The 113175-nt window shown below is 72.9% G+C and carries 100 protein-coding genes and 2 riboswitches; of the genes, 42 read left to right on the top strand and 58 right to left on the bottom strand.

Translation table 11 applies throughout. The features are described from left to right. Positions 1 to 218 precede the first annotated feature (218 nt). The 4 genes from ACFRAC_RS11390 to ACFRAC_RS11375 form a co-directional block, all read right to left on the bottom strand. The gene (locus ACFRAC_RS11390; RefSeq protein WP_382923519.1) at positions 219 to 1274 is read right to left on the bottom strand and encodes a hypothetical protein; all 1056 of its coding nucleotides are present in this window, start codon (positions 1272 to 1274) and stop codon (positions 219 to 221) included. After that, a complete protein-coding gene (locus tag ACFRAC_RS11385) occupies positions 1274 to 1936 on the bottom strand; it encodes an RNA polymerase sigma factor (protein ID WP_361347360.1) in 663 nt (220 codons plus the stop codon). Before ACFRAC_RS11385 ends, ACFRAC_RS11390 begins: the two co-directional genes overlap by 1 nt. A gap of 360 nt (positions 1937 to 2296) precedes the next feature. Then, entirely contained in the window at positions 2297 to 3148 is an 852-nt protein-coding gene (locus ACFRAC_RS11380; protein WP_382923517.1) for a hypothetical protein, read from the bottom strand. 203 nt (positions 3149 to 3351) lie between these two features. Continuing rightward, positions 3352 to 3969 (bottom strand): RNA polymerase sigma factor, encoded by a 618-nt coding sequence (locus ACFRAC_RS11375; protein ID WP_382923515.1) that lies wholly within the window; start codon positions 3967 to 3969, stop codon positions 3352 to 3354. Positions 3970 to 4235: 266 nt separating this feature from the next. On the opposite strand from ACFRAC_RS11375, the gene ACFRAC_RS11370 reads away from it, so the two are divergent. Further along, complete coding sequence (locus tag ACFRAC_RS11370) at positions 4236 to 5123, top strand: septum formation family protein (protein WP_382923513.1); 888 nt, start codon at positions 4236 to 4238, stop codon at positions 5121 to 5123. Between the two features lie 236 nt (positions 5124 to 5359). Continuing rightward, positions 5360 to 7990: an FG-GAP-like repeat-containing protein gene (locus ACFRAC_RS11365; RefSeq protein ID WP_382923511.1), complete on the top strand. Its 2631-nt coding sequence runs from the start codon at positions 5360 to 5362 to the stop codon at positions 7988 to 7990. A 48-nt stretch (positions 7991 to 8038) separates the two neighbouring features. Here ACFRAC_RS11365 and ACFRAC_RS11360 read toward each other — a convergent pair whose 3' ends face one another. The 4 genes from ACFRAC_RS11360 to ACFRAC_RS11345 all read right to left on the bottom strand — a co-directional run bounded on the left by ACFRAC_RS11360 (position 8039) and on the right by ACFRAC_RS11345 (position 11483). After that, positions 8039 to 8431, bottom strand: a complete 393-nt coding sequence (locus tag ACFRAC_RS11360; RefSeq protein WP_382923509.1) for a hypothetical protein — start codon at positions 8429 to 8431, stop codon at positions 8039 to 8041. A gap of 156 nt (positions 8432 to 8587) precedes the next feature. Next, a complete protein-coding gene (locus tag ACFRAC_RS11355) occupies positions 8588 to 9193 on the bottom strand; it encodes a hypothetical protein (RefSeq protein ID WP_382923507.1) in 606 nt (201 codons plus the stop codon). Positions 9194 to 9309: 116 nt separating this feature from the next. Further along, on the bottom strand, positions 9310 to 9813 hold the full coding sequence (locus ACFRAC_RS11350; RefSeq protein ID WP_382923505.1) for a hypothetical protein: 504 nt from the start codon (positions 9811 to 9813) through the stop codon (positions 9310 to 9312). A gap of 77 nt (positions 9814 to 9890) precedes the next feature. Next, positions 9891 to 11483, bottom strand: a complete 1593-nt coding sequence (locus ACFRAC_RS11345) for a glycoside hydrolase family 20 protein (RefSeq protein WP_382923736.1) — start codon at positions 11481 to 11483, stop codon at positions 9891 to 9893. A 215-nt stretch (positions 11484 to 11698) separates the two neighbouring features. On the opposite strand from ACFRAC_RS11345, the gene ACFRAC_RS11340 reads away from it, so the two are divergent. The 10 genes from ACFRAC_RS11340 to ACFRAC_RS11295 all read left to right on the top strand — a co-directional run bounded on the left by ACFRAC_RS11340 (position 11699) and on the right by ACFRAC_RS11295 (position 19513). Continuing rightward, entirely contained in the window at positions 11699 to 12223 is a 525-nt protein-coding gene (locus ACFRAC_RS11340) for a 2-oxo-4-hydroxy-4-carboxy-5-ureidoimidazoline decarboxylase (RefSeq protein ID WP_382923503.1), read from the top strand. 189 nt (positions 12224 to 12412) lie between these two features. Beyond that, positions 12413 to 12793, top strand: a complete 381-nt coding sequence (gene sdhC, locus ACFRAC_RS11335; protein WP_382923501.1) for a succinate dehydrogenase, cytochrome b556 subunit — start codon at positions 12413 to 12415, stop codon at positions 12791 to 12793. A gap of 5 nt (positions 12794 to 12798) precedes the next feature. Beyond that, on the top strand, positions 12799 to 13281 hold the full coding sequence (locus tag ACFRAC_RS11330) for a succinate dehydrogenase hydrophobic membrane anchor subunit (protein WP_382923499.1): 483 nt from the start codon (positions 12799 to 12801) through the stop codon (positions 13279 to 13281). Between the two features lie 23 nt (positions 13282 to 13304). Beyond that, positions 13305 to 15059 (top strand): succinate dehydrogenase flavoprotein subunit, encoded by a 1755-nt coding sequence (gene sdhA, locus ACFRAC_RS11325; RefSeq protein WP_382923497.1) that lies wholly within the window; start codon positions 13305 to 13307, stop codon positions 15057 to 15059. Next, entirely contained in the window at positions 15059 to 15820 is a 762-nt protein-coding gene (locus ACFRAC_RS11320) for a succinate dehydrogenase iron-sulfur subunit (protein ID WP_382923495.1), read from the top strand. The genes sdhA and ACFRAC_RS11320 overlap by 1 nt, the downstream gene beginning before the upstream one ends. A 243-nt stretch (positions 15821 to 16063) precedes the next feature. Continuing rightward, complete coding sequence (locus ACFRAC_RS11315) at positions 16064 to 16474, top strand: VOC family protein (RefSeq protein WP_361347399.1); 411 nt, start codon at positions 16064 to 16066, stop codon at positions 16472 to 16474. A gap of 119 nt (positions 16475 to 16593) precedes the next feature. After that, positions 16594 to 17001, top strand: coding sequence for a hypothetical protein (locus ACFRAC_RS11310; protein ID WP_382923492.1), 408 nt, complete (start codon positions 16594 to 16596; stop codon positions 16999 to 17001). Between the two features lie 12 nt (positions 17002 to 17013). Continuing rightward, positions 17014 to 17502: a thiol-disulfide oxidoreductase DCC family protein gene (locus ACFRAC_RS11305; protein WP_382923490.1), complete on the top strand. Its 489-nt coding sequence runs from the start codon at positions 17014 to 17016 to the stop codon at positions 17500 to 17502. A 197-nt stretch (positions 17503 to 17699) separates the two neighbouring features. Further along, positions 17700 to 18692: a trypsin-like serine peptidase gene (locus ACFRAC_RS11300; RefSeq protein ID WP_382923735.1), complete on the top strand. Its 993-nt coding sequence runs from the start codon at positions 17700 to 17702 to the stop codon at positions 18690 to 18692. 23 nt (positions 18693 to 18715) lie between these two features. Continuing rightward, positions 18716 to 19513: a TetR/AcrR family transcriptional regulator gene (locus tag ACFRAC_RS11295; protein WP_382923488.1), complete on the top strand. Its 798-nt coding sequence runs from the start codon at positions 18716 to 18718 to the stop codon at positions 19511 to 19513. Positions 19514 to 19525: 12 nt separating this feature from the next. On the opposite strand, the gene ACFRAC_RS11290 is transcribed toward ACFRAC_RS11295, so the two are convergent. Next, positions 19526 to 21937 carry an MMPL family transporter gene (locus ACFRAC_RS11290; RefSeq protein ID WP_382923733.1) on the bottom strand — a complete coding sequence of 804 codons (2412 nt, stop codon included), beginning with the start codon at positions 21935 to 21937 and terminating at the stop codon, positions 19526 to 19528. 164 nt (positions 21938 to 22101) lie between these two features. On the opposite strand from ACFRAC_RS11290, the gene ACFRAC_RS11285 reads away from it, so the two are divergent. Together ACFRAC_RS11285 and ACFRAC_RS11280 are read left to right on the top strand one after the other, a co-directional pair. Then, positions 22102 to 22791 carry a response regulator transcription factor gene (locus ACFRAC_RS11285; protein ID WP_382923486.1) on the top strand — a complete coding sequence of 230 codons (690 nt, stop codon included), beginning with the start codon at positions 22102 to 22104 and terminating at the stop codon, positions 22789 to 22791. After that, entirely contained in the window at positions 22788 to 24260 is a 1473-nt protein-coding gene (locus ACFRAC_RS11280; RefSeq protein ID WP_382923484.1) for a sensor histidine kinase, read from the top strand. The genes ACFRAC_RS11285 and ACFRAC_RS11280 overlap by 4 nt, the downstream gene beginning before the upstream one ends. 25 nt (positions 24261 to 24285) lie before the next feature. On the opposite strand, the gene ACFRAC_RS11275 is transcribed toward ACFRAC_RS11280, so the two are convergent. From ACFRAC_RS11275 to ACFRAC_RS11265, 3 genes are all read right to left on the bottom strand, one after another. Then, on the bottom strand, positions 24286 to 25842 hold the full coding sequence (locus ACFRAC_RS11275) for an ABC transporter substrate-binding protein (RefSeq protein ID WP_382923482.1): 1557 nt from the start codon (positions 25840 to 25842) through the stop codon (positions 24286 to 24288). 199 nt (positions 25843 to 26041) lie between these two features. Next, entirely contained in the window at positions 26042 to 27364 is a 1323-nt protein-coding gene (locus ACFRAC_RS11270) for a metallophosphoesterase (protein WP_382923480.1), read from the bottom strand. Positions 27365 to 27421: 57 nt separating this feature from the next. Next, the gene (locus tag ACFRAC_RS11265; RefSeq protein ID WP_361347424.1) at positions 27422 to 27661 is read right to left on the bottom strand and encodes an SCO4848 family membrane protein; all 240 of its coding nucleotides are present in this window, start codon (positions 27659 to 27661) and stop codon (positions 27422 to 27424) included. Between the two features lie 91 nt (positions 27662 to 27752). Here ACFRAC_RS11265 and ACFRAC_RS11260 point away from each other — a divergent pair, with 91 nt between their 5' ends. Beyond that, positions 27753 to 29030, top strand: a complete 1278-nt coding sequence (locus ACFRAC_RS11260) for a D-alanyl-D-alanine carboxypeptidase family protein (RefSeq protein WP_382923478.1) — start codon at positions 27753 to 27755, stop codon at positions 29028 to 29030. Here ACFRAC_RS11260 and ACFRAC_RS11255 read toward each other — a convergent pair. From ACFRAC_RS11255 to ACFRAC_RS11240, 4 genes are read right to left on the bottom strand one after another with little or no spacing between them, the layout of a single operon-like run. Beyond that, a complete protein-coding gene (locus ACFRAC_RS11255) occupies positions 28978 to 29949 on the bottom strand; it encodes a YihY/virulence factor BrkB family protein (protein WP_382923476.1) in 972 nt (323 codons plus the stop codon). The two genes, ACFRAC_RS11260 and ACFRAC_RS11255, sit on opposite strands and share 53 nt — an antisense overlap. Further along, positions 29937 to 30371, bottom strand: coding sequence for a GtrA family protein (locus tag ACFRAC_RS11250; RefSeq protein ID WP_382923474.1), 435 nt, complete (start codon positions 30369 to 30371; stop codon positions 29937 to 29939). Before ACFRAC_RS11250 ends, ACFRAC_RS11255 begins: the two co-directional genes overlap by 13 nt. Beyond that, positions 30365 to 31357 carry a decaprenyl-phosphate phosphoribosyltransferase gene (locus ACFRAC_RS11245; RefSeq protein WP_382923472.1) on the bottom strand — a complete coding sequence of 331 codons (993 nt, stop codon included), beginning with the start codon at positions 31355 to 31357 and terminating at the stop codon, positions 30365 to 30367. Before ACFRAC_RS11245 ends, ACFRAC_RS11250 begins: the two co-directional genes overlap by 7 nt. Continuing rightward, a complete protein-coding gene (locus ACFRAC_RS11240; RefSeq protein WP_382923470.1) occupies positions 31350 to 31886 on the bottom strand; it encodes a phosphatase PAP2 family protein in 537 nt (178 codons plus the stop codon). The genes ACFRAC_RS11245 and ACFRAC_RS11240 overlap by 8 nt, the downstream gene beginning before the upstream one ends. A 133-nt stretch (positions 31887 to 32019) precedes the next feature. On the opposite strand from ACFRAC_RS11240, the gene ACFRAC_RS11235 reads away from it, so the two are divergent. Both ACFRAC_RS11235 and ACFRAC_RS11230 read left to right on the top strand, forming a co-directional pair. Continuing rightward, entirely contained in the window at positions 32020 to 33375 is a 1356-nt protein-coding gene (locus ACFRAC_RS11235) for an FAD-binding protein (protein ID WP_382923468.1), read from the top strand. Between the two features lie 30 nt (positions 33376 to 33405). Continuing rightward, the gene (locus ACFRAC_RS11230; RefSeq protein ID WP_382923466.1) at positions 33406 to 34161 is read left to right on the top strand and encodes a decaprenylphospho-beta-D-erythro-pentofuranosid-2-ulose 2-reductase; all 756 of its coding nucleotides are present in this window, start codon (positions 33406 to 33408) and stop codon (positions 34159 to 34161) included. A gap of 9 nt (positions 34162 to 34170) precedes the next feature. Here ACFRAC_RS11230 and ACFRAC_RS11225 read toward each other — a convergent pair whose 3' ends face one another. After that, positions 34171 to 34749, bottom strand: coding sequence for a 2'-5' RNA ligase family protein (locus ACFRAC_RS11225; protein ID WP_382923464.1), 579 nt, complete (start codon positions 34747 to 34749; stop codon positions 34171 to 34173). A gap of 205 nt (positions 34750 to 34954) precedes the next feature. Continuing rightward, on the bottom strand, positions 34955 to 36022 hold the full coding sequence (gene trpS / locus ACFRAC_RS11220; protein ID WP_382923462.1) for a tryptophan--tRNA ligase: 1068 nt from the start codon (positions 36020 to 36022) through the stop codon (positions 34955 to 34957). An 89-nt stretch (positions 36023 to 36111) separates the two neighbouring features. Between trpS and ACFRAC_RS11215 the strand changes: the two genes are divergently transcribed. The 4 genes from ACFRAC_RS11215 (at position 36112) to ACFRAC_RS11200 (ending at position 39256) form a co-directional block, all read left to right on the top strand. Then, positions 36112 to 36714, top strand: coding sequence for an RNA polymerase sigma factor (locus ACFRAC_RS11215; protein WP_382923460.1), 603 nt, complete (start codon positions 36112 to 36114; stop codon positions 36712 to 36714). Continuing rightward, entirely contained in the window at positions 36707 to 37573 is an 867-nt protein-coding gene (locus tag ACFRAC_RS11210; RefSeq protein ID WP_382923458.1) for a hypothetical protein, read from the top strand. The genes ACFRAC_RS11215 and ACFRAC_RS11210 overlap by 8 nt, the downstream gene beginning before the upstream one ends. 199 nt (positions 37574 to 37772) lie before the next feature. Continuing rightward, the gene (locus tag ACFRAC_RS11205) at positions 37773 to 38447 is read left to right on the top strand and encodes a hypothetical protein (protein ID WP_382923457.1); all 675 of its coding nucleotides are present in this window, start codon (positions 37773 to 37775) and stop codon (positions 38445 to 38447) included. A gap of 35 nt (positions 38448 to 38482) precedes the next feature. Beyond that, entirely contained in the window at positions 38483 to 39256 is a 774-nt protein-coding gene (locus ACFRAC_RS11200; protein ID WP_382923455.1) for a hypothetical protein, read from the top strand. Between the two features lie 25 nt (positions 39257 to 39281). On the opposite strand, the gene ACFRAC_RS11195 is transcribed toward ACFRAC_RS11200, so the two are convergent. The 3 genes from ACFRAC_RS11195 to ACFRAC_RS11185 all read right to left on the bottom strand — a co-directional run bounded on the left by ACFRAC_RS11195 (position 39282) and on the right by ACFRAC_RS11185 (position 42508). After that, entirely contained in the window at positions 39282 to 40730 is a 1449-nt protein-coding gene (locus ACFRAC_RS11195; RefSeq protein WP_382923453.1) for a glycine hydroxymethyltransferase, read from the bottom strand. Positions 40731 to 40762: 32 nt separating this feature from the next. After that, positions 40763 to 40859: riboswitch (ZMP/ZTP riboswitch) on the bottom strand. A gap of 98 nt (positions 40860 to 40957) precedes the next feature. Continuing rightward, positions 40958 to 42142 carry a glutathionylspermidine synthase family protein gene (locus tag ACFRAC_RS11190; RefSeq protein ID WP_382923451.1) on the bottom strand — a complete coding sequence of 395 codons (1185 nt, stop codon included), beginning with the start codon at positions 42140 to 42142 and terminating at the stop codon, positions 40958 to 40960. 15 nt (positions 42143 to 42157) lie between these two features. After that, complete coding sequence (locus ACFRAC_RS11185) at positions 42158 to 42508, bottom strand: hypothetical protein (protein ID WP_382923449.1); 351 nt, start codon at positions 42506 to 42508, stop codon at positions 42158 to 42160. A gap of 129 nt (positions 42509 to 42637) precedes the next feature. Between ACFRAC_RS11185 and ACFRAC_RS11180 the strand changes: the two genes are divergently transcribed. After that, positions 42638 to 43504 carry a hypothetical protein gene (locus ACFRAC_RS11180; RefSeq protein WP_382923731.1) on the top strand — a complete coding sequence of 289 codons (867 nt, stop codon included), beginning with the start codon at positions 42638 to 42640 and terminating at the stop codon, positions 43502 to 43504. A 529-nt stretch (positions 43505 to 44033) separates the two neighbouring features. Here ACFRAC_RS11180 and ACFRAC_RS11175 read toward each other — a convergent pair. Further along, entirely contained in the window at positions 44034 to 45425 is a 1392-nt protein-coding gene (locus tag ACFRAC_RS11175) for a PLP-dependent aminotransferase family protein (RefSeq protein WP_382923447.1), read from the bottom strand. Positions 45426 to 45471: 46 nt separating this feature from the next. Here ACFRAC_RS11175 and ACFRAC_RS11170 point away from each other — a divergent pair, with 46 nt between their 5' ends. Then, on the top strand, positions 45472 to 45996 hold the full coding sequence (locus tag ACFRAC_RS11170) for a carboxymuconolactone decarboxylase family protein (protein ID WP_382923445.1): 525 nt from the start codon (positions 45472 to 45474) through the stop codon (positions 45994 to 45996). 230 nt (positions 45997 to 46226) lie between these two features. On the opposite strand, the gene ACFRAC_RS11165 is transcribed toward ACFRAC_RS11170, so the two are convergent. From ACFRAC_RS11165 to ACFRAC_RS11145, 5 genes are all read right to left on the bottom strand, one after another. Beyond that, complete coding sequence (locus tag ACFRAC_RS11165) at positions 46227 to 47192, bottom strand: ABC transporter substrate-binding protein (protein ID WP_382923443.1); 966 nt, start codon at positions 47190 to 47192, stop codon at positions 46227 to 46229. Position 47193: 1 nt separating this feature from the next. Then, the gene (locus ACFRAC_RS11160) at positions 47194 to 49143 is read right to left on the bottom strand and encodes an ABC transporter permease (RefSeq protein WP_382923441.1); all 1950 of its coding nucleotides are present in this window, start codon (positions 49141 to 49143) and stop codon (positions 47194 to 47196) included. Continuing rightward, a complete protein-coding gene (locus ACFRAC_RS11155) occupies positions 49143 to 50246 on the bottom strand; it encodes a glycine betaine/L-proline ABC transporter ATP-binding protein (protein ID WP_382923439.1) in 1104 nt (367 codons plus the stop codon). Before ACFRAC_RS11155 ends, ACFRAC_RS11160 begins: the two co-directional genes overlap by 1 nt. Then, a complete protein-coding gene (locus tag ACFRAC_RS11150; protein ID WP_382923437.1) occupies positions 50246 to 51775 on the bottom strand; it encodes a GMC family oxidoreductase in 1530 nt (509 codons plus the stop codon). Before ACFRAC_RS11150 ends, ACFRAC_RS11155 begins: the two co-directional genes overlap by 1 nt. 68 nt (positions 51776 to 51843) lie before the next feature. Then, the gene (locus tag ACFRAC_RS11145; RefSeq protein WP_382923435.1) at positions 51844 to 53370 is read right to left on the bottom strand and encodes an aldehyde dehydrogenase family protein; all 1527 of its coding nucleotides are present in this window, start codon (positions 53368 to 53370) and stop codon (positions 51844 to 51846) included. Positions 53371 to 53578: 208 nt separating this feature from the next. Here ACFRAC_RS11145 and ACFRAC_RS11140 point away from each other — a divergent pair, with 208 nt between their 5' ends. Further along, a complete protein-coding gene (locus tag ACFRAC_RS11140) occupies positions 53579 to 54481 on the top strand; it encodes a GNAT family N-acetyltransferase (RefSeq protein ID WP_382923433.1) in 903 nt (300 codons plus the stop codon). Between the two features lie 46 nt (positions 54482 to 54527). On the opposite strand, the gene ACFRAC_RS11135 is transcribed toward ACFRAC_RS11140, so the two are convergent. The 8 genes from ACFRAC_RS11135 to ACFRAC_RS11100 all read right to left on the bottom strand — a co-directional run bounded on the left by ACFRAC_RS11135 (position 54528) and on the right by ACFRAC_RS11100 (position 63142). Continuing rightward, positions 54528 to 55322 (bottom strand): hypothetical protein, encoded by a 795-nt coding sequence (locus ACFRAC_RS11135; RefSeq protein WP_382923431.1) that lies wholly within the window; start codon positions 55320 to 55322, stop codon positions 54528 to 54530. A 114-nt stretch (positions 55323 to 55436) separates the two neighbouring features. Beyond that, positions 55437 to 55820: a hypothetical protein gene (locus ACFRAC_RS11130; protein WP_382923429.1), complete on the bottom strand. Its 384-nt coding sequence runs from the start codon at positions 55818 to 55820 to the stop codon at positions 55437 to 55439. Positions 55821 to 55860: 40 nt separating this feature from the next. Continuing rightward, positions 55861 to 57720, bottom strand: a complete 1860-nt coding sequence (locus ACFRAC_RS11125; protein ID WP_382923427.1) for a hypothetical protein — start codon at positions 57718 to 57720, stop codon at positions 55861 to 55863. Between the two features lie 285 nt (positions 57721 to 58005). Next, positions 58006 to 58995 carry a malate dehydrogenase gene (locus ACFRAC_RS11120; RefSeq protein WP_382923425.1) on the bottom strand — a complete coding sequence of 330 codons (990 nt, stop codon included), beginning with the start codon at positions 58993 to 58995 and terminating at the stop codon, positions 58006 to 58008. Positions 58996 to 59370: 375 nt separating this feature from the next. Then, positions 59371 to 60597: a DUF2690 domain-containing protein gene (locus tag ACFRAC_RS11115; protein ID WP_382923423.1), complete on the bottom strand. Its 1227-nt coding sequence runs from the start codon at positions 60595 to 60597 to the stop codon at positions 59371 to 59373. Positions 60598 to 61048: 451 nt separating this feature from the next. Beyond that, positions 61049 to 61615: a helix-turn-helix domain-containing protein gene (locus tag ACFRAC_RS11110; protein ID WP_382923421.1), complete on the bottom strand. Its 567-nt coding sequence runs from the start codon at positions 61613 to 61615 to the stop codon at positions 61049 to 61051. 206 nt (positions 61616 to 61821) lie between these two features. Beyond that, a complete protein-coding gene (locus ACFRAC_RS11105; RefSeq protein WP_382923419.1) occupies positions 61822 to 62298 on the bottom strand; it encodes a DUF3017 domain-containing protein in 477 nt (158 codons plus the stop codon). Beyond that, positions 62288 to 63142: a bifunctional methylenetetrahydrofolate dehydrogenase/methenyltetrahydrofolate cyclohydrolase gene (locus ACFRAC_RS11100; RefSeq protein ID WP_382923417.1), complete on the bottom strand. Its 855-nt coding sequence runs from the start codon at positions 63140 to 63142 to the stop codon at positions 62288 to 62290. The genes ACFRAC_RS11105 and ACFRAC_RS11100 overlap by 11 nt, the downstream gene beginning before the upstream one ends. 263 nt (positions 63143 to 63405) lie before the next feature. Between ACFRAC_RS11100 and ACFRAC_RS11095 the strand changes: the two genes are divergently transcribed. Next, a complete protein-coding gene (locus tag ACFRAC_RS11095; protein ID WP_382923415.1) occupies positions 63406 to 64077 on the top strand; it encodes a hypothetical protein in 672 nt (223 codons plus the stop codon). A gap of 37 nt (positions 64078 to 64114) precedes the next feature. On the opposite strand, the gene ACFRAC_RS11090 is transcribed toward ACFRAC_RS11095, so the two are convergent. The 3 genes from ACFRAC_RS11090 to purN all read right to left on the bottom strand — a co-directional run bounded on the left by ACFRAC_RS11090 (position 64115) and on the right by purN (position 66876). Then, positions 64115 to 64471 carry a hypothetical protein gene (locus tag ACFRAC_RS11090; RefSeq protein ID WP_382923413.1) on the bottom strand — a complete coding sequence of 119 codons (357 nt, stop codon included), beginning with the start codon at positions 64469 to 64471 and terminating at the stop codon, positions 64115 to 64117. A gap of 213 nt (positions 64472 to 64684) precedes the next feature. Continuing rightward, positions 64685 to 66250 (bottom strand): bifunctional phosphoribosylaminoimidazolecarboxamide formyltransferase/IMP cyclohydrolase, encoded by a 1566-nt coding sequence (purH, locus tag ACFRAC_RS11085; protein WP_382923411.1) that lies wholly within the window; start codon positions 66248 to 66250, stop codon positions 64685 to 64687. Next, positions 66247 to 66876, bottom strand: a complete 630-nt coding sequence (purN, locus tag ACFRAC_RS11080) for a phosphoribosylglycinamide formyltransferase (protein WP_382923409.1) — start codon at positions 66874 to 66876, stop codon at positions 66247 to 66249. Before purN ends, purH begins: the two co-directional genes overlap by 4 nt. A 317-nt stretch (positions 66877 to 67193) precedes the next feature. Between purN and ACFRAC_RS11075 the strand changes: the two genes are divergently transcribed. Continuing rightward, complete coding sequence (locus ACFRAC_RS11075) at positions 67194 to 67988, top strand: hypothetical protein (protein WP_382923407.1); 795 nt, start codon at positions 67194 to 67196, stop codon at positions 67986 to 67988. Between the two features lie 43 nt (positions 67989 to 68031). Here the strand turns inward: ACFRAC_RS11075 and ACFRAC_RS11070 are convergent, their stop codons facing one another. After that, positions 68032 to 70086 (bottom strand): DUF6350 family protein, encoded by a 2055-nt coding sequence (locus tag ACFRAC_RS11070; protein WP_382923729.1) that lies wholly within the window; start codon positions 70084 to 70086, stop codon positions 68032 to 68034. A 113-nt stretch (positions 70087 to 70199) separates the two neighbouring features. Between ACFRAC_RS11070 and ACFRAC_RS11065 the strand changes: the two genes are divergently transcribed. Further along, the gene (locus ACFRAC_RS11065; protein ID WP_382923405.1) at positions 70200 to 71315 is read left to right on the top strand and encodes a helix-turn-helix domain-containing protein; all 1116 of its coding nucleotides are present in this window, start codon (positions 70200 to 70202) and stop codon (positions 71313 to 71315) included. A gap of 95 nt (positions 71316 to 71410) precedes the next feature. Here ACFRAC_RS11065 and sucD read toward each other — a convergent pair whose 3' ends face one another. The 7 genes from sucD to ACFRAC_RS11030 all read right to left on the bottom strand — a co-directional run bounded on the left by sucD (position 71411) and on the right by ACFRAC_RS11030 (position 80608). Next, positions 71411 to 72295, bottom strand: a complete 885-nt coding sequence (sucD, locus tag ACFRAC_RS11060; RefSeq protein WP_382923403.1) for a succinate--CoA ligase subunit alpha — start codon at positions 72293 to 72295, stop codon at positions 71411 to 71413. Between the two features lie 27 nt (positions 72296 to 72322). Then, on the bottom strand, positions 72323 to 73504 hold the full coding sequence (gene sucC / locus ACFRAC_RS11055; protein ID WP_382923402.1) for an ADP-forming succinate--CoA ligase subunit beta: 1182 nt from the start codon (positions 73502 to 73504) through the stop codon (positions 72323 to 72325). A 753-nt stretch (positions 73505 to 74257) separates the two neighbouring features. Further along, on the bottom strand, positions 74258 to 75247 hold the full coding sequence (locus ACFRAC_RS11050) for a hypothetical protein (RefSeq protein ID WP_382923400.1): 990 nt from the start codon (positions 75245 to 75247) through the stop codon (positions 74258 to 74260). Positions 75248 to 75453: 206 nt separating this feature from the next. Then, positions 75454 to 76617: a VWA domain-containing protein gene (locus ACFRAC_RS11045; protein ID WP_382923398.1), complete on the bottom strand. Its 1164-nt coding sequence runs from the start codon at positions 76615 to 76617 to the stop codon at positions 75454 to 75456. An 81-nt stretch (positions 76618 to 76698) separates the two neighbouring features. Further along, positions 76699 to 76866: a hypothetical protein gene (locus ACFRAC_RS11040; RefSeq protein WP_382923396.1), complete on the bottom strand. Its 168-nt coding sequence runs from the start codon at positions 76864 to 76866 to the stop codon at positions 76699 to 76701. Then, positions 76863 to 79283, bottom strand: a complete 2421-nt coding sequence (locus tag ACFRAC_RS11035; RefSeq protein WP_382923394.1) for a DUF5682 family protein — start codon at positions 79281 to 79283, stop codon at positions 76863 to 76865. The genes ACFRAC_RS11040 and ACFRAC_RS11035 overlap by 4 nt, the downstream gene beginning before the upstream one ends. A gap of 194 nt (positions 79284 to 79477) precedes the next feature. Beyond that, positions 79478 to 80608, bottom strand: coding sequence for an AAA family ATPase (locus ACFRAC_RS11030; RefSeq protein WP_382923392.1), 1131 nt, complete (start codon positions 80606 to 80608; stop codon positions 79478 to 79480). A 145-nt stretch (positions 80609 to 80753) separates the two neighbouring features. Here ACFRAC_RS11030 and ACFRAC_RS11025 point away from each other — a divergent pair, with 145 nt between their 5' ends. Both ACFRAC_RS11025 and ACFRAC_RS11020 read left to right on the top strand, forming a co-directional pair. After that, positions 80754 to 82109: an SWIM zinc finger family protein gene (locus tag ACFRAC_RS11025; protein WP_382923390.1), complete on the top strand. Its 1356-nt coding sequence runs from the start codon at positions 80754 to 80756 to the stop codon at positions 82107 to 82109. An 88-nt stretch (positions 82110 to 82197) separates the two neighbouring features. Next, positions 82198 to 83835 carry a DUF5691 domain-containing protein gene (locus ACFRAC_RS11020; RefSeq protein WP_382923388.1) on the top strand — a complete coding sequence of 546 codons (1638 nt, stop codon included), beginning with the start codon at positions 82198 to 82200 and terminating at the stop codon, positions 83833 to 83835. A gap of 777 nt (positions 83836 to 84612) precedes the next feature. Here ACFRAC_RS11020 and ACFRAC_RS11015 read toward each other — a convergent pair. Continuing rightward, positions 84613 to 85029, bottom strand: coding sequence for a cobalamin B12-binding domain-containing protein (locus ACFRAC_RS11015; RefSeq protein ID WP_382923727.1), 417 nt, complete (start codon positions 85027 to 85029; stop codon positions 84613 to 84615). 634 nt (positions 85030 to 85663) lie between these two features. On the opposite strand from ACFRAC_RS11015, the gene ACFRAC_RS11010 reads away from it, so the two are divergent. Next, positions 85664 to 86521: a lipase family alpha/beta hydrolase gene (locus tag ACFRAC_RS11010; RefSeq protein WP_382923386.1), complete on the top strand. Its 858-nt coding sequence runs from the start codon at positions 85664 to 85666 to the stop codon at positions 86519 to 86521. A gap of 307 nt (positions 86522 to 86828) precedes the next feature. Beyond that, positions 86829 to 88352 carry a M23 family metallopeptidase gene (locus tag ACFRAC_RS11005; RefSeq protein WP_382923384.1) on the top strand — a complete coding sequence of 508 codons (1524 nt, stop codon included), beginning with the start codon at positions 86829 to 86831 and terminating at the stop codon, positions 88350 to 88352. A gap of 147 nt (positions 88353 to 88499) precedes the next feature. On the opposite strand, the gene pcrA is transcribed toward ACFRAC_RS11005, so the two are convergent. After that, a complete protein-coding gene (pcrA, locus tag ACFRAC_RS11000; RefSeq protein WP_382923382.1) occupies positions 88500 to 90989 on the bottom strand; it encodes a DNA helicase PcrA in 2490 nt (829 codons plus the stop codon). A 342-nt stretch (positions 90990 to 91331) separates the two neighbouring features. Beyond that, a riboswitch (cyclic di-AMP (ydaO/yuaA leader) is annotated at positions 91332 to 91491 on the top strand. Positions 91492 to 91499: 8 nt separating this feature from the next. On the opposite strand from pcrA, the gene ACFRAC_RS10995 reads away from it, so the two are divergent. The 3 genes from ACFRAC_RS10995 (at position 91500) to ACFRAC_RS10985 (ending at position 94368) form a co-directional block, all read left to right on the top strand. Next, on the top strand, positions 91500 to 92651 hold the full coding sequence (locus ACFRAC_RS10995) for an NlpC/P60 family protein (RefSeq protein ID WP_382923380.1): 1152 nt from the start codon (positions 91500 to 91502) through the stop codon (positions 92649 to 92651). 49 nt (positions 92652 to 92700) lie between these two features. Beyond that, positions 92701 to 93243, top strand: a complete 543-nt coding sequence (locus ACFRAC_RS10990) for an MOSC domain-containing protein (RefSeq protein ID WP_382923725.1) — start codon at positions 92701 to 92703, stop codon at positions 93241 to 93243. 120 nt (positions 93244 to 93363) lie between these two features. Next, positions 93364 to 94368 (top strand): tellurite resistance/C4-dicarboxylate transporter family protein, encoded by a 1005-nt coding sequence (locus ACFRAC_RS10985; protein ID WP_382923378.1) that lies wholly within the window; start codon positions 93364 to 93366, stop codon positions 94366 to 94368. Here the strand turns inward: ACFRAC_RS10985 and ACFRAC_RS10980 are convergent. Then, a complete protein-coding gene (locus ACFRAC_RS10980; protein ID WP_382923376.1) occupies positions 94346 to 94699 on the bottom strand; it encodes a hypothetical protein in 354 nt (117 codons plus the stop codon). The two genes, ACFRAC_RS10985 and ACFRAC_RS10980, sit on opposite strands and share 23 nt — an antisense overlap. 407 nt (positions 94700 to 95106) lie before the next feature. Between ACFRAC_RS10980 and ACFRAC_RS10975 the strand changes: the two genes are divergently transcribed. Beyond that, the gene (locus ACFRAC_RS10975) at positions 95107 to 96168 is read left to right on the top strand and encodes an NlpC/P60 family protein (RefSeq protein ID WP_382923374.1); all 1062 of its coding nucleotides are present in this window, start codon (positions 95107 to 95109) and stop codon (positions 96166 to 96168) included. A 16-nt stretch (positions 96169 to 96184) separates the two neighbouring features. On the opposite strand, the gene ACFRAC_RS10970 is transcribed toward ACFRAC_RS10975, so the two are convergent. After that, positions 96185 to 96904, bottom strand: coding sequence for a response regulator transcription factor (locus ACFRAC_RS10970; protein WP_361347568.1), 720 nt, complete (start codon positions 96902 to 96904; stop codon positions 96185 to 96187). Then, positions 96901 to 98190 carry a PspC domain-containing protein gene (locus ACFRAC_RS10965; protein WP_382923371.1) on the bottom strand — a complete coding sequence of 430 codons (1290 nt, stop codon included), beginning with the start codon at positions 98188 to 98190 and terminating at the stop codon, positions 96901 to 96903. The genes ACFRAC_RS10970 and ACFRAC_RS10965 overlap by 4 nt, the downstream gene beginning before the upstream one ends. Before the next feature lie 178 nt (positions 98191 to 98368). Between ACFRAC_RS10965 and ACFRAC_RS10960 the strand changes: the two genes are divergently transcribed. Next, on the top strand, positions 98369 to 99808 hold the full coding sequence (locus ACFRAC_RS10960) for a PspC domain-containing protein (protein WP_382923369.1): 1440 nt from the start codon (positions 98369 to 98371) through the stop codon (positions 99806 to 99808). Further along, positions 99795 to 100016, top strand: coding sequence for a hypothetical protein (locus tag ACFRAC_RS10955; RefSeq protein ID WP_382923367.1), 222 nt, complete (start codon positions 99795 to 99797; stop codon positions 100014 to 100016). The genes ACFRAC_RS10960 and ACFRAC_RS10955 overlap by 14 nt, the downstream gene beginning before the upstream one ends. Here the strand turns inward: ACFRAC_RS10955 and ACFRAC_RS10950 are convergent. Together ACFRAC_RS10950 and ACFRAC_RS10945 are read right to left on the bottom strand one after the other, a co-directional pair. After that, the gene (locus ACFRAC_RS10950) at positions 99980 to 100537 is read right to left on the bottom strand and encodes a DoxX family protein (RefSeq protein WP_382923365.1); all 558 of its coding nucleotides are present in this window, start codon (positions 100535 to 100537) and stop codon (positions 99980 to 99982) included. The genes ACFRAC_RS10955 and ACFRAC_RS10950 overlap by 37 nt on opposite strands. A gap of 153 nt (positions 100538 to 100690) precedes the next feature. Continuing rightward, on the bottom strand, positions 100691 to 101971 hold the full coding sequence (locus tag ACFRAC_RS10945) for a hypothetical protein (RefSeq protein ID WP_382923364.1): 1281 nt from the start codon (positions 101969 to 101971) through the stop codon (positions 100691 to 100693). A gap of 210 nt (positions 101972 to 102181) precedes the next feature. On the opposite strand from ACFRAC_RS10945, the gene ACFRAC_RS10940 reads away from it, so the two are divergent. Then, positions 102182 to 103066, top strand: coding sequence for a DUF4429 domain-containing protein (locus tag ACFRAC_RS10940; RefSeq protein ID WP_382923362.1), 885 nt, complete (start codon positions 102182 to 102184; stop codon positions 103064 to 103066). 25 nt (positions 103067 to 103091) lie between these two features. Here the strand turns inward: ACFRAC_RS10940 and ACFRAC_RS10935 are convergent, their stop codons facing one another. Continuing rightward, positions 103092 to 103898, bottom strand: a complete 807-nt coding sequence (locus ACFRAC_RS10935) for a class II aldolase/adducin family protein (RefSeq protein WP_382923360.1) — start codon at positions 103896 to 103898, stop codon at positions 103092 to 103094. A 169-nt stretch (positions 103899 to 104067) separates the two neighbouring features. Here ACFRAC_RS10935 and ACFRAC_RS10930 point away from each other — a divergent pair, with 169 nt between their 5' ends. Beyond that, positions 104068 to 104694 (top strand): hypothetical protein, encoded by a 627-nt coding sequence (locus ACFRAC_RS10930; RefSeq protein ID WP_382923358.1) that lies wholly within the window; start codon positions 104068 to 104070, stop codon positions 104692 to 104694. Between the two features lie 101 nt (positions 104695 to 104795). After that, positions 104796 to 105269, top strand: coding sequence for a pyridoxamine 5'-phosphate oxidase family protein (locus ACFRAC_RS10925; protein ID WP_382923356.1), 474 nt, complete (start codon positions 104796 to 104798; stop codon positions 105267 to 105269). A gap of 7 nt (positions 105270 to 105276) precedes the next feature. On the opposite strand, the gene guaA is transcribed toward ACFRAC_RS10925, so the two are convergent. Then, entirely contained in the window at positions 105277 to 106854 is a 1578-nt protein-coding gene (guaA, locus tag ACFRAC_RS10920; RefSeq protein ID WP_382923354.1) for a glutamine-hydrolyzing GMP synthase, read from the bottom strand. Positions 106855 to 107170: 316 nt separating this feature from the next. Between guaA and ACFRAC_RS10915 the strand changes: the two genes are divergently transcribed. Further along, positions 107171 to 107467, top strand: a complete 297-nt coding sequence (locus ACFRAC_RS10915) for a chorismate mutase (RefSeq protein WP_382923352.1) — start codon at positions 107171 to 107173, stop codon at positions 107465 to 107467. Between the two features lie 451 nt (positions 107468 to 107918). Here the strand turns inward: ACFRAC_RS10915 and ACFRAC_RS10910 are convergent, their stop codons facing one another. After that, positions 107919 to 108176 (bottom strand): hypothetical protein, encoded by a 258-nt coding sequence (locus ACFRAC_RS10910; protein WP_382923350.1) that lies wholly within the window; start codon positions 108174 to 108176, stop codon positions 107919 to 107921. A 145-nt stretch (positions 108177 to 108321) separates the two neighbouring features. Between ACFRAC_RS10910 and ACFRAC_RS10905 the strand changes: the two genes are divergently transcribed. After that, the gene (locus ACFRAC_RS10905) at positions 108322 to 109341 is read left to right on the top strand and encodes an LAETG motif-containing sortase-dependent surface protein (RefSeq protein WP_382923348.1); all 1020 of its coding nucleotides are present in this window, start codon (positions 108322 to 108324) and stop codon (positions 109339 to 109341) included. A gap of 88 nt (positions 109342 to 109429) precedes the next feature. Here the strand turns inward: ACFRAC_RS10905 and ACFRAC_RS10900 are convergent, their stop codons facing one another. After that, positions 109430 to 111238 carry a GMC family oxidoreductase N-terminal domain-containing protein gene (locus tag ACFRAC_RS10900; protein ID WP_382923346.1) on the bottom strand — a complete coding sequence of 603 codons (1809 nt, stop codon included), beginning with the start codon at positions 111236 to 111238 and terminating at the stop codon, positions 109430 to 109432. Between the two features lie 60 nt (positions 111239 to 111298). Then, positions 111299 to 112912 (bottom strand): succinic semialdehyde dehydrogenase, encoded by a 1614-nt coding sequence (locus ACFRAC_RS10895; protein WP_382923343.1) that lies wholly within the window; start codon positions 112910 to 112912, stop codon positions 111299 to 111301. Between the last annotated feature and the right edge of the window lie 263 nt (positions 112913 to 113175).

Below are 113175 nucleotides of genomic sequence, written 5' to 3'. Positions count from 1 at the left end.
TTTGGGCGCGGCCCGGGGGGGGGGGGGGGGGGGGGGGGGGGGGGGGGGGGGGGGGCCCCGCCCCCCCCCCCGCGCCGATGCACGAGCCGCAGGTACGGGGGGAACCCCGGCTCTGTGCGAGGGCCGATGACCAGTCGGCTCACTCTGATCAGCGCCGGGGCGCGCGAAAACGTCACTCCTGGCGCGAAAATTTTTCCGCCGGACGGAAGAACCGCAGGTCAGCGGCTTGCGGCAGAGGCGGTGGGGGTGGGGGTGGGGGTGGGGGTGGAGGCGGCACGCGGTGCCCCGCGTCCGGGGGACGCGTCGCCCTCCGTGTGCCGGTCGTCGCCGGAGCCGTCGTCGCCGCGGGTCAGCCCGTTCGGGGCGTCGTCCTCGCCGTCGTGGCGCGAGTCGCCCCGGTCGCTCCAGTCGCCGTCGTCGTGCCGGCCGTCGTCCCCGCCGTGCCCCTTGCCCTTGTCCCGGCCACGGTCGTCGGCGTCGCCGCCGGTCCTGGCGTCCACGTGCCCGAGGACCTTCTCGCAGTAGGTCCGCACCCGGTCCCGGCCGCCCGCCGCGCCGGTCAGCGCCCGTCTGCGCTCGCCGGACAGCGCCTTGCCGTCCCGGAGGTCGCGGCAGGAGGAGACGACACCGCGCCACCAGCCGCCGGAGCCGCGCCGGCCGTCACCCGTGGCCTCGTCGTCCGCGGGGCCGCCGGGGTCGGTGCCCTCGGTGGCGCCGGGGTCCGCGGGCGCCACGGACCCGCCGGGTCCGCTGCCCTCCGGCGCGTTCCGCTCCGGGGAGGGCGACACGAGCGGCCGTTCCGTCGGGGGAGGCGCGGGGACCGTCGCGGCGGGGCGGGCGGGCTCGTCGTCGTCGAACGGCGTCGGCAGGACTCCGGTTCCGGCCGCGACGGCGACCCCGCCGACCATGCCGACGGCCAAGGCGGCGGCGAGGGCGAGCCGGACGGGCCGCCCCCAGCGCGGGCGGCGCGGCCGGGCGCCGGGGCCGCCGAGACGCACCAGGCCGACCTCGTCGGCGGCCTGGCCGCCGGGGGCCCCGGGGGTCGCGGCCGTGATGGCCCGGCCCGCGCGGGCAGCCCGGTAGGCCGCCAACGCGGCGGCTTCTCCGGGGAGTTCTCCGCAGGTCGGGGCCGGTTCGGCGGTCAGTGCCTCAAGGGTCTTGGCGAGCCGTTCGGCCTGATCGCGGTCGGCCGGGTCGACAGCTTCGAGTGGCTCTCCCCGCAGCAAGCGTTCCGCCGTTTCGCGGTCCAGCCACCTGTTCAGCTCGTCGGCCATCACACATCCTTCTGCGCCCGCGTACGCAGATGCGTCACACTCGCGGACGTCACCGCGCGGCGGCGCGGTTCTCGCTGCGGCGGCAGGGCGTCGAGCACCCCGGCCGATTCCGGATCGTCGCCGATGAGTTCGGCGAGGCGCTTCAGACCCCGGTGCGCCGCGGTCCGTACGGCACCCGGGCGCTTGCCCAGTGTCTGCGCGGCCGTCTTGGCGTCGAGCCCCACGACCACGCGCAGCACGACGGCCTCGGCCTGGTCCTGGGGCAGCCGGGCGATGAGGGAGAGGGTGCCGTCGGTGGCCAGCGCCTCGATGGCCTCCCCGGCCGTGTCGGACTCGGCTGCCTTCCCGGTCAGTTCCGTCTCGTCGCCGCCGATCGCGGGGCGGCGCCCGCGCATCCTGATGTGGTCCAGCGCCCGGTTGCGCGCTATCCGCGCCGCCCAGCCGCGGAACCGGTCGGCGTCACCGCTGAACCGGTCCAGGTCGCGCGCTATCTGGAGCCACGCCTCGGAGGCGACGTCCTCGGCGTCCGGGTCGCCCACCAGCGTCCGCACGTATCCGAGCAGCCGCGGGTGCACGGAGCGGTACACAGTACGGAAGGCGGTCTCGTCCCCGTCCTGTGCCGCAAGCACCGCGGTGGTCAGCTCCGCGTCGTCCCCCAGCACTGGATACCTCAATTGATGGTTGCGGCAACAGGACCGCAGGTCGTTGCGGTGGTCTTACAGCCTCCGCGCCCGGCGCGAAAGGCACGTTACGGCGTGAAACCGCTGCTCGTCCATGTCTGTACAACATGCAACCACCCCGTGTCCCGGCTGTCCCGCCGTCCGGGTGTGACAGAAAACGCAGTCATGGCGCTGTAGAGAGTACGGGCCGCCGCGCGGCCCGTGCCGCGCGACGGCCGGGGCCTCTCCTGTGGGGGGTGGCGGCCCCGGCCGTTGCTTTGGCCGGCTTCGCGCCTTCTCGAGCGCCTTGCGCATACGGGCACACGGGGGCGCCGTTCACGCCGCTCCGCTTCCCGAGCGCGGTCAGTTCTTGCTCTTCCCGGAGTTCCCGGGGTTCCCGTCGTCACCGGCACCCTGCCCGGGCGTGCCCCGACCGGACCCCTTACCGTCCTGCCCCCTGCCGGTGGCCGGTGTCCCGGCCGTGCCGTTCCCGGGCGGCGGGCCGCTCTTGCCCGTGCCGTTCCCGGGCGGCGGACTGCTCTTGCCCGTGCCGTTCCCGGGCGTGCGGCCCGGCTGGGCCGATGCCGTGGCGAGGCGGTCGGCGCAGTACGCGGCGACCTTGTCCTCGCCGCCCGCCGCCGTGACGAGCCGCTGCCACGCCGTCGACTCCAGCGCCTTGCCCCGGCCGGCGACCTTGCCGTACGCACGGCATTTGGCCTCGGTGTCCCGCGTGGTGTCCGGGTGGTCCGGGCGGGTGGGCCGGGGTGCGGCGGACGCCTGCGCGGAGGGCACGGCCGACGGGCGGGAAGCACTTTCGGAGGAGGACGTCCGTCGCTCCTCGGGCGCCTCCGAGGGACCGGAGGAATTGATCGCGGCGACCGCGACCCCGCCCATCGTGAGACCGGCGAGCAGCAGGGACAACGTGGTGCGCGCCGACATCGCCAGGCGGCGGCGCTCCGGGGGCCGCCAGTCGTCCCGGGGCCGGGTGCGCGCCCGGTGGGCGCCCTCGGCGCGGGCGGCCCGGAACGCGACCACGGCCCGCTGCTCGCCCTCGGCGTCCGGGCGGTGCCCGCGCAACACGGCGGCGGACAGGAGCGCCTCCAGCTCCATGTCGTCGAACACCGTGTCCGGGTCGGACGGGTGACGGGCCGTCATACGCCCGGGGCGCGCGCGCCGACGGCCGGGCGTCGCACCGCCGCTCTGCCGTTCACCCATGTCCGCTTCCGTTCCCGTCCGACTCGCTCTGCCGGCCACCGGCCCGCCGGGCACGTACGCCCCGCGTGTGACAGCCGTGCCTCCGGGAGCCGTAGTGCCCCTACGTCTCCCTTGTTCGTACGTCCCGTCCGTCCGTACGACTCACCCGCGCCCACCGACCGCGACGCACGTCACGCCGGGCGTCCGACCGCCGTCCGCGCAGGTCATGTCGACTCCCCCAGCGTCCCGGGGCCGTCATCCGTCACACCGGCCGCGCCGAGCTGGTCGGCCAGCCGCTTCAGCCCCCGGTACGCGGCCGTGCGCACCGCGCCCGGGCGCTTGCCGAGCACCCGGGCCGCCGCGGGGCCGTCGAGTCCGACGACCACGCGCAGCAGCACCGCCTCGGCCTGGTCCCTCGGCAGTCCGCGGACCAGGCGCAGGGCCCGTTCCGTGGAGAGCGACTCCAGGGCCCGCTCGTGCGTGCTGGACGGGTCGGGCAGCTCCAGCACGTCCTGCTCCAGCACGGACGACCGGGGCCGTACGCGCTGCCGGCGCAGATGGTCCAGCGCCCGGTGCCGGGCGATCGTCGCGGTCCAGCCCCGGAATCCGGCGCCGTCGCCGGTGAAGCGGCCGAGGTCCCGGGCGATCTCCAGCCAGGCGTCCGACGCCACGTCCTCGGCGTCGTTGCCGACCAGACCGCGCAGATACCCCAGCAGCCCCGGCTGCACCAGCCGGTACGCGACCGCGAACGCGGCCTCGTCGCCGTCCTGGGCCCGCGCGACGGCCGCGCCCAGTTCCCCGTCGTGCGCGAGCGCGCGGCGGGGTTCCCCTCCTCGAGCCAAGAACTGTCCTCGTCCGTACCGGTTCGTGGCGAATCCGTACCTCGCGGTACGCCCACCCTTGCGCACGTCCCTTCACGCTCATCAGCGCCCGGAACCACGGAAGTGTCACTGGTGACGGCCGTGTCGGTCCTGTCCGCGGTCCGGTACAACCCTCTCGGCACCTCGCGAGTCAGACGCCGCGAGTGAGGGCCGATACCCCCTTCGACCCTTCGTGCGGGGCGAGGCACGCCCGCCCCATAAAGATCAAGTAAGAGGATGAACACGTCATGGCTACCCACGCCCCCTCCCGCTCCCTTCGCGGTCTTTCCGCCGTTGTCGCTCTGATCGCAGCCGGGGCGGTGGGGTGTTCGGGCGTCTCCGACGCCGTCGACAGCGCCCAGGACGGCGCGAAGAAGGTCGCCCGCCAGCGCTCGGTGTTCTCCCTGGACATCGGTGACTGCTACAACCCGAACGGCAAGGCCGAGGGGACGGCCTTCACCGTCGAGATCGTGCCGTGCGACGAGGCCCATGTCGGCCAGGTCGTGGGCGAGTTCTCGATCGACAAGGGCAAGGCGTACCCGGGCGACGACGGCGTCTCCACGATCGCGGACAACCAGTGCCCGGTCGAGGCGCAGAAGTACTCCCCGGACACCTGGGCGCTCCCCAAGGGCGTGTCGCTCTTCTACTACACGCCGACCAAGGAGAGTTGGGCGACCGGCGACCGCGCGGTCAGCTGCACCTACACCAAGGAGGGCGGCAAGTTCAGCGGCACGCTGAACACCGCCAAGTCCCTCAAGCCGGAGCAGGCCACGTTCCTGAAGGGTTCGAACGCGGTCTACGAGGCGCTGTGGGCCAACCAGTCCGAGAAGGACGCCGTCGAGGACGACCTGGCGGGTTACAAGAAGCAGGCCAAGGCCGTCGCGGCCGCCCTCGCCGCCCACGTCGACGGTCTGCAGGACGTCGAGGGCGCCGAAGTGGCCAAGCTGCGCGCGACCCTGACGAAGGCCGCCGCCGACTGGAAGAAGGCCGCGAACGCCGCCGACGCCGACGCGTTCTACATCGCCTACGACCCGGCGTTCGACGGCATCGACCCGAACGCGTCGGTGCCGGCCCGCAAGGAGCTGGGCCTGGCCACCACCGTCCCGGCCGACGAGGCCGAGGTCTGGGCGGGCTGACACCGCCTCCGGCCGACGGGGCCGCGTCCGTGACGGACCGGCCCCGTCGCCGTGCACGACCCGCGTGGGGCGCCGGGTGACGGCACCGGCTGTGGCTGCGCTGTGTGTATTCGCCACCTGTGTGACAGGTGTGGCATCCGTGACTGCTCGTAGGGGTGGGACAGTTGAGTCCTCGTAAGACTCATGCGTACAAGCCGCTCAGTCTGAAGAGACGTGCGTGGCTGACCGTGGGGGCCGTGGTCCTGAGCGCCGCAGGCGTGGTGACCTACGCCATCGCCGAACCGTCGACGAAGGCTGACGACGCGCGCGAGAGCCGCAAGCCCGCGGTCCACACGCTCAAGCTCAAGGACCGCGGCGCCGGGCGCAGGGGCCTGGAGAGGCGGAGCACCGAGCGCTTCAGCGCGGTCGTGCTGACCTGGAACGACCCCGAGGCGCAGGCCAAGGGCAGCCCCGAGGTGCGCACCCGCGACCTGGACACCGGCACGTGGTCGGCGTGGCGGCGGATCACGCTGGAGCCGAGCCAGGCGGACGGCGCGGAGGGCGAGCGGGCCGCGCTGCGCGGCGGTACGGAGTCGGTGTGGACCGGTGACTCCGACGGCGTCGAACTGCGGGTCGTGAACGCGGACGGCACCGAGGCCAAGGGTCAGCCGGCCGGCATGGACGTCAAGCTGCTCGACCCCGGCACGGACCCGGAGGGATCGCCCCGGCCGGCCGCGTTCTCCGCCGAGGAGACCACGGACCCGGCGACGGACACCCCGACGGACCCCGCGACGACCGCCGACCCCACCGGGACACCGGCCACGACCGACCCGGCCCCGACCGATCCGGCCACGACCACCGAGGCCCCGGCCCCGACGGACACGCCGACGGACACCGGCACCCCCACCGCGTCCCCGTCCCCGACGCCCACCGTGCCGGCGCCCCGGCCCTCCACGGTCGTGAAGCCGCCGATCATCACGCAGGCCGAGTGGGGCGCGTCGACGGACTACGACGGCACGCCCACGTACGGCGACACGGTCGAGGCCGCCGTGATCCACCACACCGGCGTCGACACCGACAACACGGTGTCCTGCGCCGACTCCCGGGCCCGGATGCGGACCATCCAGCAGTCCCACTTCAGCCAGGGCTACTTCGACATCGGCTACAACTTCGTCGTCGACCGCTGCGGCCAGATCTTCGAGGGGCGCAGCGGCGGGATGGACCTGCCGGTCATCGGGGCGCACGACGCCGGGTTCAACACCGACACGGTCGGCATCTCGTACATCGGCAACTTCGAGAGCGCCGCGCCGAGCCGGGCCGGCCTGGACGCCATCGCCCGGATCGTGGCCTGGAAGTTCGGGATGTACGGCATCGACCCGACCGGCACGGTCGGCCTGACGTCCGGCGTCCCGCAGGGCTTCAGCGGCAACAAGATCCCGCAGGGCACCACCGTCACCCTGCCCCGGGTCCTCGGGCACCGGGACACCAACGCCACGGCCTGCCCGGGCGCGAACCTTTACCCGAAGCTCTCCCGGATCGCCCAGCTCGCCGCGGCCCCGGGCATCTCGCACGCCCTGCCCACCTCGGACACCGATCGTGACGGACTGGCCGACCTCGTCGCGGGCACGCCCCGCGCGCTGAGCGGCGGCGGCACCGTCACCGTCGTCCCGGGCGGCACCGACGGCACGGTCGCGGCGGCGAAGAGGACGATCAGCCAGAGCAGCACCGGCGTGCCCGGCTCCCACGAGTCCGGCGACGCCTTCGGCACCGCCACCGCGTGGGGCGACGTCAACGGCGACGGTTACGCCGACCTCGCGATCGGCGCGCCCGGCGAGGACGACACCAGCGGCCACGCGGACCGCGGCGCGGTCACCGTGCTGTACGGCCCGGCCCTGGACTCCGGCTTGTCGTACACCACGTCGGGCTCGGTGACGGCCACCGGCGCCAAGCTCGGCTCGACGGTCGCGGTCGGCGACTTCAACGGCGACGGCAAGGCCGACGTCTTCGCCGCCGGCACCGGCAAGGGCGGCAACTGGAACGCCCGGCTGACCGGCGGGAGGACGAGCACCGGCACACTGACCTCGGCCACCGGCGCGATCGCGTACCCGGACGCCGCCACTGGCGACTTCAACCGGGACGGCTACGCGGACGTGGCCCTCAACTACCGCGACGCCGGCGGGATCGGCCGCGTGGTCCGCTTCGCCGGTTCGGCGACGGGCCTGACCAAGGCGGGCGTCCTCTCCGTCAAGGGCGGGCGCGCGGTCGCGGCCGGCGACGTGGACGGCGACGGGTACGACGACATCGTCATCGGCCAGCCATACGTCGCCGAGTCCGGGTCCGCCGAGGGCGGCCAGGTGACCATGCTGTTCGGCACCTCCGCCGGGTTCACCACCACCGGCATGAAGGTGGTCCACCAGAACACGGCGTCCGTGCCCGGCTCCAACGAGGCCGGTGACGCCTTCGGCGCCTCGGTCTCGGTCGCCGACCAGAACGCTGACGGGTACGCGGACACCCTGGTCGGTCTGCCCGGCGAGGACGTCAGCCGCGACGGCAACCGGTCCAACGCCGGTATGTCGGTGCTCCTCAAGGGCACCGCGTCCGGCCTGACCGGCACCGGCTCGATCGCGTTCTCCCAGGACACGTCCGGGGTGCCGGGTGTCTCGGAGTCCGGTGACACGGCCGGCTCCTCCGTGTCGCTCACCGACCTGAGCGGGTACGGCCGGGCCGACCTGGTCCTCGGCGTGGAGGGCGAGGACGCCGGCAACGGCATCCTCGTCCACGTCCCGAGCGGCAGCGCGGGACCCGGCTTCAGCCGGACCGTCATCCTCAGCGGGACTCCGCTGGGCACGCCGTCCGGCGCCCACCTGGGGCAGACGCTCACGCCGTGAGCCGCCGCCGCGGGGCGTCCGGCCGGCCGGGCGCCCCGCACCACCGGGTCAGCGGTGGGTTCCGCCCGTCGCGTCCCGGCACATCAGGCGCAGCGACCCGTCGCCGGTGAAACAGCGGCGGGCCTCGTCGATCGGATCCCACAGCCGCCCGTCGGGCGTGCGGATCCAGTGGTCGCCGCCGGCCGTCCACCACTCGGCGCCGGTCCGGCGGGCGATCACCTCGCCCGCGTAGGCGCCGAGGTCGCGCAGCACCTGGGCCGCGGCGGCCGACGGCGTCCCCTCGCGGCGCAGGCCCTCGATCATGCGGTCGACCCGCCACAGACTCTGCTCGGAGTAGTCCAGGCGCAGCCGCGCCCCCTCGCGCATCGTCGCCACCGCGTCCGCCGCCCACCGGACCGGCTTGGTCGCCGCCGCGGGCCTGGTCTCCTGCTGAGTCGTCACACCTTGGAGAGCGCGGCCGCCCGGCGATACGTCACGCGATTCCGGCGGCTTTCCCGGACCCGTGCAGGACCGTCGCAGGGCACCCTCACGACGGGCACAGGACTCCCTCAGGGAACGGGGTTTGGGCCCGCCGGGCCCGGGTCGCCGCGGGGGGACTCAGCCCCGGCCGCGGGCCCGACGTGACACCACCGCCCGCAGCACGCGCCGGCCCTCGGTCGACACCTCCAGGGCGCGGCGCACACCGCCCGCCCCATGGCTGTCGAGGAGTTCCAGGACGCTGACCTGGCGGCGCAGTTCGGCGGCGACGAGCGGTGACACTCCCTCGGGGCGCGCGTCGCCCGTGGTGCCGGCGGCGCGCACGGACTCCAGTGCCCCGGCCGGCGCGGCGGAGCCGTCGTCCTGCGCGGGGTCGAGGAGCCGGTGGATCTGGAGGGACGCGACCGAGCAGGCGTCGGCCCAGGTGCGTGCCTCGGCGGCCGAGCGGACGGCGGGGGCGCCGGCCAGCATCCGGCGGGCCAGCAGGGCGGCCTCGTCCTCGATGTCCTCGTCGTCCACGACATCGGCGACACCCAGCTTGGCGCGGACCTGTTCGAGGAGTGCGCCCCAGGCGGCCGGGTCGCCGTCGGCCGCGAGGTTCGCCCACAGCGGCCGCAGCACCTCGTCGTCACCGCCGAGCAGCGGCACGCACCGATCCAAACAAGCCAACCCGCTGGCGGCCAGTCCGCGTTCGTCGGCCTGAGCGATCAGTTCCACCAGGCTCATCCACGCCTCCCTAAGCGGGTCATCTCTGAGGGTCGGGGCCCCCGCACAGGCCCCAGGCAGGCTTCTTTCTCACGGAGCCCGCACTTCCCCTTACTGCGTGCGACGGCCCGGGAGTGTCACAGCGGGACGACGCCGAGCCTGTCGAGCAGCCGGAAGAAGAGGTTTTCGGCCAGGGAGTCCGCTTCGGCGGTGAGTACGTCGAGCAGTGCGTCGGCGTTCACCTCGTGCCCGGCCTCGGCGGCCCAGGCGACGGCTCGCTCGGCGGCGTCGGCCGGTTCGAGGAAGTAGTCCTCCAGGGAGAGCCCGTCCTCCCCGGCGCCGAGGTGGCGGGCCGTCGCGGCCCGCGCCAGACAGGTGGTCCAGGAGCCGCTGTGCGGCGCGGCCGCCTCCACGACGACGCAGGCGCTGTCCATCACGTAGCCGAACAGCGCGGGCGCCCCGCTCTCCGCGGCCAGGTCGTTCATGCTCGCGATCCCGGCGTCCCCGCTCGGGTACTCCCACACCTGCCAGCCGTCCGGCGCCCGCTCGCGCAGCCTCATCCCCTCGGCGCCGGACAGCGCGTCCAGTTCCGCCAGCGGCCGCTGCTCGCGGCCCACGACGAAGTAACCCCAGTAGCCCATCCGGTGTCCCCCCGGCTGATCGGTGTCGGCTCGGGGCGAATACACCACATTCGTACGGGGGTGCGCAGGCGTTCGGGTCAATCCGCAGGGCGGTCCAGCCGGTCCGCGAGCGCCTTGAACTGCGCCCAGGACAGGTCCGGCTCGCCCGGGTCCCACGTCTTCTGCATCATCGCCCGCAGCGGCATCCGGATGCCGTCCGCGACCTGGGCCTGCGTCTGCGCGCTCGCGATGTCGCACCAGACCGCGAAGGAGGCGCCGCGGATCTGGCTGTCGTACTTGGCGGGGACGGCCGTGGTCCCCCGCAGCACGCGCGGCGTCCACTGCGCGTAGATCCGCTCGCCCGTCGGGTAGACGAAGGTCTGCGGCTGCCCGAGCACGTAGTAGAGGAACTCGTCGTTGTAGTTGATGACCTTGCGTCCGGCGGCGAGGTACTGCTCCGGGGTGCGGGCCCCGATCTCCTTGCCGGTCCAGTACGCCACCTGGATGTCCTTGTCGGCCTGGACCTTGGTGTCCCGGAAGAGCCCGTCGTTCCAGGCGCGGGGCGTGCGGTCGTGGGCGCGGACGGTGTCGGCGCGGTCGTTGACCCAGGCGGTGGCGAGGTCGGCGACGCCGGCCCCGGCGCCGAACGCCTCGCGGGCGGCGCGGGCCAGCTGCGGGTAGGACGCCTCGGGGTCGGAGACGACCAGCGCCTGGTACTCGTCGGCGCCGAGGTGCCACTGATCGCCGGGGAAGAGCCCGGCGTACTCGTTGAGCAGGTCGTCGACGATCCTGGCGGCCGCGGGCTTGGAGATGTCCACGGCGCCGCGGGTCGCCACCCCGTTCACGTTGCGCAGCTGAAGGTCGGGGTGGGCGGCGATGACGGCCCCCAGGTGCCCGGGCGAGTCGATCTCCGGGACCACGGTGATGTGGCGGCTCTCGGCCAGTTTCACGATGCCGCGGACCTGCGCCTTGGTGAGGTGCTCCTTCGACACGATCTCCGGATGCGAGGTGGACTCGATGCGGAACGCCTGGTCGTCGGAGAAGTGCAGGCCGAGCTGGTTGTACTTCAGGTCGCCGAGCTCGCGCACCCGGTCCTCGATCCAGTCCGCGGTGAAGTGCTTGCGGGCGATGTCGAGCATGAACCCGCGCACCGGCTTGGCCGGCTCGTCCCGCACGACGCCCTCGGGCGCGGTGCCGCCGCCGTGCACCTCCTGCTTCAGCGTCCGGGTGCCGTAGAAGACGCCGGTCTCGCCGGGTCCGCTGATGACGACGCGCCCGTCGCGGACGGTCATCGTGTACGACTCCGGGTTCGCGCCCTCGTCGTCGTTCAGCGACAGCCGTACGTCGCCGGGGCGGACGTCGTCCTTGCGGCCCGCGTAGGCCATCCCCAGTTCGCCCGCGATCAGCTTCCCCTCGTCGGCGAGCTCGTCGTCGCCGACGACGACGCGGTTGTGGTCGGCGGGACGCCAGCCGGGCCCGCGCGCGGCGGTGTGGGACCGCACGGCGGGGATGGTCGCGGGCGTCTTGGAGAGCGGGTACGTCCGGGTGGGCGAGGGCGTGGCGCCGTCGGACGCGCCCGGGGCCGACCCCTGCTGCGCCGATCCGGCCCGGTCGCCGTCACCGCCGCTCGCCAGGAGGGCGATGCCCAGTCCGGCGCCGACCGTCACGAGGACCACCGCGACGATCAGCACCCACGTCTGCTTCAGGGCCTTCTTCGCCGGTGCCCGGCGCCTGTGCTTGTGCTGGCTCACAGCGCCAACCTAGGGCCTGCGAGCACGGTCAGCCGTCCAGCACACGTTCTGAAACTCTCTCGTTCGGCTGAAATTCGGGCATCGGTCGGACACCTCACGTCCACAGTCGGTAGCGTGGCGCCACTCCTCTCCCAGAATCCCCTGCCGAAACCCACGTGACGCCCACACATCTTCCCGGCCGAGTCGCCATACCGGCGCTGCCCGAACAGACCCGCACACCGCCCCCGGGCGGGCTGGAGCCGTTCAACGCCGCTCCCCCGCACGGGGCCCGGGCCACCCTGCTGACCTGCCTGCACAGCGCCCGTTGGGCCGAGCGGGTGGCGGACCACCGCCCCTATCCCGACATCGATGCCCTGCTGGCCGCCTGCGACGAGGCCGCGTACGACCTGACGCCGGCGGAACTGTCGCACGCGCTGGCGGCCGAGGCGCTTCCGTTGCTGCCGGAGGACGTCTACTCGGCGGCACACACCGCACTGAGCGCGGCATACGCCGCATATGAGGCCAAATTCGGGCATGGGTTCATTATCTGCCTGGACGGCCTGTCACACACCGAGAGCCTGGACCATGTATTGGCAGGTATCCGGTCACGATTGGCAAACGATCCGGAGGAAGAAAGGGTCGTCGCGGCGGAGGAACTACGGCGGCTCGCGAAGGGGCGGCTGGTCGGCCATCTCGCCTGACCCGGGCATCCCGCCGCACAGGTCGCGAATGGACCATCCGCGTGCCAGTTTGATCACACCGCCAGGCCCGGCGTAAGCGCCGCAGGCAACCGTCGCTACGATGCTGGGGGCCGGTGGACCGTACCCGGCCGGGCCCGACCGACAGCACAAGCCGGCAGGCCCCGATACCCCGCTCCCGGAGGGACTTCCGTGCCGGCTGGAACGCTGTACCGCGGCCGGGAAGGAATGTGGTCCTGGGTGGCTCACCGAGTCACCGGCGTCCTCATCTTCTTCTTCCTGTTCGTTCATGTGCTGGACACTGCTCTCGTCCGTGTCTCCCCCGAGGACTACGACACGGTCGTAGCCACCTACAAGACGCCGATCGTCGCGCTGCTGGAGTACGGCCTCGTCGCCGCCATCCTGTTCCACGCGCTCAACGGCCTGCGCGTCATCGCCGTCGACTTCTGGTCGAAGGGCCCGCGCTACCAGAAGCAGATGCTCTGGTCCGTCGTCGGTCTGTGGCTCGTGCTCATGCTCGGGGCGGTCTACCCCGTCCTCGGCCACGCCGCTCGTGAACTGTTCGGGAGCTGACGCGCATGTCCACGACTGAAACCACCGCGTCCGGGATCGGCCCGGTCGAGGGCGACTCGCTCTACAACGTCGACAACCCGGCCCCGCTCATCGAGGCGCCGCGCGCGCGGACCAGGAAGACCCCCCGGTCCACCCGGGGCAACTTCGAGATGGCCGCCTGGCTGTTCATGCGCCTGTCCGGCGTCGTGCTGGTCGTCCTCGTCATCGGCCACCTGCTGATCCAGCTGGTGCTGGACGGCGGCGTCTCGAAGATCGGCTTCGCCTTCGTGGCCGGCCGCTGGGCCTCGCCGTTCTGGCAGGTCTGGGACCTGCTGATGCTCTGGCTCGCGATGCTCCACGGCGCCAACGGTCTGCGCACGGTCATCAACGACTACGCGGAGCGCGCGAACACCCGACTGTGGCTGAAGGGCCTGCTCTACACCGCCACGGTGTTCACCATCCTGCTGGGCACGCTGGTGATCTTCACCTTCGACCCGAACATCCGCTAGGCACGGGGCTGAGGTAACCGAACATGAAGATCCACAAGTACGACACCGTCATCGTCGGCGCCGGTGGCGCGGGTATGCGCGCGGCCATCGAGTCGACGAAGCGCAGCCGCACCGCCGTGCTGACCAAGCTGTACCCCACCCGCTCCCACACGGGCGCCGCGCAGGGCGGCATGGCCGCCGCGCTGGCCAATGTGGAGGAGGACAACTGGGAGTGGCACACCTTCGACACCGTCAAGGGCGGTGACTACCTGGTCGACCAGGACGCCGCCGAGATCCTGGCGAAGGAGGCCATCGACTCGGTCCTCGACCTGGAGAAGATGGGCCTGCCGTTCAACCGCACCCCGGACGGCACGATCGACCAGCGCCGCTTCGGCGGTCACTCCCGCAACCACGGCGAGGCCCCGGTGCGCCGGTCCTGCTACGCCGCGGACCGCACCGGCCACATGATCCTCCAGACGCTGTACCAGAACTGCGTCAAGGAGGGCGTGGAGTTCTACAACGAGTTCTACGTCCTGGACCAGCTGATCACCGAGGTCGACGGCGTCAAGAAGTCCGCCGGTGTCGTGGCGTACGAGCTGGCGACCGGCGAGATCCACATCTTCCAGGCGAAGGCCGTGATCTACGCGTCCGGCGGCTGCGGCAAGTTCTTCAAGGTGACGTCCAACGCGCACACCCTGACCGGTGACGGCCAGGCCGCCTGCTACCGACGCGGGATCCCGCTGGAGGACATGGAGTTCTTCCAGTTCCACCCGACCGGCATCTGGCGCATGGGCATCCTGCTGACGGAGGGCGCCCGCGGTGAGGGCGGCATCCTGCGCAACAAGGACGGCGAGCGCTTCATGGAGAAGTACGCGCCGGTCATGAAGGACCTCGCCTCCCGCGACGTCGTCTCCCGCTCCATCTACACGGAGATCCGCGAGGGCCGCGGCTGCGGTCCCGAGGGCGACCACGTCTACCTGGACCTCACCCACCTCCCGCCGGAGCAGCTGGACGCCAAGCTCCCGGACATCACGGAGTTCGCGCGCACCTACCTCGGCATCGAGCCCTACACGGACCCGATCCCGATCCAGCCGACCGCGCACTACGCCATGGGCGGCATCCCGACCAACGTCGAGGGTGAGGTCCTGGCGGACAACACCACCATCGTCCCCGGTCTGTACGCGGCCGGCGAGGTGGCCTGCGTGTCCGTGCACGGCGCGAACCGCCTCGGCACCAACTCGCTGCTGGACATCAACGTGTTCGGCAAGCGCGCGGGCATCGCCGCCGCCGAGTACTCCCAGGGGGCCGACTTCGTCGAGCTGCCGGAGAACCCCGCCGAGCTGGTCATCGAGCAGGTCGAGCGGCTGCGCACCTCCACCGGCACCGAGCGCGTGGCGGTCCTGCGCAATGAGCTCCAGGAGACCATGGACGCCAACGTCATGGTGTTCCGCACGGAGCAGACCATCAAGACGGCGGTCGAGAAGATCGCGGAGCTGCGCGAGCGCTACAAGAACGTCTCGATCCAGGACAAGGGCATGCGGTTCAACACGGACCTGCTGGAGGCCGTCGAGCTCGGCAACCTGCTCGACCTGGCCGAGGTCATGGCGGTCTCCGCGCTGGCCCGCAAGGAGTCCCGCGGCGGTCACTACCGCGAGGACTACCCGAACCGCGACGACGTCAACTTCATGCGCCACACCATGGCGTACCGCGAGGTGGGCGACGACGGCACCGAGTCCATTCGTCTCGACTACAAGCCGGTCGTCCAGACCCGCTACCAGCCGATGGAGCGTAAGTACTGATGGCAACCCCCGTTCTGGACAAGGCCGAGGCACAGTCCGACGCCTCCCCCTACATCACGGTCACGTTCCGGATCCGCCGTTTCAACCCGGAGATCGCGGCCGAGGCGATGTGGGAGGACTTCCAGCTGGAGATCGACCCCAAGGAGCGCGTCCTCGACGGCCTCCACAAGATCAAGTGGGAGCTGGACGGCACGCTGACGTTCCGCCGCTCGTGCGCCCACGGCATCTGCGGCTCGGACGCGATGCGGATCAACGGCAAGAACCGCCTCGCCTGCAAGACGCTGATCAAGGACATCAACCCCGAGAAGCCGATCACGATCGAGGCTATAAAGGGCCTCACGGTCCTGAAGGACCTCGTGGTCGACATGGAGCCGTTCTTCCAGGCGTACCGGGACGTCATGCCCTTCCTCATCACGAAGGAGACGAACGAGCCCACGCGCGAGCGTCTGCAGTCGGCGGAGGACCGCGAGCGCTTCGACGACACGACGAAGTGCATCCTGTGCGCCGCCTGCACGACGTCGTGCCCCGTCTTCTGGAACGACGGCCAGTACTTCGGCCCGGCGGCCATCGTCAACGCGCACCGTTTCATCTTCGACTCGCGTGACGAGGCCGGCGAGCAGCGCCTGGAGATCCTGAACGACAAGGACGGCGTCTGGCGCTGCCGCACGACCTTCAACTGCACGGACGCCTGCCCGCGCGGCATCGAGGTCACGAAGGCGATCGCGGAAGTGAAGCGAGCCCTGATCACGCGCCGCTACTGACGGCGCCTTCAGTCCGCGAAGGGCCCGCTCCCCCGGGAGCGGGCCCTTCGTCGTTGCCGCCGCGGCCCCGCCCCGACAACTCCTGGCCCGAACCGGGACGGCACGTCGTATCCGGGTCACGGTCGGGCTGGGGGAGGCGGGTGCCGGGCAGATCTGGGAGCCGGGTGGCCGACCGCATCTCAACGGGTGACCCGGTGGTCGGGCCCTCCGCTCTCCCCGGCGGCGACCACTTAATCTGATGCCATGTCAGATGACGAGTCCTACGAGCTGCTCGGGTTCGACAACGTGCTCCTGCCGGTCGGCGACCTCGCCGAGGCCGTCGGGTTCTACGAACGGGCCGGGTTCACCGTCGGGTTCCGGCTCGACGAGGCCGGGATCGCGCTGCTGAAGGTGGGGGGCGAGACGCCCGGCATCCTGCTGCGGCACGAGGACGCTTTCAGGCACCGCACACCGCCGTGGCCCTCGGCGCGCGTGTGGCTGGAGGTGCCGGACGCGCGGGCGGCGGCGCGGATGCTGCGGGACGCGGGGACGGCACCGCTGGACGAGCCCTTCTCGACGGCCACCGGCTGGACCGTGGAGATCGCCGACCCCTGGGGGAACGTCCTCGGCTTCACGGACTACACCAAGCGTCCGGAGCTGAGCCGAAGGCCCTGACCGACACGGCCCCCTGACGGCGTGACGCACGCCTCACGCCAGCGAGTTGAACGTGTTCAAACACAGGTCTACTGTCATGCATGTCAGAGATTTGAACACGTTCAAGAAGGGGGAGGGCCATGGACCGCACGGTCATCGCCTATGTCATCTACCTGGCCGTCAGCATCGGGCTCACCATCTGGGTGGCCCGTACGCTCAGCCACAACGGGCGGATCTTCCTCGCCGACGTCCTGCACGGCAACGAGAAGCTCGCGGACGCCGTGAACCACCTCCTGGTGGTCGGCTTCTACCTCGTCAACCTCGGCTTCGTCGCGCTGTACCTGAGCGACGACGACACCGTCGTCGACACCCGCGGCATCTTCGAGGCCCTGTCGGCCAAGCTCGGCGTGGTCCTGCTCGTGCTCGGCGTCATGCACCTCGCCAACGTCTACGTCCTCAACAAGATCCGGCGGCGCGGCGTGATGGAGCGCGAGCAGGTGCCGCCGGTGGCGCCGCAGGGCTGGGCCGCCCCCTCGGCCGAGGCCTGAGCGGGGGCCGTCATGACAGCCGAGACGCCCGCCCGGGCCGCCGGGATCCCGGTCCGCGCGCTCACCGTCCTCTACGACGCCGAGTGCTCCCTGTGCGCCTTCGTCCGCGACTGGCTCGTGAAGCAGCCGACGTGGGTGCCGCTGGAGACGGTGCCGGCCGGGTCCGCCGAGGCCCGCCGCCGTTTCCCCGGCCTCGATCACCGGGCCACGCTCGACGAGATCACCGTCGTCGGCGACGCCGGGCAGGTCTACCGGGGCGCCGCAGCCTGGATCGTCACCCTGTGGGCGCTGCGCAGGCACCGGCCGCTCGCCCATCGCCTGAGCACCCCGAACGGGGCGCGGCTCGCCAGAGGGGCCGTGCTCGCGGCCGCCGCCTGGCGCGGGGCGCAGGGCCGGGGGCGGACGCCGCGGCAGGGCGAGGGGTGGGTGTACGACCGGCGGGCGGGCTGGACGTACTACCCGCCGGGGTGTGCCGACGGAGGGTGCGCGACCCCCTCGTGAACCGGGGACACGAGGGGGCGCGTACGGCCTGCAACCGGAACCGGTTTGGCATGCACCCTTCCAAAACCGCGCTCGGGTTGGCACGCTGCCACCGGTTCCGCACTCCCGCACTCGCACCGGCTGTCGCAGCCGGACGGCCCGTTGGGCCGCCCGGACCCCCCATCGCAGAAGGAGTACGCGTGAGAGGCACACCCAGCATGGTCCGCATACCTCGGCCCGCCCTCGGCGTCCTCGTCGGCGTCACCGCCCTGTTCACCGCCGGCACCCTCGCCACCCCCGCGGGCGCGGCCCCGGAGCCCGGCTCCCCCGCCCGCGTCCACTCCGTCCCGGCCTCGGCACAGCAGCAGGCCCGCGCCTTCTGGACGCCGGAGCGGATGCGTTCGGCGGTCCCGCTCGACCTCCTCGACGCGGGCGCGCGGGCCGTCGACACCGCACCGCGCGCGGGCCGCCCGGCCACCGTCGCGCCCACCGATCCCGCCGCCGGAACGGCGGCCGCCGGACCGGCCGCCTTCCCCAACGGCGGCGGCGCGTGGACCGGCGGCGGCGCCGTCGTCTCCACGGCGGGCCGCGTCTTCTTCAGCTACCAGGGCCGTACCGCGTCCTGCTCCGGCAACGCCGTCACCAGCGCGAACAAGAGCACCGTCATCACGGCCGGCCACTGCGTGAAGCTGGAGGGCGCCTGGCACACCGACTGGGTCTTCGTGCCCGGCTACCACGACGGACAGGCCCCCCACGGCCGCTGGACGGCGGCGAAGACACTGTCCACCCCGCAGTGGACGGCGAGCGAGGACATCAACTACGACGTCGGCGCGGCGGTGGTGGCACCGCTGGACGGCCAGCGCCTCACGGACGTCGTCGGCGGGCAGGGCCTCGCCTTCAACACCGGCTACAACCAGCGCATGTACTCCTTCGGCTTCCCGGCCGCCGCCCCCTACGACGGCGAGAAGTTCGTCTACTGCTCCGGGACCACCAGCCGGGACTTCCTGCTCTCGAACGATCACGGCATGGGCTGCGACATGACCGGGGGCGCGAGCGGCGGGCCCTGGTTCACCCGGTTCGACGAGGCCACCGGCACCGGACTGCAGTCCTCGGTGAACAGCTTCAAGTACAACTTCCTGCCCAACCGCATGTACGGCCCGTACTTCGGCGCCGACGCGCAGAACCTCTACCAGGCGGCGCAGTCCTCCTGATCCGCACTGGTTAGGCTCGTTCCGTGCCCCCGAAGAACGACAGCCCCGAGCAGGGCGACACGCCCAGCAAGTCCGAGCAGACCCGCGCCCTGATCCTGGAGACCGCCATGCGGCTGTTCCAGGAGCGCGGCTACGACAAGACGACGATGCGGGCGATCGCCCAGGAGGCCGGGGTCTCCGTCGGCAACGCGTACTACTACTTCGAGGGCAAGGAGCACCTGATCCAGGGCTTCTACGACCGGATCGCCGCCGAGCACCGGGCGGCGGTCCGGGACATCCTGGCCCGGGAGACGGACCTGGAGGCGCGGCTCGCGGGTGTGCTGCGGGCCTGGCTGGACATCGCCACGCCGTACCACGAGTTCGCGGTGCAGTTCTTCAAGAACGCCGCCGACCCCGACAGCCCGCTCAGCCCCTTCTCGCAGGAGTCGGAGCACGCGCGCCAGGAGGCCATCGGCATCCACCGGCAGGTGCTGTCGGGCGCGACCCGGACGAAGGTGCCCGAGGAGCTGCGGGACATCCTGCCCGAGCTGATGTGGCTGTCGCAGATGGGGCTCGTCCTGTACTGGATCTTCGACCGGACCGAGGGCCGCGAGCGCAGCTACCGGCTCGCCGAGCGGGGGGCCCGGCTCACCGCGCGCGGGGTCGCGCTGGCCCGCTTCCGGGTGCTGCGCCCCCTGGTGCGCGAGGTGCACGACCTGTTCACGGACTTCCTGCCGGGGATGACCCGGATGATCCCGGACCCGGCGAAGGAGCACACGCGCGGGCCGGCGGACGGGGAGTCCGCCGGCCCGGGGGCACCCGCCCCGGACGAGCGCCCCTGAGAGGTCACCGCGTCAGTTGACGGCGTCGACCTCTCCCCCGGTCAGTTCGACGTCGTGCACAAGGGGGCCGTCGCCCACGACCACGTGCGCGGCGCGTGACCCGTGGGCCGGTGCGCTCGCCGCCAGCAGGTACGTGCCCGGCGCCGGCACCGAGACGATGTACGACCCGTCGGCCAGGGACGTCACGCGGTCCAGCTGCCGTCCGCCCTTGCTGAGCAGCGTCACCGCCGCGCCGTCGACGGGCTCGCCGTCGGCGGTGAGGACGAAGCCGTGCACGACCGAGGTGACGGCCGGGCCGTCCGGCGCCGACGCGGCCGGCGCGGGCTGCTCCGCCGGTTCGACGGCCAGATGCGGGAGCCGCTTCTCCAGCCAGCCGGGCAGCCACCAGTTGGCCTTGCCGAGCAGGTGCATCGCGGCCGGCACCAGCGCGGTCCGCAGGATGAAGGCGTCCAGCGCGACGGCCGCCGCGAGGCCGATGCCGGCCATCGCGCCCTCCATGTCGCCGCTCAGCACGAACGCGCTGAACACGCAGATCATGATGAGCGCCGCCGAGTTGATGACGCGGCTGGTCTCCGCGAGGCCGACGCGCACCGCGCGCGCGTTGTCCTTGGTGTGGACCCACTCCTCGTGCATCCGGCTCACCAGGAACACCTGGTAGTCCATGGACAGGCCGAACAGCAGGGACAGCATGATGACCGGCAGGAACGAGGTGATCGGGCCCTCCTTGCCGACGCCGATCAGCTCGGTGCCCCAGCCCCACTGGAAGATCGCCACCAGGACGCCGAAGGAGGCGGCGGCCGCGATGAGGTTCATCAGGGCGGCCGTCAGCGGCACCACCAGCGAGCGGAACGCGATCATCAGGAGCAGGAAGCCGAGCGCGATGATCGTCGCCACGAAGTACGGCAGGCGGTCGCCGGTCACCGACGCGAAGTCCTTGAAGACGGCTGTCACCCCACCCACATGGGCGTCGGCCCCCGCTTGCGGGATCACGTCGTCCCGCAGCCGGTCGATCAGGGCGTCGGTCTCCTCGGACTGGGGCGAGGTGTCCGGCACGACCTGGATCACGGTGACCCCGTTGGCGGGCGGGACGGGCGCGACCCGCGCGACACCCTCGGTGCCGCGGATGCCGTCGACCAGGCCCGCGGGCGCCTCGCCCTCGACGACGACCTGGAGCGGGCCGTTGAAGCCGGGGCCGAAGCCCTCGGCGAGCAGGTCGTACGCCTGCCGGGTGGTCGTGGACTCCTGGTGGTTGCCCTGGTCCGTGGCGCCCAGCCGCAGCGACAGCACGGGGATCGCGAGGACCGCCATGACCACGACGGCCATCGCGACGACCGGGCGCGGACGCCGCTGGACGTACGCCGACCAGCGCGCCGCGAGTCCGCCGGCCTCCGCGGGCTCCGGACCGGCCGCGGCGAGCCGGGCCCGCTGCCGCCGGCTGAGCACCCGCACGCCGAGCACGCCCAGCAGGGCCGGCAGCAGCGTGACGGCGGCCAGCACGCTCAGGACGACGGTGAGCGAGGTCGCGATGACCACGCCGTCCAGGAACCGCATGTTCATCACCAGCATCCCGGCGAGGGCGATGCACACCGTGCCGCCCGCGAACAGCACCGCACGCCCGGAGGTGTTGAGGGCGGTCACGGCCGCCTCCTCCGGCTTCATCCCGCGCAGGATGCCGCGCCGGTGCCGGGTGACGATGAACAGGGCGTAGTCGATGCCGACGCCGAGGCCGATCAGTGAGCCGAGCAGCGGGGCGACCTCGGGCACGTCGGTGACGTGGCTCATCAGCATCGTGGCGATCATGCCGGTGCCGACGCCCGCGACGGCCACCACGATCGGCAGCAGCATCGCGAACAGCGAGCCGAACGCGAGGAACAGCACCACGGCGGCCGCGAGGATGCCGACGGCCTCGGCCGTGCCCTGCGGTGGCTCCTGGGTGCGGGCGATGGCCTGTCCGCCCAGTTCGACCCGGAGGCCGTCCCGCTCGGCGGCCTGAGCCGTGTCCACGACGTTCTCGATCAGTTCCTTGGGGACGGCGTTGGCCTGCTCGGTGAAGGTGACCTGCGCGTACGCGATCCGCCCGTCCCGGCTGATCTGCGCGGCCCCTTGCTCCGCGTACGGGTCGGTGACCTCACCGACGCCCTTCATCCGCCCGATCTCCGCCAGGGCGGGCTCGACGCGGGAGCGTACGGACGCGTCCCGTACGGATCCCTCGTCCACCTTCCACACCACCGTGTCGGTGTCGCCCGCACGCTCCGGGAAGGCCTTCTCCATCAGGTCGTACGCCGTCGCCGAGTCGGTGTCCGGGAGGGAGAAGACGTTCGCGTAGTTCGTGCCCGCCCCCGAACTCGCCGCGCCCAGGCCGAACAACGCCCCCAGCCAGAGCAACAGGACCACCAGCCGGTGCCGATAGCACCACCGTGCCAATGCCGCCACGCTCAACGCTCCTTAGTCGGTCGGATGGTCCCCCAGGTCCTGCGCAACAGCATCGGGTGCGCGCCCGCCCGCCCGGCAGGCGACGCCCATGACTCTCAAGGAACTCCAAAGACGGAACCGGCCCGGCCGCGCGCGGGCCCGCCGATACTGGGGGCATGACGACGGCTTCAGGCACCGTGCTGGTCGTGGAGGACGAGGAGAGCATCGCGGACGTCCTCCGGATCGCCCTGCGCTACCACCGGTTCGAGGTGATGACGGCGTGCACCGTCCGCGACGCGGTCGCCCTCGCCGAGCGCACCCGCCCGGACGTGGCGCTGCTCGACGTCATGCTCCCGGACGGCGACGGGCGCGCCCTCGGCCGGGAACTGCGGCGCACCCGGCCCGAGCTGGCCCTGGTCTTCCTCACCGCGCGCGACGCCCCGGCGGAGATCGTCGGTGCCCTCGGCTTCGGCGACGACTACATCACCAAGCCGTTCGACGTGGACGTCGTCGTCGCCCGGATCACGGCGGTGCTGCGCCGCACCCGCCCCGCCGACGTCCTGACCCAGCGCCCGCCGCTGCGCTACGGCGACCTGGAGCTGGACGAGACGACGTACTCGGTGCGCCGCGCGGGCCGCACGGTCGAACTGACCCCCACCGAGTACGCGTTGCTGCGCTTCCTGGTGCGCAACGGCGGACGGGTCGTGCCCAAGGAGCAACTCCTGCGCCATGTCTGGCAGTACGAACACACCCCGCCGGAGTCGACCGTGGTCGAGACGTACATCAGCTACCTGCGCCGCAAGCTGGACACCTTGGGGCCGCCGGTGATCACCACCCGGCGCGGCGTCGGATACGGGCTGGCGTGAGGGCCCGGCGCCTGCTGGAGCGATGCCGGCGCCGCGGCATACGCTCGCTGCGCGGCAAGCTGACCCTGGTGAACGTCGCACTGCTGGCCGCGGGCATCGTCGTCGCGACCGCCGTCAGCCTGATGACCGCGCGGTTCTATCTGCTCGACAAGGTCGACACCGAGCTGAAGAGCGCGCGCGGCACCCTCAGCCAGGCCGGGTTCACGCTGCGCCAGATCGAGTCGCTGAGCGAACTGGGCATCGCCCTGGACAGGTTCAGCGGGGACGGCGCCACGGACACCGACCCGCTGCCGGGCCCGTCCATGGTGTACGTCGCCGTCGGCCCCACCGGGGAGCCGGTCGCTCTCGGCCCGCTGCGGCCGACGCCCCGCCAGCACGCCCTCGCGTCGGCCGTCGACGATCCGACGGCACTGGCCTCCGACGAGGAGCCGACGGACGTCACGGTGGAGGGCGAGCGCTACCGGATGGCGGGGGCCCGGCTGGCGGACGGCACCGTCGTGCTGATCGCCGTGCCCACCGAGGGACTGCACGAGGGCATGGGCAAGGCGCTCAAGATGGACCTGGCCGTCGGCACCGCCCTGCTGGCCCTGCTGGGCTGCCTGACGATGTTCGGCGTGCGCCGGCGGCTGCGGCCGCTGGAGGACATGGTGGAGACGTCGTCGGCCATCGCCGAGGGCGATCTGACCCGGCGGGTCCCCTCCAGCAGCGACGCCACCCTGGAGGTCGAGCAGCTGCGGCTGGCCCTGAACTCCATGCTGCACCAGGTGGAGTCCGCGTACCGCACACGCGAGCACAGCGCGGCCCAGCTGCGGCGCTTCGTCGGCGACGCCTCGCACGAGCTGCGCACCCCGCTGTCCGCGATCCGCGGCTATCTCCAGCTGTACGACAAGGGGATGCTGCCGGACCAGGCCGAGCGCAAACGGGTCTGGGACCGGATGAACGGCGAGGTGGACCGGATGGGCCGGCTCGTCGACGAACTGCTCACCCTGGCCCGCCTCGACCAGCGGCCCGCCCTGCGGTTCCGCAACGTGGACCTGAGCCGTCTGGTGCGGGAGGCGGCGGAGGACCTGCGGGTGCAGCAGCCCGAACGGCCGCTGACCGTCGGCGCCGAGGGGTCGCTCCTCGTGCACGCCGACGAGTCGGGGCTGCGCCAGGTGCTGGGCAATCTGCTGAGCAACGTCCGCACGCACACGCCCGCCGACGTGCCGGTGCGGCTGGAGGTGGAGCGGGACGGCAAGGCCGTACGGCTGTGCGTGCGCGACCGGGGGCCGGGGCTGTGCGAGGAGGACGCGGCCCGGGTCTTCGACCGGTTCTTCCGGGCCGGCGGGGGCGCGGGCAGCGGGCTGGGCATGGCGATCGTGCAGGGCGTGGTGGAGGCGCACGGCGGTGAGGTCGCCGTGCGGACGGCGCCCGGCGAGGGGCTGGCGGTCACGGTGACCCTGCCGGCGCCGGCGGTGCCCGTCTCCTGACACCGCCGGCCGGGTGTGTCCCGCGTCAGATCCAGTCGAGGCTCCACAGCCGGAACACGCCGGTGCCGTCCGAGAGGTACTGCCCGCCGCCGACGTCCTCGGTGGTGACGACGTACTCCTTGGCCTGCCACAGCGGGATCACCGGCACGTCCCGGGCGACGGCCTCCTGCAGGTCGCGGAAGTCCCGGGTGGCCTGCGCGCGGTCGGCGTACTGCTGGCTGGCGGTGATCAGCCGGTCGACCGTCTTGTCGCTGTAGCCGGTGTTCATGGTGCCCTTGGTGCCGACGAGGGGGCTGCCGTAGGTGTCCGGGTCGGGGAAGTCGGCGACCCAGCCGACGGCGTACGCGTCGAGTTCGCCGCCCGCCCACCGCTTCTGGAAGTCGGTCCACTCGTAGCCCTTGACGTCCACCTTGAACAGGCCGCTCGCCTCCAGTTGCTGCTTGATCTCCTCGGCCTCCTCGGCACCGGAGCCGCGACCGGTGGCGTAGCCGTAGGTGAAGCGCACCGGCAGGCTGATCCCGGCGTTCTGGAGCAGGGCGCGCGCCTTCGCGGCGCTCTGCTTCGGGTAGGCGTCGAAGAACGAGGTGGTGTGGCCGGTGATCCCGGTCGGGATCAGCGAGTACAGGGGGTCGACGGTCCCCTTGTAGACGGTCGCGGCCAGCCTCTCGCGGTCCACCAGCCACGCCATGGCCTTGCGCACCCGCACGTCGTGCAGCGGGGAGGAGGCGCGGGTGTCGAAGTAGAGGTTGCGGACCTCGGAGCTGTCGGCCTCCGAGACGCGCTGGTGGGTGTCGGCCGCGTTCAGTCCGGCGAGGACGCGGGGCGGGAGCGTGCGCGTGGCCACGTCGATCCGCCGGTCGGTCCAGGCGTCGCCCAGGGCGTTCCCGTCGGAGTAGTAGCGCAGTGCGACCGGGGTGGCGCTGCCGCTGACGGCGCCCTTGTACCGGGGGTTGGGGTCGAGCAGGGCCTGCTTGCCCACGCTGTAGCCGGACAGCGTGTACGGGCCGGTGCCGTCGACGGAGTCACCGGTGCGCAGCTCGCCCGCCGGGTACTTCTCCCGGTCGACGATGGCGCCCGCGCCGGTGGCGACCTTGAGCGGGAACGTGGCGTCCGGCGACGACAGCCGGAAGGTGACGGTACGGCCGCTCGCGCGCACCGAGCCGAGCGTGTCCAGCAGGGAGACGGGGCCGACGTCCGAGTTGATCCGCTTGACCCGGTCGAAGGAGTACTTGACGTCCTCCCCGGTCATCGCCCGCCCGCTCGGGAACGTGATGCCCTCGCGCAGCTCGCAGCGGTACGTCCGCAGGTCGCCGCCGACGAAGCCGCAGCTCCGCGCGGCGTCCGGGACGGGGGTGACGCCGCCCGGCTCGAAGGTCAGCAGCGACTGGAAGACGTTGCTGAACAACGCCCACGAGCCGGCGTCGTAGGCGCCGGCCGGGTCGAGCGAGGTGACGGCGTCCGTCGTGCCGACCGTGATGGTTCTTTCCTGGTTCTGCTGTGACGGCAGCAACTGCCAGCCACCCACCCCCACGGCTGCCAGCACCAGCAGCGTCGCGAGAATCCGCATGCGAACCGTACGCATGGGTGTGCCCTCTCCCCAGGCCCCGCAGGGCCCCCGCATGAAGCTGTCCGATTTTTCACGCCACTCCCCTAAGTGGCGGGCACACCTAATCACACGGGTTTCATCGGGCGGAAGAGGATTCTGGCGACATGGGAAAGAACTTACCTACGGGTGTTTCCAGCAGGTTTCACCATTCGGTCACGCCACGGGCACACGCGGGTCAGGCCTGACGGGACGCCAACTCGATCACGGTGATGTCGGAGGGAGCGCCCACGCGCGTGGGCGGGCCCCAGGCGCCCGCGCCCCGGCTGACGTACAGCTGGGTGTCGCCGTAGCGCTCCAGTCCGGCCACCGTGGGGTTCGCCAGCTCGGCGATGAGGTTGACCGGCCAGAGCTGGCCGCCGTGGGTGTGCCCGGAGAGCTGGAGGTCGACGCCGTGCTCGACGGCGTCGTGGATCTGGACCGGCTGGTGGGCGAGGAGCACGCACGCGCGTCCCCGGTCGCGGTCGCCGAGTGCCCGCGCGAAGTCGGGGCCCTGCCCCTCGTCCTCGCCCGCCACGTCGTTGACGCCGGCCAGGTCGAAGTGCGGCAGTTCCGTGCGGGCGTTCTCCAGGGGGCGCAGGCCCAGCCGGCGCACCTCCTGGACCCATTGCGCGGCGCCCGAGAAGTACTCGTGGTTGCCGGTGACGAAGAAGCTGCCGTCGCGCGCCCGGAGCCGCGCGAGCGGTGCGGCCGCCGGGCCGAGATCCTTGACGCTGCCGTCCACCAGGTCCCCGACGACCGCGATGAGGTCGGGCTGGGTGCCGTTGATCGTGTCGACGACCTTCTGCGCGAAGCCGCGGCCCAGCACCGGGCCGAGGTGGATGTCGCTGACGACGGCGATCCGGTAACCGTGCGCCGCGCGCGGGAGCTTGGCCAGGGGGACGGTGACCCGCTTCACGCTGGGGCCGCGCAGCACGGACCGCGTGCCGTGGCCGACGGTGCCGACGGCGGCCGCCGCGGCGGTGCCGGCGACCACCCGGGAGACGAACAGGCGCCGGGTGGGCCCGGGTCGGGGGTCGTCCGGGCCGCCGGCGTCCGCCGGGGGCGGGTCGGCGGTGAGCGCCGGTGTGCGGCCCGTGGCCGGGGACGCGCCCCGGGGGCCGCGCGGACCGGCTGCCACGGCGGCCGGGGCGACGACCTCGGCCGCGTCCGGCCGCGCCGCGGGCTCCTCGGCGCCCGCCCGACGGTCGAGCCACCGGCGCAGCAGCGGCCGTACGAGCTCACCGGCCAGCAGGTACAGCAGGAGGTACAGCGACAGGGCCAGCCACAGGAAGCCCGGCCAGGCCAGGACCTGCTGGAGCCAGAAGGGCGCGCCCGCGCGCTCGGCGACCAGGGCGCCGACCGTCAGCGCCCACCCGCCGGCGATCACGGCCGCGCCCACGCGGCGCACGGTCCCGGGAGCGCGGGTCGTGTCGCGGAAGAGGCGGCGCCACACCCACCAGTTGCCCGTCACCAGCACGGACACCACGAGCAGTGCGACGAGCGCGAAGACGATGACCACGCCGGCGTTCCCTTTCCCTCAGGTGTCCGGTGAACGTCCGGCCCGGTGGCCGAGTTCCTATGACGTCCGGCGCAGTGCGCGCACTCCGCGCAACCCGATGGCCCCGACGACCGTCCCCAGTACGAAGGAGACGACGGCGAGCAGCAGATGCACCCAGAAGTACGCCGTGGGTCGTCCGTCCTCGAACGCGAGCCCGCTGCTGTCCTTGATCAGGTTTTTGACGAAAGTGACCCAGATGACCCAGCTCCACACTCCGAAGGCGAGCAGGAACCAGGACACGGGGCGGCTGAGCTTCATGTCCTCAGTATCGCCGCCCCCCGCCGGGTGCGCGGAGCGGGGTGAGGTCGGGAACGGGACTTCCCTGGGAACGCCCTGTACGTTTCCGCTCGTGCCCGCACCTACGAAGACCGCCAGGCGTGGCCTGCTGGTCGCCTCCGCCGTCCTGTCGTCCCTCGCGCTGACCGCGCCCGTCTCGCACGCGGCCCCCCGGCCGTCGCCGGGCACGAGTCCGTCGGCCACACCCCCGGCGGACATGTCGACCGTGGGCGGCGAGCTGCTGGGCCGGCCCGGCACCCAGGTGAACCTCGCGGGCGGCGCCCCCGTCCTGCCGAAGGACCTGTCGGCCCGCTCCTGGATCGTCGCCGACGCCGAGTCCGGCGATGTGCTCGCGGCACACAACGCGCACTGGCGGCTGGCGCCGGCGAGCACCATGAAGATGCTGTTCGCCGACACCGTGCTGCCCCGCTTCCCGAAGACCACCGAGCACAAGGTGGCCGTGTCCGACCTGGCCGGCGTCGGCGCCGGCTCCAGCGTGGTCGGCATAAAGGAGGACGAGACCTACTCGGTGCACGACCTGTGGCTCGGTGTCTTCCTGGCCTCCGGCAACGACGCCGTGCACGTGCTGTCCGCGATGAACGGCGGCGTCGACAAGACCGTGCGGGAGATGAACGAGCACGCCGAGGAGCTCCAGGCCCTCGACACGCACGTGGTCTCCCCCGACGGGTACGACGCCCCCGGCCAGGTCTCGTCGGCGTACGACCTGACGCTGTTCGCGCGCTCCGGGCTGCAGAAGAAGGACTTCCGGGAGTACTGCTCGACGGTCACCACGAAGTTCCCGGGTGCGACGAAGAAGAGCAAGGGCAAGTCGGTGCGCGGGTCCTTCGAGATCCAGAACACCAACCGGCTGCTGCGCGGCGACTCGGATATCTCGGTCTATCCGGGCATCGCCGGGGTGAAGAACGGTTACACCACCAACGCCGGTCACACCTTCACCGGGGTCGCCGAGCGCGCCGGCAGGGTCCTGCTCGTCACGGTGATGAACCCCGAGAAGCAGGAGCACAACGAGGTCTACAAGGAGTCCGCACGACTGCTCGACTGGGGCTTCCAGGCGGCCGGCAAGGTGCAGCCGGTGGGTGAGCTGGTGGCGCCGAAGAGCGCCCAGGCCGGCGAGCAGTCCGGCGCCGGGTCCGGGGAGGCCGGGGGCACCACGAGCGCGGGGAAGTCCTCGAAGCCCGCGGTGGGCGCCTCCACGGCCGGCGGAGCGGGCGGCATCGGGGTCGCGCTCGGCGTCGCCGCGGGCGTCCTCGCGCTGCTCGGCGCGGGCGTCTTCCTGGTCAACCGCCGGTGGCCGCTGCCCGACCTGGTGCGCCGCCGGGGCCGTTCCTGACCTCTCCGCCGTCGGACGGGTCCGGGCCGCCGGAGGTCTCCGGTGCCGCGGACCCGTCCCCCAGCTCGGCCTCCTTGCTGCCGGTCGCCGTCCAGGCCGCGCAGAACACCACCAGTTTCGACGTGAAGTTGATCCACAGCAGCAGGGCGACGGGCACGCCGAACGCGCCGTACATGCTCTTCGTGGCCACGCCCTGGATGTAGCCGCTGAGCAGCAGCTTCAGCAGTTCGAAGCCGATCGCGCCGATCAGCGCGGCCATCAGCAGCCGGCGGCGCGGCGGTTCGACGCCCGGCAGCAGGGTCAGCACGTACAGCAGGACCAGGAAGCCGGCGAGGACCGCGACCAGGAAGGCGGCGGCCCGTAGCAGGACCCCGCCCCAGCCGCCCTCGTCCACGCCGAGCTGACGGGTCGTCCAGCCGACCGCCGCGGAGGCGACGGTGGACGCGAGGATCGTCACCAGGATCGCGCCGCCCAGACCGACCAGGACGACGGCGTCCTTGGCCTTGTGCAGCAGCGGGTTCTCCTCCTCGTCGGGCAGCTCCCACACCGCGCGCAGGCACTCGCGCACCGAGCCCACCCAGCTGATGCCGGTGAGCAGCAGGGCGGCTGCGGCGATGAGTCCGACGGTGCCGGCGTTCTGCACGAGGGCGTCGATGTCGAGCTGGTCGGAGATGCCGGGGACCTGATCGGCCAGCCTGTCCTGGAGCTCGTCCTGCTGCTCCTTGCCGAGCGTGGCGGCCGCGATCGCCGCCGCCACGGTGAGCAGCGGGAACAGCGCGACGAAGCTCACGAAGGTCATCGCCGCCGCCAGCCGCGTCCATTTCACCCGGTCGAGGCGCTCGTAGGACCGCCAGGCGTGCGTGGTCATCAGCCGGGCCACCCAGGGGCCCACGACGGGGAGTCTCTTCAGCCAGTCCACGATCCGACTCTCCCCTCCGCACGGAACACCCATGTCCGTGTGCCCCAGAACCGCAGGACCGTAGCCAGCGCCATGCCGACAACCGCCCCCGAGACGGTGTCCGCGCGCTGGGAGGTGAACCCGAGCCCGTAGTGGCTGACGGTCAGGCAGAGTAGCTGGACGGCGGCTCCGGCGGCGTTCACCGCGAGGAAGGCGGCGTAGGGGCGCGGTCCGCGCGGCCGGGTGTGCCGGTAGGTGCCGAGGGCGTTCCCGGCGTAGGCGACCGTGCAGCCGGCGAGGAAGGACAGGCCCTTGGCGGTGAGCGGGCCGAGCCCCGCGGGCCCGCGCAGGGCGGTGAACAGCGCGAGGTCGACGGCGTAGGCGGAGAGCCCGGCGGCGGCGAACCCCAGGACCTCGCGGCGGGTGGGCCGCGCCCCTACCAATTGGCCACCGCCAGCCCGTACATCGTCATCCACACCACCCCGATGACCGCCAGGGCCCGGTCGCGCAGGACCACCTCCTCGGGCTCGCCCGCGGTGCCCCGGTCGGCGAACACGGCGTACCGCAGGATCGCGAGGACGAAGGCGACCATGGACAGCTGGCGCCAGGGCAGCACGCTGGTGTGCGGAACACCGCCCTCCTCCAGGGCCCACAGGCAGTACCCGAGCACGGCGACCCCGGCCGCGAGCTGCCAGACGAAACGCAGGTAGCCGGGGGTGTACTCGGTGAGCAACGCGCGTGTGGCGCCCGCCTTCGCGGCCATCTGGACGGCTTCGGAGTAGCGCTTGGCCGCCACCATGAACAGCGCCCCGAACCCGGTGGTGATGAGGAACCAGCGCGAGAGCGGGATGCCGAGCGCGAGCCCGCCGGCCACGGCCCGCATCAGAAAACCGGTCGTGACGATCGCGAGGTCGACCACGAGGACGTGTTTGAGACGCACGCAGTACGCCAGTTGCATGCCGACGTAGGCCACCAGCAGGGCCGCGACGGCCGGGGCGGCCAGCCAGGCGGCGAGGGCGGGCACGAGGACGGCGAGCGTGCCGCCGGCCGCGTAGGCGACGGGGACGGGCACCTGCCCGGCGGCGACCGGGCGCCGGCGTTTGGTGGGGTGGGCGCGGTCCGCCTCGGCGTCGCGGGCGTCGTTGACCAGGTAGACGGCGGCGGCGCAGGCGGTGAAGAGCGCGAAGACGAGCGCCACTTGGGTCAGGGCGTGCACCGAGAAGAGCCGGCCCGCGGCGGCCGGGGCGGCGACGACCAGGACGTTCTTGACCCACTGCTTGGGACGCGCGGTCCTGAGCAGGCCCACCGCCATTCCTCGCGCGCCACGTCCACCGGAGGGGGGTGCCGTCGGGGGCACCGGTCTGCGCTGCTCGTGGAGCGTCGCCTCCCTGGCGCGCGCGGCGCTCGTCAGGGGCCCGGCCTCAGCCATGGATGCCTCCCGTGTCCATCCAGCGCGCTCCGAGGCGCACCGTGAGCGCGCCGAGGGCCGCGCCCGCGGCCACGTCCGAGGGGTAGTGCACGCCGACGACGAGACGGGACAGGCACATCGCGGCGGCGAGCGGCGCGATCGCGGGCGCGCCGAGCGCCCCGAAGGCGACGGCGGCGGCGGTGGCGGAGGCGGCGTGGGAGCTCGGGAAGGAGTGCCGGCCGGCGGTGCGCACCAGCGGTTCGACGTGCGCCGGGCGCGGGCGGCGCACGACCCGTTTGACCGCCATGCTGACGAGGTGCGCGCCGGCCGTGAGTGCCGTGCCGCGCAGCCAGGCGCCACGCCGCCCCCCGTCCGCGGCGGCCCCCGCCAGCCCCGCCGCCAGCCACAGCGCGCCGTGTTCGCCCGTCCAGGACAGGGCGCGAGCGGCGCCGGCGATCCGCGGGTCGCGGGCACGGGCGTGCAGGGCGGTCAGGATGCGGTGGTCCGCCCCCCGAAGACCTGGCGGATCGATGGCGTCGAGGTGGTCCATGTGGACCCACTGTTCACGCCCACGGGGCCGTCATTACGGCAATATTGGGCGACATCCCATTAATCACCCATTTCGGGGAGGGCCGGAATGTTTCAGAAGTAATGCCGCACAAGCGGGCGCTACGGTCGCCGACATGCCTGCCGAGACCGTCTCCGTCACGGGATGGGGCCGCACCGCCCCCACCACCTCCCTGCTGATCCGCCCCCGGACCTACGAGGAGGCCGCGGCGGCGGTCCGTGGCTGCGGGGCGCGCGGCGGCATCCCGCGGGGCCTGGGGCGGGCGTACGGGGACGCGGCGCAGAACGCCGGAGGCGCGATCTTCGACATGACCGGCCTGGACCGTGTGCACGCCGTCGACGCGGCGGGCGGGGTCGTCTCGTGCGACGCGGGCGTCTCCCTGCACCGGCTCATGGAGGTCCTGCTGCCCCTCGGCTGGTTCGTGCCCGTCACCCCCGGGACCCGCTATGTGACGGTCGGCGGCGCGATCGGCGCGGACATCCACGGCAAGAACCACCATGTGTCCGGCTCCTTCTCCCGGCACGTCCTGTCGCTGGAACTCCTCACCGCCGACGGCGAGATCCGCACGGTCCCGCGCGGCACCCCCCTGTTCGACGCCACCACCGGCGGCATGGGCCTGACCGGCGTGATCCTCACCGCCACCCTGCAACTCCAGCCGGTGCAGACCTCGCTGATGACGGTCGACACCGAGCGGGCGAACGACCTGGACGACGTGATGGCCAGGATGACGGCCACCGACGACCAGTACCGGTACTCGGTCGCCTGGATCGACCTGCTGGCGCGCGGCGCCGCGACCGGGCGCGCGGTGCTCACCCGAGGCGACCACGCCCCCCTGGAGGCGCTGCCGAAGGGCACGCGCGCGCGTAGGCACCCGCTCGCCTTCCGGCCCTTCCGGCTGCCCGCCGTCCCCGCCGTGCTGCCCGAGGGGCTGCTGAGCCGCCATACCGTCGGCTGGTTCAACGGGCTCTGGTACCGCAGGGCCCCCCGCGCGCGCACCGGACAGCTCCAGCGGCTGTCCGCCTTCTTCCACCCGCTGGACGGGGTGCCGCACTGGAACCGGATCTACGGCCGGGGCGGCTTCGTGCAGTACCAGTTCACCGTCGGGCACGGCCAGGAGGACACCCTGCGCAGGATCGTGCGGCGGGTGTCCGAGCATCGCTGCCCGTCCTTCCTGGCCGTGCTCAAGCGGTTCGGGGACGCCGACCCGGGCTGGCTCTCGTTCCCCCGGTCCGGCTGGACCCTGGCCCTGGACATCCCCGCCGGACTGCCCGGCCTGGGCGCCCTCCTGGACACGCTGGACGAGGACGTGGCCTCGGCCGGCGGACGCGTCTACCTCGCCAAGGACTCCCGGCTGCGGCCCGAACTGCTCGCCGCGATGTACCCGCGCCTGGACGACTTCCGCGCGCTGCGCGCCCGACTGGACCCGCGCGGCGTCCTCGTCTCGGACCTGGCCCGCCGCCTCGACCTCTAACCCCCGGCCCCACTACCCCAAGGAGCTGTCGTGAAGGACGCCTTCGGCATTCCCCAGTCCCTGCTCGTCCTCGGCGGCACATCCGAGATCGCGCTGGCCACCGCCCGCCGGCTGATCGCGCGCCGCACCCGCACCGTCTGGCTGGCGGGCCGCCCCTCGCCCGCCCTGGACCGGTCCGCCGCCGATCTGCGCGCCCTGGGGGCCGACGTGCGCACGGTCGCCTTCGACGCGCTCGACCCCGAGTCCCACGAGGCGGTGCTCGGCAAGGTGTTCGCCGAGGGCGACATCGACATGGTGCTGCTCGCCTTCGGCATCCTCGGCGACCAGGCGCGCGACGAGCGCGAGCCGCTGAACGCGGTCCGGGTCGCCCAGACCAACTACACGGGTGCCGTGTCCGCCGCCCTGATCAGCGCCTGCGCCCTGCAGTCCCAGGGGCACGGCTCGCTGGTGGTGCTGTCCTCGGTCGCCGGTGAGCGGGCGCGCCGCGTCAACTTCATCTACGGCTCCAGCAAGGCCGGCCTGGACGCCTTCACGCAGGGACTGGGCGACGCGCTGCACGGCACCGGCGTGCACGTCATGGTCGTGCGCCCCGGGTTCGTGCGCTCGAAGATGACCGCCGACCGCGAGGAGGCGCCGTTCGCGACGACCCCGGAGGCGGTCGCCACGGCGATCGAGGTGGGGCTGCGGCGGCGCTCGGAGACGGTGTGGGTGCCCGGCGCGCTGCGGGTGGTGATGTCGGCGCTGCGGCACGTCCCGCGCGCCGTCTTCCGCCGGCTGCCCGTGTGAGGACGGCGGCTACGACGCCGGGATGGATCCGCGCTCGACGTGCCCGGCCTGCGGGGGCACCACCGGGCCGCCGAAGGTGAAGTCCCGCAGCTTGCGCCAGACGCCGTCGGCGCCCTGCTCGTACAGGGCGAAGCCGGTGCAGGGCCACTCGGCCCGGTAGTCGGCCAGCTCCTCGAACGCGCGGTCCATCGACTCCTCGTCGATGCCGTGGGCGACGGTCACGTGCGGGTGGTACGGGAACTGCAGCTCGCGCGCGACGGGCCCGGAGGCGTCCCGGACCTGCTTCTGCAGCCAGGTGCAGGCTTCGGCGCCCTCGACGACCTGGACGTAGACCACCGGCGACAGCGGCCGGAAGGTGCCCGTGCCGGACAGCCGCATCGGGAAGGGGCGTCCGTTCGCCGCGACCTCCGCCAGATGCGCCTCGATCGCGGGCAGCAGCGAGGAGTCGACCTCGGTCGGCGGCAGCAGCGTGACGTGCGTGGGGATGCCGTGAGCCGCGGCGTCGCCGAAGCCCGCGCGCCGCTCCTGGAGCAGGCTGCCGTGAGGCTCCGGGACCGCGATCGACACACCGATCGTTACGGTCCCCACGTCGTCTCCTGTCGTTCGTCGGTGAGTCCGCCGTCGCGGAGCTCGTGCCCATCGGGTGAGCGCGGGTGACGGCCGATGCCGTCACCCGTTATCGACTGTACGGCCACGGCCCCGCCGCGGGCAGGCGCAACCGAAGTGATGTGCAGCGCTGTGCGGTGGTACGGCCGGCGTAGCACCGCGTCCCGCCGCCCCCGGTGGGGCGGGGTCAGTGCTTGGCGGGCAGGAAGCCCACCCTGTCGTACGCCAGGGAGAGCGTCTCCGCGGCGACGGCACGCGCCTTCTCCGCCCCCTTGGCCAGGATCGAGTCGAGCGTCTCCGGGTCGTCCAGGTACTGCTGGGTGCGCTCCCGGAAGGGCGTCACGAACTCGACCATGACCTCAGCGAGGTCCGTCTTGAGCGCACCGTAGCCCTTGCCGTCGTACTTCTGCTCCAGTTCCCCGATTCCCGTACCCGTGAGGGTCGAGTAGATGGTGAGCAGGTTGCTGACGCCCGGCTTGTTCTCGACGTCGTGGCGGACGACGGTGTCGGTGTCGGTGACCGCGCTCCTGACCTTCTTGGCGGTGGCCCTCGGCTCGTCCAGGAGGTTGATCAGGCCCTTCGGCGTGGACGCCGACTTGCTCATCTTGATCGACGGGTCCTGGAGGTCGTAGATCTTCGCCGTCTCCTTGAGGATGTACGGCTTCGGGAGCGTGAAGGTCTCGCCGAAACGGCTGTTGAAGCGCGTGGCGAGGTCACGGGTGAGCTCGATGTGCTGGCGCTGGTCCTCGCCGACGGGGACCTCGTTGGCCTGGTACAGCAGGATGTCCGCGACCTGGAGCACCGGGTACGTGAACAGGCCGACCGAGGCGCGGTCCGCGCCCTGCTTGGCGGACTTGTCCTTGAACTGGGTCATGCGGCTGGCCTCGCCGAAGCCGGTGAGGCAGTTCATGACCCAGGCGAGCTGGGTGTGCTCGGGGACGTGGCTCTGCACGAACAGCGTGCAGCGCTCCGGGTCGAGTCCGGCGGCCAGCAGCTGGGCGGCGGCCAGCCGGGTGTTGGCGCGCAGCTCGGCCGGGTCCTGCGGGACCGTGATCGCGTGCAGGTCGACGACCATGTAGAACGCGTCGTGGGTGTCCTGGAGCGCCACCCACTGGCGGACGGCGCCGAGGTAGTTGCCGAGGTGGAACGAACCGGCGGTGGGCTGGATCCCGGAGAGTACGCGCGGGCTGCCCGGCACGGCGGAGCCGTTCCCCTGAGGGTGGTCGTGGGCGGCGAGTGGGCGATCAGTGGCCATGTCCACCATTCTCTCAGGTCCAGGGAGCCGGTCCGGAACGAGCCACGACCGGATGGGAACCGATCCCGTCCGGGCGGTGTAACAAAGACGTGAGGACGCGGGAGGGGGGCCGCATCGTCGATGAGGCCGCGGTGATCGCACGCGTACGCGCCGGTGAGCCGGAGGCGTACGCGCAGCTGGTGCGGGCTCATACGGGTATCGCGCTCAGGGCGGCCGCCGCGCTCGGCGCGGGTGCGGACGCGGAGGACGTGGTGCAGCAGGCGTTCGTCAAGGCGTACTGCTCGCTGGGCCGTTTCAAGGACGGCTCGGCCTTCCGGCCGTGGCTGCTGTCGATCGTGGCCAATGAGACGAGGAACACAGTGCGGGCGGCGGCCCGTCGGCGCACCCTCGCCGGGCGCGAGGCCGCGCTGGTCGAGGCGGACCCGCTGATACCGGAGGCGGCGGACCCGGCGGTCGCCGCGCTGGAGCGGGAGCGCCGGGCCGCCCTCCAGGCCGCCCTGGGCCGGCTGAGCGAGGAGCACCGCCTGGTCGTCACCTACCGCTATCTCCTGGAGATGGACGAGGGGGAGACGGCCCAGGCACTGGGCTGGCCCCGTGGCACGGTGAAGTCCCGGCTGAACCGCGCGCTGCGGAAGCTGGGGCGGCTGCTGCCGGAATTCGAGCCTCGGGAAGGGGGTGCGGAGCATGGGTGACGGACGGCCGGCCGGCGGGAGTCGCGATCATGATGGAGAGGGCTCCGGCCTGCCCGAGGAACTGCGGGCGCTCGGGCGTTCCCTGGACGCGCGGGGCGGCCCGGACGGCGCCGAGACGATGGTCGAGCGGGTGCTGGCCGAGATACTCGCCGGGCATCTGTCCGTCGCGGCGCCCGAACCGCCGGGCCCGCGCGAGCGGCTGCGCGCGCTGCGCCGCTGGGCACGGAGGCGGTGGCGTGCTCTGACGGCCGCGCTGTGCGGCCTGCTGACCGTGCTCGTGCTCACGCCTCCGGTGCGGGCGGCCGTCCTCGACTGGTTCGGCTTCGCGGGCGCCGAGATCCGGTACGACCCTTCGGCGACGCCCTCCCCCGGTACCCGGGTCCCCGGGTGCGGGCGCTCGGTGCCGCTCGCCGAGGCGGAGCGCCGCGCCGGGTTCGCTCCGGTGGTGCCCGCGCGACTCGGGACACCGGACGCGGTCGCCGTCACGCGTGAGCCGCGCGACCGGTTCGTGGTCAGCCTCTGCTGGCACGAGGACGGGCGCACGGTCCGGCTGGACGAGCGGCGGGCGGGTCTGGACTTCCGTTTCGCCAAGACGGTCCGTGAGCAGCCGCGGTGGATCACGCTCGGCCCCGAGGGGACGGACGGCGAGGCGCCCGCCACGGCCCTGTGGTTCGCCCGGCCGCATCTGCTCTCCTTCTGGCTCCAGGACACGCACGGCCTCTTCGAGCGGAAGGTGCGCACAGCCGGCCCGACGCTGCTGTGGGCGTATGAGGCCGGGGGCGGGACGGTGACGCTCCGGCTGGAGGGGATCGAGGAGGCCGGGCGGGCGACGGAGATCGCCCGGTCCCTGAAGGAGTGAGGGCTCGCGTTCCCGGTGCCGGTCTCGGTGCCCGTCCAGGAAAGGTGGGGCGGAGATGGGAACCGAGGGGGGCCGGGCGGTGTACCAGAAGTGACATGCGGCTCGGGGACGGGCCGCTCGGGGACCGCTCGGGTTGGGGGTTCGGATGTGGGGAGCCGGAGAGGGCCGCTTGCGGGGCGCGGGGCGCCGACTGGCGGGCGTGACAGGGGCGTTGCTCGCGGGCTGTGCCCTGCTGCTGTGGGGAGCGGCGCCGATGGCGTCCGCCGGAGGGCCGACGAGCGTGCTCCTTGCGGCGCCGGGGAGTGGGCGGACGGCGTCGCTGTACCACTCCGACCTGCGGTACGCCGCGCTGGAGGAACTGCTCGGCACACCGGCCAGAGGCTCACGGCAGCAGCCGCCGGAGGAGGACCTGATGGCGGCCGATCAGGTCAACGTCAGCTGGATGATCCACGACGTCACGCCGTGGCGCATCGACCGGCTCCATCGGATGGCCCGCGGACAGGACGTGTGGATCCGCAGGACGCAGGACGTCGCGCGCCAGACGAAGGGCACCTGGTACCGGGCCGCCCGGCCGGGCGAGCTGCGTGCCCTGCTCGACGACCTGGGCCTGTCGGGCGGGTCACCGGCGCCGGTGGCGTCGAAGGCGGACGGGGGTGCGCGGGAGGCCGCCACCGACCCGGCGGAGGCGGTGGGCTCGGCACCTCCCGTGCGGTCGTCGTCCGGGCCGGGCGCCGGTACGGGGTGGTGGTGGGCCGTGCCGGGCGCGGTGGCCGGAGCGGTCCTGGCGCTGGGCCTGCGCCCGTTCGTGACCCGGCGCCCCTGGGACCGGCTGCGCGGTGAGCCGGGGCCGCGTCAGGAACTGCGGGACGTGTGACCGGCGGGGCGGGGCATCGGCCGAGGAGGGGAGCCATGGCGGCGACGGAGGCGGGGCGCGGCCGGGACGGAGGGCGCCGGCGGTGGGGTGCGGGCGGACCGAGGCGGGCCGGGGGTGTGGTCCTCCTGCTGGTGTCGGGGGCGCTGGTCTGCGGGCCCGTGGCGGTCGCCTCGGCGGCGCCGGTGCGGGTGCGTGACGTTCCCGATGTGGCCGTGGTCGTCGCGGGCACCGGCGGGCGGACGACGGCGCTGCGCTCCGGCGACCGGGACTTCGCCCGGCTGTGGCAGCTGTTCCAGCCCTCCTACGTGGGGACGGAGCGGGTGCCCGAGGAGTGGGTCGAGGGGCGTCATCCGCCGGTCCGGCTGACCGTGTTCTGGGGGCTGACGGGCGTCGGGGGCTGGCCGCGGACGGACCGGGCGCCCGGCGGGGACGTGGCCCTGCGGCGGCAGGATCAGCTGTTCGTGGCCGGCGACGGCACCCCTTGGGTGCGCTCGGACCTCGCACCGGACGTCGAGGACGACGACATCCGCTGGCATCGCGCGCCGCGGTCCGTGCTCCAGCGGCTGGAGCGGGGGCGGCTGTTCGGCGCGGCGGCGGGCTCCCCGGCGACGGAGGCCGTCGCCGGGGACGGAGACGGGGAGCGCTCCGGGCCCGATGCGGGTGAGGTGCGGTGGGCGGTGGCGGGGCTCGTCGTCGGGCTCGCGAGCGGGGCGGGCGGGACCATGCTGATACGCCGCGCGGCGGCCCGGCAGGCAGCCGGACCGCCGCGGGAGGGGCCACGCCGGGAGCTGATCGACCTGGACCGGTGAGGCGCCGGGGCGCCTCGTCGCGACGTCAGCCCAGGTCGATCTGCGGGTAGAGCGGGAAGCCGGCCACGAGGTCGGAGGCCCGGCGGGAGATCTCGTCCGAGACCTTCGCGTCGAGGACGTGGGCCGCCTTGGAGGGGGCGCCCGACTTGGTGGTGCCCGGCTCGGTGGCGGTGAGGACGCGGTCCATGAGGGCGGCGACCTCGTCCATCTCGGCGGTGCCCAGGCCCCGGGTGGTCAGGGCGGGCGTGCCGACGCGGATGCCGGAGGTGTACCAGGCGCCGTTCGGGTCGGCCGGGATGGCGTTGCGGTTGGTGACGATGCCGGAGTCGAGGAGCGCGGCCTCGGCCTGGCGGCCGGTGAGGCCGTAGGAGGAGGCGACGTCGATCAGGTTCAGATGGTTGTCGGTGCCGCCGGTGACCAGGGTGGCGCCCCGGCGCGTCAGGCCCTCGGCCAGCGCGCGGGAGTTGTCCACGATGCGCTGGGCGTAGTCCTGGAACGCGGGCTGCCGGGCCTCGGCGAGGGCGACGGCCTTGGCGGCCATGACGTGCGGGAGCGGTCCGCCGAGGACCATCGGGCAGCCGCGGTCGACCTGGTCCTTGAGGGAGTCGTCGCACAGCACCATGCCGCCGCGCGGGCCGCGCAGCGACTTGTGGGTGGTGGTGGTGACGATCTGGGCGTGCGGGACCGGGTCGAAGTCGCCGGTGAGGACCTTGCCGGCGACGAGACCGGCGAAGTGGGCCATGTCGACCATGAGCGTGGCGCCGACCTCGTCGGCGATCTCACGCATGATCCGGAAGTTCACGAGACGGGGGTACGCGGAGTAGCCGGCGACGATGATCAGCGGCTTGAACTCGCGGGCGGACACGCGCAGCGCCTCGTAGTCGATCAGGCCGGTGGCCGGATCGGTGCCGTAGGAGCGCTGGTCGAACATCTTGCCGGAGATGTTCGGGCGGAAGCCATGGGTGAGGTGGCCGCCGGCGTCCAGAGACATGCCGAGCATGCGCTGGTTGCCGAAAGCGCGGCGCAGTTCGGCCCAGTCGGCCTCGGAGAGGTCGTTGACCTGGCGGACGCCGGCCTTCTCCAGGGCGGGGGCCTCGACCCGGTCGGCCAGGACGGCCCAGAAGGCGACGAGGTTGGCGTCGATGCCGGAGTGCGGCTGGACGTAGGCGTGCCGGGCGCCGAAGAGCTCCTTGGCGTGCTCGGCGGCCAGGGACTCGACGGTGTCGACGTTGCGGCAGCCGGCGTAGAAGCGGCGGCCGACGGTGCCCTCGGCGTACTTGTCGCTGAACCAGTTGCCCATCGCCAGCAGGGTGGCCGGGGAGGCGTAGTTCTCGGAGGCGATCAGCTTGAGCATCTCGCGCTGGTCGGCGACCTCCTGCCCGATCGCGTCGGCCACGCGCGGCTCGACGGCGCGGATCACGTCGAGGGCGGCACGGAAGGCGGTGGACTCGGGAGAGAGGGACTCGGCTGGCATGGGGGACCTCCGGACGTCGTGTGCAGCGTTCACGGGACGGCCCAGGCGCACGGCACTCGGTCTGGACGAGGTCCAGGGGCCGCTCCCCGATGGTTGATCCATCCCAGCGCGCCAGTCACGGCCCGTGAGCCAGCCTACCGGGCAGGCCGGGCCGCAAGGCCGCACGTCCACGATGCGGGCCAGGCACCCGGGGGCCGCTCGGGCGGGCTGCCGGGCAGGGGGTGCCGTCAGAGGATCACGTGCGGGAGGAACCGGGCGTACTCGTCGGTGATCAGTCCGGAGGACTCGCGGATGCCGAGGCCGGCCGGTTCGTCCTCGACCACCCAGGCGCCGAGGACGACGTGGTTGCCGTCGAACGTGGGCAGCGGGGCGAGTTGCTGGTAGCAGCAGGGCTCGTCGCGCACCTCGGCGGGGGCGCCCTTCTCGTGCACGGTGACCCCGGCGCCCTCGCGGCCGAGCAGGGGCTTGGCGACGTAGCCCGTCGTGTCCGCCAGGTCGCGGGGGCCGTCGAGGTGGGCGGGCAGGAGGTTGGGGTGGTCCGGAAAGAGGTCCCACAGGACCGCGAGGAGGGCCTTGTTGCTGAGGAGCATCTTCCAGGCCGGTTCGATCCACAGCGTGGTGCCGGTGCCGCCGCCGTTGTCGAGGGTGTCGAGGACGTGCCCGGCGAAGCGGTCGGAGGTCAGCCACTCCCACGGGTAGAGCTTGAAGCAGCTGCGGATGAACCGGAGCCGGGTGTCGACGAAGCGGCCCGAGAGCCGGTCCCAGCCGATCTCCTCCATGGAGATCCAGCCGGTGTCCAGGCCGGCCTGCTCCGCGGTCTCCTTCAGATAGGCGACGGTCATCAGGTCCTCGCCGAGTTCGTCGGCCGAGGAGTACGCGAAGTACAGGGGGCAGCCGGGCGGGAGCCGGCCGGCCTGGCTCCGCCAGGCGGCGACCAGGCGCTCGTGGAGGGAGTTCCACTGGTCGGCGCCGGGGAAGCGCTCCTGCATCCAGAACCACTGGGGTGAGGCGGCCTCCACGAGCGAGGTCGGGGTGTCGGCGTTGTACTCCAGCAGCTTGGCCGGCCCGGTGCCGTCGTAGCGCAGGTCGAAGCGCCCGTACACCGAGGGGAGTTCGGCGCGCCGGCTCCAGGACTCGGCGACCGCGTCCACGACACGGGGGTCGGTGATGCCGAGGTCCGCGAAGCGGTCCGCCGAGACGATGTGGTCGGCCGCGGCGAGGCACATGCGGTGCAGTTCCGCGACCACGTCCTCCAGCGCCTCGACCTCCTCCAGGGAGAAGACGTAGTAGGCGCTCTCGTCCCAGTAGGGGCGCAGGAAGCCGTCGGGATGGCGGGTGAGGGGGTAGACGAGGCCCTGCTCCTCGACCGTCCGCTGCCAGCCGGGGCGGGGTTCGATCGTGCGACGCCGCATCGGGGCCCTCCCGACTCAGCCGCCGCCGCTGCCGCTGCCGGAGCAGCCGAAGCCGCCCCGGTCGACGGCCTCGCTGCGGCTGAAGGTGCCAAAGTCGGCGCGGCCGCCGGACACGTCGGCGTCGTAGTACCAGGCGGCGTCGGCCCGGCCGGACGTCTTGCGGCCCTTGCCGGAGGAGGAGCCCGAACCGCGGCCGGACGCGCAGTTCTTGTCCGCGACGACCTTGTAGCCCTCGTAGGTGTGGCTGTCCCGGTCGACGCAGCGCCGGTCGGGCTCGGAGCCGCACGAGGTCAGGGCCGCGGCGATGACCCCCATGCCGCCGAGCACGACCGTGCCGGAGCGCAGCCGTCGTCGTCCGTCCGCCATGTGCGTCTCCCCCGCCGAGATCTTTTGTCCGTGGCTCGTCAGGCTGACAGCCTAGTGACCTGGTGGGCGCTCGGCGTCGTGGGGCTGGCGTTCCTCTCCTCCCCCTAGAGTCGCTTTGTGCTGTTGGGGATGATGTGCGCGTTGGGTGCGGCGCTCTGCTTCGGAGCGGCGACCGTGCTGCAGGCGATGGCCGCGCGGACGGCGAGCGCCCGGGGAGGCGGGGGCGGCGAGGCGGGCGTGCTGCTGCGCTCGCTGCGGCAGTGGCGCTATCTGGCCGGTCTGGGGCTCGACGGACTCGGGTTCGTGCTGCAGGTCGTGGCGTTGCGCTCGCTGCCCCTCTACGCCGTGAGCGCCGCGCTCGCGTCCAGCCTCGCGGTGACGGCGGTCGTCGCGGCCCGGCTGCTGCGGGTGCGGCTGAGCCGCGCCGAGTGGGGCGCGGTGGCCGTGGTGTGCGCCGGTCTGGCGATGCTGGGCCTCGCCTCCGGGGCGGAGGGCGACAAGGGGGGTTCGGACGCGCTGAAGTTCGCGATGCTCGGGGTGGCCGTGGCCGTGCTGGGCGTGGGCCTGGCCGGGGGCCGGCTGCCGGAGCGGGGGCGCGGGCTGGTGCTGGGCCTCGCGGCCGGGTTCGGCTTCGGGGTGGTGGAGGTGTCGGTACGGCTGATCGACTCGGCAACGCCCGGGCACCTGCTGGCCAACCCGGCGACGTACGCGCTGCTGCTCGGCGGTGGGGCCGCGTTCCTGGCGCTGACCTCGGCCCTCCAGCGCGGCTCGGTGACCGTGGCCACGGCGGCCCTGGTGATCGGGGAGACCGTCGGCCCGGCGCTGGTGGGCGTGGTGTGGCTGGGCGACCGCACCCGGGAGGGGCTGACCTGGCTGGCGGTGCTCGGGTTCCTGGTGTCGGTGGCGGGGGCGCTGGCACTGGCGCGCTTCGGGGAGGCGCCGCCGCCGGACGCCCCGGGGATTTCCCCGAGTGCTTCCCGGAGGCCCGGGACCTGACGCCGTGCCTGGCGTTGCGCTGTACCGGCCGACGGGCGGCCGGAGCGAACAGGGGGTGGTCACGGGACCGGACGACGCACAGATCGTCGAGGTGTTCAGCCGCGAGCCCGGGGGACCGACCGCGGACATCACGCTGGACCCGGAGAAGGACGGCGAGATCGTGCCGGAGGCGGAGGCCGGCGGGGCGCTGCACCAGAACGGGGGCACGTACATGGGGCCGTGGGGACGGCCTGGGCCGGCGCGGCCGGCCGGTCGCCGACCCGGGCTAGCCGGGCGGCCCGGGCGAGGGTGCACGGGGTGCCCGGCACGGCGGCGGCCCGCACCAGGTCACGGGCCGGCCGGTCGCAGCGGGCTAGCCGGTCCCGCACGAGACGGGTGTACGAGCGCGGCGGGGGCGCAAGCCGGGGAAGTACGTGCGGGGACGGGTGCGGTGGGGTGCCGTCCTGGCCGAGGCCGCGTACGCGTGGAGCGGGCGCCGGGCGTGCCGACGACGTATCCGGTACCTGTGCGGGAAGGGGCGGGCCTTCGCTCAGGGCAGCACCCTGCACAGCGCCTCCAGGGTTCCCGCCCACGCATGGTCCGGCGGCGTGCCGTAGCCCACGACCAGGGCGTCGAGGGGCTCGGCCACGGCCTGCTCGTGGCGGTAGAAGCCCAGGCCGTGCAGGGACAGGTGCTGCCAGGCGGCCGCCTGGACGACCGTGCGCTCGGTGCCGGGCGGGAGGCGCAGGACGGCGTGCAGGCCGGCGGAGATGCCGGTGACGGGGATGTGGGGGGCGTGGGTGGCGAGGGCCCGCACCAGGGCGTCCCGGCGGCGCCGGTAGCGCAGGCGGGACGCGCGGACATGCCGGTCGTAGGCGCCGGAGGTGAGGAACTCGGCGAGGGTCAGCTGGTCGAGCACCCCGCAGGTGTCGGAGCCTCCCTTGGCCTCGGTCACCTCCTCGACCAGCGCGGGCGGCAGCACCATCCAGGCCAGCCGCAGGCCGGGGGCGAGGGACTTGCTGGCGGTGCCGAGGTGGACGACATGGCCGGGGTCCAGGCCCTGGAGGGCGCCGACGGGCTGGCGGTCGTAGCGGAACTCGCCGTCGTAGTCGTCCTCGAGGACCAGTCCGCCGGTGTGGCGCGCCCACTCCACGACGGGGGTGCGGCGGCTCTGGTGCAGGGGCACTCCCATGGGGAACTGGTGGGCGGGGGTGAGCAGGACGGCTCCGGCGCCCTCGGGCAACTCCCCCGGATCCGTGCCGCGTTCGTCGAAGGGCAGGGCCGGGGTGGCCAGACCGGCCGCCGTCAGCTGCCGCCGGTGCGGCGCGAGGCCGTACGACTCCACGGCGACCGCCCGTACGCCGCGTGCCCGCAGCACCTCGCCGAGCAGGCGCAGACCGTGCAGGAACCCGGAGCACACCACGATGTGCTCGGGGTCGGCGCGCACGCCCCGGGCGCGGGCGAGGTAGCCGGCGAGCGCGGTGCGCAGTTCGGGCCGGCCGCGCGGATCGCCGTAGCCGAGGGCCTGGTGGGGTGCGGCGAGGAAGGCCCGGCGGGATGCCCGCAGCCACTCCGTCCGCGGGAACGCGGCGAGGTCGGGTGTGCCGGGGACGAGGTCGTGGGCGGGGCGTGGGCGCTCCGGGCGGGGTGGGACGGGGGCGCCGGGCGGCGGGATCACCGGGCGGTCGGCCACCCGGGTGCCCGACCCCTGCCGTGCGGTGAGCCAGCCCTCGGCGACCAGGTCGGCGTAGGCGTCGGCGACGGTGTTGCGGGCGATGCCGAGGTCGCCGGCGAGGGAGCGGGAGGACGGCAGCCGCGTGCCGGGCGCGAGCCGGCCGGTGCGCACGGCCTCGCGCAGGGCGTCGGTCAGACCCCGGCGCAGTCCGGGGCCCGCGGGGTCGAGGTGCAGGTCGATGCCGAAAGTGGCCCAGCGTTCCGCCATGGAAGTGGACCATACTCCTGGGCTGCCTCGCTCCTAGGGTCGAAGCATGACGAACACGACGACCACCGCGGCCGCCACGGCCCCCGCCCCCGAGTCCTACGCCGCCGAGCAGATCGCCCGTCTGGAGTGGGTCCGGCACTCCCCCGAGGTCTACAAGGCGATGGTCCGCCTGGACGCCGCCGCCCGGAAGGGCCTCGACGCCCGGCTGCTCGAACTGGTGAAGGTCCGCGCCTCACAGCTCAACCACTGTGCCTACTGCCTGGACATGCACTCCAAGGACGCCCTCGCGGCCGGCGAGAGCGTCGAGCGGATCGTGCAGCTCGGCGCCTGGGAGGAGTCGCGGCACTTCTACACGGAGAAGGAGTGCGCGGCGCTGGAGCTGACGGAGGCCGTCACGGTCCTCACGGACGGTTTCGTGCCGGACGAGGTGTTCGAGCGGGCCGCCGGGCACTTCGAGGAGGCGGAGCTGTCCCAGCTGATCGCCGCGATCACGGTGATCAACGCCTGGAACCGCTTCGGCGTGACCTGCCGCCTGACCCCGGGCCACTACCGGCCGGGGCAGCACGGCTGAACCCTGAGGGCCCGGCCCCCCCGGAAGACCGGGCTCGCCGCACCCGGCGAGCAGCACAGCGGCCGCCGCGGGCACCACGGCCCCGCCCCCGATGCCCGGTGTGTTCATGACGTCCGGGGAGGCTCGCACGGACCACTCCGGCGCGGCGGCGCGAGCGGCCGGAGCCCGGCCTGATCCAGCCATGGGCGGGGTCGGGCCGGGCTCCGGCGGATGCGGTGCCGTCGTGCGGGTCAGGGCAGCCACTTCCTCCAGACGGACTCGTGGCGGTCCACCCACTTCTTCGCCGCCTCCTCGGGGGACAGCTTCTGCTCGGCGATCAGCAGCGAGACCTCGTTCTGGTCCTCGGTCGTCCACGTGAACTTCTTCAGCAGGGCCGCCGCGTCACCGCCGCTCTTCGCGAAGTCCGCGTTGAGGTACTTCTGGAGCGGGGTGTGCGGGTAGGCGCAGGCGACCTTCTCCGGGTCGGCGTCGCAGCCCTCCTTGTAGGCGGGCAGCTTCACCTCCGTCATCGGGACCTTCTCGAACAGCCACTGTGGCTCGTACCAGTACGTCAGGAAGGGCTTCTTCTCCTTGGCGAACTGCTTGATCTGGGTGATCTGCGCCGCCTCGGAGCCGGCGAACACCACCTGGTAGTCCAGGTCGAGGTTCTTCACCAGCGCCTTGTCGTTGGTGACGTAGGACGGCGAGCCGTCCATCAGCTGGCCCTTGCCGCCGCTCTCCGCGGTACGCAGCCGGTCGGCGTACTTGTTCAGATTCTTCCAGTCGGTGACGTCCGGGTGGGCCTTCGCGAAGTACGTCGGGACGAACCAGCCGATGTGCCCGGTGACGCCGAGGTCGCCGGCGTTCACGATCGTCTTCTTGTCCTCGACGTACCGCTTCTCCTCGTCCGGGTGCCCCCAGTCCTCCAGGAGGGCGTCGACCCGGCCCTGGCTGAGCGCGTCCCAGGCGGGCACCTCGTCGATCTGCACGGTGTCGACGCGGTAGCCGAGCTCGTGCTCCAGGAGGTACTGGGCGACGGCCACGTTGGCCTGGGCGCCCACCCAGGACTGCACGGACAGGGTGACGGTCCGGGCGCCCTGCGCGTTGGCGAACGGCGACGCCTGCTTGGTCATGTCGGCGGCACCGCAGCCGGTGAGCAGCGCCAGCGAGGACGCCAGGGCCACGGCGGCGGCCGTCGTACGGATGCGCGGACCCATGTCAGGCTCCCTTCCTCGCGCGCCGTTCGGTCGGCTGGGTCACCCGGTCGAGCATCAGGCCGAGGCAGACGATCGCGGCACCGGCCACCAGACCGGTCGCCAGGTCGCCCTGCGCGAGGCCGAAGACGACGTCGTATCCGAGCGCGCCTCCGCCGACCAGGCCGCCGATGATGACGACGGCGAGGACCAGGACGACGCCCTGGTTGACGGCGAGCAGCAGCGCGGAGCGGGCCAGCGGGAGCTGGACCTGGCGGAGCTGCTGGGCGGGGGTCGCGCCCAGCGAGCGGGCCGACTCCAGCGCGGCCGGGTCGACCTGGCGCAGACCCTGCGTGGTGATGCGGACGACGGCGGGCAGCGCGTAGACGACGGCCGCGGCGACCGCGGGGGCGCGGCCCACGCCGAACAGGGCGACGACCGGGATGAGGTACACGAACTGCGGCATCGTCTGGAAGACGTCCAGGACGGGCCGCAGCAGCCGTTCGACACGGTTGCTGCGGGCGGCGGCGACACCGGTCGCGAAGCCCAGGACCAGGGTGACGGCGACGGCCGCGAGGACCTGGGAGAGCGTGTCCAGCGACGGCTTCCACACGCCGAGCACACCGATCGCGGCCATGGCGAGGACGGCGGTCAGCGCGGTGCGCCAGGTCCCGATCAGCCAGGCCGGAGCGGCGACGATCAGCAGGACCGCCCACCACGGCAGCCCCTGCAGGCCGTCGCGCACCGGGTCGAGGACCCAGGTGGTGAAGTGGCCGGCCCAGTCGGCGGTGCCGCCGACGACGGGCACACCGGAGTAGAGGTGCGCGGTCATCCAGTCGACGGCGCGGTTGACGGGCTCGGCGATGTTCACGACCCACGCGTCGGGCCAGTCGACCCGGCCCGCGAGCCGTCCGGCGACGGCCACCGCGACGGCACCGGCCCCCGCGTACAGCCACAGTCGCCGGCCGTGGGGGTGCGGCTCCTCGCCGAGCGCCTCCCCGGCGGCGCCGGTGACGCGGTCGAGGACGACGGCGAGCAGCACGATCGGGATGCCCGCGGCGAGCGCGGCACCGACGTCGACCGAGGCCAGCGCCTGGTAGACGCGGTCACCGAGGCCGCCCGCGCCGATGACGGAGGCGATGACCGCCATCGACAGCGCCATCATGATCGTCTGGTTGAGGCCGAGCAGGAGCTCCTTGCGGGCCAGCGGGATACGGGCGGTCAGCAGACGCTGCCGCGCTGTCGCGCCGAGCGACTCGACGGCCTCCAGGACCTCCTTGTCGGCGCCACGCAGACCGAGGGCCGTGAGCCGGGCCATCGGCGGGGCGGCGTAGACGACGGTGGCGAGGACGGCGGCGGGCACGCCGATGCCGAAGACCAGCACGACGGGGAGCAGGTACGCGAAGGCGGGCAGCACCTGCATGGTGTCCAGGACGGGGCGCAGGACCTTGTCGGCCCGGCCGGACAGACCGGCGGCGAGGCCCAGCAGGGCGCCCACGACGACGGAGGCGAGGACCGCGACGACCATCAGCGCGAGGGTCTGCGTGGTCGGCACCCACATGCCGAGGAACCCGCAGGCGAGGAACGCGGCGCCGGTCCCGGCGGCGAGCCGCCACCCGGCGACCCGCCAGGCGACGAGGGCGGCGGCGGCGGTGACGCCGGCCCAGCCCGCGGCGAGCAGCACGAGGTACACGCCGCGTACGGCGAGCACGACCGCGTTGCTGATGTGCCCGAAGAAGTAGAGGAACAGCGGGTGGCTGTCGCGGTGGTCGATGATCCAGGTGCTGGTGTCGGTCAGCGGCCCGGAGACGTCGACGGTGAGCGCGGCCGGCCAGCTGCCGCTGGCCCAGCGGGCGTGGGCCAGCGGCACCAGGATCGCGGCGACGACGCCGAGCACCGCGAGCTTGCGGACGGCGGGGCGCCCGAGGAGGCCCGGCGACGCGGGGCGCGGGGCGGCGGCGGTGACGGTCGCCATCAGACCACCCCCTTGGGGTGCTCCGTTCCGGCCACGACGCCGAGAAGCCGCTCGTGGTCCACCACCCCCAGGCAGCGGCCGCCCTCGACGACCCGGGCCGGGGAGCCGGTGCGGGCCACGGCCTCGATCGCCTCGGACACCGTGGCGTCGGGCGCGAGGGCCGGTCCGCTGCCGGTCTCGTCGGCGGAGGCGGCCCGCATGGCGGTGCGGACCGTCATGACCTGTTCGCGCGGGACGTCGCGGACGAACTCGCGGACGTAGTCGTCGGCCGGGGAGCCGACGATCTCCTCGGGGGTGCCGAGCTGGACGACGCGGCCGTCCCGCATCAGGGCGATGCGGTCGCCGAGCTTCAGCGCCTCGCTGAGGTCGTGCGTGATGAAGACCATCGTGCGGCCCTCCTCGTGGTGCAGGCGGACGACCTCCTCCTGCATGTCCCGCCGGATCAGCGGGTCGAGCGCGCTGAACGGCTCGTCGAAGAGCAGCACCTCGGGGTCGACGGCGAGGGCCCGGGCGAGTCCGACGCGCTGGCGCTGACCGCCGGAGAGCTGACCGGGTCTGCGGTGCTCCATGCCCTCCAGGCCGACCTTGGCCACGACCTGGGCGGCCCGCTCGCGGCGCTCGGCCTTGCCGACGCCCTGGATCTCCAGCCCGTACGCCACGTTGTCGAGGACGGTGCGGTGCGGGAGCAGGCCGAAGTGCTGGAAGACCATGGCGGCCCGGTGCCGGCGCAGTTCGCGCAGCCGGCCGCGGTCCATGGCGCGTACGTCCTCGCCGTCGATGGCGATGGTCCCGGCGGTCGGCTCGATGAGCCGGGTCAGGCAGCGCACGAGCGTGGACTTGCCGGAGCCGGACAGGCCCATGACGACGAACACCTCGCCCTTGCGGACGTCGAAGGAGACGTCCCGCACGGCCGCCGTGCAGCCGGTGCGCGCCCGCAGCTCGGCGGCCGGGAGCGCGGCCAGTTCCGGGTCGGCCGGGACCCGGCGCGCCTTGGGGCCGAAGACCTTCCACAGGCCGTCGACGGAGAAGACCGGCTCGCCGGTCGGGGGTTTACGGGTCTCGGGTGTCGCGTTCCGAGGCGTCAGGGGAGCTGTCGTACTCATCACGCCTCACCTCCCATCAGGTCCGCCGCCTTCTCCCCCACCATGAGCACCCCGATCATCGGGTTCACCGCGGTCATGGTCGGGAAGACGGAGGCATCGGCTATTCGAATGCCTTCCAGGCCGCGGACCCGCAGTTCGGGGTCCACGACGGCCAGTTCGTCGTCGGCGGCGCCCATACGGCAGGTACCGGCCGGGTGGTACACGGTGTGCGCGACCTTGCGCGCGTACTCGCTCAGCTCCTCGTCGCCGGTGAGGTCCGGGCCGGGGCAGACCTCGCGCTTGAGCCAGCGCGCGAGGGGTTCTGATCCGGCGATCTCGCGGGCGACGCGGATGCCGTCGACGAGGGTGCGGGCGTCGTAGTCCTCCTCGTCGGTGAAGTACCGGAAGTCCAGCGCGGGCTTCACGGACGGGTCGGCGCTGGTCAGGTACAGCCGGCCGCGGCTCTTCGGCTTGGGGATGTTCGGCGTCATCGAGACGCCGAACTGCGGCCGCTCGTAGCCCAGTCGCTCCGGGTTGTCCGTGAACGGGATCTGGTAGAAGTGGAACATCAGGTCGGGGCCCTGGTGTTCGGGGTCGCGCCGCACGAACAGGCCCGCGTCGGAGTCCATCGCGGAGTTGTCGGGGATGGGGCCGTTCGTCTCCCAGACGATCACGGACTCGGGGTGGTCCAGCAGGTTCTCGCCGACGCCCGGCAGGTCGTGGGCGACCGGGATGCCCAGCTCGGTCAGGTCCTGCTTCGGGCCGACGCCGGAGTGCAGCAGCAGCCGGGGCGTGTCGACGGCGCCGGCGCACAGGACGACCTCGCGGCGGGCCCGGATCAGCGTCTCCTGGCCGTCCTTGGTGCGCACGTGGACGCCCTCGGCGCGGGTGCCGTCCAGTTCGAGCTTGTACGCCCACGTCTCCAGCAGGATCGCGAGGTTCTCCCGCTCGTCCATCACGGGGTGCAGATACGCCACCGACGCCGACGAGCGCTTGTTGTTCTCGGGGTGGTAGGCGAGGTCGAAGAAGCCGACGCCGTCGGTGAACGGCTTCTTGTTGAAGCCCTCGATCCGCGGCACGCCGAGCGTGTCCCGGGCGGCGTCGACGAAGTCGCGGGCGATGGCGTTGCGGTCCTTCTCGTCGACCGGGACGATGTTGTTCTTCAGCCGGGCGTAGTACGCCTCCATGGGCACGGCGCCCCAGCCCTCGGCGCCGGCCGCCTCCCACTCGTCCCAGTCGGACGGCAGCGGCTTGAACGCGATGAGGGTGTTGTGCGAGGAGCAGCCGCCGAGGACGCGGGCCCGGCTGTGCCGGATGTGGCTGTTGCCGCGCGGCTGTTCGGTCGTCGGGTAGTCGTAGTCCAGTTCGCCGCCGAGCAGGCCCATCCAGCGGCGCAGGGTGAGGACGTCGTCGCGGCCGACGTCACTGGGGCCGCCCTCGATCACGGCGACGGTGACGTCCGGGTTCTCGGTGAGCCGGGAGGCGATCACGGAACCCGCGGTGCCGCCTCCGACGACGACGTAGTCGTAGACAGGGGTGTTCTCGGACATGAGCGGGGTACTCCAGGGATCTTGCGAAGTCTCGCGCGGTGAGGAGCGGTGCGAAGGGGAGGGAGATGTCAGCCGGAGAACCAGCGGACCGGCTGGGGGGCCAGGTTCTGGTAGACGTGCTTGGTCTCCCGGTACTCGGCGAGTCCGGAGGGGCCGAGTTCGCGTCCCACGCCGCTCTTGCCGAAGCCGCCCCACTCCGCCTGCGGGAGGTAGGGGTGGAAGTCGTTGATCCAGACGGTGCCGTGGCGCAGCCGTCCCGCGACCCGGCGGGCCCGGCCGGCGTCGGCGGTCCACACGGCGCCGGCAAGGCCGTACTCGGTGTCGTTGGCGAGGGCGACGGCCTCGTCCTCGGTGCTGAAGGTCTCGACGGTGAGGACCGGGCCGAAGACCTCCTCGCGGACGACGCGCATCTCGCGGTGGCAGTGGTCGAGGACGGTCGGCTCGTAGAACCAGCCGCTCGCCGGGCGGTCGGCGGACGGCTCGGGGCGCCGGCCGCCGGAGCGCAGGACGGCGCCCTCCTTGAGCGCGGACTCGACGTACGCCTCGACCTTGTCGCGCTGCTGCTCGGAGACGAGCGGGCCGCACTCGACGCCGTCGGCGGTGCCGCGGCCGAGGCGGATCTTCTGCGCCCGGTGGGCGAGTTCGCTCACGAAGCGGTCCCGGACGGACTCCTCGACGATGAGGCGGGAGCCCGCCGAGCAGACCTGGCCGCTGTGGATGAAGGCGGCGTTCAGGGCCTGGTCGACGGCGGTGTCGAAGCCCTCGTCGGTGGCGCAGGCGTCGGCGAAGACGACGTTGGGGTTCTTGCCGCCGAGTTCGAGCGCGACCTTCTTCACGGTGGGCGCGGCGGCCTGCGCCACCTTGGTGCCGCTCGCCAGACCGCCGGTGAAGGAGACCAGGTCGACGTCGGGGTGCTCGGAGAGCCGGGCGCCCACGGAGTGGCCGGGGCCGGTGACGATGTTGGCGGCACCGGCAGGCAGGCCCGCCTCGACGAGCAGGTCGATCAGGGCGATCGTCGTCAGCGGGGTGATCTCGCTGGGCTTGACGACAAAGGTGTTCCCGGCGGCGAGCGCCGGGGCGATCTTCCAACTGGCCTGGAGCAGCGGATAGTTCCACGGCGTGATCAGGGCGCAGACGCCGACCGGCTCGTGCACGACGACGCTGTGGATGTCGGGGGAACCGGCGTCGACGACCCGGCCGGGGGCCTCGGCGGCGACCAGGTCGGCGAAGTACCGGAAGGCGTCGGCGACGCAGTCGATGTCGACCCGTCCCTCCTCGACGGTCTTTCCGGCGTCGCGGCTCTCCAGCAGGCCGAGCTTCTCGCGGTCGCGCACCAGCAGATCGGCGACCCGGCGCAGCAGGGCCGCGCGGTCGGCGACGGGGGTGCGCGGCCATTCGCCCCGGCCGCCGTCGAAGGCGCGCCGGGCGGCCTCCACCGCCAGGTCGACGTCCTGCTCGTCGCCCTCCGCGACCACGGCGAACGGCGTCGCGTCCGCGGGGTCGAGGATCTCGCGCGTCGCGCCGGAGACGGCGCCGCGCCACTCCCCTCCCACGTGGATGGTGCCGCGTGCCTTCAGTTCCGTACTGTCCGCCATGATCGGTGTTGCCTTCCGTTCCTGTCTCGAACCCGTGCGTCACACAGCCGTCACTCACGGGACCGAGTGCACCTGCCCGCACCCCTCGCTTGCATGCGCGATCGCCGAACGAAAGTGCGCCGGGTCACGGAACATCCGCCCACACCTGGACAAAAACCCCCACTCCAGCCCTGGCCGTTCGCGGAACCTTTGACTAAAGTCAAGGACCATGGAGCCAGTCTCGGCGGAGCAGGTGACGGCCTTCCGCCGCTTCAACCGCTACTTCACCCGCCGCATCGGCGTCCTGGACGACCACTACCTCGGCCAGGACCGCCCGCTGGGCGAGGCCCGGCTGCTGTTCGAGATCGGTGACGGCGCCACCGTGCGCGAGCTGCGCGCCCGCCTCGGGCTGGACGCCGGCTATCTCAGCCGCATGATCAAGGCGCTCGAGCGCCAGGGCATGGTCCGCTCGTCCCCGGACCCGCGCGACAACCGGCTGCGCGTGCTCGAACCGACCCCGGCGGGCCGAGTCGAGGTGACGGAGCAGGACCGGCGCGCGAGCGCCGTCGCCGCCGCCCTCCTGGAAGGGCTCGGCACCGCCCAGCGCGCCGAGCTGACCGGCGCCCTGGCCACGGCCCACCGGTTGCTGCGCCTCGCAGCGATCACCGTCACCCTCATCGACGGGGCCGCGCCCGACGCCCGCGCCTGTCTGGAGGCGTACGCCGACGAACTTGACGGGCGGTTCCCGGAGGGCTTCGACCGGGCCGCCCTCGTCCGGCCCGAGGAGGTGTCCGGCGACGCCGGCGCGTTCTTCGTCGCCCGCGAGGAGAACCGCCCCGTGGGCTGTGGCGCGCTCCGGCGTCTGGAGCCGGGCGTCGGGGAGATCCGCCATGTTTGGGTGCACCGGGGCGCCCGCCGCCTGGGCCTCGCGCGCCGGCTGCTGACGGTGCTCGAAAAGGATGCGGCCGCCCGCGGTCTGAGCGTCGTACGCCTGGACACGCACGTCGCGCTCACCGAGGCGCAGGCGATGTACCGGGCGTGCGGGTACACGGAGATCCCGGCCTACAACGACGACGTGTACGGCGACCACTGGTTCGAGAAGCGGCTGCCCGGGCGGCCCGGCGGCGGGTGACGCCCGGCCGCCTGGGCGCCGGGGCCGCTCCGGCGCCGGCGCTGCCTCAGCTCGGTGTGAACGCCGACCTGGCGTTGCGCAGTGTCTCCTGTGTCGCGGGCCATTCGTCCGTCGTGCCACGGACGACCATGGCGTACAGATGGCCGTCGTCCGTCCGGAACACCCGGTCGACGGCCCTGACCCGCTCGCCGAGGTCCTTGCTGTCGTACTCGTAGACGAGCTCGCTCGCGTCGGTCTCGTCGGGGACGGGTCCGCGGCTGATCTCCGTGAAGCCCGGCTGCCCGGAGAGGTTGCCGAAGGCCTCGTCCAAGGCGTCGTCGGGGGTGAAGTCCGGTTCGACCACCTCGAAGATCTGCAGCAGACCGCGCTCGTCGGCCGAGGTGTAGAAGACGACGGCCCCGCCGTCGCGCTCGCTGCGGGTCCAGCCCTCGGGGACCACGGTGGTGAAGCCCGAGGGGTCCTGGACCAGGCGGTGGCCGAACGGTACGTCGGGTGACTCGGACGCGGCGGAGAAGTTGTCATCGGTGGGCTCGGCCCCGTCGGACGTGGCGTTCGAGGGCGGTGTCCGGCCGTCCCCGGAGGCGGCGGCCGTGCCCGACGCGGTGCCGCCCGCCTTGTCGTCGCCGTCGTCTCCCGCGCCGCCGACCGCGAGCCAGGCCGCCAGCGCGGTGACCGCGACCGCCGCCACGACCGCGACGGCGACGACTCTGCCGCGCCGGCCGCCCGGCGCCCCGGGCGGTACGGAGGGCGGCAGGGGCCAGCCGGGCGGAGCAGCCGTGTGCCACTCCCCCGGCGCCCCGCCGCCGGAGCCGTCCGCCCCACCGTCCGTCCCGGGCTGCATAACGGGACTCGCGGGCGGCGGAGGCGGGGCGGGGTGACCGTCCGCGCCCACCGGCACCCACGACTGGGTCTCCTTGTTCCACCGGACCTCGCCGGCGCCCCCGCCCCCCATCGTTCAGCCCCCGATGAGTCCGGCCACGGCCGTACCGAGGGCCGTCGCGGACGTGATCGCGCCGAGGACGCCGGCCGCGGCATCGAGGGCCGTACGGAGCCGGGCGAGGACGCCCGGCTGGGCCTGGCCGGTGGTGGTCACCTGCCGCTCGGTTTCCTCCAGGCTCGCGGAGAGTTCCTGCGTCTCGGGCGTGACCGGGTATCTCCTCAGGTCCTCGCCGAGCTCGCGGACGGCCTGGAGCAGCGCCTGGTACGACTCGTCGGCCGGGGCCGACGTCGACGTGTAACTGGCGCTCGCTCCCGCACCGACCGCGATGCCGTTGCCGGTGACGGATCCCCCGACATACGTGCCGGAGCCCTGGGCGTCGCCCGCCGGTGACTGGTTCATGTCGTCCTCCCGTTGTCTGCTGGTGCCTCGGCGTCCGCCGCTACTTCGACGCGCCGCCGGCACGTGCCGGCGAAGCCCCGGACGGCTTGCCCGCCGACGCGGTGGCCTTGCTGTCGTTGCCGATGGCGATGCCGTTGCCCTGGACGGAGCCTCCGACGAACGTCCCGCTGTTGTTGAACACGTTGGTGACCTTCTGCTCGAACTCCGCGATGTCGTACCCCGCGTTCCACAGCGCCTGACGGACCCCGCCCGCGATCCGGTCCTGGATCGACTTCAGATAGCGGGCGACGTCCATCTCCTGGAAGAGGGTCGCCCGGTCGTCCGCGCCCACTTCCCGCACGGAGGCGCCGGGCCCGTCCGGCAGCGTGTCCGCGTGGACGCCGGTGAGCTGGCGCCACTGCTGGGCGACGGCGCGGACCAGGATGCGCAGGGCGTCGCCGGTGGCGGCCGGGACGCGCAGCAGCGCGAAGACGTAGCGACCGAAACCGCCGCGGTGCAGATGCTCGTGCGCCATCCTGTCGGCGGTCGCGAACAGCGGGTCGACCGGCGGCAGTACGTGCGGCGCGACCTCCAGCATCAGCATCCCGCCCTGGGTGTGGACGCGGACGAAGACGGTGACGACGATCTCCTCGTCCCAGCCGCCGACCCGGACGCGCAGGAAGTGCCGCCGCTGCTCGCCGCCCTCCTCGACGGCGTCGGCGCGGTGCATCGCGTACGTCTCCGGCGTGTACGGGAAGGCCATCCGGCCCGGCAGCCCTTCCGCGGGCAGGAACACGCACTCGTCCACGACGAGTTCGCGCAGCCGGTCGAGCACGGAGTCGGCCGCCTGCGGGGACGTGCGGGCCGACGGCTCGCGCAGTTCCTGCAGCAGCGGTTCGATCTTCTTCAGGACCGTGTCGTTGTCGAGCGGCTCCGCGGGCGCGGGCGTCGCCCCGGGCTTGGTGAGGGCGTCGATCGGCGAGTCGCCGTCACTCGTCTCGCGGGGGCGCAGCTCGATCGAGAGGGACCACGGTTCGAACGGCACGCCCGCGCCACGGAACGGATCGGACTTCGCGTAGAGGATCAGCGGCGCGTGCTGCTCCTGGCGGATACGGCGGCTCAGTTCACGGAACCGCGGCCCGGTCGCGGCCTCGGCCGGGTCGCCGGCGACGTCCGGGAAACGCTGCTTGGACAGCTCGCCCGCGAGGGTGCGCGCGAACTGACCGCGCTGCCCCACGCTGAGCAGTGCGAGCAGCAGCGGCAGGACCAGCAGGCACGCGGCGGTGAAGCGGTTGAGGCCCGCGACGTCGCCGGTCAGCAGGTCGAAGAAGCTGGAGCCGCCGCTGTCCGACGAGCCGAGGAAGCCGTCACCGGAATCGCTGAAGGAGTCGGAAACGTACCCGTCGGACGCGGCCTCCTCGGGACCGGCGATCAGCACCCGGATGAGGACGCCGTACACGCCGATCAGGGTGAGACGCCCGTACCAGCGCAGCGTGAAGGCGACAAGGCGGCGGATCAGGCCGAACTGCTGCGGAAGGTACGTGTCGACGGCACGGCCGCCGCCCAGCCGGCGGCCCAGCGCGATCAGGAGGATCGGAAAGATCACCACCATGATCAGCCACTTGGTGAGGAGCGCCGCGACCACCCACAGGCCGGCCATGCCGGCCGCCCAGGCCACTTCCTGACGGCGGGCACGCAGGGCGTGGGCGAGGACCCGGGCCGCGTCGAAGCCGTAGGAGGGAGCGGCGAACCGCTCGCGGTGCACGTACAGCTCGTCGATCACCGCGTCCCGGTAGCCGACGTGCAGATACGTCCCCGCGCACAGCAGCCGGCACGCCTCGCTCCGCGCCGGATCGACCGGACGGCGTTCTCCGGGTCTCGGCTCCGGCGCCCGCTGGGGCGGGAGCTGCGGCTGGGTCATGGATCGTCCCCCCGACGCAAAACCAGTCGTTGCAGTCTGTGGTTCCCTGGCCATGGATCAACTGCGCTGAACCGCACGGGAGTTGAGCAGGCCAGGATCGACCAGCATAGGACACCGCTGTGACACCGGTCACCTGAAGCCGACGTCTCGCCCCTGGCACTCACGTTTCCTGCGCAGCTCCTGCACCGTCTCCCGCGGCGTTGCCGTGAGCGGGCGGAGAACGCACGGGTCCCCGGGCAGCTGCCGCCGCCCGGGGACCGGTGGTGGTGAGTCGGGTCGGACCCGTCAGATCAGGCCGAGGGCGCGGACCGCCTCGCGCTCCTCCTCGAGCTCCTTGACGGAGGCGTCGATACGGGTGCGGGAGAACTCGTTGATCTCCAGGCCCTGGACGATCTCGTACGTGCCGTCCTTCACGGTGACCGGGAAGGAGGAGATGAGGCCCTCGGGGACGCCGTAGGAGCCGTCCGACGGGATGCCCATGGAGACCCAGTCGCCCTCGGCGGTGCCGTTGACCCAGGAGTAGACGTGGTCGATGGCGGCGTTGGCGGCGGAGGCGGCCGACGACGCACCGCGGGCCTCGATGATCGCGGCACCGCGCTTGGCGACGGTCGGGATGAAGTCCTCGGCCAGCCACTTCTCGTCGTTGACGACCTCGGCGGCGTTCTTGCCGGCGATGGTGGCGTGGAAGATGTCCGGGTACTGGGTGGCGGAGTGGTTGCCCCAGATGGTGAGCCGCTTGATGTCGGTGACCGACGAGCCCGTCTTCTTCGCGAGCTGGGTCAGCGCGCGGTTGTGGTCCAGGCGGGTCATCGCGGTGAAGCGCTCGGCCGGTACGTCCGGGGCGGCGGCCTGCGCGATGAGCGCGTTGGTGTTCGCGGGGTTGCCCACGACGAGGATCTTGACGTCGTCCGCGGCGTGGTCGTTGATGGCCTTGCCCTGCGGCTTGAAGATGCCGCCGTTGGCCTCCAGGAGGTCACCGCGCTCCATGCCCTTGGTGCGGGGGCGGGCGCCCACGAGCAGACCGACGTTGGCGCCGTCGAAGGCGACGTTCGGGTCGTCGGTGATGTCGATGCCCTGGAGCAGCGGGAACGCGCAGTCGTCGAGCTCCATCGCGGTGCCCTCGGCGGCCTTCAGGGCCGGCGTGATCTCCAGGAGCCGCAGCTTGACCGGCACGTCCGCGCCGAGCAGCTGGCCTGAGGCGATGCGGAAGAGCAGGGCGTAACCGATCTGGCCGGCCGCGCCGGTGACGGTGACGTTCACGGGAGTGCGGGTCATGGCGTTCTCCGTAGGACAGCTGTCGGTGGGTCGTCCCCGCCCCGGGGTGCGGGACGTCAGGATGATCGATCTCTTGGCGTCGAGAGATCCACCGGTCAGGCTATCGCGCATCCGGGAGCGCGCACGGCCGGGTCCCTGTGGCCCGGCCCACAGAGTCGCCGGGATGGCGCGGAAGTGACCTGGGGCGAGGGGAAGAGGGGGGCGGCCACCGGTCCGGGAGAGCAGAACCTGGCGGCCGCCGGGTGGGGGTACCGATGCCGGACTCCCGTGGGGGTATCGGTTCGCGTGCCCAGGAATCCGGCGCCCATTCCTGCCCCGCCGGATTTCCTCGCGGGCCCTGGGCGGGCCGCGAAGGCGGCGGGGCGGGGCGGTCCGCTACTGGGTGCAGCCGTCCTGTCCGGCCGGCAGGGCCACACAGGCGACGGCCTCGCCCGCGTCCTTCACCGCCACCATCGGCGTGTAGGCGATCGTGTCACCGGCGGTCGTGATGGAGCCGGTCTCCTTGGCCTTGCCGACCTCGACCGAGACCTCGGCTCCCTGCGACGCCTGGGTGACCCGGCCCCACGCGGCGCCGCACGTCTCGCTGTAGCGCACCTCGACCACGGCCGTGCCGACCGTCGCGGTCTTGGCGGTGGTCACCAGGTCGCCGCTGCATCCCATCGCCTCGGCGTCCTTGCCGGTGCAGGAGTCACCGCTGCACTTCACCCCGGTCGGCAGGTCCTGGCCGGTGGTGGCGCTCGGCGAGGGCGACCGGGCGGCCTCGTCGTCCTTCTTCCCGCTGCCGCTGCCGGTGAGGTACAGGGCCAGGCCGATGACGACCAGCACACCGACGACGCCCGCGAGGAACATCGTCACCCGTCGCTTGCCCGCCCCGGCAGGGGCGGTGGCCCGCCGGTCGGCCCGGGGGCCCTGCGGCGGCTCCCCGAACGAACCCTGCGTACCCGGGGGATGAGCCCCGCCCGGCGCCGGGGACGCGCCGGGTGCCGCCGGGGCACGCCCGGCGCCGGTCGGCGCGGGGCCCCGATAGCCCGCCATACCCCAGGAGTTGCCGCCGGAGGACTCGGCGTCCCGGGCGTCGCCGGCATCCCGCGCCGGGCCCGGACGGCCCGAGGAGTCCCGCACATCGGGGGCGGAGGGCTGGACGGGCACCGAGGGGGACACACCGGCCGGACCGGCCACACCGGGGGCCGCCGTGGCGCTCCCGCCCCGGCGGGCCGCCCTGCCCGTCTTCGCGCCGTCCTTGGCGTTGGCCGGCGGCGGGCCGAACTCGCTGAGCGCCGCGCGGGCCTGGGAGATCCGGATCGCCTCCATGGTCATGTCGTGGCGCATCTCCGAACGGCTCCAGGCACGCTCGGCCAGCTCCCACATCGTCGTCAGGTGCACCGGGTTGGTCCCCGTGACCTCGGCGAGCGCCACGATCGCGCCCTTGGGCGCGAGCAGCCGCCCGTTCAGATACCGCTCCCAGGACGTCTTGCTGTAGCCGGTGCGGTCGGCGAGCGCGGCGATGCTCAGACCACTGCGGTCCACGAGTCTGCGCAACTGGCTCGCGAACTCTCTGACCTGCGGATCCATCTCATCCGGCAAGTCCTTCCAACGAGGCATTGTCCCCCCTCTTCCCCCGGTTGGTGCTGGTGTTACTCGCGATTCCCCCGCGCGTGGTGCCCTCTGCCGAGTCCCCGGTGTGGCTACCCACAGGGATGCGCCCACTAAGGATCTCAGTTCCCGGGGTGGGGGCGCACGGGAGCATCGGGACCGTGGGCATGCACCGTCGCACGCCCGTCAGGTCGCGTCCAGTGTTCCACCGGCTCCCCCGGCCGGCCCACGCAACCCTGGTAGTAAGCCCTTGCAGTCCTCCGGGACGCCCCGGACCGTCCCGATCGACCACGCTAGCCCGCCCGTCGAACGGCTTGCTCGTACATGCGCGAACGTGTCAACACATCGCCACATGGAACGCACATAGAAGATCACTCGGGTCGCGGGCGGCGCTTTCGGACACACGCACGAGCTCTCACCCCGGAGGGCACGGCAGGACGCGGGGCCCCTGGCATCCGGCTCAGCCGAACGCGAGGGCGCCGATCAGCGCGGTCAGCGCCAGGAGGGCGGCGAGCACCACGGCCGCCGTCAGCAGCCGCCTCGACGGGGACGGGCGGGCCAGCAGGGGCGCGTCCCACCACGGCAGGGTCGGCTCGTCCTCGTAGTCGTCGCCGCGGCCCCGCTCGGCGCCGGTCGCCGCGGGGCTCCCGGGGACCGGAAGCGTGGCGTCGTCAGCCGCCGGCCTCCCGGGGACCGGGAGCGCGGCGTCGGCCGGCTCGGTGCCCTCCGGCTTCCCCGGGGGCGTCGTCCGCTTCGGCCACACCTTGACCGCCAGCTCCCAGCGCACCCCGAACCGCTCCGCCTCCTCCGCCCCGGTCCCGGCGACCCGGCACAGCGCGACGACGGCCTGCCGGGGCGGCGGCTTGGTGGCGTTGAGGTAGCGCTGCCAGGAGGACTTGCTGTACGCGGTGCGCGCGCCCAGCGCGACCAGGCTCAGGCCCGTACGGTCCTTGAGCAGCCGTAACTGCTCCACGAAGTGCCGCACCTCCGGCGGCAGACCCTCGGGCAGCGGCTGCCACGCACCCATCGCTCACCTCCGAACGGACTCGTTCGGGTGACGACTCGACGGCGCGTCTTGGTTCCCGGTGCGCGGGGCGTAGCGGAACGGTCACTTCCGTGCCACAGCGCCCGGACAGGCGTTGAACAGGGACTCCGCCGTGCCCGAGGGTTGGCGTACGACGGCGGCCCGTCCCTCTTCGGGGGAGGGGACGGGCCGCCGTCGTACGCGGTGTCTCAGTTGTCTACCGTGAAGTGCAACGCGTCCTTGAAGAACGGGACGGTCAGCAGCGGTTTCGGCTGGGCCATCAGCGCCAGCAGCACGATCACGAGTCCCAGCACGCCGTACGTCACCATGTCGGTGAACCGGGAGCGCACGGCGAGCATGCCGACGCTCGGCACGAGCCAGCGCAGCACCGCGCCGAGGAGCAGCGCACCGCCGATCAGCAGCGTGCCGGCCCGGAACGCATCGAGCGCGGTCACGAGCAGGCCCACGGCCACCAGCCCGCAGACGAGCAGCACCGGCCACTGCCGGGCGGGGGCCGGGGCGTCACCGGGAGCCGCCCGGCCGCCGCCCTCCGGGCGGGCCGTGTCCTTGGTGAACAGCGGGAAGCGCCGGGTGGTCCGCCGGGGCGTGCCGTCCGCGTCCGGCGCACTGATCGGATCCCGGACCTCGATGTCGTCCGCGCCGTCGGCGCCGCCCTCAGCCGGCACGGCGCTCCGCCGCCTCGACCACGTTGGCCAGCAGCTGCGCCCGGGTCATCGGGCCCACACCACCGGGGTTCGGGGAGATCCAGCCGGCCACCTCGGCGACACCGGGGTGGACGTCGCCCACGATCTTGCCCTCGGCGCTGCGCGAGACGCCGACGTCGAGGACGGCCGCGCCGGGCTTGACGTCCTCGGGGCGGATCAGATGGGCGGAGCCGGCGGCGGCGATGATGATGTCCGCTCGCTTCAGGTGGGACGACAGGTCGCGTGTCCCCGTGTGGCACTGGGTCACGGTGGCGTTCTCGCTGCGGCGGGTCAGCAGCAGCGGCATCGGGCGGCCGATGGTGACACCGCGGCCGACGACCACGACCTCGGCGCCCTTGATCTCCACGCCGTAGCGGCGCAGCAGGGTGAGGACGCCGTTGGGGGTGCAGGGCAGCGGGGCGGGCTCGTTCAGGACGAGACGGCCCAGGTTCATCGGGTGCAGGCCGTCGGCGTCCTTGTCCGGGTCCATCAGCTCCAGGATGCGGTTCTCGTCGATGCCCTTGGGCAGCGGGAGCTGCACGATGTAGCCGGTGCAGGCCGGGTCCTCGTTCAGTTCGCGGACGACCGCCTCGATCTCCTCCTGCGTGGCGGTGGCGGGCAGTTCGCGCTGGATGGAGGCGATGCCGACCTGCGCGCAGTCGCGGTGCTTGCCGGCGACGTACTTCTGGCTGCCGGGGTCGTCCCCGACCAGGATCGTGCCGAGGCCGGGCGTGACGCCCTTCTCCTTCAGCGCCGCCACGCGGGCGGTCAGGTCGGACTTGATCGCGGCTGCGGTGGCCTTGCCATCGAGAATCTGGGCGGTCATGCCCCCATCCTCGCGGATGACCGGCCCACGGTTCCAATCCGGGTCCCCAGGGGACTGTCCGCCGTATCCGACCATGATCGGTTCTGTTGCACTTGCACAACACATGCGGAATGTGGCTGGACAACGACTCAGCCACTGAAGAACGATTGTCGGCACAGTGCCGCGGGCTGTGCCGGGGGGACGAACCGCATCTGTAGAACCTTCCTCCGACCGTGCCGCTCGTCGTCCCCGCACATTCGGCAAAAAACGGAGGAAACACCGCCATGAGTTTCGGCGATCCGAACAACCCTTACGGGCCCCCGCCCCAGCAGCCGCCGACCGCTCCCGGTTACGGCTACCCCCAGCAGGCCCCGCAGCAGCCTGGCATCCCGCCGCAGCAGGGCTACGCCGCTCCACAGCAGCCCTACGGCTACCCGCAGGCGCAGGCGTACCCCGGTTACCCGGGCGCCAACATGGTGCCGCAGTCGATGCCGGGCCTGCTGGTGACGGCCCGCGTCTTCCTGTACATCATCTCCGCGGTCCAGATCATCCTCGGCCTGATCTACCTGTACGTCGCCGCGTTCGTGAACGACGTCTCGGACTCCGCGGACTCTCTGGGCTCGTCCTCCAACGACCCGTTCAGGGGTATCAGCGACTTCGGCGACGCCGCGGCCGGTCTCATCGCCGGTATCGCGATCTTCGTGCTCGCGCTGGCGGCGCTGTCCATCACGCTGGGCGTCAAGTTCGGCCGCGGCGGCCAGGGTGTCCGTATCACCACGGTCGTCTACGGCGCGCTCGGCACGATCGTCGGTCTGCTGCTGCTCTTCGTCGGCATCGACTCGGGCATGGCCTCCGCGGTCATCTTCCCGCTGCTGTGGGTCGTGTTCGGCGCGATCATCACGGCCGCCCCGGTGGTGCCAAGCGGCACGGCCTGGTTCGCGCGCCCGCGCTACTGAACAGTTCGCGCACCGTTCCTGCTCCAAGGGCCGTGTCTCATCCGTACGAGGGGAGACACGGCCCTGGTGCGTTGCCGTACTTCGATCCAGACAGCCGTCGTACGAACACGTCCTGAACGCCGTTCGTGTCTCCCGGCACGAACCGCTCGTCGTCGAAGTCCGAGAAGGCGACGGTCCGCGCACGGGCGTGCGTCCGGGCGTCCACGGCCTGGCCGGGGTCGCCGTCCCGGTTCGGGGTGGCGAGAACGTCTGCTCCGGTGTGCAGGTCACGGACGAACAGATCGGTGTCGTCGTCGGGGTCGCCGGGCGCGAGGTTGGTGGCGTAGGGGACGGAGGCGACGACGTGGCCGTCGTGCTGACGGCCGGCCGCAGGAGCTGCTCGCGTCGGCCGCACGTAACGCCCTGCGCCGTCCCGTATCGCGCTCGGTTCTTACATCTGTTCCCCCAGAAGGCAGGTGCCGGGGCTCTGCGGGGATGGAAGCGCACCTGTGAGGCGCGGGCAATCAGTCGGTACACGTACAACCCGGACGCCTCGTCGAGCGTCCGCGACCGTACTCGATGGCCCGCCGACGCGCGGTCGGCGGGCCCTCGTCGGCGTGGGCGCGGCTCAGTGGAAGAAGTGGCGCGTGCCGGTGAAGTACATGGTGACGCCCGCCTTCTTCGCGGCCTCCACGACCAGCTCGTCACGGACCGAACCGCCGGGCTGGACCACGGCCTTCACACCGGCCTCGAGCAGGATCTCCAGGCCGTCCGGGAAGGGGAAGAAGGCGTCGGACGCGGCGTACGAGCCCTGGGCGCGCTCGGCACCGGCCCGCTCCACGGCCAGCTTCGCGGAGTCGACGCGGTTGACCTGGCCCATGCCGACGCCGACCGAGGCGCCGTCCTTGGCGAGCAGGATGGCGTTGGACTTCACGGCCCGGCACGCCTTCCAGGCGAACGCGAGCTCGGCCAGCTCCCCGGCGGAGAGCGCCTCGCCCGTCGCCAGGGTCCAGTGGGCCGGGTCGTCGCCCTCGGCCTGCAGACGGTCGGTGACCTGGAGGAGGGCACCGCCGTCGATGGGCTTGACCTCGACCGGGTTGCCGGGGCGCTCGGGGGAGCGCAGCACGCGGATGTTCTTCTTCTTGGCGAGGGCCTCGAGGGCGCCGTCCTCGTAGTCGGGCGCGACGATGACCTCGGTGAAGATCTCGGCGACCTGCTCGGCCATCTCCTTGCTGACCGGCCGGTTCACGGCGATCACACCGCCGAACGCCGACAGCGGGTCGCAGGCGTGGGCCTTGCGGTGCGCCTCGGCGACGTCCGCGCCGATCGCGATGCCGCACGGGTTGGCGTGCTTGATGATCGCGACGCAGGGCTCGGCGTGGTCGTACGCGGCACGGCGCGCGGCGTCCGTGTCGGTGTAGTTGTTGTACGACATCTCCTTGCCGTGCAGCTGCTCGGCCTTGGCCAGGCCGCTGCCGGTGCCGTCGACGTACAGCGCCGCCGGCTGGTGCGGGTTCTCGCCGTAGCGGAGGGTGTTCTCGCGCTCCCAGGTGGCGCCGAGGAAGTCCGGGAAGCCGGAGTCGTCCACGGGGGCGTAGGAGGACGCGAACCAGCTCGCCACGGCCACGTCGTAGGCCGCCGTGTGCTGGAACGCCTCGGCGGCGAGCCGCTTGCGGGTGGCCAGGTCGAAACCGCCGTCGCGGACGGCTCCGAGGACGTCGGCGTACCGGTCGGGGCTGGTGACGACGGCGACCGACGGGTGGTTCTTGGCGGCCGCGCGCACCATCGACGGGCCGCCGATGTCGATCTGCTCGACGCACTCGTCGGGCGACGCCCCGGAGGCCACGGTCTCGCGGAACGGGTAGAGGTTGACGACGACCAGGTCGAACGGCTCGACGCCCAGCTCGGCGAGCTGCTCGCGGTGGCTGTCCAGACGCAGGTCGGCGAGGATGCCGGCGTGCACGCGCGGGTGCAGCGTCTTCACGCGGCCGTCCAGGCACTCGGGGAAGCCGGTGAGCTCCTCGACCTTGGTCACGGGGACGCCGGCCGCGGCGATCTTCGCGGCCGTGGAGCCGGTGGAGACGAGCTCGACACCCGCCTCGTGCAGGCCGCGCGCGAGGTCTTCCAGACCGGTCTTGTCGTAGACGCTGACGAGCGCCCGTCGAATGGCCCGCTTGTTGCTCTCGGCGGTCACTGGATAACTACCTTTCGTCCCTCGATGCGATAGCCGTTGCGGGCGATCCGCCCCACGACCTCGACGAGCAGCCTTCGCTCGACTTCCTTGATGCGCTCGTGCAGAGCGCTCTCGTCGTCCTCGTCCCGGACCTCGACCACGCCCTGAGCGATGATCGGCCCGGTGTCGACGCCGTCGTCGACGAAGTGGACGGTGCAGCCGGTGACCCTGGCTCCGTACGCGAGGGCGTCACGGACGCCGTGGGCGCCGGGAAAACTGGGCAGCAGGGCGGGGTGGGTGTTGATGAACCGGCCGCCGAACCGGGCCAGGAACTCCTTGCCCACGATCTTCATGAAACCGGCGGAGACCACGAGGTCGGGCTCGTACGCGGCGACGGCCTCGGCGAGCGCGGCGTCCCACTCCTCACGGCTGCCGTGGTCCTTCACCTTGCGGACGAAGGTCGGGAGCCCGGCGCGCTCGGCCCGGGCGAGCCCCTCGATGCCGTCCCGGTCGGCGCCCACGGCCACGATCTCGGCGCCGTACGCCTCGGATCCGACGGCGGCGATCTCGTCGAGCAGCGCCTGGAGGTTGGTGCCGGATCCGGAGACCAGCACGACGAGGCGCTTGGCCACGGGCTTGGCGGCCACGATGAGCCCTTTCTCGGGGGTGCGTTCTTCTCGCGGCCGGCGGCACGACGAGCACCGCTTGTGCGTTCATACGAATGCGTCGCGCCCCGGGATACGGGGAAGTCTACGAAGCAGCCGACCGCCAGCAACGATACCGGCACCCGGGTACGGCCCCCATGGGACGGGTGCCCCGCCGGAAGGTAGCGTCTTCGCTGGGGCGGCTCGGGAACGTGCGCGGTGTCCGGCACGTTCTCGAAGTGACAGCCCAGACAGCCCAGACAGCCCAGACAGCTCAGACGCCCAGACAGCAGCCGACCACAGGGAAGACGCTCGATTTGATGCCGGACCGCAGCCTGCGACTCCACACGCTCCTCCCGCATCCGGTGCAGGGAGGGGCGCACAGCGGCGTGCTGCTGCGGGAGCGCCCCTCCTCACCGCCCGACGCGCCCTCCGGCGAACAGGGCGACGACGAGCGGGGCGACGGCCGGAAGCAGGACGACAACCCCTTCGCACCACCCCCCGAGGGCACCCCGGACCGGCCCTGGCAGCCCCGCCACCCCTCGGGCGGGGACGACGCGCAGGGGCAGGACGACGGTGGCGAGTCCCCGTGGGGCAGCCAGTGGAGCGACCGCCAGCCCGGCCGCTCGTCCGGCGGCGGCTTCGGTGAGCGGCAGCCCCGCGGCGGCCCCGAGGGCCCCGGACCGGGTGGCACCCCGGGCCCGAACATGCGCTGGGACCCGACGGACCCGGCGCAGCGCCGCGCCCGCTACGCACTGCTCTCCGGCATGTGGGCCTTCTTCTTCTCCCTGTTCAGCTGGCCCTACGTGGCCCTGCTCCTGGGCGCGCTCTCCCTGTACTGGGGGATCAGCAGCCTGCGCGCCAAGCCGCGCACCCCCGACCCGGACAGCCCGGCCCCCGCGCGGACCGGCGGCCGCCCCCAGACGACCGCCGCGGTCAGCGGCCTGGTCACGGCGTCCCTCGCGCTCGCGGTGGTCGCCGCCGGATTCACGGCGCAGATGGTCTACAGCGACTACTACACCTGCCGCAGCGACGCGCTCACCAGCGAGGCCCAGCAGTCCTGCAAGCAACTGCTGCCGGAGGAGCTGCGAGGGGTGCTCGGCAGCACCGAATGACGCGTGTCCGGCGGGGTCGTCCGCCGGACGGTCCGCGGTCCCGTCAGGAACCGGCGTCGTCCGGGTGCGGGGAATCGGGGGGCGTCTCCGGGGTAGGGGCGGTGCCGGCCTCGGACGTGGAGTCGGCGTCGGCCTCGTGCACGGCTGCCGGCGGGGAGTCCGGGGTGGGCGGCGCCTGCCGGCTGTCCTCGGGCGTCGCGGCGTCCGGTGAGCCTGCCGTGTCCTCGTCGGCAGCCTCTTGCCCGTCCGGGGCCTTCGGGTCCGGGGCCTTCGGGTCCGGGGCCTTCGGGGTGGGCGCCTTCGGTGCGGGGCCCGTGGGCTCGAAGCCGTCCGGCTCGAACGTCGTGTCGTGGTCGTACGCCCCGTACGGCATCTTCTCCGCCGGGTCGTAGGCGTCGTCCCCGTCGTACCGGGCGGCTGCGGCGCCGGGCCGGCCGTCACTCTGCTGCGGTACGGACTGGTCCTTCACCAACGCCGTGAACGGACCCTTGCGCCCGCCCGCCGAGGCCCGCTTCTGGGCGCCGGCCGACGTGTCCGGGGAGTCCGCCTGTTCCGGTGAGCGCCCCCGCCGGCCGCCGCCCCGGGACAACCTCGCTCGCAAGCCGCCCGCCGCCGCCTCGTCCGGGCGCCCGCCCGTGGCCGTGCCCGTCGGCGCCCGGGGCGGACCGATCGCCGTGCCCCGTGCCTCCGGGTCCTTCCGGGCGGCGTGCACCAGGCACCGCCAGCCACGGACGGCCACGGCCACCGGGACACCCACCAGCGCGACCCACACCAGCGTCGCCGCACCCGCCTGCCACCACACCGGCCCGAACTCCGCCAGGGCACCCCGGCCGAGCGGCCCGCCCGACAGCCCGGCCAGCACCGCGACGAGGCACGCACAGATGACGGAGGCCAGCAGGGCCGCCGCGGCCGTCCGCAGCGGCGACCAGGTCGGCGCGGCCGGCTGGCGGGCCGGGGGCGGTGCGCCCCTCCCGCCCTCCGTCCGTGACCCGGACTGTGTCCGTCCGCCGCGGGTCCGGCCCGTCTCGGTGGCCCTCTCACCCCGTACGCCGGGATCGGCGCCGGAGCCCCACCGGGCCGCGCCCCGGCCCAGGACCACACCGGCCACCACCGGGACCGCCGCCACCGCCCACTGGAGCGGCCCGGCGACCCCGGCCGACGGCACGGCGTCCAGCAGCGGGAAGGGCGGCAGGGGCGGTGGCGGTGCCGAGGTCAGCGGGGCCACCACATGCCCGGCGCCGAGCACGAACCCGGGGCCGAGGGCGTAGGACGCCGCCCACACGGCCGCGTTCGGCACCAGCGCGGCGCACAGCAGCAGGACTCCGATCCGGCCCGACCAGCCCTGGGTCAGTCCGGCGAACGTCTGACGGGCGTCCGTGCCGTGCCACACCAGGGACACGGCCACCAGCAGCGCCCCGCCGCCGACGAGCGCCGCCGCGCCCGCCCCGGCCGCACGGGCCGCCGCCGCGAGCCGGGCCGGCGCGTCCGGTCCCTGCGCGAGCCGCCGCGCGCGGCCCGGCAGCGCGCCGAGCAGCCCGTGCGCCGCCTCAGGACGGCGCTCGCACGCCGTCCACACGCCCACCCCGGCGACCACCATCACCACGAGGGGCACGCACGGCACGGCCGACAGCCAGGACGGCTTCAGGACACCACCGGCCGCGTACAGCGCCGCCGCCGTCGCCACGCCGAGGTACCCGAGCACGACTCCCACCCAGGCCGTGGGCCCGGCCACGGGCGGGGCGCCCTCCCCGCCGTCCGCCGCCGCGTCCCTAGCCGCCCGGTGCACGAGGCAGACCGGCAGCACGAAGAGCAGCAGCGGGGTGACCCCGACCGGGACGGAGGCTCCGGAGAGGGTGTCGGCGCGGACCAGTTCGGCGCCGTGTCCCAGCAGCCACAGCACGGCGGCGATCCGCAGTGCGCCGCCGGGCCCGCTGTCGGGATACGGCGAGATGACCCAGAGCACCATCACCAGGACCACGAGGGCCCCGAGCCCGAGCGCCGCGGCGACCGCCCCGTTGAGAAGGCTGGCACTCAGCCCTGGGGTGCGATGGCGCAGCCGTGTGAGCAGGGACGACAGGGGCGTTCGGCGAGCGGTCATCTCGATCACGCCGCCATGCTCCCAACGACACGCGCTCAACCCTCGCAACAGGCGAACCTCCGAAGTGTCGCCCAATATACGTTTATGTACTTTTTCACGCGGAGGGGTGCACTGTGACGCAGAGCCAGGCCATCCCGCTTCCCCCGCCCACGGAGCGCCGACGCCTGCGCGAGGCCAGCGCCTTGACGCAGGCTCAGGTCGCGGAACGGGTCGGCGTCAGCCGCCGCACGGTGCGCGTGTGGGAGACCGACCGTGCGGCTCCGCGGGGCCGGGAGGGCGAGGCGTATCTGGATCTGCTGAAGTCACTGGAGGGGCGGAGGGAGCATCAGGTACATCAGGTACTCGCGGGCGATGCCGACGTGACGGCAGGTCAAGCGGAGCTGGAGATCGGGGCCGGGGATGACGGCCCCGTCCGCCGGCAGCCCGGCCGACCCCTCACCCCCGCCCAGGCGTTCGACGCGCTCTACGCCTTCTGCGCCCCCGCCCTCGTACGGCAGACCTATCTGCTGACCGGGCGGCGGGAGCTGGCGCGGGAGTCCGTCGAGCGGGCCTTCGAGATCGCCTGGCAGCGCTGGCCCGAGGTCGCCCGGGACCGCGACCCGGCGGGCTGGGTGCGGGCGACGGCGTACGACTTCGCCCTGTCGCCCTGGCACCGGTTCCGCCCCCGCTACCGGCACCCCGAGCCACCGCCCGCCGACACCGGGGACCGGCTCCTGCTCGACCTCCTGCTCGGCCTCACCCCGGCACAGCGCCGCACCCTGCTGCTGTACGACGGTGTGGGTCTCGACCTGCCCGAGACCGCGGCCGAGACCGAGGCCACCACCCCGGTCGCCGCCCACCGCATCCTGCTCGCCCGGGCAGCCGTCGCCACCCGGATGCCCACCCTGTCCGACCCGGACGATCTTCATCGCCGGCTGGCCGAACTGGCCTCGGCGGAACGTCTGCGGGCCCCCGCCGCCCCGGCCGTCCGCGAGGGCAGCGAACGCCGGGCCCGGTTCTGGACGCGTGCGGCGATCGCGTTCACCGTGGCGCTGATCGGCACGACCGCGCTGACGCTGCGGACCGCCCCGACCCGGTACGAACCGCCGGTGCCACCGGGGGCGACGGTGCACGGGGTACCGCCGCCGGTGGCGCCGGGGCCGTTGTCGCACAAGGAGCAGAAGCTGCGCGACAAGCTCCGCTCGGAGCCGCATGACGGCCCGGAGCGGCTCGCGCCCCAGCCCTTCTAGAAGCTCCCGGCGCGACGGCCCCGCCGAAACGTCGGTGGGCCCGCCCCCACCCGGGGACGGGCCCACCGACGTAGCGCGCGATGCCGGAGCCGGACTCAGCCGTTCAGGATCTCGCGGGCGAGCTTCGCGGTCTCGGTCGGGGTCTTGCCGACCTTGACGCCCGCGGCCTCCAGGGCCTCCTTCTTCGCCTGGGCGGTGCCGGACGAACCGGAGACGATGGCGCCGGCGTGGCCCATGGTCTTGCCCTCGGGCGCGGTGAAGCCCGCGACGTAGCCGACGACCGGCTTCGTCACGTTCTCCTTGATGAACGCGGCCGCGCGCTCCTCGGCGTCGCCGCCGATCTCACCGATCATGACGATCAGGTCGGTGTCGGGGTCGGCCTGGAACGCGGCGAGCGCGTCGATGTGCGTGGTGCCGATGATCGGGTCGCCACCGATGCCGACGGCGGTCGAGAAGCCGATGTCACGCAGCTCGTACATCATCTGGTACGTCAGCGTGCCGGACTTCGAGACCAGGCCGATACGGCCCGGCTTCGTGATGTCGCCCGGGATGATGCCGACGTTCGACTGGCCCGGGGTGATGATGCCGGGGCAGTTCGGGCCGATGATGCGGGTCTTGTTGCCCTTCTTGCCGGCGTACGCCCAGAAGGCGGCCGTGTCGTGCACGGCGATACCCTCGGTGATCACGACGGCCAGCGGGATCTCGGCGTCGATGGCCTCGACGACCGCGTCCTTGGTGAACTTCTCCGGCACGAAGATGACGGAGACGTTGGCGCCGGTCTTCTCGATGGCCTCCTTGACGGTACCGAAGACCGGTACCTCGGTGCCGTCGAAGTCCACGGTCTGACCCGCCTTGCGCGGGTTCACACCGCCCACGACCTCGGTGCCGTCACCGAGCATGAGCTTGGTGTGCTTCATGCCCGTGGCGCCGGTCATGCCCTGGACGATGACCTTGCTGTCCTTGTTGAGCCAGATAGCCATGGTGTGTTGTGTCCTCGTCCTGAGTGCTTACTTGGCGGCGTGAGCCAGTTCGGCGGCCTTGTCGGCCGCGCCGTCCATGGTGTCGACGCGCTGCACCAGCGGGTGGTTGGCGTCGGTGAGGATCTGCCGGCCGAGCTCGGCGTTGTTGCCGTCGAGGCGGACGACGAGCGGCTTGGAGACGTTCTCGCCGCGGTCCTCCAGCAGCTTCAGGGCCTGGACGATGCCGTTGGCGACCTCGTCACAGGCGGTGATGCCACCGAACACGTTGACGAAGACGGACTTGACGTCCGGGTCGCCCAGGATGATCTCGAGGCCGTTCGCCATGACCTGGGCGGAGGCGCCGCCGCCGATGTCCAGGAAGTTGGCGGGCTTGACGTCGCCGTGGTTCTCACCGGCGTACGCGACGACGTCCAGGGTGCTCATGACGAGACCCGCGCCGTTGCCGATGATGCCGACCTCACCGTCGAGCTTGACGTAGTTGAGGTTCTTCTCCTTGGCCGCCGCCTCGAGCGGGTTGGCGGCGTCCTTGTCGTGGAGCTCCTCGTACTCGGGGTGGCGGAACTCGGCATTCTCGTCGAGCGACACCTTGCCGTCGAGGGCGATGACCTCACCGGAGGCGACCTTCGCGAGCGGGTTGACCTCGACGAGGAGGGCGTCCGACTTGATGAAGGTGTCCCACAGCTTGATCAGGACGTTCGCGACCTTGTCCGCGACCTCGGCCGGGAACTTGGCGGCCTCGACGATCTCGCGGGCCTTGGCCTCGTCCACGCCGTCGATGGCGTCGATCGCGATCTTGGCGACCGCCTCCGGACGGGTGGCCGCCACCTCCTCGATCTCCATGCCGCCCTCGACGGACGCGATGGAGAGGAAGGTGCGGTTGGCACGGTCGAGGAGGAAGGAGACGTAGTACTCCTCCAGGATCTCCGGGGCCGTCTCGGCGATCATCACCTTGTGGACCGTGTGGCCCTTGATGTCCATGCCGAGGATGTCCGTCGCGCGGGCGACGGCCTCGTCCGGGGTGGCGGCGAGCTTCACGCCGCCGGCCTTGCCGCGGCCACCGACCTTCACCTGGGCCTTGACTACGGACTTGCCACCGAGACGCTCAGTGGCTGCGCGGGCCGCCTCAGGCGTGTCGATGACTTCACCGGCCAGCACCGGTACATCGTGCTTGGCGAAGAGGTCCCTCGCCTGGTACTCGAACAGGTCCACGCGCTTCCGTCCCTATCAGTGATCTCGCGGTTCGTTGGATGCGTGGGCGTGCCGCGAAGGGCAACGTGACGTCCGCTCTGTCACAGGGGAGGCGCACACGGTGTCCGAGCGCGCGGCATGTCCGTCTCGCAGGTTATCGCCGCCGGGCGGACCTCTCTAAATCGCATGTCACACGTGAGCGGTGATACCTGTCACATGATGCCGCGATCGGTGGATATCACTGGCACGCCGTGCCGAACGCAGGGACGAAGGGGAAGGACCTCACCGGGTTGGGGTTGACCCGGTGAGGTCCTCTGAACAGCCCGGAAGCGAGGGAACTGGGCCGCTTCCGTGGGCTCTGGCCGTGGTGATCCCCACCCCAATGGGGATCACCACGGCCTGTCCGCGGGGTCCGGGCCCGAACGACCGACGGTTTTCGGCCGTCCGGGTCCGTCCGCCCGCGAGTCGGTGGCCGGCGCCCTGATGACGCCGCGGTGCCGCGGCGGCTCCGCGGAGCGCTGCGCCGACCGTGGGGGCCGGAGCGCTGGTGCCGGGTGCGCGAGTGCGCGGGTGGGCATGACGGGTGCCGGTTGTCGGTTGCCTGCGCGGGCCGGGCACGCGGGCGAGGCGGCGCCGGCCCGGCCATCGGGGGCCACGGGCTGCGAGGCGGCGCGGTCACGGCCCTGCGGGCTGCGTTGCGGCGCTACGGCGAAGCGGCTCGGGCCCGCCGGGAGGGCAGGGAGGGCCGGGGAAGCCGGCGCCGCCGCTCGGCGGCTAGGCGGGCGATACCGGGACGTCCCCGTCCCGGTCCCGTGTCTCGTCAGCCTCCGCCCGGACGGGAGCGCCGGGCACCAGTCGCACCGGCACCCGGTACTCCACGGCCACCGCGTGGGCGTCCGCGTACCGGGGGCCGTTGTTGTCCCCACCCGAACGGTGCCCCGGCACACCGGCCAGGTGATCCGCCGGCCCCTGCCGCACAGGGCCGTATCCGAACCGCGCCTCCGACTGCGTGGCGACAGCGTCCCCGCCGCCGGACGCCGTGCCGTCCGCGCCGGTCGGGACGCTGGAGGCGAGTGGCCGAGCGCGGCGCAGGTCGTTCCAGGGGCCGTACGCACCGGTCGATCCCGCGCCGATGCGTTTCGTGCGGTCACGGCGATCCCCCGGCTCCGGCGCCTCGGGCGCGGGGGGCTCGCAGGCGGGCTCGGGCACCGGCCCGGTCTCTTCCGGGACGGGGAGATCGGGCAGGCCGGGGAGATCGGGCAGACCAGGGAAATCGGCCGCGGGCGGGTCCGGCAGGCCGGGCACCTTCCGACCGGGCCAGTGCGGCGTCCCGGGCGGTGTCGGCAAGGAAGGCGGTTCGGGGGGCGACGGTGAGGCAGGCGGCGGTAAGGCAGGCGGCGCGGGGGGCGGCGGCAGCTGCTTCCGCACCTTGGCGAGTGCGCCGGAGACCGTCTGCTCGACGGTCCGCTTCACATCCTCGGTCACGGTCCGGACGAGGTCGCGCACGGGCGGGACCACCGAAGTCGCACGCGGGGCCATGTCCCGGCTCGCGGCCGGCTTCTCCGTCCCGTCCGTCACCGCCTCGGCCGTCGCCCGCGCACCCGTCACCGTCACGGACGCGAGCCGCGACTCCTTGTCCCCCACGCCCTCCGCCGCGTCGGCCCGTTCTCCGCAGAGCAGCCCGAGCACGAAGAGACCCCCGACGAGCAGCACCAGCTGGAGCACGCGCGGTGCGGCACCCGGTGAGGCGGCGGGCCGGGACACGGTGGGGGTCCTCCCGTGGGGTGGGGCGAAGGACAGGGGCCGCCGGGGTGTAAGCGCTTACGGAACACGTCACACCGCTGGCGGAACGCCGATCCTTGCACGCCCCTCCCGAGGTCGCGCAAGCCCTCTGGGACCGATGGGTCATCATGTCCGATTCTGCCCCGAGGCCGGGATCACCGGCCCGCCGCCCGACCGGTGACCGACCGTCAGGGCGTGTCCGGCACCGGGATCGGCCGCTTCTCGATGGCCGCCGCCATCACCTCCGGGAACAGGTCGGGCGTGCAGGCGAAGGCCGGCGCGCCCAACGCCGCCAGCGCGGCCGCGTGTTCGCGGTCGTAGGCGGGCGCCCCCTCGTCGGACAGCGCCAGCAACGCCACGAACTGCACCCCCGACGCCTTCATCGCCGCGACCCGCTTGAGCATCTCGTCGCGTATGCCGCCCTCGTACAGGTCGCTGATCAGCACCACCACCGTCTCGGCGGGCCGGGTGATCTGCGACTGGCAGTACGCGAGGGCCCGGTTGATGTCCGTGCCTCCGCCGAGCTGGGTGCCGAAGAGCACGTCGACGGGATCCTCCAGCTGGTCGGTCAGGTCGACCACCGCCGTGTCGAAGACGACGAGCCGGGTGTCGATGGACCGCATGGACGCCAGCACGGCCCCGAACACCGACGCGTACACCACGGACGCCGCCATCGACCCGGACTGGTCGATGCAGAGGACGACCTCCTTCTTCACCGACTGCGAGGCCCGCCCGTAGCCGATGAGCCGCTCCGGCACGATCGTGCGGTACTCCGGCAGGTAGTGCTTGAGGTTGGCCGCGATCGTGCGGTTCCAGTCGATGTCGTGGTGGCGCGGCCGGCTGATCCGGGCGCTGCGGTCGAGGGCGCCGGTGAGCGTGGCGCGGGTGCGGGTGGCGAGCCGCTTCTCCAGGTCCTCGACAACCTTGCGCACGACGGCCCGCGCCGTCTCCTTCGTGGTCTCCGGCATGGCGCGATTGAGCGAGAGGAGCGTGCCGACGAGGTGCACGTCGGCCTCGACCGCCTCCAGCATCTCCGGTTCCAGCAGGAGCGTGGACAGCCCGAGCCGGTCGATGGCGTCCCGCTGCATGACCTGCACGACGGAGGAGGGGAAGTAGGTCCGGATGTCTCCCAGCCAGCGGGCCACGGACGGCGCCGACGCCCCGAGCCCCGCCGAACGGTCCTTGCCCGTCTGCTTCTTGTCCCCCCGGCCGTAGAGGGCGGTGAGCGCTCCGTCCATCGCGGCGTCCTTGCCGGAGAGCGCGCACCCGGTGCCGTCGGCGTCGTCCCCGCCCAGCACCAGCCGCCAGCGGCGCAGCCGCTCGTTCGCCGGGTCCCTCAGTTCGGTCGTCATCGGCGTGTCCCCCTTCGGTACCGTTCCCGCCACCGGCTCATGCGCGTGCTCCCTCACGGACCCTGCGCCCCGGCATCCGCCTCACCGCCACGCCCCCTCGTGGCCCCGGCGCTCCCACAGCGGCATCACCGGCACCGTCCGGGGCGTCGCCGCCCTCCCCTGGGCCGGGGTCCGGCGCGGCTGCCTCGCGGCACCCGTCGTCCCGGCACCGGCGGGCTCCCCGCGCTTCAGCAGTCCCTCGGTCGTCATCCCGTCGCCCCCACAAGGTCGTCGGTGGCGGGGCGGCCGCGCCCGGCGGCCCCGTCCTCCGTCCCGTCCAGTCCCAACAGGAGGCGTACGACCGGCACCACGGCGTCCGCCCGCTCGATGTCCAGCTCGTCGCCGAAGCCGGGTATGCCGCCCCCGGGGGTGCCCACGCCCTGCCGCTCCCCCGGTCCACGCCGGACCAGCTCGCCCAGCGTCCGCCGGACGCCCGGCTCGTACGCCGAGAAGGTGCGCCGCAGCAGCGGCAGCACATCGGTGAACGCCGCCGCCGGCACTCCCGTCAGCCAGGTGTCGACCAGGCCGAGCAGGCGCTCGTCGTGCACGAGGAGCATCCCGCCGCCGGATCCCCCGCCGACGAAGCCCTCGATCCACGCCGCCGCGTCCGCCGGCGGAGTCCCCGGCGACAACGCCAGCCCCATCAGCCGCGCGGCGTCCTCCTGCCGCAGCTCCCCGTCGTCCAGGAGCAACCGCACCGCGCGCCCTCTGATGACGCCGGGCACGGTGTCCCTGCCAGACAGCACCCGCAGCACCCCGTGCCAGCGGGGCCGCATCCCGGTCACCGCGTCCCCGAGCAGCCCCAGGGCCCCGTGCACCGCGTCCACATGGCGCCGCATCTCGTCCGCCGCGTCCGCGTCGAGGCCGACGCAAGCCGGGGGGAGGCCGACGAAGACACGCTCGGCGAGCCCGGCCGCCACCTCCGCCAGCGCGCCGGTGTCGGTGCCGCGTACATCGCCGTACCGCAGGGAGCGCACCAGCGCCGGCAGGGCCTGCGCGAGATGCCCGACGTCCGCGTCGAGCGCCGCCCGATCGGCCAGGACGCCCATCACCACCGGCAGCGCGTCCGGCAGTTCGGCCAGCAGGCAGTGCTCGGCCAGCGCCGTGACGTCGGCGAGTCCCTGCGCGGCGACGGCGTCGGCCTCGGCCTTGGCGGTGGCCGCGGCGAGCACGGTGGTCCCCCACACCCCGGCCTCGGCGACCCGCACCGCCAGCTCCGGCTCCCAGCGCAGCCGCCATGTCTCCCGGAAGGTCCCGGTGCTCCCCCGCGACGCCACCGGCTCGCCCCATGCCACGCCGAGCAGCCGCAGCCGGTGCAGCAGCCTGCTGCGCTCGGCGTCGTTCTCCTTGCGCAGGTCGAGCTCCAGCTCCCGCTCCAGTGCCTCCGGCTTGAGCCGCAGCCGGCGCTGGATGCGGTCGAGGTCCCGCTGCAGCGGCACGGCCGGTGCCGCCTCCGGCACCTCCCCCAGCACGTCCCCGACGACCAGCCGGTCCCGGATCAGCTCCAGCGGCACGTCGGAGCCCTCGCACATCACCGCCCGGATCGCGTCGGTGGTCTCGCTCAGCCCCGGCAGCGGGCGGCCGCGCATCGCCGCCAGCGTCTCCGCGAGGCGGACCGCCTCGATGACGTGCGCCGAGGAGACGATGCGGTCCTCGTCCCGCAGCAGTCCGGCCACCCTCGTCATCCAGCGCTCGACGGGCCGGTCGGGCGCGCCGAACAGATGCCCGTACCACCCCGGCGAGTCGATGCCCGCGCCGTAACCGCTGGCGCGGGCCAGCCTGCGGTGCGTCCACGGCACCCAGGTCATCTCGGCCTTGACCTTGGGCAGCCCTTTCAGCAGCGCCTTGTCGGCGGTGACCGTGCTCTTCTGCCGCAGCGCGGGCACATGCCACGCCCCGCACACGACGGCCACGTCGTCCCCGAACTCCCGCTGGGCGGCCCGCACCTGGAGACGCATGTACGCCTCGCGCACCAGGTCCCGGTCGTGCCCGCCGCAGCCGTACACCTCCCGCAGGGCGGCCATGGCCTCCTCCAGCCCCTGGAAGGGCGCGAACGCGTCCCCGCCGGCCGTGCGGTGCTCGACGACGTCCTCCCACCAGCGCTCGGGGTCGTCGTAGCCGGCGGTCTCGGCGAGCACGGCGAGGGGGTCGACGCGGATGTCCCCCGGGGCGTCCCCGGCGTCCTCGCGGCTGTCCTCCGTGTCCTCCTGCTGGGCGCCGGCCTCCGGTTCCGTGTCGCCGTCCTTGCTCCACGCCAGGGTGTGCGTCGCGGGCAGGTCGATGAAACGGGCCGGAACCTGGTGTTCCACGGCCCAGCGGAGCGCCACCCACTCCGGGGAGAACTCGGCGAGCGGCCAGAACGCCGACCGGCCGGGCTCGTCCACGGCGTGGGCGAGGAGGGCGACCGGTGGCCGCATGGCCTCGTCCCCGGCGAGCGGCACCAGGGCGTCGGCCTCGGGCGGTCCCTCGATCAGCACGGTGCGCGGCCGCGCCGCGTCCAGGGCCGCGCGGACCGCCCGCGCCGACCCCGGCCCGTGGTGCCGCACCCCGAGCAGCAGCGGCCCGGCGGACCGGGCCCCGGAGGCCGCCCCCACGCCGTCGCTCGCGGTCTCGTCAACGCCTGTCACATCGACCCCCTCGCTCCGTGCACCCGTCTGTCCCCCGTTCACACCGCACCCGGCCCTCGCCGTGGCCGCTCACCCGGCCTGTGCGGCTCGCGGCGTCGCCACTCGTGCCGCCCGGCGGCCGCCGGACCCCGGCCGGCCGGACGCCCCTCCCGGCTTCGACCCGCCGCCGGGGCGGCCCCATCCGAGGTCGTCGCTCACACGCTCACCTCGCGGCAGGCGCGGTAGAAGTCCGTCCAGCCGTCCCGCTCCCGGACGACTGCCTCCAGGTACTCCTGCCAGATGACCCGGTCGGCGGCCGGATCGCGGACGACGGCGCCGAGGATGCCCGCGGCGACGTCCCCCGGCCGCAGCACCCCGTCTCCGAAGTGGGCGGCCAGAGCGAGACCGTTGGTGACGACGGAGATCGCCTCGGCCGTCGAGAGCGTGCCGCTCGGCGACTTCAGCTTCGTCCGGCCGTCGGCCGTGACCCCGTCGCGCAGCTCACGGAACACGGTGACCACCCGGCGGATCTCGTCGGTGCCGTCGGGCGCCGCCGGCAGATCGAGGGAGCGGCCGATCTGGTCGACGCGGCGGGACACGATCTCCACTTCCGCGTCGGCGCTCTCCGGCAGCGGCAGCACGACCGTGTTGAAACGGCGGCGCAGCGCGCTCGACAGGTCGTTGACCCCACGGTCCCGGTCGTTGGCGGTGGCGATCAGGTTGAACCCGCGGACGGCCTGCACCTCCTGCCCCAGCTCCGGTATGGGCAGCGTCTTCTCCGACAGGATCGTGATCAGCGTGTCCTGCACGTCCGCCGGGATGCGGGTCAGCTCCTCGACCCGCGCCGTCATCCCCTCCGCCATGGCCCGCATGACCGGGCTGGGCACCAGCGCGTCCCGGCTGGGGCCGTGCGCGAGCAGCTGCGCGTAGTTCCAGCCGTAGCGGATGGCCTCCTCCGGGGTGCCGGCGGTGCCCTGGACCAGCAGCGTCGAGTCGCCGCTGACCGCGGCGGCCAGGTGCTCCGAGACCCACGTCTTCGCGGTGCCGGGCACGCCGAGCAGGAGCAGGGCGCGGTCCGTGGCCAGCGTGGTGACGGCGACCTCGACGATGCGGCGCGGGCCCACGTACTTCGGGGTGATCACGGTGCCGTCCGGGAGGGTGCCGCCGAGCAGATAGGTGGCCACGGCCCACGGCGACAGCTTCCAGCGGGCCGGACGCGGACGGTCGTCCTGCGCGGCCAGCGCGGCCAGTTCGTGGGCGAAGGCGTCCTCGGCGTGCGGTCGCAACGCCTGAGCCTCCTCCGTCGCCCCCGTGTCGACGGACGTCGGCTCAACGGACACAGTCATGGCAAAGTCCCCCTCCAGCTCAGCCGGTTCGGATCTGCGTCCCACCCTGCACCACCGCACTGACAACACGTCGTGACCTGCGGAAACTCGGTCGTGAGCCGCCGCGCCGGACCGATTGTCAGTGGCGGGATCTACCTTCGGGGACATGACTCAGCAGGGGGTGCGCTGGACCGCGGACCAGGTGCTGGCACTGGCACCTGACGCCGCATCACGCAAAGCGGGAAGCAAACTCGGGGCGGCCGGGCCGTGGTCCGAGGCGGGGAGCTCCGACGAGGGGACGGTGTGGGGACTGTGCAAGGGCAGTGGCAGCAAGCCGTATCAGACGGTGATCGACCTCGCGGACGCGTCCGGGCCCGCGTACAAGTGCAGTTGCCCCAGCCGTAAGTTCCCGTGCAAGCACGCGCTGGGGCTGCTGCTGCTCTGGGCGGGCGGGGACGGGGCCGTGCCGGACGGGCAGGCGCCGGACTGGGCGGAGCAGTGGCTGGCGGGCCGGCGGCAGCGCGCCCAGGAGAAGCGGGCGGCGGGTCCGGCCGGCTCCTCCGCGGCCGCCGCCGATCCGGAGGCGGCGCGGCGCCGGGCCGAGCGCCGGGCGCTGCGGGTCACGGCCGGGGCGACGGAGCTGGAGCAGCGACTCGCCGACCTCCTGCGCGGCGGGCTCGCGGGCGCGGAACAAGCGGGGTACGGGCTGTGGGAGGAGACGGCGGCCCGGATGGTCGACGCCCAGGCGCCGGGGCTGGCCGCGCGGGTGCGGGAGCTGGGGGCGATACCGGCCTCCGGTCCCGGCTGGCCGGTGCGACTGCTGGAGGAGTGCGCGCTGGTGCACCTCCTCGACCAGGGCTGGCTGGGCCGTGAGAGCCTGCCCGCCGAGCTGGCGGAGACGGTCCGCTCCCGTATCGGCCTGCCCTCCTCGGCGGACGGACCGCCGATACGCGACCGCTGGCTGGTGCTCGCCCAGTACGACACGGCGGACGTGAAACTGACGACGCGCCGGATCTGGCTGCACGGCACCGACTCGGGCCGCACCACGCTCCTCCTCTCCTACGGGGCGGCGGGCCGCGCCCCGGAGCTGTCCCTGCCGGTGGGGCTGGCGCTCGACGCGGAGGTGGCGGCGTACGGGGGCGCCCGGCAGGTGCGGGCGTCCCTGGGCGAGCAGTTCGCACCACCGGCCCCCACGGCGGTCCGGCCGCCGGGAGTGACGACGGCGGAGGCGGCCGCCCGGTACGGCGAGGCGCTGCGCCACGATCCGTGGCTGGACTCGGTGCCGGTCACCCTGGACCGGGTGGTGCCCGTCGCGGACGGCGACGAGTGGCAACTGGCGGACGCCGAAACGGACTCGGCGCTGCCACTCACCGCGGCCGCCCGTTCCCGGCCCGGGCTGTGGCGGCTGGTCGCACTGTCGGGCGGCGCACCGGTCACGGTGTTCGGCGAGTGCGGCCACCGCGGTTTCACACCGCTCACGGCCTGGGCGGAAGGGACCGGAGAGGCGGTGCGCCTGTGGTGACCGCCGCGCGGCGCCCGTCCCCCGGCGAGCGCCCAACACCCCACATCGGCCCCCGGCACGACGGCAACGGCAGAGAGGGACGACCGACATGAACAGCCCTTCCCTTCCCCTGGACTCCCCGGCGCCGGACCCCTGGGAGGATCTCGTCACGGCGGCACTGCTGGGCACGGACCGGCGCACCCCGCCGGGATGCCCGCCCGGCCAGGAGGCCCCGGTCGCGCTGCTGGACCGCGCGGCCGTGGAGACCGTCCGGAGACGTGCCGGGCTGCGTCCGGCGCGCGCGGCGGACCGCCCGAGGCCCGCTCCCGAGGATGCGCGCCCGGCGCTTCCTCCGGCGGCGGCCCGCCGACTGGCGCTGCTGCTGGCGGACCGTGCGGGGGCGGGCGGAGGTGGCCGCCGGGGCTCGGCACCGGACCTGATGGAGCTGCTGCCGCAGTGGCTGGCCGCTGCCAACGAGCGGGGCTTCGCCCCTCCGCCGCAGGCCCTGCCCGCCTTGCTGGACGCCGCCCGGGGACGCACGGATCTGCGGCCGGCGGCGCTGACTTTCGCGGGCCCGCGCGCGGTGTGGCTGGCCCGGCTGAACCCGGACTGGCGGTTCGCTCTGCGTACGGCGCCCGGCGGGGGTACCGCCCTGCCGCCGCTGGAGGACCCCGACCAGGTGGGGCAGCTCTGGCAGGAGGGGCTGTTCGCGGAGCGGGTCGCCCTGCTCGCCGCGGTCCGCGCCCGGGAGCCGTCGGCCGCGCGCGAACTGCTGACCACGACCTGGGCGACGGAGCGGGCCGAGGACCGGCTGATGTTCCTGGACTCGCTGCGCACCGGGCTGGGCCCGCAGGACGAGCCCTTCCTGGAGCAGGCGCTCGGCGACCGCAGCCGCAATGTTCGCGCCACGGCCGCGGAGTTGCTGTCGGCCCTGCCGGGCTCGGCGCTCGCGGCCAGGATGGCGGTCCGGGCCGGGGCATGCGTGGCCGTGGACCACACCGGGGAGGCGCCGGCGCTCACCGTGGAGGCACCGCACGAGTGTGACGCGGCCATGGAACGCGACGGCGTCGTGGCCAAAGCGCCGCCGGGCCGGGGTGAACGGTCCTGGTGGTTCGGGCAGCTGGTGGAGGCGGCCCCGCTGGACACCTGGACGGGGCGGCTCGGCGGGCGGTCACCGGGGGAGATCGTCGCCCTGCCGGTGGCAGACGACTGGCAGGGCGAGCTGCACGCGGCCTGGTGCCGGGCGGCGGTACGGCAGCGGGACGCCGCGTGGGCGCGGGCGCTGCTCGGATCGCCGGCGGCACCCGAGGCGGGTGGTCCGGGAGCGCTGTCCCTGGCCGAGCGCGCCAAGCTCCTGGCCACGCTGGACGCGGGCGAACGGTCCGAGTGGGTGGCCGGGTTCATCGCGACGCACGGCCTGTCGGAGGCGTTCCAGCTGCTGGGCGTGTGCGCGGTGCCGTGGAGCGGGCCGCTCGGACGCGCGGTGGTCGACGCGCTCAACATCGCGCGGGACGCCGGGAGTTACCCGTGGTCGTTCAGCGGAGTCATGGGCCTGGCCGAGCGCTGCCTCGACCCGTCCGAGGCAGCCCGCCTCGACGGCCTCCTGTCCATACCGGACGAGCCGGAGGACGCCTCCCCCGGAGCGACGGGCTACTGGGCGGAATCCTTCCAGCGCCTGGTCACGACGCTGCGGCTACGCGCCACGATGATCGCCGAACTGGACGGCGGGGTGACGCCCCGGGGCTGAGGGGCACGAGCGTCGGCCAGGCCGGCAACCAGCGACCACGAGGGCGGCGACCGGTGCGACCCATATGAGGGGCACGTTCGAGCTGGGCCGGAAGCGGCAGGACCCGGAACAGTGCGCCGGAAGCAGCTAGTTGCGGGCGGTTCACCGGGGCGGCGAGCCGGAGGAGGCGGGGCGGGAGGAGCCGGCCGAGGGCGGTGCCCCGGGACGGTCAGCCCAAGGATGCGGACCGGGAACGGCCTCCCCAGGCCGGGCAGCCCGGGGAGGCCGGTCCGGAGTGGTGCTCCCTGGGCGGTGGGTCCTGAGGCGCCTTGCCCCAGGAAGGTGGGTCCACGGCGTGAGCCCAGGGAGGCGGGCGGGTCGGGAACGGCCGGCCCAGGCCGGTGAGTCTGGAGCAGCTGCTTCATGGCGGTGGCCCAGGATGTGAGCCCGGGGAGGCCCGAGCGCGTGTCTCAGGCCGCAAGCCGGAGCGGCGGGCCCAGAGCGGTCCCCTTGGTGGACCCGGGCGGTGAGTCAGCCCGAATTCGGGAGGCCAGCCCGGCCCGGAACAGGCAGCCCGGCCCGGCGGGCCCGGCCCGGCGGGCCCGGCCCGGAACAGGCAGGCCCGGCCCGGAACAGGCAGGCCCGGGGAGGCGGCGGCAAGCCCTGGGGCGGTCGCCCCAGAGACGTGCCCCCGGGGCACCGCCGTCACCGGCGACGCCACCCCGGCCCGCGCCCTGCCACCCGCCGCCCGCCAGGCCACCACCCAGGCAGGCCACCACCCAGGCAGCCCGCCGGCGCCTACGCCCCGGCCGGCTGCCGTACGTTCTCGCGGACCCAGTCCACGATCGACTGCATCGTGGCGCCCGGCGTGAAGATCGCCGCGACGCCCTTCTCCTTCAGCGGGGCGATGTCCGCCTCCGGGATGATGCCGCCGCCGAAGACGAGGATGTCCTCCGCCTCGCGCTCCTTGAGCAGGTCGATCACCGCGGCGAAGAGCGTGTTGTGGGCGCCGGAGAGGATGGACAGGCCGATCGCGTCGGCGTCCTCCTGGATCGCGGTGTCGACGATCTGCTCCGGAGTCTGGTGGAGCCCGGTGTAGATGACCTCCATACCGGCGTCGCGCAGCGCCCGCGCGATCACCTTGGCCCCGCGATCGTGGCCGTCGAGCCCCGGCTTGGCGACCACCACGCGGATCGGACCGGCTGCCACACCCATCACTGCCTCCATGAAGCGACTACATCCATCCGTACCGACAAGTACCGCTCATATATGAGGTATGCCGCGCTGGGCCTACATGTCATACATGGTGCACGTATCGCACTCTCCGTCACTCACCGCGCCGGACGTGCGACGACCGCACGGACGTCCGGGCCACACCGCCCGGAAGTGAACGCACGTTATCTCCAGCATCTCGCAACCGTCAGTTTCGCGGCGCTGACCGAGGGGCAAATCACACGTGGGACACGTTCGCCGCGCACGTTCCACTCATCGCGGCACACGCGCCGCGTCTGTGAGTGGTGCGCACGTCGCGGATGGGACCACGCGCACAAGGAGCCGCAACGAGGTCGTCGCACCACCGCGCCACCGGACGGCGCGCGTGGTGATGCGACACGTCGGCGGTGGCACGAAGGACACAGGGCAGGTAAGGCACGACAGCGGGAGCTCATCGCCCCACCGGCAGCAAGCCCCCTCAGGTCACCGGCGCGGCACGGCTGCCAGAGCCGGCGCACCGCTCACGCCCCGCCCACCCCGCTTTCCTTCCGCCGCCCGTCGGCCGCCTCCGCCGCGACTTCCCACGAGGGCACACGGGGGCCGGAGCCGTCTCCTGCGTGCCACAAGGAGGTCGGCCATGAAGGTCACCGGGGTACTCCCCCTTCTCCCGCTCTGCCGACGCCTGCTCCCCAGCGGGCTCGCCGGCCTCTCCCTCACCCTGCTGAAGGCGACCGCCCTGGAGATCGCGATCCTGGCCGGCCATGTGCTGCTCTATCCGTGCGGCATCGCCCAGGAGCGCCGCTCACCCGGCACGCTCCCCGCGCAGGGCACCGCCCAGCTGCCGACCGAGGCGGCACCGCCCGTCGTCCTCCTGCACGGCTTCATCGACAACCGCTCGGTGTTCGTCCTGCTGCGCCGCAGCCTCGCCCAGCACGGCAGGTACCAGGTCGAGTCGCTCAATTACTCCCCGCTGACCTGCGACATCCGCACCGCCGCCGAGCTGCTGGGGCGGCACATCGAGGGCATCTGCGAGCGCACCGGCAGCAGCCGGGTCGACATCGTGGGGCACAGTCTCGGCGGGCTGATCGCCCGCTACTACGTGCAGTGCCTCGGCGGCGACCTCCGGGTCCGCACCCTCGTCACACTCGGTACACCGCACTCCGGCACCAGCGTCGCCCCCCTGGCCAACGCGCACCCGGTCGTGCGTCAGATGCGCCCCGGATCGCCCCTCCTCGAGGAGCTGGCCCGGCCCGCACCCGGCTGCCGTACACACTTCGTGAGCTTCTGGAGCGACCTCGACCATCTGATGGTCCCGCTGGAGACGGCCTGCATCGACCATCCCGACCTGATGGCGCAGAATGTGCGCGTCACGGGCATCGGTCACCTCGCGCTGCCGATCCACCCGGCCGTGGCGACGGGCATACGGCAGGCCCTCGACACCGCCCACACGGAAGCGGACACGGTCCGGGAGGCCGACGGTCTGACGGTGGCGTGAGCGGCCCGTCGCCGGCTGATCACTTTCCGTCGAGCGCCGTCGCCCGCCCGGGCCGACCCAGGACCGCGCGCCGCCCGCGCAACGACTGCGCAACGCCCGCTCGACATCGAACAGTCTTCGAACACAAGGCCAAAGTCGCGCCCACTGACCGCCAAAACACGGCCGAATGCCCGTTTCCTGCGCGCCCAAAACCTGCTGAAGATTGTCGCGCCCGCGTACCGCCGGGTACAGTCGCCGCACTGCTCTGGCAGCCCCTGTTGTCGAGGCGAGAGAGAAGTTGGTGGACGATCGTCACCCGTCGGGGACCATGACCTCCCCGGTCTCGGCCTCCGATGCCGCCTCGGCGCAGTACGCGTCGTACGGCACTCAGGAAGCGCCCTACGGTGACGCGAGCGCGTACGGCACCTACGACGCCACCGGCTATGCGGCCGGCCACGCGACCACGACGTTCGACGCGGATCCCCTTTTCGGCAGCCTCCCTGGTGACGGCACGGGCGCCTACGACGCCACGCAGTGGTCCACGGGTACCCACACCACGCAGTACGACACCTATGCGGGCGAGCAGCACACCGCGTACGGCACCGGCGCGTACGACACCGGCGCCTGGACCTCCGAGCACGAGCGTCTCGCCTTCGTCCCGCAGCAGGCCAACGGCCATGACGCGTCCGGGCAGTGGGACGCGCACGCCTGGCTCCAGCCCGACCCGTCCGGTGCCGCCCCGGCCGACCCCACCCAGCAGTGGGAGTGGGGCACGCAGACCTTCGACACCGGCGCGTACGACGCCACGCAGTGGAACTCCGACGGCGGCGCCGCACCGGCCCCCGACGCGTACGAGCCGGCAGCAGAATCCTTCGACCAGCAGACGACCGCGCACTTCGAGCAGGTCGAGCACGCGTCCTACGACCCGGCCGCCTACGACGAGCAGTCCGCGTACCAGGACCCGTCGGCGTACGAGAACGAGTCGGGCTACGACGACCCGGCCCAGGACGCCTCCGACCCGGCCTCGACGGGTCAACTCCCCGTCGTCGACATGCTTCTCGACGACCAGGAGGAGATCACTCCGGCCCCCGCGCCGCGTGCCGCCTCCCGCAGCGGGGCGCGCTCCCGTCGCCGTACGCCCCCCAAGCGCTCCGCGCTGCTGACGATCGCCGTGCCGTCGGCGTGTGTGATGGGTGTGGCGGGCATCGCCGCCGCGTCCGTCGGTGACCTCACCGACGAGAAGGAACCCACCACGCTGGCCGCCGAGGGCGACGCGGTGAAGCCGTCCGCGGCGAACAACAAGCTGGACAGCCAGCTCGAGAGCCTCTCCGCCGGCGCCGACGACTTCGCCGACCGGGCCAGCCGGACGCAGGAGCGCATCGACCTCAAGGCCCAGCAGGCGGCCGAGAAGCGGAAGGCCGCCGAGGAGGCGGCCCGCAAGGAGCGGCTGCGCCCGAAGTTCGCGGTCCCCGTCGCGCAGCACGGCCTCAGCGCCTACTTCGGCCAGTCCGGTATCAACTGGATGTCGGTCCACTCGGGCATCGACTTCCCGGTCTCGTACGGCACCACGGTGCTGGCCGCGACCGACGGCACCGTCCGCACGCAGTGGAACAGCGCCTACGGCAACATGATGATCGTGACCGCGAAGGACGGCACGGAGACGTGGTACTGCCACCTCTCCACGTACCGCGTCGCCTCCGGTACGACGGTCAAGGCCGGCGACCCGATCGCGTACTCCGGCAACTCGGGCAACTCCACGGGCCCGCACCTGCACTTCGAGGTCCGGCCCGGTGGGGGTTCGGCGATAGACCCGCTGTCCTGGCTGCGCAGCCACGGCCTGGACCCCACGTAGACGCCCGCTCGGCGAAGCAGCACCGGCCCCCGTCCCTTCCGGCAGCGGGGGCCGTCTCGCGTCCGCCGACGCGCTGGGGGGTGTCTCGCCGAAGGCCGGGCTCCCGGCGTGATCGGCGAGACACCCCTTAGAGCTTCTCCACCGGCCTTAGAGCTTCTCCACCGGCGCGTACCGGAGCAGCAGCCGCTTCGGCTTGGGCTCGCCGAAGTCGATCGTCGCCTCGGCGTTCGCGCCCGTGCCCTTCACGGCCATCACGGTGCCGAGGCCGAACTGGTCGTGCGTGACCCGGTCCCCCACCGCCAGTTGCACGACCGGCTTCTCCGAGGTGCGCCGCGTCGCGAACCCGGACGCGCCCGACGCCGAGGAGCGCGAGCGGGACGAGGACAGCGACGCCGCCACGCCGGAGGCGGGACCGGACGACAGGGGTGAACTCCCGCCCGTCCGCTTCCAGTCCACGTGCGCGGCCGGGATCTCCTCCAGGAACCGGGAGGGCGGGTTGTACGACGGCTGGCCCCAGGCGCTGCGCATCGCCGAGCGCGTCAGGTACAGCCGCTCCCGGGCACGCGTGATGCCGACGTACGCGAGCCGCCGCTCCTCCTCCAGCTCCTTGGCCTGGCCGAGGGCGCGCATGTGCGGGAAGACGCCGTCCTCCATGCCGGTGAGGAAGACGACCGGGAACTCCAGGCCCTTGGCGGTGTGGAGCGTCATCAGGGTGATGACTCCGGAGCCGTCCTCCTCCTCGTCCGGGATCTGGTCGGAGTCGGCGACGAGCGCGACCCGTTCCAGGAAGGCGGCGAGCCCGCCGGACTCCTCCCCCTCGGCCGACTCCTGCTCGAACTCCAGGGCCACGGCCGCGAGTTCCTGGAGGTTCTCGATCCGGGTCTCGTCCTGCGGGTCGGTGGAGGCCTGCAACTCGGCGAGGTACCCCGTCCGTTCCAGGACGGCCTCCAGGACCGTCGCCGGGCCCGCGCCGGACTCGACGATCGTGCGGAGCTCCTCCATCAGCGTGTTGAACCGCTTGACGGCGTTGGTCGACCGCGCGGCCATGCCGTACGCCTCGTCGACGCGCCGCAGGGCCTGCGGGAAGCTGATCTTCTCCCGCTGCGACAGGGCGTCGATCATGGCCTCGGCACGGTCGCCGATGCCGCGCTTGGGGACGTTCAGGATCCGGCGCAGCGGGACGGAGTCCTCGGGGTTGGCCAGGACCCGCAGGTAGGCCAGGACGTCCCGGACCTCCTTGCGCTCGTAGAAGCGCACACCGCCGACGACCTTGTACGGCAGCCCGACGCGGATGAAGACTTCCTCGAAGACACGGGACTGGGCGTTCGTCCGGTAGAAGACGGCGACGTCGCCGGCCTTCGCCTCCCCCGTGTCGGTCAGGCGGTCTATCTCGTCGGCGACGAACTGCGCCTCGTCGTGCTCGGTGTCCGCGACATAGCCGGTGATGCGGGCGCCCGCGCCCGCGTTGGTCCACAGGTTCTTGGGCCGGCGGGACTCGTTGCGCTCGATGACGGCGTTGGCGGCGCTGAGGATGGTCTGTGTGGAGCGGTAGTTCTGCTCCAGCAGGATCGTCGTCGCGTCCGGGTAGTCCTCCTCGAACTGGAGGATGTTGCGGATGGTGGCGCCCCGGAAGGCGTAGATCGACTGGTCGGCGTCACCCACCACGCACAGCTCGGCGGGCGGGACCTCGGCCTCGGCCTCGGGCGGTACGTCGACGGGGTGCTCGGACGTGCCGACCAGCTCGCGCACCAGCGCGTACTGCGCGTGGTTGGTGTCCTGGTACTCGTCCACCAGCACATGCCGGAACCGGCGGCGGTAGTGCTCGGCGACGTCCGGGAAGGCGCGCAGCAGATTGACCGTCGTCATGATCAGGTCGTCGAAGTCGAGGGCGTTGGCCTCCCGCAGCCGCGACTGGTACAGCGCGTACGCCTGGGCGAGGGTCTTCTCGAACCCGTCGGTGGCCTGGGCGGCGAAGTCCTCCTCGTCGATCAGCTCGTTCTTCAGGTTGCTGATCTTGGCGCTGAACGACTTGGGCGGGAACCGCTTCGGGTCGAGGTCGAGGTCCCGGCAGACGAGCGCCATCAGCCGCTTGCTGTCGGCGGCGTCGTAGATCGAGAACGAGGAGGTGAACCCGAGCCTCTTGCTCTCCCGGCGCAGGATGCGGACGCAGGCGCTGTGGAAGGTCATCACCCACATCGCGTTCGCCCGCGGTCCGACGAGCTGCTCGACGCGTTCCTTCATCTCGCCGGCGGCCTTGTTGGTGAAGGTGATCGCCAGGATCTGGCCCGGATGCACGTTCCGCTCGGCGAGCAGGTAGGCGATGCGGTGCGTGAGCACGCGCGTCTTGCCGGACCCGGCTCCGGCCACGATGAGCAGGGGGGTGCCAGAGTGGACGACGGCCGCGCGCTGGTTCTCGTTGAGCCCTTCCAGCAGCGCCGCGGCGTCGAGGGCCGGGCGCGGGGCGCCGTCGCGGTAGTAGGCGTCGCGGTCCGGCGGCACGTCGAACTTCCCGCCGAACAGATCGTCCGGAAGCGACTCCGGAGTGTGATCGTCCTCGGGCGGTGGCGGGTGCTCTTCCCCGTGGGCCCGTGGGGCCTGGAGGTCCGCCAGGAAGCTGTCGTCAAAGAGGCTGCTCATCGCTCTCCGAGTCTAGGCGGCCCCACCGACAACCGGCTGCCGCCTGGAGAACATCACACCTTCCGGGCCGATGCCCGGCCCGCCGATTACCGTTCGAAGTCATGCCATCACGTCACACACCGCCCGGCGCCAAGCAGTGGATATCGGCCCAGTAGGAACAAGATGCATCGATGGCCTCAGAACGGCATCAGTTGCCCGAGCCGCCCCCCTCCACCCGCCCCCCGGACCGAAGGTCACGAAAATGTATCGGGCATATCGCACATCAACCTTCACAGCGGCCACACCGGTTGGCTACCGTGCCGGGCAGGCCGTGCGACCCCCACCGGCGAACGACGCCGGGCCGTGCGGCCTCCGCCGAGTCCGGTGCATCCGGAGCCGGGGACCCACCGAACTTGGGGTGAATCGGCCCGACTCCCCGTCCCGGGAGCGGCCGTAGGGCAACCCTTCCGAACCACCCGCCCGAACCCGACAGCTAACCCGGTAGGCGGAGCATGGAAGGAGTCGCCTCCCTTGGCGTCGCACCGCAAGTCGCGTCCCTCCGGAACGCGCGTGGCAGGCATACGGACCCCCGCGCTGGCCACCGCGGCCCTCACCTCCGTGGCCCTGCTGTCCCAGACGGCACACGCGAACCCGTCCTCCGACGACAGGCCGAGCCTCGAAGAGGTCGAGAAGAAGGTCGACGACCTGTACCGCCAGGCGGAGTCGGCCACCGAGAAGTACAACGCGGCCAAGGAGAAGACGACCAAGCAGCGCAAGCGCGTCGACACCCTCCTCGACGACGTCGCCCGGCGCACGCAGAAACTCAACGACGCGCGCGAGGAGCTCGGCCGCAACGCCGCCGCCCAGTACCGCACCGGCGCCGCCGCCCCGGACACCGCGACGTTCCTCCTCGCGGACAGCCCCCAGGACTACTTCGACCAGTCCCAGCTGATGAGCCGCATGACGGGCCGTCAGAAGCAGTCGGTGGACGAGTACTTCACCGATCAGTCCGCGACGATGAAGAAGCGGCAGGAGGCCACCAGGAGCCTCGAGACGCTCACCGCGTCGCAGAAGGACCTGCGGACCGCCAAGTCCACCGTCCAGAAGAAGCTCGGGGACGCGCGTCGGCTGCTCTCCGAGCTGACCGCGCAGGAGAAGGCCCGCCTCGCCACGATCGAGAAGCGCAAGCAGGAAGAGGCCGCCCGCAAGGCCGAGGAGCTGGCCCGGCAGCAGGCGCAGGCCGAGCGCCGCCGCGAGGAGGCCGCACAGCGGCAGGAACAGGATCAGCGGGAGCAGGGCAGCACCGTCCCGGACGGGTCGTACGCCACGAGGGCCGGGAAGGCGCTGGCCTTCGCCCGCACCCAGATCGGCAAGCCGTACGTCTGGGGCGCCACCGGCCCCGGCTCCTACGACTGCTCCGGCCTCACCCAGGCCGCCTGGAAGGCCGCCGGCGTGGACATCCCGCGCGTCACCTACGACCAGGTCAGCGCGGGCACCACGGTCCCGCTGTCCAGCGCCCAGCCCGGTGACCTGGTCTTCTTCTACGACGACGTCACCCACGTGGGCCTCTACATCGGCAACGGCATGATGATCCACGCCCCGAAGCCCGGCGCGTACGTCCGCGAGGAGTCGATCTACTACGACGGCGAGTCGTCGATCCACAGTGTGGTCCGCCCGGCGTGAGGGCCGGGGCGAACGAGGGGGGGCCGTGTCCATGACGTCCACGACGTCCATGACCGGAGTCGTGACGGCGGTCAGCAGGAACGAGGTGTACTCGTTCACGAAGCCGAACCGGGAGAGCATCACACTGCTGGCGGGTCTGGGGGTGGACGGGGACGTCCACGCGGGGGTGACGGTGAAGCACCGCTCGCGCCTCGCCCAGGACCCCACGCAGCCGAACCTGCGCCAGGTGCACCTCATCCATGAGGAGCTCTTCGCCGAACTCGCCGAGGCGGAGTTCCGGGTGGCGCCCGGCGAGCTCGGGGAGAACGTCACCACGCGCGGCCTGGACCTGCTCGGACTTCCGGTGGGCACGCTGCTGCGCATCGGCGCCGAGGCGGTGGTCGAGGTCACCGGGCTGCGGAACCCGTGCCTGCAGATCGACCACTTCCAGGACGGGCTGCTCAAGCAGGTCGTGGGCCGCGACGAGGCCGGCCGCCTCCTGCGCAAGGCCGGAATCATGGGCGTCGTCGCGGAAGGCGGCGTGGTGCGACCCGGCGACGCGATCGACGTGGAGCTGCCGGACGGGCCGCACCGGCCGCTGGACCGGGTCTGAGGAACGGCCGCGGGAGGGCGTCGGCGAGTCCGGCTCCCCCGCGCGCCCTGCTCGTCGATTCACCCACCCCCCGCGCGCGCCCCCGCCCGCGCCCTGCGACGCGCTCCTTAGCATCGGCCCATGCCCGCCGCCACGCCCCCGCCCGCGTCCCCCCTGCCCGCCTGGTGGTCGCGCCGTCCCCCCGCCACCGGCGCCTCGGTCCTGGCCACCGGCATCATCTCGGTGGCCCTGCACCAGACGGGCCACGCGACCCTGTCCCGGATCGCCCTCGCCCTGGCGTGCGTCGCCTGGGCGGCCCTCGCCTGCGACCTCCTCGCCCGGCTCCGGTGGCACCGCTCCGCGTGGCTGAGGGAGGCGGTCACCCCGGCCTCGCTCTGCGCCGTCGCCGCGACCGCGGTGCTGGGCACCCGCTTCGCCGTGGCGGGCCGGCAGACCCTCGCCGAGGCGCTGCTGGCCCTCGCCTTCGTGCTCTGGCCGGGCCTGCTGTACGTCGTCGTGTGTCACTGGCGTCACGGGATGCCGGGGTCCGTCTTCCTCGGCTGCGTCGCCACCCAGGGGGTCGCCGTCCTCGCGGCCACCCTGGCCGCCACGGCGGAGGCGGCCTGGCTCGCGCACGCGGCCCTGGTGCTGTTCTGGCTCGGCCTGCTCCTGTACGCCGTGGCCCTGACCCGCTTCGACCGGCGGGAGGTCGTCCGCGGCCCCGGCGACCACTGGGTCGCGGGCGGCGCGCTCGCGATCTCCGCCCTGGCCGGTGCCCGGCTCCTCGCCGCCGACGGGTCCGGCCTGTATCTGTGGAACGACGACGACTTCGACGTGCTGCGCACGGTGACCTTCGCCCTGGTCGCCCTGGACATGGCCTGGTACGCCGTCCTGCTCGTCGCCGAGATCGCCCGGCCGAGGCCGCGCTACGACGTACGCCGCTGGTCGACCGTCTTCTCGATGGGCCTGTCGGCGGCGGCGTCGCTCTCCGTCTCCGCCACCCTGGACGTCCCGTGGCTGGAGGTTCCCGGCGAGGTCCTGCTGTGGATCGCGGTGGCGGTGTGGCTCGCGGTCGCCGCCGGCGCCGTACGCCACCACCTCGCGGCCGGTCCCCCGGCCGGCGTCACGTCCAGAGCACGGCGATGAAGATGTTGGCCAGGGTCAGCAGCCCCACCAGGCCGAACAGCTTCGTGTCCACCTTCTCCTCGTCCCGCTTCACATAGACGAGTCCGAGGATCACGACCAGCAGCGCCAGCTTCACGCCGATCTTGACGTTGTTGACCGACTGGTCGTCCGCCTGGTTCAGGCCGACCAGGACCACTCCCGTGACCAGCATGGTCAGCGCGCCGTGCAGCATCGCGGGCACGAACCGGGCGGTGCCCTGGCCCATCGCCTTCATCTGGGTGAGGAAACCGCCGAGCAGCGCGGCGATCCCGACGATGTGCAGGCCCACGAACAGGTGGATGAGTACGTCCATGGGGCCGGAGCCTAACGACCGCCCCGGCCGAAGCCGTCACCGGGTGCGCGGCGGGAGCCGGGCCCGGCGCCGGTGCATATATGCGCCCCATAGCACCCCGTCCCTCCCCTCACCCGCCGAACCCGCACATCGGTCAGCACCCAGCGTGAACAAGACGCGGCCTTCCCGGCGTCACGCTCACTTACGGTCACGCCCGGTCCTCTCCTCGGCACTTCCGCACAACTCGTTACCGCCTCGACACATTGCGGTTTAGCGTCCTCCCCCAGGTGACCGGCTCCCCACCGCCGCCCGGGCCAGGGGCGGCCGTCGGTCACCACCGCCGAGAAAGGTCCGGCGGCGGTCCGCTCCCCCTGTGCGGGTCGCCGCCGGACGCGCGAGTCCCCCGTACGGAAGGACGTGCAGTCCACGTGGCAGCGCACCGCAAACCCCGCTCGAGAACGACCGCCGGCGGCGCGGCCCGCACGGCGCGGACGGCCTGGACGATCGCGCTGGCGGGCACGGCGACGGCGACGGGGCTCGACGGGACCGCACACGCGGAGCCGCAGCAGACACCGGCGCAGGTCAAGGCGGAGGTGGACAAGCTGTACCAGGAGGCGGAGGTCGCCACCCAGAAGTACAACGGCGCGCAGGAGAAGGCCGAGGCGGCCCGCCGGCGGATCCGCACCCTGCAGGACGAGGCCGCGCGCAAGACGCAGAAGCTGAACGCGGCCCGCGAAGCCCTGGGTTCGATGGCGGCGGCCCAGTACCGGGACGGCGGCCTCGACCCGGCCTTCCAGCTCGCGCTCTCCTCCGACCCGGACCGCTATCTCGACGGCGCGGAGTTCGCCGAGCGCGCCGGCAACCGGCAGGCGGCCTCCGTCGCCGAGGTCCGCCGGCAGCTGCGCGAGATCGAGCAACTGCGCGGCGCCGCACGCGTCGAACTGGAGTCACTGACGTCACGCCGGGCGGAACTCCGGCGGCACAAGAAGACGATCACCGGCAAGCTGGACGCGGCCCGCGCTCACCTGGCCCGGCTGACCGGCGACGCACGCGCCCTGCTCGACGGCCGCGCCGACCGCTCGGCCTCCGGCGCCCGCACCGCCCTCGCCGCACCCGGGCCGGCGGCGGCGCAGGCCCCGAACGCACGGGCCGCGGCCGCCGTGTCGTACGCCTACACCAAACTCGGCAGCCCCTACGTCTGGGGGGCGACCGGTCCCGACGCCTTCGACTGCTCGGGCCTGACGCAGGCCGCCTACCGCGCGGCCGGTGTCTCCCTGCCCCGGACGACCTACAGCCAGATCGGCGCGGGCCGCAGGGTCTCCCGCTCCGAACTGCTCCCCGGGGACCTGGTGTTCTTCTACTCCGGCATCAGCCACGTCGGCCTCTACATCGGCAACGGGCAGATGATCCACGCCCCCAACCCGTCCGCGCCGGTGCGGGTGGCCCCCGTCGACGAGATGCCGTTCGCGGGGGCCACCCGCGTGGCGTGACCGGACGGGGCCGGGGTCAGACCAGACGCCGTGCCGTCGCCCACCGGGTCAGCTCGTGCCGGTTGGACAGCTGGAGCTTGCGCAGCACCGCCGAGACATGGGACTCGACCGTCTTCACCGAGATGAACAGCTGCTTGGCTATCTCCTTGTAGGCGTACCCCCGCGCGATGAGCCGCAGAACCTCCCGCTCGCGCTGGGTGAGCCGGTCCAGGTCCTCGTCGACGGGCGGCGCGTCCGTCGACGCGAAGGCGTCCAGGACGAAGCCGGCGAGGCGCGGCGAGAACACCGCGTCGCCGTCCTGGACGCGGAAGATCGAGTCGACCAGGTCGGTGCCGGTGATCGTCTTGGTGACATAGCCGCGCGCACCGCCCCGGATCACACCGATGACGTCCTCCGCGGCGTCCGAGACGGAGAGCGCGAGGAAGCGGACGGGCCGCTCGGCGTCCGCCATCAACGGGGCGCAGCGCCGCAGCACTTCGACGCCTCCTCCGCCGGGCAGGTGCACGTCCAGGAGGACGACCTCGGGACGGGTCGCGGTGATGACCGTGACCGCCTGGTCGACGTCGGCGGCCTCACCGACGACTTCGACGCCCGTCTCGTCGGTCCGGCCGATCTCGGCCTGGACTCCGGTGCGGAACATGCGGTGGTCGTCGACGAGGACCACGCGCACCCGCCGCTCGCCCGCGCTCCCCCCGGTCGACTCCACGGGCTCGCTCACCTCGGTCGGGTCACTCATGACGTCTTCTCCGCCCTCTCCATCTCCAGTTCGACCTCCGTGCCGCCGCCGGGCACCGCCCGCAGCCGGGCCGTGCCGCCGTTGCGTTCCATACGGCCGATGATCGATTCTCTGACGCCCATGCGGTCGGCGGGTATCGCGTCCAGGTCGAAGCCCGGGCCGCGGTCCCGGACGGAGACGAAGACGGTCCGGCCCTCCACCTCCGCGAAGACCTGCACGGCGCCGCCCTCGCCACCGTACTTGGCGGCGTTCACCATCGCCTCGCGCGCGGCCTGCATCTGTGCGGCGGTCTTCTCGTCGAGGGGGCAGTCGCCGACGACGACGACCTCGATCGGGACGCCGTGCTTGTCCTCCACCTCCGCCGCGTTGCGCCGGACGGCGTCGGCGAGGTGTGTCGGTTCGTCCGCCTCGTCCTTGCCGGTGCCCTCGGGTTTGTACAGCCAGGTGCGCAGGTCGCGCTCCTGGGCGCGGGCGAGGCGGCGGACCTCGTTCGCGTTCTCCGCGTTGCGCTGGATCAGGGTCAGGGTGTGCAGCACCGAGTCGTGCACGTGTGCGGCGACCTCGGCGCGCTCCTGGGCGCGGATGCGCATCAGCCGTTCCTCCGACAGGTCCTGGGTCATCCGCACGAGGTACGGGCCCGCGAGGAGCGTTATCCCCACGAGCACGGCGAGGGCGGCCTGGAGGACGGAGCCGAGGTGGGCGGCGGAGCCCTGGAGCACGAAGATGCCGGAGACGCCGGTCGTGACGAGGACGACGCCGGCGGCGGCGCGCAGCAGGGTCAGGGTGCGCCGGCGGCGGCCGACCTCCATCCAGCGGGCCCGGCGGGCGTTGTCCGCCTGGCGCCAGACGAGGGCGACGCCCGCCCCGACGAGCACGGCGGGCAGGAGATAGGCCTTGGCGCCGTTGCCGACGTCCACGCTGCCGACGAAGACGACGGCCACCACGACCATGAGGAGCAGCGCGACGATCTGCCCCTTGTCCGGCTTGCGGGCGACGAGTCTGCGGCGGCCGTCGGCCGCGGTCTCGGTGGTGAAGGGGGAGGGGCGCTGGGCGCCGACACCGCCGACGCCGAGCGGCACGAAGAACCAGAACGCTGCGTACAGCAGGGCGCCGAGGCCGTCCGCCATGAACAGGCCGACGAAGACGAGCCGCACCCAGATGACAGGCAGCCCGAGGTGTCCGGCGAGCCCCCGCGCCACGCCCCCGAGCCAGCGGCCGTCACTGCTGCGGTAGAGCTTGCGCGGCGGCCGCGGTTCGGCGAGTGGCGCTGCTGCGGCTTCCGGCATGCCATTGATGGTCACACGGGCGGCCCATCCGGGCATCAGGGTCCGCCCCCTAGACTCCCCTGATCTTCGGCCCCGGCCGGCTCGCACGCTTCCCCCTCCCCCGCCTCAGGGCGATATCAGGGTCCGACCAGGGTCGTCCCGACTCCCGCCACGCCGACCCGCCCGTCACCATGGACCCATGACAGATCACCAGCACGCCGCGGACTCCGGGCCCGAGCCGGACGCCGTGCCCCCCGCGGGCACCACGTCCGGCCGGGCGTCCGCGGGCGGCGCGGGTGAGGAACCGCGCACACGCACGGGCACGCGAGCAGCGGAGGGCGCGGCGGCGGACACGGCCGCGGCGTCGGGGCCGCCGCACCGGTTCCGGCGGGACCGGCCGCACAAGATGCTGGCCGGCGTGTGCGCGGGTCTGGGGCGGCAGTGCGACATGGACCCGGTGATCTTCCGGATCACCCTCGCCGTGCTCTCCGCGACCGGCGGCATCGGCCTGATCTTCTACGGCTTCGCCTGGCTGCTCGTCCCGTACGAGGACGAGGACGAGAACGAGGTGCGCAAGCTGTTCACCGGCCGGGTCGACGGCCACGCGCTGACAGCCGTGCTGTTCGCGCTGGTGGGCTGCGGTGTCTTCCTGACGATGCTGAGGAACGGCGGCGTGCTGACCTTCGCCGTCGTCCTGTCCTTCCTCCTGGCGGGCGCCGGCTACTGGTCGCGGCACCGCGGCGCCCCCGACCCGGACCCGCTCGCCGTGCAGGCGGTGGCCGATGCGCCGCCGGAGGCGCAGGCGCCGCCGGTCCCGGCCGCCTACCCCTCCTGGTGGCGGGACCCGATCGTCAAGGACGGCACCCATGAGGGCGGCACCGGCTATCTGTGGGGTCCGCGTGACGTCCACGACCGGGACATGGCGGCGGCGGTCGCGATCGGGCGCGGCACCCGGGGCAGCCGGGAGGAGATACGCGTGCGCCGCCCGGCCCCGCCCCGGCCGCGCGGTCCCCGCCGGATCGGCGGCCGGGTGTTTCTGCTGGCCCTGCTCGCGGGGGCGCTGGGGACGGGCGGTACCTGGCACGACCAGCCGCTCGGCACCAGCCTGCAGACCGGACTGGCCTGTGCCCTGCTCGTGTTCGGCCTGGGCATCGCGCTCAGCGCGTTCCTGGGCCGTACGGGAGCGGGCACCGTCTTCCTCGCGGTCGTCACGGCGGGCCTGCTGGCCGCGTCCACGGCCCTGCCGAAGGACATCGGCACCCACTGGGTCGAGACGACGTGGAGCCCGGCGACGGCCGCGGACGTGCGGCCCGGGTACGAGCTGGGCACCGGTGCCGGCACCCTCGACCTGAGCGGGGTGGCGTTCAAGCCCGACCGGACGGTCACCACGCGGGCCGATGTGGGGGTCGGCCGGCTGAAGGTGATCGTCCCCAAGGGGGTCACGGTGGATCTGAGCGTGGACGTCGGCGTGGGCGACATCCAGCTGCCGGGCGACGACAGCCGGGACGTCGACGTGGCACCGGGCAAGCACAAGGAGCTGACGCTGGAACCGGCCGGGGGCACCAGCAGCGCGGGCACGCTGGAGCTCGACCTGAGCGTCGGGATCGGGCAGGCGGAGGTGAGCCGTGCCACGTCATGAGTTCCAGCCGGGCCGGCTGGTCGCCGGCACCTTCCTGAGCGCCGCGGGCGTGGTCTTCGTGGGGGACGCGGCGGGCGCGTGGGAGGCGCCGTGGTTCGCGGTGATCCCGCTGGTCGTCGGGGGACTGTTCCTGGCGGGCGCGGTGGGGCTCCTGGCCCGTGCCACCCGCCGTCACCGCACCCCGCCCCGCGAGGAGTCCCGCCCCTGACCCGGGCGGGGGGTCATAGGAATCGCGACGCGCTCCCGTCGCCGTGCGTGGAGGAGGGCGTCGAGGGAGAACACCGGCGCGCCCGCCAGCACGAGCGGCAGCCAGGCCATGAGATAGGCCAGGTCGTTGCCGTAGTAGTAGGGGTCGGAGGCCCAGCTGACGGTGAGCCACAGACTCAGCGAGATCAGCGCGCCGCCCAGGGCCGCCAGTCGGGCGAGCAGTCCGACGAGGGCGCCGATGCCGACGGCCAGTTCACCCAAGGCGATGGCGTACCCGAAGGCCACCGGGGCGTCGAGGGCCATGTCCACCATGGCCGGGATGGCCGCCGAGTCCCGCACCGCGCGCATCATGTCCCCGATGGACCCGGCCCCGGAGTCCTTCAGGAAGGCGCTGTCCGTCAGCTTGTCCAGTCCGGCGTAGATGAAGGTGACGCCGAGGAAGATGCGGAGCGGAAGCAGTGCGTAGCGGGTGGCCGTGTCCCTCCAGCCGCTGGAGGAACCCGTGTGCATACCGTGAGTCATCACCCGTAGCCGCCTCTCGCCTGCCGTGATCCCTGGCCCGACCATACGTAGGGAACTGCCGCAGCGCTCAGCCGCGCGGCACCCCGGCATTCTCCGCCGCATCCAGTCAAAACTTCAATCACTGAACACGGCCAAGTGGCCGAACGGCACCGGTCACTCGGTGACGTCGATGGCGTAGCGGTTGGTCTCGACGCCGGCCGCGGTCACCACCTGCACTTCGACCCGTCCCGGCTCCACGTCGGCCGGGACCGGCACGGTGAGCACGGTGTCGGTCGGGTTGCTGAACCCGCCGCTCACCGGCACCAGCGGCACATGCACATGCACCGCTCCGATGCGTACGACCATCCGCGCCAGCCGGTCGGCCCGCTGCGCCCCCGGCGGCACGAACCCCGCTCCCCGGATCTCGATGTCGTCGCCGGTGCGGATCGGGGCGTCGAGGTCCCCCGCCTCCCGGGCCCGCACCACGGAGAGGATCACCGGGCGACCGCCCTCCGCGTACTTCCCGGCCAGATACGTCGCCGCCGAGATCAGTACGACGACCGCGAGACCCCACGGCAGGTCGGGCAGCTGGTCCGGCCGCCGCCCCAGCCGTACCGCGGCGAACAGCAGGGCCACCGCGCCGATGACGACGTACTGGATGTCGGCGAACGTCCCCCGCCCCGAGTCGTCCGTCAGCAGGTCCGCGGCCCGGGGCCGGTCCGCGCGCACCTTCTGCAGCCGCTGCCCGAACACCCGCACCCCGACGACCCGCCTCACCAGCACGGCGATCGCGCACACCACGGCGAGCACGGTCACCACACCGGCGCCGCGCCGCAGTTCCAGCCCTTCGATCAGCGCGTCGCGCTCCGCGTGGCCGGAGGCGGCGGCAAGCCGCCCGGCCAGGACGAGCACGGCGTACGCCAGGAAGAGGACCCAGGCCCCGGCGACCGCGCGCGAGGTGGACAGCCGGTTGTCCTCGCCGACGACCGGCGCCAGGGCCCCGCCGCGCGCCCGGTGGAACCAGGACGCCGCGGTGAGCGCCGCCGCCGTCACCACCGCCGCGAGCAGCCCGGCCGTACGGGCCGCCGTCCAGCCCGCCCCGACCGCCGTGAGCGCCTGCGCGAGGAGCAGCGCCACGACCAGTCCCCAGACGACGCAGGCCGTGCGCCACCACAGCCGTCCCAGCCAGGCCTCGCCCTCGGCCCGGCCGCGTTCGGCGACGTGTTCCGCGGACTGCGTCAGCTCCTCGGACACCCACTGGCGGGAGGCCGAGGCCGAGTGGGCCACGGCCGCCGGGAGTCCCTGTCCGGCGGCGAACTCGTCCCGCCTCAGCAGGAATTCGGCCACCGCCCGCCGGTGTCCCGCACGCGCCCCGTGCGGGCAGTCCCCGCACGTGCAGCCACCCCCGTGCGGGCGCTCCACCGCGCCGCTCCGCCCTGCCTCCTGCACCGCCACGCCCGACGCCCGCCTTCCAACGACCTCACGCCCGCCCGCCCTGCGGCGCCACGGGTTCCTCCGGGAGAGCCGCGCCGCCCGCGCCCGGCCCACAACTCCCGTCCGATGACGACGAATTGTGCCGTACTCCACCCACCGACCACTCGGCAGGCCCGGTCGGCACAGGTGAGCGCGGCCCTGCCGTGTTGACCCGGCTGCGAGAATTCCCTCATGGCCGAGATCATCCAGCGTGACGGGACCTGGGCCTTCGACGGCACGACCGTCCGGATCACGCCGGGGCTCCACCGTTCCGTGCCGCTGTTCCGGCAGACGTACGGCGAGATCGCCGTGCCCCTGGAGGCGGTCGCGAGCGTCGCGTTCGAACCGGAACGCAGGCGGGGCCGACTGCGGATGCGGCTGCGCGAGGGCGCCGATCCGCTGCTGCAGGCGACCGGGGGCCGGCTGCCGCAGGCGTCGGACCCGTACCGGCTGGCGGTGGACACCGACCGTGCGGGGGTGGCCGCGTACCTGGCCGAGGAGATCCGCGGCGCGCTGCTCCTGGACCGGGTCCCGAAGGAGCCGGTCGCGGCCTATCTGCTGCCGGGCCCCGCGGTGCCGGTCTCCGTGCGGTCGTCGGACGGCACGGTCTCCTTCGACGGCGGCCGGGTGCGCATCGACTGGTCGGACACCTCGGAGCGGGTCAAACGGGCGGCGGGCCCGCGCGTCATCGACGTCGACGACCTGGTGCGGGTCGAGTGGGTGCCCAACTCCGGTGCCGGGGACGGCTGTCTGCGCTTCGTGACCCGGGAGACGGTGTTCTCCGCCCTGCCGCCGGAGAAGGACCCGTACGCCCTGGACCTGTGGGGCAGTGCCCGCCGCGACCTGCTCACCGCGCTGGTGGCCACCGCGGTCACGGCACGCCTCCCGCATCCGTCCACCCGGCGGGGTACGACTCCCCCGGACGGGACCCGGCCGGCGGTCCCGGCTCCGGCGCCGCCCGGCCACCACGACGTACTGCTGCGCCGGCTGCGCGAGTTGGGCGACCTGCATCGCGAGGGCGTGCTCACGGACGAGGAGTTCGCCCGGACGAAGGCGGCGGTGCTGCGCGGGTTCTGACGCCCGCACCCGCGCGCCGACCCGTTCAGCCCAGCAGGTCGGGCTGGCTGCGGGTGATGTCCTGCCACATCGGCTGGTAGTTGATCCAGGCCACCAGGTCGCCGCCGAGCTGTTCGCGGGTGGCGACCGCCTTGCGGTGGTCGATCAGGACCGGCCGGCCCGCGGCCCGGGCCGTGAGCTGCACCTGGCTGGAGCGCTCCATGGACAGGAACCACCAGGCGGCCGCGTCCACCGAGTCGCCGACGGTCAGCAGGCCGTGGTTGCGCAGGACGAGGGCCTTGTGGGAGCCGAGGGCGGCGGCGATCCGGCGCCCCTCCGCCGCGTCGACGGCGACCCCGCTGTAGGCGTCGTAGAGCGCGTGGTCCTCGTAGAAGGCGCAGCTCTCCTGGGTGATCGGGTCCAGGAGTTCGCCCAGTGCCGCGAGGGCCCGGCCGTGGACGGAGTGGCAGTGGGCGACGGCGACGACGTCGGGGCGGGCCGCGTGGACCTGGGAGTGCACGGTGAAGGCGGCCTGGTTCACGTGGTAGCGGCCCTCGACGACCTGGCCGTCGGAGTTGGCGAGGACGAGGTCGCCGACGGTGACGTGGCTGAAGGGCATCCCGAACGGGTTGACCCAGAAGCAGTCGGTGAATTCGGGGTCGCGTGCGGTGATGTGCCCGGAGACGCCGTCCTCGAAGCCCATCCTCCCGAAGACCCGCAGCGCCCCGGCGAGCCGTTCCTTGCGGTGCCGGCGCTCGTCCTCGACCGACTCGTGCATCGGCGGCATGGCGAACCGCAGCTGATCGGTGGGCAGCGGCGGGGGCGGAGTGGGCCCGGCGGGCGTCCCGTGCATGTGTCCTCCGGCACTGGGGGGTCGTTCGGGGCGGAAGTTACCGTCGGGCAGCGCGGGGACAACAGAGGTGTGAGGTAACGATGCCGTGCACAACCCTTTCGTGACTCCGGAGGTCAGTGGTCCGGAACGACAAACTCACCGCTTGGTTTCAGTCACACCGGAGTCCCCATTGAGCACCGCCGAACGTCATCTCAAGTACCTCACGCGCCTGATCGCGAACCAGGACGACGTCGAACTGATCGTCCCCTCCTCGGACCGCAAGAGCGTCGGCGCGCTGGTGTACGTGGCCGAGTGCTTCGGCTTCCGCTACAGCGGGGTCCGGCTCGTGGGCCGGTACAAGAACCTGCACGTGCGGCTCGTCCGCTCCGGGGACCCCGCGGACCGGCAGCGCGCCGCGACCAACCTCGCCGCGTTCCCCGCGGTCGGCCAGGGCGGGACGGTGCCGGGCATGTACCGGGCGTCGCTCACCCCGGTCCCGGAGGCGCAGGCCGACGTGGACGTGCTCAACGACCTCATCATGTACGACGCCCTGCTGCTGGCCGGCAACCGGAGGCAGCTGCTGACCATGGCCTGGGGCTCGGCCGGCCTGTTCCTGCTGCTCGCGCCGGCGACCGGCAAGTACGCCGTGCTGCTCCCGCTGGCGGTACTGCTCCCGGCGTTCCTGCTCGGCTCCCTGCGGATCAACGGCGCCCGCCGGGCGAAGATCGCCGAACGGCTGCGGGCGGCGGGCTGCGCCACGGTCCAGGACGACGCCGGCCGGGACCGTTACGTGCGCCCGGTCCCCCAGGCCGGCTGACCGACACGCCGGGGCCCCCGCTCCGCGAACCGGACGACATCCCTCGCCCGTCCGGCGAAACCGGACAGAGGATGTCGGGTATCGCCGTCAGACTCGGCGGCATGACAGCGAACTGGTCCGCCTTCGTCACCGCCGAGCCCGACTTCGCCCGGCTCGTCGAGGCGCGCTTCGGCGCGTTCACGCATCACGTCCTGGCCACCCTGCGCCGGGACGGCTCCCCGCGTACCTCCGGCCTGGAGGTGCGCTTCCTGGACGGCGAGCTGTGGCTCGGCATGATGCCGGACTCGCTCAAGGCCCTCGACCTGCGCCGGGACCCGCGCTTCGCGCTCCAGGCGAACCCCGGGGAGGGGCAGACCCTGGGCGGGGGCGACGTACGGATCGCGGGGCGCGCGGTCGAGGTCCAGGATCCGGCGCGCAAGGCCGCGTACGCGCAAGAGGTGGAACCGCCGGAGCCGTTCCACCTCTTCCGTACCGAGCTGACGGAGGTCGTGCGGACCTCCGTGGAGGACGAGAAGTACCTCGTCGTCCGGATCTGGAAGCCCGGCGAGCCCGTGCGCACGATCAAGCGCGTCTAGGGGGTGCTCACTCCCACTCGATGGTGCCCGGCGGCTTCGAGGTGATGTCGAGGACGACGCGGTTGACGTCCCGGACCTCGTTGGTGATCCGGGTCGAGATCCGCCCGAGGACGTCGTACGGCAGCCGCGACCAGTCGGCGGTCATGGCGTCCTCGGAGGACACCGGGCGCAGCACGATCGGGTGGCCGTAGGTGCGGCCGTCGCCCTGGACGCCGACGCTGCGGACGTCCGCGAGCAGGACCACGGGGCACTGCCAGATCTCACGGTCGAGGCCCGCCGCGGTCAGCTCCTCGCGGGCGATGGCGTCGGCCTCGCGCAGCAGGTCCAGGCGCTCCTTGGTGACCTCGCCGACGATCCGGATGCCGAGGCCCGGACCCGGGAAGGGCTGGCGCTGGACGATCTCCTCCGGCAGGCCGAGCTCCTGGCCGACCATGCGGACCTCGTCCTTGAAGAGCTTGCGCAGCGGCTCGATGAGCTGGAACTCGAGGTCCTCGGGGAGGCCGCCCACGTTGTGGTGGGACTTGATGTTGGCGGTGCCGGTGCCGCCGCCGGACTCGACGACGTCCGGGTAGAGGGTGCCCTGGACCAGGAACTCCACGGCCGGGCCCTCGTCGGCGATGATCTCGGCCTGGGCCTGCTCGAAGACGCGGATGAACTCGCGGCCGATGATCTTCCGCTTCTCCTCGGGGTCGGAGACCCCGGCGAGCGCCTTCAGGAACCGCTCCTCGGCGTCCACGACCTTCAGCTGGACGCCGGTCGCGGCGACGAAGTCCTTCTCGACCTGCTCGGTCTCACCCTTGCGCATCAGCCCGTGGTCGACGTACACGCAGGTCAGCTGGGAGCCGATGGCCTTCTGGACCAGCGCCGCCGCCACGGCGGAGTCGACGCCGCCGGACAGACCGCAGATGGCGCGCTTGTCACCGACCTGCTCACGGATCGCGGCGACCTGCTCGTCGATGACGTTGCCGGTGGTCCAGTCGGGCTTCAGCCCGGCGCCCCGGTACAGGAAGTGCTCCAGCACCTGCTGGCCGTGCGTGGAGTGCATGACCTCGGGGTGGTACTGGACGCCGTAGAGGTGCTTCTCGTCGTTCTCGAAGGCGGCGACCGGGACGACATCGGTGGAGGCCGTCACCGCGAAGCCCTCGGGGGCGGCGGAGCAGGCGTCGCCGTGCGACATCCACACGTGCTGCTCGGCCGGGGTGCCCTCGAAGAGGGTGGAGGACACCTTGGAGACGTGCAGGTCGGTACGGCCGTACTCACGGGCGCCGGTGTTGTCCACCGTGCCGCCGAGGACCTGCGCCATCAACTGGAAGCCGTAGCACATGCCGAAGACGGGCACACCGGCCTCGAACAGCTCACGGTCGAGGCGGGGGGCGCCCTCCTCGTACACGGACGAGGGGCCGCCGGAGAGGATGATCGCCGCCGGGTTCTTGGCGAGCATCTCCGCGACCGGCATGGTGCTCGGCACGATCTCGCTGTAGACCCTGGCCTCGCGGACACGACGGGCGATGAGCTGGGCGTACTGCGCGCCGAAGTCGACGACCAGGACGGTGTCGGGGGCGGCGGCGGGGTTCGCTGATGACACGGGTTGCCTTCCGGCGGTGAGCGAGGTGTGTGTGGGGCCGAGTCTACCGGGCGTCGCGCGCCCGCCCCGGGGCCGAAGCCCGTCTCACGATGCGAACCGGCTTGGACGCCCTCGGCGAGCCCGGCATACTGGCGGCATGCTCACGCACCCGACCTTCCTGTTTACCTATGGCACCCGGCCCGCCGGCTGCCATGGTCGTGCTGCTTGAGCAACTGACAAGCGACTTCCCAGGCGCCCCGGGCCGACAAGGCCCGGGGCGTCTGCCGTTTCCGGGTCCTGCCGCTCCGGGGCACCTCCCATCGACGAGGAGCCCCCGATGACCGCCACCCACGTGACCCCCGCCGAGGTGACCGGAGCCCGGACCGCCGAGGCCGCGGACGTGATCACCGGCGCCCGTGAACGCATCGACGCCCTGGACGACCGGATCATCGGGCTGATCCAGGAACGCATGGCCGTGTCGGCCGTCATCCAGGAGGCGCGGATCACCTCCGGCGGCCGGCGCGTGAACCTGTCCCGCGAGATGGAGATCCTCGGCCACTACAGCGAGGCGCTGGGCAAGCCCGGGACGGCCCTCGCGATGACGCTGCTCGAACTGTGTCGCGGTCGCATCTGAGTTCGGCACCCCTCTCACCCGGTCGGAGCGTGACGCCGCCCGGACCGCTTCGTTGGTACCGGTGTCCGTGCCAGCCAGGGGCGGGCCCGAATGAACCACGCGTGGCTCGCCGGAGCGTTGTGGCGTACGGATCGCCGTACGCCGTGGGACCTCGCTCCGGGTAAGTGACCGGACGGCAGGGGACAGCAGCCCGGTCACCCAAGAGAACGGCCGGCTCCGGGGACGCCCGGGGCCGGCCGGCGGAAACACCGACGGAGTACGGGACGGGCCGAGCGGTTGCCGCGCCCCCGCCCGTCCCGCACGATGCGAGAGACCCTTTCAGCGGCGCACTCCCCCGGCGCCGCTCTCCAGGCACCGGCGCGCCCTGACGCTGGTGCTGACCACAGAAGGGCCCCGCGGCCCCGCGCCGCGGGGCCCTTCTCATGCCCACCGCTCGTGCCCGGTCCCCGTGTCAGGTGCGGCTGACGACCCCGCACTCCTCGCGGCGGTCCTCGGGGATGCCCTTGCTGCGGTCGTACGGGTCCGTCGTCGGGCCGGTGGGGGCTTCGCCGGAGGGCGGCGGCGCCGAGTCGAACCGCGGGTGCGGATAGCCGTCGTAGCGGTCGCAGGCCGGGTTGCCGACCTCCTCGCCTTCTCTCGAACTCCGGTACGGCCGCTGAGAGTACGTCGGGGAAACGCCCCATGATCCAGCGACTGTGATCCAGGCCACATAAATATTCTGTCAGCTCAGGACAACCATTCCCGGCCCTCGGTGATCAAAGTCTGCGAACCAAGGGCCACACCCGCGCCCCACACGCGGAGGCCTCCCGATACCCGTGCCGCGCCCGGCGGCACAACGGACTTTCGAGGTCTTCATGAAGCTTCGCCGTGCCCTGGCCGCCGCAGCGACGACGGCGGTCATAGCACCGATCGCCCTGCTGTCCGCGCCGGCCGCGTTCGCCACGGACGAGACCACCGCGCCGGCCAGCACGGAGAGCACGCCGGCCACCGGTGACACGACGCCTCCGGCCGACACCGAGACGACGGCACCGGCCGACGACGAGACGACCGCGCCGGCCGACGACGAGACCACCGCTCCCGCCGACGACGAGACCACGGCTCCCAGCGACGACGACAGCACCCCGGCGCCGAGCACCTCGGCCACCGACTCGGCCAGCCCCTCACCGAGCACCTCCACTCCCGAGGAGACGGAGGAGCCCGACCCCGAGGAGTCCGTCTGCGAGGACACCAAGGTCGACGTCAGCATCACGGGTCTGCCGGGCAAGATCAGCGCGGGCAGCGGATGGCACAAGTTCTCGCTGAGCGTGCTCAACACCTCGGACTCCACGCTCGAGGACCTCGACTTCTTCGCCGGGGCCTCGTCCGACGCGGAGGGCACGGACCTCTTCAAGAGCAAGCAGGTCGAGATCCAGGCCTGGGACCCTGAGGACGAGGTCTGGGTGACCCTCGACGAGGACGGCTACGCCGTCGGCTACGTCGGTTACACCGACGAACTCGAGCCCGACTACGTGGTCGACATCCCGATGCGGGTCAACGTGAAGTCCAGCGCCCCCGCGGGTGCCGGCTTCACGCTCGGCGCCACCATCTACGGCGACGCCGACGGCGACTGCATCGGCTTCGGCGACGTCGCCTACAAGTACCAGATCGTGGCCGCCGGCACGGACACGGACGGTACCGAGCCGCAGGAAGGCGGCAAGGCCCCCGTCACGGACGAGAAGCCGAGCAGCGACACGCCGCAGGTCACCGGCAGCCTCGCCGAGACCGGCTCCAGCTCTCAGCTGCCGGTCGTCGCCACGGTCGGCGGTGTCGCGATCCTCGCCGGTGCCGGCGTGATGTTCGCGATGAAGCGTCGTCGGAGCGGTGCCGAGGCCTGAGCCTTGGCCGTCTGACGCACCACACGGAAGGACCTGCGCTCGGAGGGGGGCGCAGGTCCTTCGGTGTTTTCCGGCGGGCTCGCGCCCGCTACTTCTTCGGGGGCACCGCCGGCATCCCCAGGAACGGCAGCTTCAGTGCGCCGAACGCCTCCGTCGGGACCACCGGGGCCTGGGGCGCGACGGGCTTCAGCCGCTCGTACGCCGCTCCCTGCGCGGGACGCGGGTCGGCCTCGCCCTTGTTGGGCCAGAAGGACATGGCCCGCTCGGCCTGCGCGGTGATCGTCAGGGACGGGTTCACGCCCAGGTTGGCGGAGACCGCCGCCCCGTCGACGACCGATATCCCGGGGTGGCCGTACAGCCGGTGGTACGGGTCGATCACACCGGTCCGCGGGGAGTCGCCGATCGGGCAGCCGCCGAGGAAGTGGGCGGTGAGCGGAGTGCCCATCAGCTCGCCGACGTTGGAGCCGGGGAAGCCGTTGATGTCGGCGGCGATGACGGAGGCGGCCTCGGAAGCGGTCTTGATCTGCTTGGGGTTGGGCGCGCCGTGGCCCTGCCGCGCGGTCAGCAGTCCCTTGCCGACGCCGTCCGGCTTCAGGTACGTCGTCAGCGAGTTGTCCAGGGACTGCATGACCAGGCCGATGATGGTCCGCTCCGACCAGCGGCGGTTGGACAGCGAGCGCAGCACCAGCAGGGGGTGCCGGGCCGCGTTGGCCAGCCAGGCGCCGACGCGGGACCTGCCCTCGGCGTAGGGGACCTGGAGGATGGACAGGCCGCCCATCGAGTTGGAGCCCTTGCCGTAGCGGACCGGCTCGATGTGGGTGTTCTCGTCCGGGTGGATGGACGAGGTGATGGCGACTCCCCGGGTGAAGTCGACCTTCGGGACGCCCGTCAGCTTGCGGTAGCGCCGGGTGTCGGTCTGCGCGCCCACCAGTGCCTCGGAGTTGGTGCGGGTCAGCTCGCCGAGCCGGTCGGACAGGTGGGGCAGCTGCCCGCCGGCCTTCATGCGGTGCAGCAGGGTCTGGGTGCCGTACGTGCCGGCCGCGACGACCACCCGGCGGGCCTTGAACAGCCGCCCCTCGCCCTTCCCGCGCCGGTCCGTCGGCACGGTGGCGACGGCGTAGCCGCCCTGGGAGTCGTCGGTGACCGAGACGACCGTGGTCAGCGGGTGCACGACCGCGCCCGCCTTCTCGGCCAGGTACAGGTAGTTCTCGTTGAGCGTGTTCTTCGCGCCGTGCCGGCAGCCCGTCATGCACTCGCCGCACTCCGAGCAGGCCCGCCGGGACGGGCCGGCGCCGCCGAAGTACGGGTCGGCCACCTCCTCGCCGGGGCGGGCCTTCGCCGTGCCCTCGGCGTCCTTGCCGTCGCCGAAGAACACGCCGACCGGCGCCATATGGAAGGTGTCGCCGACGCCCATCTTCTCGGCGGCCGCCTTGAGGTGCACGTCGGACGGGGTCATCGTCGGGTTCAGCCGGACGCCGAGCATGCGCTGCGCCTGGTCGTAGTACGGCTGAAGCTCCTGCTCCCAGTCCGTGATGTCACGCCACTGGGGGTCCTCGAAGAACGGCTTCGGCGGGACGTACAGCGTGTTGGCGTAGTTGAGGGAGCCGCCGCCGACGCCCGCGCCCGCCAGCACCATGACGTTGCCGAGCAGATGGATGCGCTGGATGCCGTACATGCCGAGCTTGGGGGCCCAGAGGTAGTTCTTCAGGTCCCAGGAGTTCTTCGGCAGGGTCTGACGGGTCCAGCGGCGGCCGGCCTCGAGGACGCCGACGCGGTAGCCCTTCTCGGTCAGGCGCAACGCCGTGACCGACCCGCCGAACCCCGATCCGACGACGATGACGTCGTAGTCGTACCCGGAACCGTCGTCCTGCGCGGGGGCAGAGTTCTCCTGTGACACGTGCTCTCCTCGTCGAAAGCGGTGGTGCGGTGGCCTCGGACAGCGGGCCGTAGGGGGTGCCTAGCGGAACCGGAACGCCTTCATCACCCGCAGGCTCCGGCTCATGAACTGCGCGTACTTCTCGTCGTCCATGCCCAGCGAGGGCGCCATCGGCAGCAGCCGCTGATGGGCGACGGTCTGGGCCTCCGTGTACTTGAGGATGCCCTCGGAGCCGTGGCGGCGGCCGAGGCCGGAGTCCTTCATGCCGCCCATCGGCGACTGGACGCTGCCGTAGGCGGGGGCGTAGCCCTCGTTGACGTTCACGGTGCCGGTGCGCAGCCGGGCCGCGACCGCCCGGCCCCGGCGGCCGTCCTTCGTCCACACCGAGGCGTTGAGGCCGTACGGCGTGGAGTTGGCCCGCTCGATCGCCTCGTCGTCGGTGGAGAAGCGGTAGAGGGACACGACCGGGCCGAAGGTCTCCTCGGTGCAGACGGCCATGGGGGCCTCGACACCGTCGAGGATGGTCGGCTCGAAGAAGTACGGGCCGATGTCGGGGCGGGCCACGCCGCCGGCGACGACCTTCGCGCCCTTGGCGACGGCCTCCTCCACATGCCGGGTGACGGTCTCCAGCTGGCGCTCGCCGACCAGGGAGCCCATGTCGGCGCCGTAGGCGAGGGACCTGCCGAGGCGCATCGCCTTGGTGCGGGCGGCGAAGCGCTCCAGGAAGGCGTCGGCGACGGACTCGTGGACGTACAGCCGCTCGATGGAGATGCAGAGCTGGCCGGCGGAGGAGAAGCAGGCGCGGACGGCGCCCGCGGCGGCCTTCTCGATGTCGGCGTCGTCCAGGACCAGCATGGCGTTCTTGCCGCCGAGTTCGAGCGAGACGCCGACCAGGCGGGCGGCGGCGCTCTGCGCGACCTCGCGGCCGGTGCGGGTGGAGCCGGTGAAGGAGACGTAGTCGGCGTGCTTGACGACCTCGGGGCCGACGACGGGGCCCTCGCCGAGCACGACCTGGAAGACGTCGGCGGGCAGACCGGCCTCGATCAGCAGGTCCCGCGCCCACAGCGCGGTCAGGCAGGTCTCCGTGTCGGGCTTCATCACGACCGCGTTGCCCGCGACGAACGCGGGGAGCGCGTCGCCGACGGACAGCTCCAGCGGGTAGTTCCAGGGGGCGATCTGGCCCACGACCCCGCGCGCGTGGCGCAGTTCGGTGACCCGGGTGAGCGTGGGGATGGCGCCCGTGTGCCGCTTGGGCCTGAGGTAGGCGGGGGCCTTGCGGCCGTAGTGGCGGGCCGCGACGGCGACGGCCTGCACCTCCTCGTGCGCGTGCAGCCGGGCCTTGCCGGTCTCCAGCTGGATGAGGTCCAGCACCTCCGCCTGGCGTTCCAGCACCAGGTCGTGGAAGCGCAGCAGGACGGCGGCGCGCCGGCGCACCGGGACCTGCTCCCAGACGGCCTGCGCCGCGCGGGCCGCCTCGAACGCCTCACGGACGTCCTCGGGCGTCGACTCGGGCAGGTCGGCCAGCTTCTCGCCGGTGAACGGCGTGTGGTTGGCGGTACGGCCGGACCCGGCCACGCCCTTGGTGAGCTGGGCGACCAGCTCGGGAGTGACCACGTCGGCCGCGGTACGGGCGCCCTCCGGGGCGGGGGCGAGGGGGTTCGTGCCGGTCTGGGCCGGGGCCTGCGCGTCCGTCATGAGCCGCAGGGTATGCCGCACCGGGGCCTTTGTGTACCCGTCGGTAACGGGGATTCACCGACCGCTCACACTCCGCCAGTGGACACTGGCAACAAACGAGCTGATCAGGACGTTGCCGTGACCGCGCCGGAGCGCTCGGTCTCGAGTCGGTCACGGGCATCGGAGGCGGGCGCCCCCCCGGGGGGGCCGCCCAGGCCGTAAGAGCATGGCGATAGACAGGTGGTGGGTAGCGGTGTTTGCCCCCACGCCTGCCCCCGCCCGGG

It is taken from the genome of Streptomyces sp. NPDC056628, from assembly GCF_042792555.1.
Lineage (GTDB): Bacteria > Actinomycetota > Actinomycetes > Streptomycetales > Streptomycetaceae > Streptomyces.
The sequence above is the reverse complement of the archived record's forward strand: the minus strand, read 5'-3'. Positions and strand labels throughout refer to the sequence as shown.

Bases quoted from the DNA above. Each gene is read 5' to 3' on its own strand.
- ACFRAC_RS11390 (WP_382923519.1), bottom strand. From the start codon at position 1,274: ATGGCCGACGAGCTGAACAGGTGGCTGGACCGCGAAACGGCGGAACGC.
- ACFRAC_RS11380 (WP_382923517.1), bottom strand. From the start codon at position 3,148: ATGGGTGAACGGCAGAGCGGCGGTGCGACGCCCGGCCGTCGGCGCGCG.
- ACFRAC_RS11370 (WP_382923513.1), top strand. From the start codon at position 4,236: ATGGCTACCCACGCCCCCTCCCGCTCCCTTCGCGGTCTTTCCGCCGTT.
- ACFRAC_RS11355 (WP_382923507.1), bottom strand. From the start codon at position 9,193: ATGAGCCTGGTGGAACTGATCGCTCAGGCCGACGAACGCGGACTGGCC.
- ACFRAC_RS11350 (WP_382923505.1), bottom strand. From the start codon at position 9,813: ATGGGCTACTGGGGTTACTTCGTCGTGGGCCGCGAGCAGCGGCCGCTG.
- ACFRAC_RS11330 (WP_382923499.1), top strand. From the start codon at position 12,799: ATGTCCACGACTGAAACCACCGCGTCCGGGATCGGCCCGGTCGAGGGC.
- sdhA (WP_382923497.1), top strand. From the start codon at position 13,305: ATGAAGATCCACAAGTACGACACCGTCATCGTCGGCGCCGGTGGCGCG.
- ACFRAC_RS11320 (WP_382923495.1), top strand. From the start codon at position 15,059: ATGGCAACCCCCGTTCTGGACAAGGCCGAGGCACAGTCCGACGCCTCC.
- ACFRAC_RS11315 (WP_361347399.1), top strand. From the start codon at position 16,064: ATGTCAGATGACGAGTCCTACGAGCTGCTCGGGTTCGACAACGTGCTC.
- ACFRAC_RS11310 (WP_382923492.1), top strand. From the start codon at position 16,594: ATGGACCGCACGGTCATCGCCTATGTCATCTACCTGGCCGTCAGCATC.
- ACFRAC_RS11305 (WP_382923490.1), top strand. From the start codon at position 17,014: ATGACAGCCGAGACGCCCGCCCGGGCCGCCGGGATCCCGGTCCGCGCG.
- ACFRAC_RS11300 (WP_382923735.1), top strand. From the start codon at position 17,700: ATGGTCCGCATACCTCGGCCCGCCCTCGGCGTCCTCGTCGGCGTCACC.
- ACFRAC_RS11285 (WP_382923486.1), top strand. From the start codon at position 22,102: ATGACGACGGCTTCAGGCACCGTGCTGGTCGTGGAGGACGAGGAGAGC.
- ACFRAC_RS11275 (WP_382923482.1), bottom strand. From the start codon at position 25,842: ATGCGTACGGTTCGCATGCGGATTCTCGCGACGCTGCTGGTGCTGGCA.
- ACFRAC_RS11265 (WP_361347424.1), bottom strand. From the start codon at position 27,661: ATGAAGCTCAGCCGCCCCGTGTCCTGGTTCCTGCTCGCCTTCGGAGTG.
- ACFRAC_RS11245 (WP_382923472.1), bottom strand. From the start codon at position 31,357: ATGGCTGAGGCCGGGCCCCTGACGAGCGCCGCGCGCGCCAGGGAGGCG.
- ACFRAC_RS11240 (WP_382923470.1), bottom strand. From the start codon at position 31,886: ATGGACCACCTCGACGCCATCGATCCGCCAGGTCTTCGGGGGGCGGAC.
- ACFRAC_RS11235 (WP_382923468.1), top strand. From the start codon at position 32,020: ATGCCTGCCGAGACCGTCTCCGTCACGGGATGGGGCCGCACCGCCCCC.
- trpS (WP_382923462.1), bottom strand. From the start codon at position 36,022: ATGGCCACTGATCGCCCACTCGCCGCCCACGACCACCCTCAGGGGAAC.
- ACFRAC_RS11210 (WP_382923458.1), top strand. From the start codon at position 36,707: ATGGGTGACGGACGGCCGGCCGGCGGGAGTCGCGATCATGATGGAGAG.
- ACFRAC_RS11200 (WP_382923455.1), top strand. From the start codon at position 38,483: ATGGCGGCGACGGAGGCGGGGCGCGGCCGGGACGGAGGGCGCCGGCGG.
- ACFRAC_RS11195 (WP_382923453.1), bottom strand. From the start codon at position 40,730: ATGCCAGCCGAGTCCCTCTCTCCCGAGTCCACCGCCTTCCGTGCCGCC.
- ACFRAC_RS11190 (WP_382923451.1), bottom strand. From the start codon at position 42,142: ATGCGGCGTCGCACGATCGAACCCCGCCCCGGCTGGCAGCGGACGGTC.
- ACFRAC_RS11185 (WP_382923449.1), bottom strand. From the start codon at position 42,508: ATGGCGGACGGACGACGACGGCTGCGCTCCGGCACGGTCGTGCTCGGC.
- ACFRAC_RS11180 (WP_382923731.1), top strand. From the start codon at position 42,638: ATGATGTGCGCGTTGGGTGCGGCGCTCTGCTTCGGAGCGGCGACCGTG.
- ACFRAC_RS11175 (WP_382923447.1), bottom strand. From the start codon at position 45,425: ATGGCGGAACGCTGGGCCACTTTCGGCATCGACCTGCACCTCGACCCC.
- ACFRAC_RS11170 (WP_382923445.1), top strand. From the start codon at position 45,472: ATGACGAACACGACGACCACCGCGGCCGCCACGGCCCCCGCCCCCGAG.
- ACFRAC_RS11165 (WP_382923443.1), bottom strand. From the start codon at position 47,192: ATGGGTCCGCGCATCCGTACGACGGCCGCCGCCGTGGCCCTGGCGTCC.
- ACFRAC_RS11160 (WP_382923441.1), bottom strand. From the start codon at position 49,143: ATGGCGACCGTCACCGCCGCCGCCCCGCGCCCCGCGTCGCCGGGCCTC.
- ACFRAC_RS11155 (WP_382923439.1), bottom strand. From the start codon at position 50,246: ATGAGTACGACAGCTCCCCTGACGCCTCGGAACGCGACACCCGAGACC.
- ACFRAC_RS11150 (WP_382923437.1), bottom strand. From the start codon at position 51,775: ATGTCCGAGAACACCCCTGTCTACGACTACGTCGTCGTCGGAGGCGGC.
- ACFRAC_RS11145 (WP_382923435.1), bottom strand. From the start codon at position 53,370: ATGGCGGACAGTACGGAACTGAAGGCACGCGGCACCATCCACGTGGGA.
- ACFRAC_RS11140 (WP_382923433.1), top strand. From the start codon at position 53,579: ATGGAGCCAGTCTCGGCGGAGCAGGTGACGGCCTTCCGCCGCTTCAAC.
- ACFRAC_RS11135 (WP_382923431.1), bottom strand. From the start codon at position 55,322: ATGCAGCCCGGGACGGACGGTGGGGCGGACGGCTCCGGCGGCGGGGCG.
- ACFRAC_RS11130 (WP_382923429.1), bottom strand. From the start codon at position 55,820: ATGAACCAGTCACCGGCGGGCGACGCCCAGGGCTCCGGCACGTATGTC.
- ACFRAC_RS11125 (WP_382923427.1), bottom strand. From the start codon at position 57,720: ATGACCCAGCCGCAGCTCCCGCCCCAGCGGGCGCCGGAGCCGAGACCC.
- ACFRAC_RS11120 (WP_382923425.1), bottom strand. From the start codon at position 58,995: ATGACCCGCACTCCCGTGAACGTCACCGTCACCGGCGCGGCCGGCCAG.
- ACFRAC_RS11115 (WP_382923423.1), bottom strand. From the start codon at position 60,597: ATGCCTCGTTGGAAGGACTTGCCGGATGAGATGGATCCGCAGGTCAGA.
- ACFRAC_RS11110 (WP_382923421.1), bottom strand. From the start codon at position 61,615: ATGGGTGCGTGGCAGCCGCTGCCCGAGGGTCTGCCGCCGGAGGTGCGG.
- ACFRAC_RS11100 (WP_382923417.1), bottom strand. From the start codon at position 63,142: ATGACCGCCCAGATTCTCGATGGCAAGGCCACCGCAGCCGCGATCAAG.
- ACFRAC_RS11095 (WP_382923415.1), top strand. From the start codon at position 63,406: ATGAGTTTCGGCGATCCGAACAACCCTTACGGGCCCCCGCCCCAGCAG.
- ACFRAC_RS11075 (WP_382923407.1), top strand. From the start codon at position 67,194: ATGCCGGACCGCAGCCTGCGACTCCACACGCTCCTCCCGCATCCGGTG.
- ACFRAC_RS11070 (WP_382923729.1), bottom strand. From the start codon at position 70,086: ATGACCGCTCGCCGAACGCCCCTGTCGTCCCTGCTCACACGGCTGCGC.
- sucD (WP_382923403.1), bottom strand. From the start codon at position 72,295: ATGGCTATCTGGCTCAACAAGGACAGCAAGGTCATCGTCCAGGGCATG.
- ACFRAC_RS11045 (WP_382923398.1), bottom strand. From the start codon at position 76,617: ATGACGACCGAACTGAGGGACCCGGCGAACGAGCGGCTGCGCCGCTGG.
- ACFRAC_RS11040 (WP_382923396.1), bottom strand. From the start codon at position 76,866: ATGACGACCGAGGGACTGCTGAAGCGCGGGGAGCCCGCCGGTGCCGGG.
- ACFRAC_RS11030 (WP_382923392.1), bottom strand. From the start codon at position 80,608: ATGACTGTGTCCGTTGAGCCGACGTCCGTCGACACGGGGGCGACGGAG.
- ACFRAC_RS11025 (WP_382923390.1), top strand. From the start codon at position 80,754: ATGACTCAGCAGGGGGTGCGCTGGACCGCGGACCAGGTGCTGGCACTG.
- ACFRAC_RS11020 (WP_382923388.1), top strand. From the start codon at position 82,198: ATGAACAGCCCTTCCCTTCCCCTGGACTCCCCGGCGCCGGACCCCTGG.
- ACFRAC_RS11015 (WP_382923727.1), bottom strand. From the start codon at position 85,029: ATGGGTGTGGCAGCCGGTCCGATCCGCGTGGTGGTCGCCAAGCCGGGG.
- ACFRAC_RS11010 (WP_382923386.1), top strand. From the start codon at position 85,664: ATGAAGGTCACCGGGGTACTCCCCCTTCTCCCGCTCTGCCGACGCCTG.
- ACFRAC_RS11005 (WP_382923384.1), top strand. From the start codon at position 86,829: ATGACCTCCCCGGTCTCGGCCTCCGATGCCGCCTCGGCGCAGTACGCG.
- pcrA (WP_382923382.1), bottom strand. From the start codon at position 90,989: ATGAGCAGCCTCTTTGACGACAGCTTCCTGGCGGACCTCCAGGCCCCA.
- ACFRAC_RS10990 (WP_382923725.1), top strand. From the start codon at position 92,701: ATGACCGGAGTCGTGACGGCGGTCAGCAGGAACGAGGTGTACTCGTTC.
- ACFRAC_RS10985 (WP_382923378.1), top strand. From the start codon at position 93,364: ATGCCCGCCGCCACGCCCCCGCCCGCGTCCCCCCTGCCCGCCTGGTGG.
- ACFRAC_RS10980 (WP_382923376.1), bottom strand. From the start codon at position 94,699: ATGGACGTACTCATCCACCTGTTCGTGGGCCTGCACATCGTCGGGATC.
- ACFRAC_RS10970 (WP_361347568.1), bottom strand. From the start codon at position 96,904: ATGAGTGACCCGACCGAGGTGAGCGAGCCCGTGGAGTCGACCGGGGGG.
- ACFRAC_RS10965 (WP_382923371.1), bottom strand. From the start codon at position 98,190: ATGCCGGAAGCCGCAGCAGCGCCACTCGCCGAACCGCGGCCGCCGCGC.
- ACFRAC_RS10960 (WP_382923369.1), top strand. From the start codon at position 98,369: ATGACAGATCACCAGCACGCCGCGGACTCCGGGCCCGAGCCGGACGCC.
- ACFRAC_RS10950 (WP_382923365.1), bottom strand. From the start codon at position 100,537: ATGACTCACGGTATGCACACGGGTTCCTCCAGCGGCTGGAGGGACACG.
- ACFRAC_RS10940 (WP_382923362.1), top strand. From the start codon at position 102,182: ATGGCCGAGATCATCCAGCGTGACGGGACCTGGGCCTTCGACGGCACG.
- ACFRAC_RS10935 (WP_382923360.1), bottom strand. From the start codon at position 103,898: ATGCACGGGACGCCCGCCGGGCCCACTCCGCCCCCGCCGCTGCCCACC.
- ACFRAC_RS10925 (WP_382923356.1), top strand. From the start codon at position 104,796: ATGACAGCGAACTGGTCCGCCTTCGTCACCGCCGAGCCCGACTTCGCC.
- ACFRAC_RS10915 (WP_382923352.1), top strand. From the start codon at position 107,171: ATGACCGCCACCCACGTGACCCCCGCCGAGGTGACCGGAGCCCGGACC.
- ACFRAC_RS10905 (WP_382923348.1), top strand. From the start codon at position 108,322: ATGAAGCTTCGCCGTGCCCTGGCCGCCGCAGCGACGACGGCGGTCATA.
- ACFRAC_RS10895 (WP_382923343.1), bottom strand. From the start codon at position 112,912: ATGACGGACGCGCAGGCCCCGGCCCAGACCGGCACGAACCCCCTCGCC.